Source organism: Pseudomonas sp. R84, assembly GCF_009834515.1.
In the GTDB taxonomy this organism is placed as follows: domain Bacteria; phylum Pseudomonadota; class Gammaproteobacteria; order Pseudomonadales; family Pseudomonadaceae; genus Aquipseudomonas.
This window is the reverse complement of record NZ_CP019426.1, coordinates 1,026,878-1,140,876: the sequence shown is the minus strand read 5'-3', so window position 1 is coordinate 1,140,876 and position 113,999 is coordinate 1,026,878. Positions and strand designations below refer to the sequence as shown.

Annotated in this window: 108 protein-coding genes and 1 pseudogene (2 of these 109 running past the window's edge); 53 read left to right on the top strand and 56 right to left on the bottom strand. The window is 59.2% G+C overall.

Features of this window, described 5'->3' with window-relative positions; translation table 11 throughout:
- The 7 genes from PspR84_RS05085 to PspR84_RS05055 form a co-directional block, all read right to left on the bottom strand.
- On the bottom strand, positions 1-1,345 hold the 5' portion of the coding sequence (locus PspR84_RS05085; protein WP_077571173.1) for a DUF1329 domain-containing protein. The gene continues 23 nt to the left of window position 1, outside the view; the window shows 1,345 of its 1,368 coding nt (coding positions 1-1,345); it begins with the start codon at positions 1,343-1,345; the stop codon falls past the left edge of the window.
- Between the two features lie 23 nt (positions 1,346-1,368).
- Complete coding sequence (locus PspR84_RS05080) at positions 1,369-3,162, bottom strand: DUF1302 domain-containing protein (protein WP_160055935.1); 1,794 nt, start codon at positions 3,160-3,162, stop codon at positions 1,369-1,371.
- A gap of 528 nt (positions 3,163-3,690) precedes the next feature.
- Entirely contained in the window at positions 3,691-4,602 is a 912-nt protein-coding gene (locus PspR84_RS05075; RefSeq protein WP_160055933.1) for an SDR family oxidoreductase, read from the bottom strand.
- Between the two features lie 187 nt (positions 4,603-4,789).
- Positions 4,790-5,692 (bottom strand): alpha/beta hydrolase, encoded by a 903-nt coding sequence (locus PspR84_RS05070; RefSeq protein ID WP_160055931.1) that lies wholly within the window; start codon positions 5,690-5,692, stop codon positions 4,790-4,792.
- Positions 5,692-6,474, bottom strand: a complete 783-nt coding sequence (locus PspR84_RS05065) for a class II aldolase/adducin family protein (RefSeq protein ID WP_160055929.1) — start codon at positions 6,472-6,474, stop codon at positions 5,692-5,694. Before PspR84_RS05065 ends, PspR84_RS05070 begins: the two co-directional genes overlap by 1 nt.
- Positions 6,475-6,605: 131 nt before the next feature.
- Positions 6,606-7,292 (bottom strand): LrgB family protein, encoded by a 687-nt coding sequence (locus PspR84_RS05060; RefSeq protein ID WP_160055927.1) that lies wholly within the window; start codon positions 7,290-7,292, stop codon positions 6,606-6,608.
- Complete coding sequence (locus PspR84_RS05055) at positions 7,282-7,668, bottom strand: CidA/LrgA family protein (RefSeq protein ID WP_160055925.1); 387 nt, start codon at positions 7,666-7,668, stop codon at positions 7,282-7,284. Before PspR84_RS05055 ends, PspR84_RS05060 begins: the two co-directional genes overlap by 11 nt.
- Before the next feature lie 96 nt (positions 7,669-7,764).
- Between PspR84_RS05055 and PspR84_RS05050 the strand changes: the two genes are divergently transcribed.
- Positions 7,765-8,652 (top strand): LysR family transcriptional regulator, encoded by an 888-nt coding sequence (locus PspR84_RS05050; protein WP_160055923.1) that lies wholly within the window; start codon positions 7,765-7,767, stop codon positions 8,650-8,652.
- On the opposite strand, the gene PspR84_RS05045 is transcribed toward PspR84_RS05050, so the two are convergent.
- Complete coding sequence (locus tag PspR84_RS05045; RefSeq protein ID WP_160055921.1) at positions 8,642-9,097, bottom strand: flavodoxin; 456 nt, start codon at positions 9,095-9,097, stop codon at positions 8,642-8,644. The genes PspR84_RS05050 and PspR84_RS05045 overlap by 11 nt on opposite strands.
- 154 nt (positions 9,098-9,251) lie before the next feature.
- Here PspR84_RS05045 and PspR84_RS05040 point away from each other — a divergent pair, with 154 nt between their 5' ends.
- Together PspR84_RS05040 and PspR84_RS05035 are read left to right on the top strand one after the other, a co-directional pair.
- Entirely contained in the window at positions 9,252-9,710 is a 459-nt protein-coding gene (locus PspR84_RS05040; RefSeq protein ID WP_160055919.1) for a PAS domain-containing protein, read from the top strand.
- Positions 9,711-9,782: 72 nt separating this feature from the next.
- Positions 9,783-10,388, top strand: a complete 606-nt coding sequence (locus PspR84_RS05035) for a hypothetical protein (protein ID WP_016987019.1) — start codon at positions 9,783-9,785, stop codon at positions 10,386-10,388.
- 3 nt (positions 10,389-10,391) lie between these two features.
- Here PspR84_RS05035 and PspR84_RS05030 read toward each other — a convergent pair whose 3' ends face one another.
- Positions 10,392-11,351, bottom strand: coding sequence for a MerR family transcriptional regulator (locus PspR84_RS05030; RefSeq protein ID WP_160055917.1), 960 nt, complete (start codon positions 11,349-11,351; stop codon positions 10,392-10,394).
- Positions 11,352-11,564: 213 nt separating this feature from the next.
- Between PspR84_RS05030 and PspR84_RS05025 the strand changes: the two genes are divergently transcribed.
- The 6 genes from PspR84_RS05025 (at position 11,565) to PspR84_RS05000 (ending at position 14,656) form a co-directional block, all read left to right on the top strand.
- Complete coding sequence (locus PspR84_RS05025) at positions 11,565-12,131, top strand: antibiotic biosynthesis monooxygenase (protein ID WP_160055915.1); 567 nt, start codon at positions 11,565-11,567, stop codon at positions 12,129-12,131.
- Positions 12,132-12,264: 133 nt separating this feature from the next.
- Positions 12,265-12,975: a dihydromonapterin reductase gene (gene folM / locus PspR84_RS05020; RefSeq protein WP_160055913.1), complete on the top strand. Its 711-nt coding sequence runs from the start codon at positions 12,265-12,267 to the stop codon at positions 12,973-12,975.
- A 21-nt stretch (positions 12,976-12,996) separates the two neighbouring features.
- The gene (gene folE, locus PspR84_RS05015) at positions 12,997-13,557 is read left to right on the top strand and encodes a GTP cyclohydrolase I FolE (RefSeq protein WP_160055911.1); all 561 of its coding nucleotides are present in this window, start codon (positions 12,997-12,999) and stop codon (positions 13,555-13,557) included.
- Positions 13,558-13,929: a dihydroneopterin triphosphate 2'-epimerase gene (folX, locus tag PspR84_RS05010; protein WP_007914273.1), complete on the top strand. Its 372-nt coding sequence runs from the start codon at positions 13,558-13,560 to the stop codon at positions 13,927-13,929.
- Positions 13,930-14,028: 99 nt separating this feature from the next.
- Complete coding sequence (locus PspR84_RS05005) at positions 14,029-14,325, top strand: DUF1244 domain-containing protein (RefSeq protein ID WP_160055909.1); 297 nt, start codon at positions 14,029-14,031, stop codon at positions 14,323-14,325.
- On the top strand, positions 14,318-14,656 hold the full coding sequence (locus tag PspR84_RS05000) for a HopJ type III effector protein (RefSeq protein ID WP_160055907.1): 339 nt from the start codon (positions 14,318-14,320) through the stop codon (positions 14,654-14,656). Before PspR84_RS05005 ends, PspR84_RS05000 begins: the two co-directional genes overlap by 8 nt.
- Positions 14,657-14,839: 183 nt before the next feature.
- On the opposite strand, the gene trxB is transcribed toward PspR84_RS05000, so the two are convergent.
- Entirely contained in the window at positions 14,840-15,802 is a 963-nt protein-coding gene (gene trxB / locus PspR84_RS04995) for a thioredoxin-disulfide reductase (RefSeq protein WP_160055905.1), read from the bottom strand.
- 311 nt (positions 15,803-16,113) lie between these two features.
- Here trxB and cysZ point away from each other — a divergent pair, with 311 nt between their 5' ends.
- A complete protein-coding gene (cysZ, locus tag PspR84_RS04990) occupies positions 16,114-16,866 on the top strand; it encodes a sulfate transporter CysZ (protein ID WP_160055903.1) in 753 nt (250 codons plus the stop codon).
- Positions 16,867-16,919: 53 nt separating this feature from the next.
- Positions 16,920-18,119, top strand: a complete 1,200-nt coding sequence (locus PspR84_RS04985; protein WP_160055901.1) for a glycosyltransferase family 1 protein — start codon at positions 16,920-16,922, stop codon at positions 18,117-18,119.
- Positions 18,120-18,228: 109 nt separating this feature from the next.
- Here the strand turns inward: PspR84_RS04985 and PspR84_RS04980 are convergent, their stop codons facing one another.
- The 3 genes from PspR84_RS04980 to PspR84_RS04970 form a co-directional block, all read right to left on the bottom strand.
- Positions 18,229-19,332 carry an NADH:flavin oxidoreductase gene (locus PspR84_RS04980; RefSeq protein WP_160055899.1) on the bottom strand — a complete coding sequence of 368 codons (1,104 nt, stop codon included), beginning with the start codon at positions 19,330-19,332 and terminating at the stop codon, positions 18,229-18,231.
- Positions 19,333-19,527: 195 nt separating this feature from the next.
- A complete protein-coding gene (locus tag PspR84_RS04975) occupies positions 19,528-20,010 on the bottom strand; it encodes a glutathione peroxidase (RefSeq protein ID WP_160055897.1) in 483 nt (160 codons plus the stop codon).
- Positions 20,011-20,133: 123 nt separating this feature from the next.
- On the bottom strand, positions 20,134-20,619 hold the full coding sequence (locus PspR84_RS04970; protein WP_160055895.1) for a peptidylprolyl isomerase: 486 nt from the start codon (positions 20,617-20,619) through the stop codon (positions 20,134-20,136).
- Between PspR84_RS04970 and PspR84_RS04965 the strand changes: the two genes are divergently transcribed.
- Genes PspR84_RS04965 through PspR84_RS04955 form a run of 3 tightly spaced genes read left to right on the top strand, consistent with a single transcriptional unit; the run spans position 20,588 to position 23,980 of the window.
- Complete coding sequence (locus PspR84_RS04965; protein ID WP_077571443.1) at positions 20,588-20,914, top strand: DUF3565 domain-containing protein; 327 nt, start codon at positions 20,588-20,590, stop codon at positions 20,912-20,914. The two genes, PspR84_RS04970 and PspR84_RS04965, sit on opposite strands and share 32 nt — an antisense overlap.
- 60 nt (positions 20,915-20,974) lie before the next feature.
- Positions 20,975-23,074: a phosphate acetyltransferase gene (gene pta / locus PspR84_RS04960; protein WP_160055893.1), complete on the top strand. Its 2,100-nt coding sequence runs from the start codon at positions 20,975-20,977 to the stop codon at positions 23,072-23,074.
- Complete coding sequence (locus tag PspR84_RS04955) at positions 23,075-23,980, top strand: acyltransferase (RefSeq protein WP_160055891.1); 906 nt, start codon at positions 23,075-23,077, stop codon at positions 23,978-23,980.
- A gap of 171 nt (positions 23,981-24,151) precedes the next feature.
- Here the strand turns inward: PspR84_RS04955 and cysN are convergent, their stop codons facing one another.
- The 3 genes from cysN to PspR84_RS04940 form a co-directional block, all read right to left on the bottom strand.
- Positions 24,152-26,050, bottom strand: a complete 1,899-nt coding sequence (gene cysN, locus PspR84_RS04950) for a sulfate adenylyltransferase subunit CysN (RefSeq protein WP_160055889.1) — start codon at positions 26,048-26,050, stop codon at positions 24,152-24,154.
- 9 nt (positions 26,051-26,059) lie between these two features.
- On the bottom strand, positions 26,060-26,977 hold the full coding sequence (cysD, locus tag PspR84_RS04945) for a sulfate adenylyltransferase subunit CysD (protein ID WP_007912374.1): 918 nt from the start codon (positions 26,975-26,977) through the stop codon (positions 26,060-26,062).
- A gap of 247 nt (positions 26,978-27,224) precedes the next feature.
- Positions 27,225-27,983 (bottom strand): Nif3-like dinuclear metal center hexameric protein, encoded by a 759-nt coding sequence (locus PspR84_RS04940; RefSeq protein WP_077571140.1) that lies wholly within the window; start codon positions 27,981-27,983, stop codon positions 27,225-27,227.
- Positions 27,984-28,086: 103 nt separating this feature from the next.
- On the opposite strand from PspR84_RS04940, the gene algW reads away from it, so the two are divergent.
- The 3 genes from algW to PspR84_RS04925 all read left to right on the top strand — a co-directional run bounded on the left by algW (position 28,087) and on the right by PspR84_RS04925 (position 32,170).
- A complete protein-coding gene (gene algW / locus PspR84_RS04935) occupies positions 28,087-29,244 on the top strand; it encodes a Do family serine endopeptidase AlgW (RefSeq protein WP_064387994.1) in 1,158 nt (385 codons plus the stop codon).
- A gap of 88 nt (positions 29,245-29,332) precedes the next feature.
- A complete protein-coding gene (locus PspR84_RS04930) occupies positions 29,333-31,438 on the top strand; it encodes a TonB-dependent siderophore receptor (RefSeq protein WP_160055887.1) in 2,106 nt (701 codons plus the stop codon).
- 12 nt (positions 31,439-31,450) lie between these two features.
- Complete coding sequence (locus PspR84_RS04925; RefSeq protein ID WP_160055885.1) at positions 31,451-32,170, top strand: DUF4198 domain-containing protein; 720 nt, start codon at positions 31,451-31,453, stop codon at positions 32,168-32,170.
- Between the two features lie 208 nt (positions 32,171-32,378).
- On the opposite strand, the gene hisC is transcribed toward PspR84_RS04925, so the two are convergent.
- From hisC to PspR84_RS04875, 10 genes are all read right to left on the bottom strand, one after another.
- The gene (gene hisC, locus PspR84_RS04920; protein ID WP_160055883.1) at positions 32,379-33,431 is read right to left on the bottom strand and encodes a histidinol-phosphate transaminase; all 1,053 of its coding nucleotides are present in this window, start codon (positions 33,429-33,431) and stop codon (positions 32,379-32,381) included.
- A 3-nt stretch (positions 33,432-33,434) separates the two neighbouring features.
- Positions 33,435-34,772: a histidinol dehydrogenase gene (gene hisD, locus PspR84_RS04915; RefSeq protein WP_160055881.1), complete on the bottom strand. Its 1,338-nt coding sequence runs from the start codon at positions 34,770-34,772 to the stop codon at positions 33,435-33,437.
- A gap of 125 nt (positions 34,773-34,897) precedes the next feature.
- Positions 34,898-35,533: an ATP phosphoribosyltransferase gene (hisG, locus tag PspR84_RS04910; protein ID WP_007912384.1), complete on the bottom strand. Its 636-nt coding sequence runs from the start codon at positions 35,531-35,533 to the stop codon at positions 34,898-34,900.
- Positions 35,534-35,657: 124 nt separating this feature from the next.
- Positions 35,658-36,923 (bottom strand): UDP-N-acetylglucosamine 1-carboxyvinyltransferase, encoded by a 1,266-nt coding sequence (gene murA / locus PspR84_RS04905; protein WP_007912385.1) that lies wholly within the window; start codon positions 36,921-36,923, stop codon positions 35,658-35,660.
- Between the two features lie 22 nt (positions 36,924-36,945).
- Positions 36,946-37,185 (bottom strand): BolA family protein, encoded by a 240-nt coding sequence (locus PspR84_RS04900; RefSeq protein WP_008085051.1) that lies wholly within the window; start codon positions 37,183-37,185, stop codon positions 36,946-36,948.
- Positions 37,186-37,300: 115 nt separating this feature from the next.
- Entirely contained in the window at positions 37,301-37,606 is a 306-nt protein-coding gene (locus PspR84_RS04895; protein ID WP_150792348.1) for an STAS domain-containing protein, read from the bottom strand.
- Positions 37,603-38,244, bottom strand: coding sequence for an ABC transporter substrate-binding protein (locus tag PspR84_RS04890; RefSeq protein ID WP_160055879.1), 642 nt, complete (start codon positions 38,242-38,244; stop codon positions 37,603-37,605). Before PspR84_RS04890 ends, PspR84_RS04895 begins: the two co-directional genes overlap by 4 nt.
- Positions 38,245-38,255: 11 nt before the next feature.
- Complete coding sequence (gene mlaD, locus PspR84_RS04885; protein ID WP_007912400.1) at positions 38,256-38,723, bottom strand: outer membrane lipid asymmetry maintenance protein MlaD; 468 nt, start codon at positions 38,721-38,723, stop codon at positions 38,256-38,258.
- Positions 38,723-39,520, bottom strand: coding sequence for a lipid asymmetry maintenance ABC transporter permease subunit MlaE (mlaE, locus tag PspR84_RS04880; protein WP_003221704.1), 798 nt, complete (start codon positions 39,518-39,520; stop codon positions 38,723-38,725). Before mlaE ends, mlaD begins: the two co-directional genes overlap by 1 nt.
- On the bottom strand, positions 39,520-40,329 hold the full coding sequence (locus PspR84_RS04875; protein ID WP_007912403.1) for an ATP-binding cassette domain-containing protein: 810 nt from the start codon (positions 40,327-40,329) through the stop codon (positions 39,520-39,522). Before PspR84_RS04875 ends, mlaE begins: the two co-directional genes overlap by 1 nt.
- 275 nt (positions 40,330-40,604) lie before the next feature.
- Here PspR84_RS04875 and PspR84_RS04870 point away from each other — a divergent pair, with 275 nt between their 5' ends.
- From PspR84_RS04870 to PspR84_RS04825, 10 genes are all read left to right on the top strand, one after another.
- Positions 40,605-41,579, top strand: coding sequence for a KpsF/GutQ family sugar-phosphate isomerase (locus tag PspR84_RS04870; RefSeq protein WP_007912405.1), 975 nt, complete (start codon positions 40,605-40,607; stop codon positions 41,577-41,579).
- Positions 41,579-42,103: an HAD family hydrolase gene (locus tag PspR84_RS04865; RefSeq protein ID WP_007912407.1), complete on the top strand. Its 525-nt coding sequence runs from the start codon at positions 41,579-41,581 to the stop codon at positions 42,101-42,103. The genes PspR84_RS04870 and PspR84_RS04865 overlap by 1 nt, the downstream gene beginning before the upstream one ends.
- Positions 42,104-42,111: 8 nt before the next feature.
- A complete protein-coding gene (gene lptC, locus PspR84_RS04860) occupies positions 42,112-42,684 on the top strand; it encodes an LPS export ABC transporter periplasmic protein LptC (RefSeq protein ID WP_007912413.1) in 573 nt (190 codons plus the stop codon).
- Positions 42,671-43,216 carry a lipopolysaccharide transport periplasmic protein LptA gene (lptA, locus tag PspR84_RS04855; protein WP_007912414.1) on the top strand — a complete coding sequence of 182 codons (546 nt, stop codon included), beginning with the start codon at positions 42,671-42,673 and terminating at the stop codon, positions 43,214-43,216. The genes lptC and lptA overlap by 14 nt, the downstream gene beginning before the upstream one ends.
- Positions 43,216-43,941, top strand: a complete 726-nt coding sequence (gene lptB / locus PspR84_RS04850; RefSeq protein WP_008085069.1) for an LPS export ABC transporter ATP-binding protein — start codon at positions 43,216-43,218, stop codon at positions 43,939-43,941. Before lptA ends, lptB begins: the two co-directional genes overlap by 1 nt.
- Positions 43,942-44,128: 187 nt before the next feature.
- Positions 44,129-45,622 carry an RNA polymerase factor sigma-54 gene (locus tag PspR84_RS04845; RefSeq protein ID WP_160055877.1) on the top strand — a complete coding sequence of 498 codons (1,494 nt, stop codon included), beginning with the start codon at positions 44,129-44,131 and terminating at the stop codon, positions 45,620-45,622.
- Between the two features lie 73 nt (positions 45,623-45,695).
- Positions 45,696-46,004, top strand: coding sequence for a ribosome-associated translation inhibitor RaiA (gene raiA / locus PspR84_RS04840; RefSeq protein WP_093435973.1), 309 nt, complete (start codon positions 45,696-45,698; stop codon positions 46,002-46,004).
- A gap of 11 nt (positions 46,005-46,015) precedes the next feature.
- Complete coding sequence (gene ptsN, locus PspR84_RS04835; RefSeq protein ID WP_077571129.1) at positions 46,016-46,480, top strand: PTS IIA-like nitrogen regulatory protein PtsN; 465 nt, start codon at positions 46,016-46,018, stop codon at positions 46,478-46,480.
- Between the two features lie 2 nt (positions 46,481-46,482).
- The gene (gene rapZ / locus PspR84_RS04830) at positions 46,483-47,340 is read left to right on the top strand and encodes an RNase adapter RapZ (RefSeq protein WP_038357533.1); all 858 of its coding nucleotides are present in this window, start codon (positions 46,483-46,485) and stop codon (positions 47,338-47,340) included.
- A gap of 15 nt (positions 47,341-47,355) precedes the next feature.
- On the top strand, positions 47,356-47,631 hold the full coding sequence (locus PspR84_RS04825) for an HPr family phosphocarrier protein (protein ID WP_008085079.1): 276 nt from the start codon (positions 47,356-47,358) through the stop codon (positions 47,629-47,631).
- 79 nt (positions 47,632-47,710) lie between these two features.
- Here PspR84_RS04825 and PspR84_RS04820 read toward each other — a convergent pair whose 3' ends face one another.
- From PspR84_RS04820 to pmbA, 6 genes are all read right to left on the bottom strand, one after another.
- Positions 47,711-48,604, bottom strand: coding sequence for a ZIP family metal transporter (locus PspR84_RS04820; RefSeq protein WP_160055875.1), 894 nt, complete (start codon positions 48,602-48,604; stop codon positions 47,711-47,713).
- Between the two features lie 30 nt (positions 48,605-48,634).
- Complete coding sequence (locus tag PspR84_RS04815) at positions 48,635-49,246, bottom strand: superoxide dismutase (protein ID WP_160055873.1); 612 nt, start codon at positions 49,244-49,246, stop codon at positions 48,635-48,637.
- A 1-nt stretch (position 49,247) separates the two neighbouring features.
- Positions 49,248-49,688: a hypothetical protein gene (locus PspR84_RS04810; protein WP_007953590.1), complete on the bottom strand. Its 441-nt coding sequence runs from the start codon at positions 49,686-49,688 to the stop codon at positions 49,248-49,250.
- A gap of 27 nt (positions 49,689-49,715) precedes the next feature.
- Positions 49,716-51,092 (bottom strand): class II fumarate hydratase, encoded by a 1,377-nt coding sequence (locus PspR84_RS04805; protein ID WP_160055871.1) that lies wholly within the window; start codon positions 51,090-51,092, stop codon positions 49,716-49,718.
- On the bottom strand, positions 51,073-51,480 hold the full coding sequence (locus PspR84_RS04800) for a FagA protein (protein WP_160055869.1): 408 nt from the start codon (positions 51,478-51,480) through the stop codon (positions 51,073-51,075). Before PspR84_RS04800 ends, PspR84_RS04805 begins: the two co-directional genes overlap by 20 nt.
- Positions 51,481-51,731: 251 nt before the next feature.
- Positions 51,732-53,084, bottom strand: coding sequence for a metalloprotease PmbA (pmbA, locus tag PspR84_RS04795; RefSeq protein WP_174244432.1), 1,353 nt, complete (start codon positions 53,082-53,084; stop codon positions 51,732-51,734).
- A 102-nt stretch (positions 53,085-53,186) separates the two neighbouring features.
- Here pmbA and yjgA point away from each other — a divergent pair, with 102 nt between their 5' ends.
- Complete coding sequence (gene yjgA / locus PspR84_RS04790) at positions 53,187-53,711, top strand: ribosome biogenesis factor YjgA (RefSeq protein WP_007915377.1); 525 nt, start codon at positions 53,187-53,189, stop codon at positions 53,709-53,711.
- A gap of 117 nt (positions 53,712-53,828) precedes the next feature.
- Here yjgA and tldD read toward each other — a convergent pair whose 3' ends face one another.
- The 8 genes from tldD to mreB form a co-directional block, all read right to left on the bottom strand.
- Positions 53,829-55,271 carry a metalloprotease TldD gene (tldD, locus tag PspR84_RS04785; RefSeq protein WP_160055865.1) on the bottom strand — a complete coding sequence of 481 codons (1,443 nt, stop codon included), beginning with the start codon at positions 55,269-55,271 and terminating at the stop codon, positions 53,829-53,831.
- 4 nt (positions 55,272-55,275) lie between these two features.
- Positions 55,276-56,136, bottom strand: a complete 861-nt coding sequence (locus PspR84_RS04780) for a carbon-nitrogen hydrolase family protein (protein WP_160055863.1) — start codon at positions 56,134-56,136, stop codon at positions 55,276-55,278.
- Between the two features lie 131 nt (positions 56,137-56,267).
- Entirely contained in the window at positions 56,268-60,074 is a 3,807-nt protein-coding gene (locus PspR84_RS04775) for a YhdP family protein (protein WP_160055861.1), read from the bottom strand.
- A gap of 75 nt (positions 60,075-60,149) precedes the next feature.
- Positions 60,150-61,607, bottom strand: coding sequence for a ribonuclease G (rng, locus tag PspR84_RS04770; RefSeq protein WP_077571121.1), 1,458 nt, complete (start codon positions 61,605-61,607; stop codon positions 60,150-60,152).
- A 58-nt stretch (positions 61,608-61,665) separates the two neighbouring features.
- The gene (locus PspR84_RS04765; RefSeq protein ID WP_160055859.1) at positions 61,666-62,262 is read right to left on the bottom strand and encodes a Maf family protein; all 597 of its coding nucleotides are present in this window, start codon (positions 62,260-62,262) and stop codon (positions 61,666-61,668) included.
- Between the two features lie 37 nt (positions 62,263-62,299).
- Positions 62,300-62,791, bottom strand: coding sequence for a rod shape-determining protein MreD (gene mreD, locus PspR84_RS04760; RefSeq protein WP_077571118.1), 492 nt, complete (start codon positions 62,789-62,791; stop codon positions 62,300-62,302).
- Positions 62,791-63,933, bottom strand: coding sequence for a rod shape-determining protein MreC (mreC, locus tag PspR84_RS04755; RefSeq protein WP_077571116.1), 1,143 nt, complete (start codon positions 63,931-63,933; stop codon positions 62,791-62,793). Before mreC ends, mreD begins: the two co-directional genes overlap by 1 nt.
- A 141-nt stretch (positions 63,934-64,074) precedes the next feature.
- Positions 64,075-65,112 (bottom strand): rod shape-determining protein MreB, encoded by a 1,038-nt coding sequence (gene mreB, locus PspR84_RS04750; protein ID WP_002555108.1) that lies wholly within the window; start codon positions 65,110-65,112, stop codon positions 64,075-64,077.
- A 211-nt stretch (positions 65,113-65,323) separates the two neighbouring features.
- Between mreB and gatC the strand changes: the two genes are divergently transcribed.
- From gatC to PspR84_RS04720, 6 genes are all read left to right on the top strand, one after another.
- Positions 65,324-65,611: an Asp-tRNA(Asn)/Glu-tRNA(Gln) amidotransferase subunit GatC gene (gene gatC, locus PspR84_RS04745; protein WP_007915356.1), complete on the top strand. Its 288-nt coding sequence runs from the start codon at positions 65,324-65,326 to the stop codon at positions 65,609-65,611.
- Between the two features lie 16 nt (positions 65,612-65,627).
- Positions 65,628-67,079 carry an Asp-tRNA(Asn)/Glu-tRNA(Gln) amidotransferase subunit GatA gene (gatA, locus tag PspR84_RS04740; RefSeq protein WP_095119488.1) on the top strand — a complete coding sequence of 484 codons (1,452 nt, stop codon included), beginning with the start codon at positions 65,628-65,630 and terminating at the stop codon, positions 67,077-67,079.
- Between the two features lie 10 nt (positions 67,080-67,089).
- Positions 67,090-68,535, top strand: coding sequence for an Asp-tRNA(Asn)/Glu-tRNA(Gln) amidotransferase subunit GatB (gatB, locus tag PspR84_RS04735; RefSeq protein ID WP_034154465.1), 1,446 nt, complete (start codon positions 67,090-67,092; stop codon positions 68,533-68,535).
- Between the two features lie 148 nt (positions 68,536-68,683).
- Positions 68,684-69,058: a septal ring lytic transglycosylase RlpA family protein gene (locus PspR84_RS04730; RefSeq protein WP_160055857.1), complete on the top strand. Its 375-nt coding sequence runs from the start codon at positions 68,684-68,686 to the stop codon at positions 69,056-69,058.
- A gap of 46 nt (positions 69,059-69,104) precedes the next feature.
- The gene (locus tag PspR84_RS04725; RefSeq protein ID WP_160055855.1) at positions 69,105-70,166 is read left to right on the top strand and encodes a calcium/sodium antiporter; all 1,062 of its coding nucleotides are present in this window, start codon (positions 69,105-69,107) and stop codon (positions 70,164-70,166) included.
- Positions 70,163-70,540: a carboxymuconolactone decarboxylase family protein gene (locus PspR84_RS04720; RefSeq protein ID WP_160055853.1), complete on the top strand. Its 378-nt coding sequence runs from the start codon at positions 70,163-70,165 to the stop codon at positions 70,538-70,540. Before PspR84_RS04725 ends, PspR84_RS04720 begins: the two co-directional genes overlap by 4 nt.
- An 84-nt stretch (positions 70,541-70,624) precedes the next feature.
- Here PspR84_RS04720 and PspR84_RS04715 read toward each other — a convergent pair whose 3' ends face one another.
- The 5 genes from PspR84_RS04715 to kdgD form a co-directional block, all read right to left on the bottom strand.
- On the bottom strand, positions 70,625-71,566 hold the full coding sequence (locus PspR84_RS04715) for an AEC family transporter (RefSeq protein ID WP_034154462.1): 942 nt from the start codon (positions 71,564-71,566) through the stop codon (positions 70,625-70,627).
- A 268-nt stretch (positions 71,567-71,834) separates the two neighbouring features.
- Positions 71,835-73,388: a galactarate dehydratase gene (gene garD / locus PspR84_RS04710; protein ID WP_160055851.1), complete on the bottom strand. Its 1,554-nt coding sequence runs from the start codon at positions 73,386-73,388 to the stop codon at positions 71,835-71,837.
- An 11-nt stretch (positions 73,389-73,399) separates the two neighbouring features.
- Positions 73,400-74,761, bottom strand: a complete 1,362-nt coding sequence (locus PspR84_RS04705; RefSeq protein ID WP_095049741.1) for an MFS transporter — start codon at positions 74,759-74,761, stop codon at positions 73,400-73,402.
- Positions 74,762-74,871: 110 nt separating this feature from the next.
- The gene (locus PspR84_RS04700; protein ID WP_123375760.1) at positions 74,872-76,317 is read right to left on the bottom strand and encodes an aldehyde dehydrogenase family protein; all 1,446 of its coding nucleotides are present in this window, start codon (positions 76,315-76,317) and stop codon (positions 74,872-74,874) included.
- Positions 76,318-76,392: 75 nt separating this feature from the next.
- On the bottom strand, positions 76,393-77,304 hold the full coding sequence (gene kdgD, locus PspR84_RS04695) for a 5-dehydro-4-deoxyglucarate dehydratase (protein WP_016984321.1): 912 nt from the start codon (positions 77,302-77,304) through the stop codon (positions 76,393-76,395).
- 296 nt (positions 77,305-77,600) lie between these two features.
- Between kdgD and PspR84_RS04690 the strand changes: the two genes are divergently transcribed.
- Positions 77,601-77,981 carry a hypothetical protein gene (locus tag PspR84_RS04690; RefSeq protein WP_160055849.1) on the top strand — a complete coding sequence of 127 codons (381 nt, stop codon included), beginning with the start codon at positions 77,601-77,603 and terminating at the stop codon, positions 77,979-77,981.
- 527 nt (positions 77,982-78,508) lie between these two features.
- On the opposite strand, the gene PspR84_RS04685 is transcribed toward PspR84_RS04690, so the two are convergent.
- From PspR84_RS04685 to PspR84_RS04670, 4 genes are all read right to left on the bottom strand, one after another.
- A complete protein-coding gene (locus tag PspR84_RS04685) occupies positions 78,509-79,255 on the bottom strand; it encodes a FadR/GntR family transcriptional regulator (protein ID WP_178121142.1) in 747 nt (248 codons plus the stop codon).
- Between the two features lie 190 nt (positions 79,256-79,445).
- Positions 79,446-81,173, bottom strand: coding sequence for an ABC transporter ATP-binding protein/permease (locus tag PspR84_RS04680; RefSeq protein ID WP_160055845.1), 1,728 nt, complete (start codon positions 81,171-81,173; stop codon positions 79,446-79,448).
- A 96-nt stretch (positions 81,174-81,269) separates the two neighbouring features.
- The gene (locus PspR84_RS04675) at positions 81,270-81,830 is read right to left on the bottom strand and encodes a response regulator transcription factor (RefSeq protein WP_003221630.1); all 561 of its coding nucleotides are present in this window, start codon (positions 81,828-81,830) and stop codon (positions 81,270-81,272) included.
- Positions 81,823-83,085, bottom strand: coding sequence for an ATP-binding protein (locus PspR84_RS04670; protein WP_160055843.1), 1,263 nt, complete (start codon positions 83,083-83,085; stop codon positions 81,823-81,825). The genes PspR84_RS04675 and PspR84_RS04670 overlap by 8 nt, the downstream gene beginning before the upstream one ends.
- Before the next feature lie 315 nt (positions 83,086-83,400).
- On the opposite strand from PspR84_RS04670, the gene PspR84_RS04665 reads away from it, so the two are divergent.
- Positions 83,401-84,117 carry an SIMPL domain-containing protein gene (locus PspR84_RS04665; protein WP_095119498.1) on the top strand — a complete coding sequence of 239 codons (717 nt, stop codon included), beginning with the start codon at positions 83,401-83,403 and terminating at the stop codon, positions 84,115-84,117.
- Between the two features lie 172 nt (positions 84,118-84,289).
- Here the strand turns inward: PspR84_RS04665 and PspR84_RS04660 are convergent, their stop codons facing one another.
- The gene (locus PspR84_RS04660) at positions 84,290-84,655 is read right to left on the bottom strand and encodes a DUF6124 family protein (protein WP_238785221.1); all 366 of its coding nucleotides are present in this window, start codon (positions 84,653-84,655) and stop codon (positions 84,290-84,292) included.
- 1,071 nt (positions 84,656-85,726) lie between these two features.
- Between PspR84_RS04660 and PspR84_RS04655 the strand changes: the two genes are divergently transcribed.
- The 9 genes from PspR84_RS04655 to PspR84_RS04615 all read left to right on the top strand — a co-directional run bounded on the left by PspR84_RS04655 (position 85,727) and on the right by PspR84_RS04615 (position 98,356).
- Positions 85,727-87,328, top strand: coding sequence for an ABC transporter substrate-binding protein (locus PspR84_RS04655; RefSeq protein ID WP_160055839.1), 1,602 nt, complete (start codon positions 85,727-85,729; stop codon positions 87,326-87,328).
- Between the two features lie 260 nt (positions 87,329-87,588).
- On the top strand, positions 87,589-89,214 hold the full coding sequence (locus tag PspR84_RS04650) for an ABC transporter substrate-binding protein (RefSeq protein ID WP_007917611.1): 1,626 nt from the start codon (positions 87,589-87,591) through the stop codon (positions 89,212-89,214).
- Positions 89,215-89,513: 299 nt separating this feature from the next.
- Positions 89,514-91,112 carry an ABC transporter substrate-binding protein gene (locus tag PspR84_RS04645; RefSeq protein ID WP_160055837.1) on the top strand — a complete coding sequence of 533 codons (1,599 nt, stop codon included), beginning with the start codon at positions 89,514-89,516 and terminating at the stop codon, positions 91,110-91,112.
- 175 nt (positions 91,113-91,287) lie between these two features.
- Positions 91,288-92,703, top strand: a complete 1,416-nt coding sequence (locus tag PspR84_RS04640; protein WP_160055835.1) for an OprD family porin — start codon at positions 91,288-91,290, stop codon at positions 92,701-92,703.
- A 77-nt stretch (positions 92,704-92,780) separates the two neighbouring features.
- Positions 92,781-94,376 (top strand): ABC transporter substrate-binding protein, encoded by a 1,596-nt coding sequence (locus tag PspR84_RS04635; protein WP_160055833.1) that lies wholly within the window; start codon positions 92,781-92,783, stop codon positions 94,374-94,376.
- A gap of 73 nt (positions 94,377-94,449) precedes the next feature.
- Positions 94,450-95,460: an ABC transporter permease subunit gene (locus PspR84_RS04630; protein WP_007917620.1), complete on the top strand. Its 1,011-nt coding sequence runs from the start codon at positions 94,450-94,452 to the stop codon at positions 95,458-95,460.
- Positions 95,461-95,470: 10 nt separating this feature from the next.
- Entirely contained in the window at positions 95,471-96,397 is a 927-nt protein-coding gene (locus PspR84_RS04625; protein WP_160055831.1) for an ABC transporter permease subunit, read from the top strand.
- Positions 96,398-96,407: 10 nt separating this feature from the next.
- A complete protein-coding gene (locus PspR84_RS04620) occupies positions 96,408-97,376 on the top strand; it encodes an ABC transporter ATP-binding protein (RefSeq protein WP_160055829.1) in 969 nt (322 codons plus the stop codon).
- Entirely contained in the window at positions 97,376-98,356 is a 981-nt protein-coding gene (locus PspR84_RS04615) for a peptide ABC transporter ATP-binding protein (RefSeq protein ID WP_160055827.1), read from the top strand. Before PspR84_RS04620 ends, PspR84_RS04615 begins: the two co-directional genes overlap by 1 nt.
- A gap of 19 nt (positions 98,357-98,375) precedes the next feature.
- On the opposite strand, the pseudogene PspR84_RS29820 reads toward PspR84_RS04615, so the two are convergent.
- From PspR84_RS29820 to PspR84_RS04600, 4 genes and pseudogenes are all read right to left on the bottom strand, one after another.
- A pseudogene (locus tag PspR84_RS29820) lies at positions 98,376-98,462 on the bottom strand (metal ABC transporter ATP-binding protein); the annotation flags it as partial.
- A gap of 91 nt (positions 98,463-98,553) precedes the next feature.
- Complete coding sequence (locus PspR84_RS04610; protein WP_095125385.1) at positions 98,554-98,811, bottom strand: hypothetical protein; 258 nt, start codon at positions 98,809-98,811, stop codon at positions 98,554-98,556.
- 160 nt (positions 98,812-98,971) lie between these two features.
- Complete coding sequence (locus tag PspR84_RS04605) at positions 98,972-100,168, bottom strand: MFS transporter (RefSeq protein WP_160055825.1); 1,197 nt, start codon at positions 100,166-100,168, stop codon at positions 98,972-98,974.
- Between the two features lie 724 nt (positions 100,169-100,892).
- Positions 100,893-102,476: a peptide chain release factor 3 gene (locus PspR84_RS04600; protein WP_007915312.1), complete on the bottom strand. Its 1,584-nt coding sequence runs from the start codon at positions 102,474-102,476 to the stop codon at positions 100,893-100,895.
- A 330-nt stretch (positions 102,477-102,806) separates the two neighbouring features.
- Between PspR84_RS04600 and PspR84_RS04595 the strand changes: the two genes are divergently transcribed.
- The 6 genes from PspR84_RS04595 to PspR84_RS04570 all read left to right on the top strand — a co-directional run bounded on the left by PspR84_RS04595 (position 102,807) and on the right by PspR84_RS04570 (position 108,943).
- Positions 102,807-103,523, top strand: a complete 717-nt coding sequence (locus tag PspR84_RS04595; protein WP_160055823.1) for an ABC transporter permease — start codon at positions 102,807-102,809, stop codon at positions 103,521-103,523.
- Between the two features lie 21 nt (positions 103,524-103,544).
- Entirely contained in the window at positions 103,545-104,438 is an 894-nt protein-coding gene (locus tag PspR84_RS04590) for a glycine betaine ABC transporter substrate-binding protein (protein ID WP_160055821.1), read from the top strand.
- A gap of 12 nt (positions 104,439-104,450) precedes the next feature.
- A complete protein-coding gene (locus PspR84_RS04585) occupies positions 104,451-105,104 on the top strand; it encodes an ABC transporter permease (RefSeq protein ID WP_160055819.1) in 654 nt (217 codons plus the stop codon).
- The gene (locus tag PspR84_RS04580) at positions 105,101-106,255 is read left to right on the top strand and encodes an ABC transporter ATP-binding protein (protein WP_038357499.1); all 1,155 of its coding nucleotides are present in this window, start codon (positions 105,101-105,103) and stop codon (positions 106,253-106,255) included. Before PspR84_RS04585 ends, PspR84_RS04580 begins: the two co-directional genes overlap by 4 nt.
- Positions 106,256-106,387: 132 nt before the next feature.
- Positions 106,388-107,149, top strand: coding sequence for a hypothetical protein (locus PspR84_RS04575; RefSeq protein ID WP_160055817.1), 762 nt, complete (start codon positions 106,388-106,390; stop codon positions 107,147-107,149).
- Positions 107,150-107,779: 630 nt separating this feature from the next.
- Positions 107,780-108,943 carry a type III PLP-dependent enzyme gene (locus tag PspR84_RS04570; protein WP_016986476.1) on the top strand — a complete coding sequence of 388 codons (1,164 nt, stop codon included), beginning with the start codon at positions 107,780-107,782 and terminating at the stop codon, positions 108,941-108,943.
- Positions 108,944-109,210: 267 nt separating this feature from the next.
- Here the strand turns inward: PspR84_RS04570 and PspR84_RS04565 are convergent, their stop codons facing one another.
- Positions 109,211-109,951: a tetratricopeptide repeat protein gene (locus PspR84_RS04565; protein WP_160055815.1), complete on the bottom strand. Its 741-nt coding sequence runs from the start codon at positions 109,949-109,951 to the stop codon at positions 109,211-109,213.
- Positions 109,948-110,628, bottom strand: coding sequence for a Fe2+-dependent dioxygenase (locus tag PspR84_RS04560; protein ID WP_160055813.1), 681 nt, complete (start codon positions 110,626-110,628; stop codon positions 109,948-109,950). Before PspR84_RS04560 ends, PspR84_RS04565 begins: the two co-directional genes overlap by 4 nt.
- A gap of 207 nt (positions 110,629-110,835) precedes the next feature.
- Between PspR84_RS04560 and PspR84_RS04555 the strand changes: the two genes are divergently transcribed.
- A complete protein-coding gene (locus PspR84_RS04555) occupies positions 110,836-113,151 on the top strand; it encodes a TonB-dependent siderophore receptor (protein WP_160055811.1) in 2,316 nt (771 codons plus the stop codon).
- 214 nt (positions 113,152-113,365) lie between these two features.
- Positions 113,366-113,999 carry the 5' portion of a sulfite reductase flavoprotein subunit alpha gene (locus tag PspR84_RS04550; protein WP_160060051.1) on the top strand. Its footprint extends 1,895 nt past the window's final position, so 634 of the gene's 2,529 nt are visible here — the first part of the coding sequence; it begins with the start codon at positions 113,366-113,368; its stop codon lies beyond the right edge, outside the window.

Below are 113,999 nucleotides of genomic sequence, written 5' to 3'. Positions count from 1 at the left end.
AGGCCGCTGGCGTGTAGTCGGCAGCCTTGGCTTCAAAGCCGAATTCGTAACTGTGCTTCTCCTCGTTCTTCATCCCCAAGGCAATGTAGCGGCCGGCAATGATGTCGTAGAGCGCTTCGAGTGTGTATGCCTGTGCCTGATGCTCGTAGTGATATTCAGAGTGGCCTTCGGCTACGCGCCAGAGTTGACCGCGACCGTCATAGTGGTCGGCCAGTGCAACCTGCCAACTGTCCTCGTCGATATACATGTGGCGTTTGGCGTAGATATGCCGCTCATTCGGTTTGACGGTGCCGATCACTTCCCAGACCCGGTGCAACTCATAGCGCGTCAGGTCCTGATTGATGTGCCCGGCCTTGACGATGTCGTCGTACTTGAGCTTCGGCGAATCGAGTTTGTAGCTGTTGTACGGGATGTACATTTCCTTCTTGCCGACCAGTTTCCAGTCGTAGCGATCCGGTGCACCGGAGAACATGTCGAAGTTGTCCGAGGTACGCAGGCCATCGGCGGCGGTGCCCGGGCCGTCATAGGCTACTTGCGGTGCACGACGCACACGACGCTGACCGGCGTTGTAGATCCACGCCAGGCGCGGTTCCTTCACCTGATCAAGGGTCTCGTGAACCAGCAACACGTTACCGGCCAGACGCGCTGGCGCAGTCACCGACTGCTTGAAGAAGGTCAGCACGTTGGCGGCCTTTTCCGGGTCGATATCCTTGATCAGTTGCGGCACGGCGATCTCTTCTTCGAAGCGGATCGGCGTGTAGCTGCCGTTGGTCTGCGGGGTCACCTGAGTAATGATGCGTTTGACGTTGCCGCCGTGGTAACGGGTGATGTGGTTCCACAACACCTCGACGCCGTTCTTCGGTATCGGAAAGGCGTAATAGCGATTGCCGGTGAAATTGGCCAGGCCGTTACCATCGTTGATGGTGGTCACGTTGAGCGCACTGCGCTTGGCCGATTCGTAGATTTCCGCCGGTGCGGCGACGGTTCGGTGGGTCGGATAGACCGGGATCTTGTAAGTCTCCGGGTAGCGTTTGAACATCGCCACCTGGCCGTCGGAGAGCTTGTCCTTGTACTTGTCGACGTTGGCCGCGGTGATGGTGAACAACGGCTTTTCATTGGCGAACGGGTCAGCAAGAAAGCCTTTGCTGTCCACCGCAGCAGCATTTTTCGGGATGCCGCCGGTCCATGCCGGAATAGAGCCATCGGCGTTACCGGCTTTCTCGGCGCCGAGCGGGGTCAGGCTGGTACCGAGTTTATTGGCTTCGTCCGGCGACACCGCCGCCATCACATTGGCCGCCAGCAGACTCAGGGCCAGCACACCACATTGCAGAATCATTTTGCGCATTGCAGTCATCCTTCTCGGGCAGATCAGAAGTTCACGCCGAAGCTCAGTGCGACGAAGTCACGGTCTTCGAGGACGTTGTAGTCACCACCGAAAAAGTCGGTGTAACTGAGGCTCGCGGTGTAGGTGTTGCGGTAGTCGGCATCGACGCCGACGCTGATCGCTTTCGCGCCTTCGTTGAATAGCCCGTTGGGGCCATAACCGGCGACGTCATGCGACCACGACAGGTTGGGTTTGAGGTTGATCCCGCCGATCACGTTGGCGTAATCGAGGATCGCCCGAGCGCGGTAGCCCCACGAGGTCGAGGTGACGAAACCGTCGGTGTCGCCGCCGAAACCGTATTGGCCATATACCGAGTCGCGGCCATAACGCAGCTTGTCGCGCGACTCCAGGCCGCCGACCCTAACCACGGCGGCTTCACCGACCAGGGTCAAACGTTGAGCGCCCCAGACCTGATCGAAAAAGTGCGTGAGTGTGCTCTGGATTTGCGTGACTTCTTTGCGCCGATAGCCTTTGTTGTCCGCTCCCGGTGACGTCGAAAGTGGCGACGCCGTGCCACCGGCAATCGGGTTGAGCAGCGCCAGTGTCAGGTCGTTGGTGCTGACCTGCACCGGAGCGTTGGGCCGGTAGCTGATCTCGCCAGTCCACGCAGTGCCGGTGGGTAGCGTTGTGGAGAAACTCGCGCCGTACAGACGGATGTCTTCCGGGTATTCGAGGTAGTACTGGCCGCGTCCGAGCATCACACTCTGGGCCAAACCGGAGCCGCTGCCGGGGGCCAGACCATTGGCGATGCCGACCATGCCCGGCAATGCTGCCAATGTCGAAAGACCGGCCGTGGTCGTGCCAACCGTAGGCGTACGGCTGTGGTAGTTCATGAAGTAGAGACCGTACTCGGTGTCGTCGCCGAGCCAGCGCAACGCCGTCCCCCACTGCCCGGAATCCCGCGCGTCACGGTCACCACCACGAGGGATCACCACGCCTTCGCGAGTCACCTGAATGCCTTGCCCGAACGCGGTGGTCAACGGCACCAGCGGCGCGATCGCCGGGTTGCCAACGGTGTAGCCGTTGTTGCAACCGTCCGCCGCCACATCGACGCCGAAGAAGGTGCCGCAGTTGTCGAGAACGGTCTGGTCCCATTCCAGTTGATAGAAACCTTCGACGGTCAGTTGATCAGTCAGGCCTTGCGAGCCGAACAACATGTTGACCGGAATCAGACCTTCCTTGATCTCCGCACCGGGGCGACGAAACGCTGAAACGTCGATCGGGTTGATGCTGTTGATCGAGTTGCCGATGAAGGTACTTTCGCCCCAGCTCACCACCTGTTTACCGGCGCGCACGGTGCCCGGCAGATCGGCGATGGAGTAGTTGTGATAGATGAACGCATCAAGGATTTGTGCGCCGGAAGATTTCGCGCCTTCCTTGCGGCCGCTGTCGCTGATCGGCTTGAACTCGCGGTCCTCGTCCTTCAGCTCGAAGTCATACCAGTACTTGCCACGCACGAAGACACCGGTGTCGCCGTACTTGAGTTCGAGGTCGTGAATACCTTTGAAGATTTTCGAGAAGGTCTCGCCCTTCTTGAAATTCAAACGCCCGTCATCACCGGTCGAGGATTGCCCGGAACCACCATTGACCGTGCCGACCAGCGACTTGTCGGCATCGCGCATACCCCAACTCGCACCAATCGACAGCGACGAATCGAACGTGCCCTCGATCTCGCCAATGTTGAACGCAACCGCTTGCGCCTGGGCGCAGCAACCCAGAGCCACCGCGGCTGCCAGCGCCTGCGGTGTGAAGATGGCGCGCATTGTTTTTGTTGTCATGCGTCTTCCCCGGTGAGTGACAGAAGGCCCCACCCTACTGCCGGGCAACCGCGTCGATAAGCGCACCAAGGAGGTATTCGTGTTGTCGCTCGAAAGGATGAATGGCCTTGCACGACGGGACTTTGCGCCGCTCATGGATCGGCTGGATGGAGGATCATCAGTGCAGCGCATGGTGCATATCGGATCACGAGACTGTTGCATGCCCCGCAACAGTGCATGTCCGGAATCGGTATTTTTCCCACGCGATCAAGACCTTATTCTGAACGCGCTTTCACGGGACTCGCCGCAAAGTACGAAGCACTGGCCTTTGAGCGACTCATGCCATTGCCGACAGATTTCAGATAAATCGAAGACTTCGGTTTATCGCCCCGGTGTTCACTGACGTTGATTTGTAGCTCCTTGATCCAACGTCTTACCTTGGCCGCTGCGTTTGCAGCGGCCTTTTTTATGGGCAATGAATTTTGTACAGAAGAGGTTTTCAGAGGGATGACAGGACCCAGATGAATCCTGTCGAGTGATGCGTAGGGATCAGAGTGAATACTTCTGCAAATTCGCCATCATTTCCTTCAGCGCCTCAATATTATCCTTCGGATGCGCCGCCCCTTCGAAATCACAAATCTGCTGCCAGTGCGCCGCGACATCTTCCGGCGAGAAACCAACGCGCGGATCAAACCCGGCACCGAGGCTGCGCTCCCAACGCACCTTGCCCATCCAGCCGCCACCGACTTCGAACAGTCCGGCGGTTTCCTGGCATTGCTCACTGGCCAGATACACCACCAACGGGCTGACCAGTTCCGGTTTGAGTTGCTCGAACACTTGCGGCGGGATCAGGCCTTCGGTCATGCGCGTGCCGCCGGTTGGCGCAATGGCGTTGACAAGGATGTTGTTCTTGCGGCCCTCGATGGCCAGTGTGCGGGTCAGGCCGTAGAGGCCCAGTTTGGCCATGCCGTAGTTGGACTGGCCGAAGTTGCCGTAGATGCCCGAGGTGGAGGCGGTGAAGATCACCCGGCCATAGTTTTGCTCGCGCAGGTGCGGCCACGCGGCGCGGGTGACTTTGTAGGCGCCTTCGACATGGACGCGGTAAACCAGATCCCAGTCGGCGTCGTCCATTTTGTGGAAGGTCTTGTCGCGCAGGATGCCGGCGTTGTTGACGACGACGTCGACGCGGCCGAAGACATCAAGGGCGTTTTGCACCAGTTTGTCGCCGTCGGTGACCGAGTCATGGTTGGCTTCGGCGATACCGCCGGCTTCGCGGATTTCCGCAACCACGCGATCAGCCGCGGATGCATTAGCGCCTTCACCCTGGGTCGAGCCGCCGAGATCATTGACCAGCACCTTGGCGCCCTGTCTGGCAAACAACAATGCGTGGGCGCGTCCGAGGCCACCACCGGCTCCGGTGACGATGACGACTTTATCTTCGAAACGCACAGACTCATTCATCGCAGCAACTCCAGCAGGCCAGTATTGAGCCAGAGTGTCAGGCACACAGCTTTTGGTCACAATGAATACGGCGGAGGCTGAATGGTGTGCAATAAGGTTGGGGGATAGTGAAGATCAAAAGATCGCAGCCTGCGGCAGCTCCAGGGGATCGGTGTAGGAGCTGCCGCAGGCTGCGATCTTTTGATCTTCAGGAGCAGGCAACTTTGCGCGGCGGCAACACCTGACGTTCGCGAAACTCCAAATAGTGCTTGAGCACCTGCACCGGCGCTTCGGTCTGTGGATAGTGACCAATGCCCGGCAGCAGCACAGCGTCGGCATCAGGAATCAACTCGCAATAACGCTGCACCATGTGTGCACCAGAGATCGGGTCGACTTCGCCATCAATCACCCGCAACGGGATCTCACCGTGCTGCATCGCCGCAACCCAACGATCACGCTGCACCCGACGCTCCGGAATGTAGCTGATCAGTTTGTGCATGATCCGTGGCCCACGATTGGTATCGACCAGGCTCCAGAAATCATCCAGTTCGCTCTCTGTCGGCCGGGTGTTTGGCCCAAAGATCTGCCGAAAACTTTTCACCAGGGCATCGCGGGTAAACGCGCGACCGATCATCCAGCCCAGTGGACTCAGCAGCAGTTTTTGCATCAGCACCGGACGATGGGTTTCCGGAAACAGGCCACCGTTGAGGAACACGCAACTGGCGATTTCGAGGCGATCCTCGTAATGCCGGGCCAGCAATTCTTGCGCAACGCTGTCACCGTAATCGTGCGCCAGCACATGCACCGGTTGTTCGACCTGCAAATGCGCGAGCAAGGCCTGTTGCAGGTCAGCCTGCTCCAGCAGGCTGTAGGTGTGATTGATCGGCTTGGCCGAATCGCCAAACCCGAGCATGTCACAGGCGATCACCCGATAACGCGCGGCCAGTGGCTGCCACAGGTAATGCCAGTCCCAACTGGCGGTCGGGAAGCCGTGGATCAGCAACAGCGGCTCACCCTGCCCCGCCGTCCAGTAGCGAATCGGCTGGCCACGAAAGACAAACGTCTGGCTGCGTTTACGCCAGACACACAGAGGAATCTCGGCAAGAGGCATTAGAGTTTATATCCGGGGTCTTGTTTATCGAGTTTGCGCAGCAACGCTGGCCAGGCCAGCGCGCCACCCATGCCTTGAGCACTTTTGGTGACACCGGCGATCATCGCTTTGGCGCCTGCCAGGATTTGCGGTTCGATGGCGATGAGTTCAGCGCCACCGGTTTGCGCCATGACCTGAATGTCGCAGGCGCGCTGGAAGGTGAACATCATCAGAAAAGTGTCGGCGATGGTGCCGCCACAGGTCAGCAGACCGTGGTTGTGCAGCATCAGGAAATTGTTCTCGCCGAGGTCGGCCTGCAAGCGCGCTTTCTCTTCGTGGTTCAGCGCCACACCTTCATAGGCGTGATAAGCCAGGCTGGACAGCACAAACAGCGACTGCTGGCTGATCGGCAACACGCCCTGCTTTTGCGCCGACACCGCGACACCGGAAGCGGTGTGGGTATGCAGCACGCAAACCACGTCGTGCCGCACTTCGTGCACAGCGCTGTGGATGGTGTAGCCGGCGGGGTTGATTTCGTAAGGGCTGTCCATGAGTTTGTTGCCGGCCTGATCGACTTTCACCAGGCTTGATGCGGTGATCTCATGGAACATCAGACCGAACGGGTTAATCAGGAAGTCTTCGGTACCCGGCACCTTGGCGGAAATATGCGTGAAGATCAGATCGTCCCAGCCATGCAGTGCAACCAGACGATAACAAGCGGCGAGATCGACTCGGGTCTGCCATTCCGCAGCACTGACCTGATCTTTGACATTAATGGACGATTGGACGGGGGCTACGCTCACTGTATGCACCTCTGCGTTCTTATTGTTCTGCACGTGTCAGCAGTCTAGTCAGGCGCAGAGCATTGCGTAGTTGCATTGCCAGCCAGCTTGATGACTGAGCGGGTCAGCCAGGCAAACTCCTTGGATCCATGTCAAAGCCACGACGCCAACAAAGGCGCGGCAAACAGATTGAGCAGACCGGTCAATACCATCACCAGCCCGGCGACAGAGCCTTCTTCGCCCCCTACTTCATGGGCGCGGCTGACGCCAGCACCGTGCGCGCCAACCCCGAACAGCGCACCGCGCGCCAAGGCACTGCGCAACGGCAACCACTTCAAGAGCACGCCGCCGAGCATCGCACCGAACACGCCGGTGAACATTACAAAGACCGCCGTCAGTTCCGGCACGCCACCCAGGTTCTGTGCCAGCGGCATAGCGAACGGTGTGGTGATCGAGCGCGGCACCAGCGACATCGTCACCGAACTGTCCAGCGCCAACGCCTTGGCCAATCCGAATGAAGTACCAATTGAAGCCGCACTGCCGGCAACCATGCCCAGCATCAATGCCGACCAGTGCCGCGTCAACAATCGGCGTTGCTGCCAGATCGGCACGGCGAACGCGACGGTCACCGGGCCCAGCACCAGCATCAGCCAGTGGGTGTTGCTCGAATACTCGGCATACGCAGTGTGCAGCGGCACGGCGAGCGCCAGCAGCAAGGCCGGCACCAGAATCAGTGGAGACAATACGTAGCGACCGGTGCGCCGATAAATCCAGCGGCTGAACAGGTACGCCAGCAAGGTGAAGGCGAGCCAGAACATCGGCATCCATTCAATCTTCATGGGAGCGCCTCACGCGTACGGCCAGTTCCACGGTGAACGCAGTGACCAGCATCACCATCAAGGTGCTGGCGGCGATCACCAGCAAAATCCGCCAGCCGTCATTGCGCAGCAACGCGCCGTAATCGAGCAGACTCATCAACGCCGGGATAAAGAACAACAGCATCTCGGCCATCAGCAATCCTGCGCCCAATTGCAGGGCTGCCGGTTTGACCCAGCCAAAGGCAAACGCCAGCAGCAACAGCGCCATGCCGATCACGCCGCCGGGAATCGGCCAGGCTAGCCATGCGGCGAGTTGGCAGCCGAGCAGGTAGAGACCGAGTAACACGGCGAGTTCTACGAAGAGACGGGAAAGTTGTTTGAAGCGGGCGGCGTTCATGAGGTTGGCTCCTTACAGAAGCCTATTTTACGAAGTGACCTGCCATCCCCGAAGCGAATTGTTAGACTCAAACTCATTCCATAATGGAATCAGGCCATGGAATTCAAACAGCTGCGCAGTTTTGTCGAAGTCATGCATCAGGGCGGTTTCACCCAAGCAGCGAAAACCCTGCACATCAGCCAGTCAGCCGTCAGCAAACAGATCGCGCAACTGGAGCAGAGTCTCGGCACCCCCTTGCTCGAACGGCTCGGCTCGCAATTGCGTCTGACCGCCGCGGGCAGCGTGGTACTGCAACGGGCCGAGGGCATGCTGCGTTTGCGCAACGAACTGCTCGCGGAGCTGGACGACCTCAGTCATATGGCACGTGGAGAGCTGCGCCTCGGCCTGCCATTACTCGGCAGCGACGCGCTATTCGCCAAACTGTTTGCTGAATACCGGCGGCGCTATCCGAATATCAGCATCCAGTTGCTCGAGGGCGGTAGCCGCAATATCGAGCAGGCTGTGCTGAGCGGGGAACTGGAATTGGGCGGCAGTCTGTTGCCCAAGAATCCACAGTTCGACTGTCAGCCATTTTGCGATGAGCAACTTGACGCCCTGCTGCCAGTGGATCATCCGCTGGCCGATCGCGGCGAGATTGGTCTGGAGGAATTGGCCGAGACGCCGTTTCTGCTCTATCAGCGCAGTTTCGTGCTCAACGACCGCTTGCTGCAGGCATGCCAGCAATTGGGTTTCACGCCGAAGGAAGGCGGACGCAGCGGTCAGGCGGATTTTCTCGCGGCGTTGGTGGCCGCCGGGCAAGGCGTGGTGCTGTTGCCCAGCGTGGTCGCACGCGGGCTGGTGCGGCCAGGCGTGGTACGCCTGGCCTTGCGCGCGCCGGATTATCTGCGCTGGGATATCGCTTTCATCTGGCGTCGCGGCGCCTATCTGTCAAAAGCCGCACAGGCATGGCTAAGCTTGCTGCGCGAGCGGGCGATCAGCCCTTGAGCGTGTCGACCAACTGCGCCAGCCACGGTTCGGCGTCGGTTTCCGGAGTGACACTTTCACTGGCGTCGATGCGCAGCATGTCCTGCACTTCGCGCACGCCCAGTTCGCTGAACAGTTCACGCATTTGCTCGCCACCGCCGCAGAAGGTGTCGCCGTAACTGGCGTCGCCCAAGGCAATCACTGCGCCCGGCAAGCCACGCCACGCCGCCGGCAACTGGTCGCGAATCGCCGAATACAGCGGCATCAGGTTGTCGGGCAATTCACCCATGCCGGTGGTCGACGTCACTGCGAGAAACGCCTCAGGGCCGAACGCTTGAATGTCTGCCAGGCTGGCGCGCGAATTGTAAAAGGTTTCAAAGCCAGCGGCTTTCAACAGGTTCTCGGCGTGACGGGCGACTTCTTCGGCGGTGCCGTAGACCGAACCGGAGAGGATGGCGACTTTCATCAATCTGATCCTGAAACTGGAAAAAAAGAGCGGCGATAGTAACAGCCTCAAACGCAATGCTGCGACTGGATCTCAATTGACGGTAATGGCCAGTAGACAGCGCCTGCGGTTCTTCTAGAATGCGAGCCACTGACAACTCTGAAAGAATTCAAAGATGATCAACGCCAGCCTGCTGCAAATGGTGATCAATGCGTCGAACGACGGGATCGTGGTCGCAGAGAAGGAAGGTGAGCAGGACAATATCCTGATTTATGTGAACCCGGCTTTTGAACGACTGACCGGCTACACCAGCGAAGAGATCCTCTACCAGGATTGCCGCTTTCTGCAGGCCGGAGACCGTGACCAGGAGAGCCTGGAGCTGATTCGCAATGTATTGCGCAACAACGGATCGTGCCGGGAAATCCTGCGCAACTACCGCAAGGATGGCACGCCGTTCTGGAATGAACTGTCGCTTTCAACGGTAAAAAACGCCGATGACGGGCTGACTTATTTTGTGGGTGTGCAGAAGGACGTGACTGTTCAGGTCAAGGCCCAGCAGCGCGTGGCGCTGTTGGAAGCAAAGGTCGCGGCCCTTGAAGCGGAACTGGCGTTGTTGAAAGCGACAAACGGTTAAAACAAAACAGCGAACTAATTGTCATTAACTACAATCACCAATGACTTTGTATCTATATCTTTCGAGTTAGCCATGCAGCGCGACGCCCTCCTCACTCAGGATGAGCTGGATTTCATCCAGACCATGCAGCACAACCCGCAACTGAACGTGCGGGATGCGACGTCGAGTCTGCTGGTTAACGGCGGTTCGCAGATCCGTGATTTGCTCACACGCCTGGCCGCTCACGAGCAAGTGACCATTCAGGCCAACTTCGAAAATCAGCAAATGACATTCCCGTTGCATCTGGTGGAGGACGAGTTTCACGCGCTGCATCTGCGCCTTGGCGTACCAAGCATTTATGAAGACGGCCCGATGGTGCGGCCATGGCGGTTGACGCTCGAAGAGCCAGTAGCCCTGGAAAACGCCAAAGGTCAGCCGGGCACGTTGTGGGTCCACGAGGTTTCGCACAAAGGTGTGCTACTGGAAGTGCGCAACAAGACCAAACCGCCCAAGCATTTTGCTCTGTGGTTCAGCCCATCGGGTTACGAGCGGATTTCATTGCGCGGCAATTTCGAACGGGAAACCGAAAGTGGTTTCTACGCCTACGAACTGAGCCAGACCGACACCGACGAAACCGAACGCCTGCGCCAGTTCATCCTGCAGCAACATCGCCTGACGCATCCTGCCCTTCACACCTGAGTTTCAGGTATCCAGATTGCCGGCGAGAAACTGCAACATGCGCTGACGCATGTTCGCCCCTTCATTGCCCAGACAGGCAACAGAGGAGCCAGCCAGGCTGTCCTGCGCCAGATCTGAAGCATCGCCCGCCAGCATCAACTGACAATCGAGGCTTAACGCCAGCCGGTTCAGACGCCGAGGTAATTCGGCGCTGGGCGCGTGATTGGAAAACAGCACGAGCGCATCAGGTTTGATCTTTTCGCACACCAGCGTCAGCTCATCGAACGGCTGACCTGTCGTCAGCACCCGAACACCGGCATTGCTGTCGCTGAGAAACAACGCCGCCACCAGCAATTCCAGCTCCCGACACTGCCCGGCCAGCGCACTGACGACCACCCGGCGCGGTTGCGTGCCGCGCAGCATGACAATCCGCTGCAATACGCGCGCGCGCAGGAATCCATCGAAGAACAGCCACTCGCTGGTTTGCCCGAAAGCCTCTTGGCGCTGCAACAATTGCAGCCACAACGGCATGAGGATGTCCTGAAACACCACCGGCAACGCGTAAGAAGAAAATATCTGCCCATAGACGCGATCCAGTTGCTGGTCGTCGAACGCACTGACCGCCTGCTGGATCTGCTCCTGCCATTGCAGGTAATCGGCCTGCACCAGATCATCCGGGATGATGTGCGCGAGCACTTTCATCGGTTCGGTCTTGGCGAGGATCTTGCCGACCTTGCTCACGGCAACACCGCGATCAATCCAGTCGACGATGCTGCGCACGCGCTCGATATCGGTCATCGAATAGAGTCGATGTCCACTTTCAGTGCGTGTCGGCTGAATCAAACCATAGCGTCGCTCCCAGGCGCGCAAGGTCACCGGGTTGACGCCTGTCAGACGTGCGACCTCACGGATCGGGAACAGATCAGCGCGTTCGAGCGCAACAGAGGCCTGCGTAGCGGGGTTTGCGTCCGTGATGACAGGCATATGGCGTTCAACTTCCATGTCGGTTCAATTGGATCCCATTCTAACGCTTATGCCCCGATGGGGTTCAAGTGATGAAATGCGACGAAAGTCGCTGGTTTAATCGTGAAAAACCGGAATAATCCTTGCTTGTTGAAAAACGCAGGCCTCTACCCCGGCCCTGCGTCAGGCGAAATTCCTACCCGGAGTGACGCACTCGAAATACGGAGATACAAAATGTCTACTTCCCCCGTCACGCTGATGGTTGCCCGTCGCGTCGCCGACGGCCGTTATCAGGATTTGATCGCCTGGCTGCGCGAAGGCGAACAACTGGCCACTGACTTCCCCGGTTACCTCGGCTCTGGCGTGCTCGCTCCGCCGCCCGGTGATAACGAGTTTCAAATCATTTTCCGTTTCGTCGATGAACAGACGCTGCATGCGTGGGAATACTCGGCATCGCGCACCGCGTGGCTGAGCCGTGGCAGCGATCTCTTCGCCCATCCGAAAGAGCATCGGGTCAGCGGTATCGAAGGCTGGTTCGGCGCGGCCGGTCAGCGTCCACCGCGCTGGAAGCAGGCTGTCGCGATCTGGCTGGCGTTCTTTCCGGTGTCGCTGCTGTTCAACTTTGTCCTCGGCCCGTTGCTCGCTGACATGAGTTTGTTGCCGCGTGTGTTGATCAGCACGGCGTGCCTGACACCGTTGATGGTTTACTTCTTTATTCCGCTGTCGACGCGCCTGCTGGCGAACTGGCTGAACAGCACGCCGGTGCGCCTGCCTGTTTCGGCGACACCTCAAAAACATTAAAGATCGCAGCCTCGTTGCACTCGACAGCTCCTACAGGACTGAATACAGACCGGGGTAGGAGCTGCCGCAGGCTGCGATCTTTTCAGGCTCGTCGCTGTTATAGTTTTTGCTCCCACCGCGATGCGAGCCGTTCATGCCAAATTCCGCAGCCCCGATCCTCATCACCGGTGCCGGCCAGCGTGTCGGTCTGCATTGCGCGCAGCGGTTACTCGAAGAAGGCTATCGCGTCATCTTCACCTACCGCAGCGAACGCCCCGGCGTGCAGACACTGCGCGATCTGGGCGCCATCGGCCTGTTCGCCGATTTCTCCAGCGAAGCCGGGATTCTCGCCTTCATCGAAACACTGAAAAACCACAGCGAAAGCCTGCGCGCCATCGTGCACAACGCCTCCGAATGGCTGGCCGAAACCCCGGACAGCGAGGCCGAAGCCTTCACGCGCATGTTCAATCTGCACATGCTCGCGCCGTACCTGATCAACCTGCACTGCGGTGAGTTGCTAAAGCGCTCGACACCCGCCGACATCATCCACATCAGCGACGATGTCACCCGCAAAGGCAGCAGCAAGCACATCGGCTATTGCGCGACCAAGGCCGGACTCGACAGCCTGACCCTGTCCTTCGCAGCACGCTATGCGCCGGCAATCAAGGTCAACGGCATCGCCCCGGCCCTGCTATTGTTCAATGCCGACGACGACGCAGCCTACCGCGCCAAGGCCCTGGCCAAATCCGCGCTGGGCATCGAACCGGGCAGCGAAGTGATCTATCAGAGCCTGCGCTACCTGCTCGAAAATCCTTATGTCACCGGGACAACCCTGACCGTCAACGGCGGAAGGCACGTCAAATAACGCCTGCCTGCGAGGAAGTCCATGACCCGCTCACTGCCCGAAAATTACCGCGAAATCCTTATCGGTCTCGGTGAAAATCCCGACCGTGAAGGATTGCTCGATACGCCAGTGCGTGCAGCCAAGGCCATGCAATACCTGTGTCACGGCTATGAGCAAAGCGTCGACGAGATCGTCAATGGCGCGCTGTTTGCCTCGGACAGCGACGAGATGATCATCGTCGCCGACATCGAACTGTACTCATTGTGCGAACATCACCTGTTGCCCTTCATCGGCAAGGCCCATGTGGCTTATATTCCGACAGGCAAGGTACTGGGCCTGTCGAAAATCGCGCGACTGGTGGACATGTTCGCGCGGCGCCTGCAGATTCAGGAAAACCTCACCCGGCAAATTGCCGATGCGGTGCAACAGGTCACCGATGCTGCCGGCGTCGCCGTCGTCATCGAGGCCAGACACATGTGCATGATGATGCGCGGTGTCGAAAAACAGAATTCGACCATGAACACCTCGGTCATGCTCGGCGCGTTCCGCGAGTCGAGTAACACCCGCCAGGAGTTCCTGCAATTGATTGGACGGAGCAAGTAAATGCCACAACTTCAGCCGGGAATGGCGCGCATCCGGGTCAAGGATCTGCGCTTGCGCACCTTTATCGGGATCAACGAGGACGAAATCCTCAACAAGCAGGATGTGCTGATCAACCTGACCATTCTGTACGCCGCGCAGGAAGCGGTGCGTGACAACGACATTGATCACGCACTGAACTACCGCACGATCACCAAAGCGATCATCGCCCACGTCGAAGGCAACCGCTTTGCCCTGCTAGAACGCCTGACGCAGGAATTGCTCGATCTGGTGATGAGCAACGGTTCGGTACTGTACGCCGAAGTCGAAGTCGACAAGCCACATGCGCTGAGGTTTGCCGAGTCGGTGTCGATCACGCTCGCGGCTAGCCGCTGAGCTTCAAGCTTCGAGCTGCAAGCGGTAAGCTAACGGCCGACCCCGATCCAATCTTGCAGCTTGAAGCTTGCCGCTCAAAGCTGTCTCGCAGAGACCCCCATGACTGATCAACAACGCCTCGAACTCGAAGCCGCCGCTTTCCGCCGGCTGGTCGCCCACCTGGACAGCCGCAAGGACGTACAGAACATCGACCTGATGAACCTCGCCGGGTTCTGCCGCAACTGCCTGTCGAAGTGGTACAAGGCCGAAGCCGACGAGCGCCAGATCGAGGTCAGCCTCGATGACGCCCGCGAGGTGATTTACGGCATGCCGTACGCCGAGTGGAAAGCCCAATTTCAGCAAGAAGCCAACGCCGAGCAACAAGCCGCGTTCGCCAAAGGAAAAACCCATGAGTGACCTGAACACCCTGCGCGCCAGCCTCAACAGCGGCGACCACGCTTTCGCCGACACCCTGGCCTTCATCGCCGCCGGTTACGACTACCAGCCGCAGGCTTTCAGCAACGGTGGCGTGGAAAACGCCGCCGGGCAGAACGAAGGTTCGTGCAAGACCTTGGGTCTGGCGCTGCTGGAAGGTCTGAGCGATGAAGAAGCGCTGTTGGCGTTTGGTGAGCATTACCGCTCGGTGGTCGCAACGCCAGAGGGCAGCGATCACGGCAACATCCGTGCGTTGATCCAGCACGGTCTGGCCGGCGTCAAATTCACCGCCCAACCCCTGACCCGCCGCTGATCCCAGCTGCAACGCCCCCCCTGTAGGAGTGAGCCTGCTCGCGATAGCGGTGTATCAGTCGACTCATATGTTGACCAGTACACCGCTATCGCGAGCAGGCTCACTCCTACAATGAATTGCGTTGGAGCAGGAATAACGGGCACAAAAAAACCGGCCGAAGCCGGTTTTTTTATGCCTGCGATCTTAGAACGAAGCGTTCTGCAGACCGTCCAGGTAACGTTCGGTGTCCAGTGCCGCCATGCAGCCGGCGCCGGCCGAGGTGATGGCCTGACGGTAAACGTGGTCAGCCACGTCACCGGCGGCGAAGATACCTTCAACGCTGGTCGCAGTGGCATTGCCTTCACGGCCGCCGTGCACCACCAGGTAACCGTCTTTCAGGGTCAGTTGGCCTTCGAACAGCGAAGTGTTCGGGGTGTGGCCGATAGCGATGAACACGCCGTCGACGGTGATTTCGTCGAAGCTGCCGTCGTTGTTCTTCAGACGCGCGCCGGTCACGCCCATGTTGTCGCCCAGGACTTCGTCGAGGTTGGCGTTCAACTTAAGGATGATCTTGCCTTCGGCCACACGAGCGTTGAGCTTGTCGATCAGGATCTTCTCGGCGCGGAAGGTTTCGCGACGGTGGATCAGGGTCACGGTGCTGGCGATGTTGGCCAGGTACAGTGCTTCTTCAACCGCGGTGTTGCCGCCGCCGACCACTGCAACAGGCTTGTTGCGGTAAAAGAAACCGTCACAGGTCGCGCAGGCCGAAACGCCTTTGCCCATGAACGTTTCTTCCGACGGCAGGCCCAGATAACGCGCGCTGGCGCCGGTGGCGATGATCAGGGCGTCGCAGGTGTAAGTCGCGCTGTCGCCGGTCAGGGTGTAAGGCTTGGCAGCGAAATCCACAGCGTTGATGTGATCGAACACGATCTCGGTTTCAAAGCGCTCGGCGTGCTCGCGCATGCGCTCCATCAGTGCAGGGCCGGTCAGACCATGGACATCGCCCGGCCAGTTGTCGACTTCGGTGGTGGTGGTCAGTTGACCGCCAGCCTGCATGCCGGTGATCAGCAGTGGCTTGAGGTTGGCACGGGCCGCGTATACCGCTGCGCTGTAACCGGCAGGGCCGGAACCGAGAATAATCACTCGCGAATGACGGACTTCAGACATGACCTGCTCCTGTTGACCGGGCCGAAAAACAGGCCCGGATCGCCGGACTGCCGGCGGGAATAAAAAAGGACTGTGGATAACCTTGGGGAAGGCTTGAGCTCGACAGTCCTGTAAAAAGTTGGGTGCAGCGTATCGAGGGGGGCAAGATTAAGGAAATACGGTTTAACAATCCAGCTCATAGGTGGTCTCTATGCCGACACACTGACGAGATGGACGTCTTTGTTACAGTGAATGTCGATCGCTCTGCCGCGCTTTCGCCGCCGTGGCAAAGCCGGTAAGGTCGGCGCGATTTCCCTTGCTCGGAGCACCTTATGCCCGCCCCCGTTCTGTCCGGCCCGCAATACCTGCGCGAAGGCCTGAAACTGGTCCTCAGCCCCGGCCTGCGCCTGTTCGTATTGCTGCCGCTGGCGATCAACCTGGTGCTGTTCGTCGGATTGATCTATCTGGCCGGCCACCAGTTCAGCCTGTGGGTCGATACGCTGATGCCGTCGCTGCCCGAATGGCTGAGTTTCCTCAGCTACATCCTCTGGCCCTTATTCGTCGTGCTGGTGGCGTTGATGGTGTTCTTCACCTTCACCATGCTCGCCAACGTGATCGCCGCGCCGTTCAACGGTTTTCTCGCGGAAAAAGTCGAAGTGGTGGTGCGTGGCACTGATGACTTCCCGGCGTTCAGCTGGGGCGAACTGATCGCCATGGTCCCGCGCACCCTCGCCCGGGAAATGCGCAAACTGGGCTACTTCCTGCCGCGCGCCATCGGCCTGTTCATCCTCTCGTTCATCCCTGTGGTGAACATCATTGCCGCACCGCTGTGGTTGTTGTTCGGCGTGTGGATGATGGCGATCCAGTACATCGACTACCCGGCGGACAACCACAAACTGGGCTGGAACGAAATGCTCGCCTGGCTGCGCGAGAAGCGCTGGCAGAGCATGAGTTTTGGCGCAATCGTCTATCTGGTGCTGCTGATTCCGGTGGTCAACATCCTGATGATGCCGGCGGCGGTGGCCGGGGCGACGTTGTTCTGGGTGCGTGAGCGTGGGGCCGAGAACCTGGTAACGCAGCGCTAAGCGCTGACCAACCGCGCGTCACAAATCCATCATCCGAACGTCACAAGCACGACATGGCCTCAGCCGACACTGAGGCCATGACGACAGCTCTACATATCACCCTGATCAGCGAAACCTTCCCACCGGAAATCAACGGCGTGGCCAATACGCTTGGCCGCTTGTGCGATGGACTGCGCGCGCGTGGGCATCAGGTTGAACTGGTACGCCCGCGTCAGGCCGGCGATCCGCAGCGCAGCGAAGATGACGCGTTGCTGTTGTGTCGGGGCTGGCCGCTGCCGGGGTACCCGGGGCTGCAATGGGGTCAGTCGTCGATGCACAAACTGCTGCGGCGCTGGAAGCATCAGCGTCCCGATGTGCTGTATATCGCCACGGAAGGACCGCTCGGGTTATCAGCCCTGCGTGCGGCGCGGCGTCTGGGCATTTCGGTGGTCAGCGGGTTTCACACCAACTTTCAGCAATACACCAGTCAGTACGGCCTCGGTCTGCTGACGCGGATGCTCACGCATTATCTGCGCTGGTTTCACAATCGCTCGGCGCTGACGTTGGTGCCCAGTGTCAGCCAGCGCCTGGAACTGGAGCGGCGGCATTTCGAACGATTGGCGCTGTTGTCCCGCGGTGTCGACAGCCAGTTGTTTCATCCGAGCAAACGGCTGAATGCCTTGCGTGAGCAGTGGGGCGTGTCCGAGCAGGACATTGCGGTTATTCACGTAGGACGACTCGCGCCGGAGAAGAACCTTGGCCTGCTCAAACGCTGCTTCGAAAATCTGCGTGACACTTATCCACAGCGTAATCTGAAACTGATCGTGGTCGGCGACGGGCCGCAACGGCTGGCGCTGGAAAAGGATTTGCCCGGGGCGGTTTTCTGCGGTGCGCAGCGCGGTGAAGCGTTGGCGGCGCACTATGCGTCCGGGGATCTGTTTCTGTTTCCGAGCCTGACGGAAACCTTCGGCAACGTGGTGCTGGAAGCGCTTGCCTCGGGGCTGGGTGTGGTGGCTTACGATCAAGCTGCAGCGGCGCAGCATATTCGCCACGGCTACAACGGCGTGCTGGCGATGCCGGGTGATGAGCAGGCGTTCTGCGAGGCGGCGGCGTGGTTGCTGGAGGAGGATGAGACGTTGCGTTGCGTGCGTTTGAATGCACGGCAGCATGCGAGTCGCCAGGGCTGGCCGGCGGTTATCGAGCAGTTTGAAAAGCATTTGCGCGGGGCTTGTGTGGGTGAGCAAGTGGTGCCGAATGCGCAGACATTGCCTTGAATCCAGACGACTTGGAGACCGCTATCGCGAGCAGGCTCACTCCTACAGGTGGAATGCATTCCAATTGTAGGAGTGAGCCTGCTCGCGATGGCGTCAGTACAACCGCTGATTAAACCAGCGTCATCAACGCCTCACGGCTGAACGGCAAGATATCCTGCTCACGCCCTTCGCGGACTTTCTGTGCCCAGTCCGGATCGACCAGCAGTGCACGGCCCACCGCCACCAGATCGAATTCCTCCTTGTTCAGGCGCTCCAGCAGGTTCTCCAGACTGGCCGGTTGCGCGACCTTGTCGGTGTTGACCATGAACTGCAGGAACTCGCCATCGAGACCCACGCTGCCGACGGTGATGGTCGGCTTGCCGGTGAGTTTGCGCGTCCAGCCCGCGAGGTTCAGCTCGGAGCCGTCAAACTCAGGCTCCCAGAAACGCCGCGTCGAGCAATGGAAAATATCCACGCCAGCGTCGGACAACGGCTTGAGGAATTCGCCCAGCGCTTCTGGGGTTTGCACCAGACGAGCGGTGTAATCCTGCTGTTTCCACTGCGAGAAACGGAAGATGATCGGGAAGCCTTCACCGACCGCTGCACGTACTGCTTGAATCAGTTCGATGGCAAAGCGCGAACGGTTGGCCAGGCTGCCGCCGTATTCATCGGTGCGCTGGTTGCTGCCTTCCCAGAAGAACTGGTCGATCAGGTAACCGTGCGCGCCGTGGATTTCCACGCCGTCCATGCCGATGCTTTGTGCATCCTTGGCGGCTTGGGCGAATGCGGCGATTACATCCTTGATGTCCTGTTGGGTCATGCCGTGCACCACGACCTGACCGTCCTTGAGTTTTTCCGACGGGCCGTAAGCCGGCACGCTGGCGTCCGGCTCGGTGCCGATGCGGCGCACGCTGCCGACATGCCAGAGTTGCGGAACGATCTTGCCGCCTTCAGCGTGAACAGCGTCGACGACTTTCTTCCAGCCGGCCAACGGTGCTTCACCAAAGAATTGCGGCACGTTCGGGTAACCGTTGGAGGCAACGTGACCGACGGTGGTGCCTTCGGTGATGATCAGGCCAACCCCGGCTGCTGCGCGACGGCGGTAGTACTCGATGACTTTCGAATTCGGCACGCCACCCGGGGAAAACGAACGGGTCATTGGCGCCATGACCACACGGGTCGGCAGTTCGAGGGCACCGAGGTGGAACGGTTTGAACAAGGCTTGAACGGGCATCGAAGGGCTCCACAGAGAAGGCTTTATGACGGCGATAATATGGAGGCGCGAACCCTTTGAACAGCACTATTGATTTGGGTGATTAAGGATTAAAAGACGCAAAGCAAAAGATCGCAGCCTTCGGCAGCTCCTACATGGGGTTTTGAGGTCACCTGTAGGAGCTGCCGAAGGCTGCGATCTTTTGATCTTGCTGTTTCAGCTCAGCGCTTTTTCAATCGCATGAACAATGCTCGGATCATCCGGCGCCGTGCGCGGCGAGAACCGCGCCAGCACCCGACCATCCTTGCCGAGCAGGAATTTCTCGAAATTCCAGGTGATGTCACCGGGAAACTCCGCGCCCTCGCCCGCCAGCAAGCGGTAGAGCTGATGCCGTTCGTGGCCGTTGACTTCGAGCTTGCTCGACAACGGAAACGTCACACCATAGTTAAGGCTGCAGAACTCCTGAATTTCCTTTTCAGAGCCAGGTTCCTGGCCGGCAAACTGGTTGCACGGCAGGCCCAGCACACTGAAGCCTTTGCCTTTGAATTGCTGATGGAGGATTTCCAGCGCCGCGTACTGTGTGGTCAAGCCGCACTTGGAGGCGACGTTGACCACCAGCACGACTTGGCCCTTGAACGGCGCCAGCGGTAGCTCCTGACCATCCAGGGCTGTCAACTTAAGGTCGTGAAAAGCACTCATGACGAACTCCAGGATTCCGATGTTCTACTCGAAACAGCCACTTGGCGAGGCCACCAAGGACAGCCGCGGACTAAAAAGGCGCCCGCAGGCGCCTCTCCAGTACTCGAAGCTTAGCGCAGAAAATCAGTGGTGATGGCCACCTTCGCCATGGACGTGACCATGAGCGATTTCTTCCTGGCTGGCTTCACGGATATCAACGATCTTCACTTTGAAGTTCAGGCGCTGACCGGCCAGTGGGTGGTTGCCGTCGACTGTCACGTCGTCGCCGTCGAGGTCACGGATGGTGACGATTTGCATTTGGCCGTCCGGCGCCGAAGCGTGGAACTGCATGCCGACTTCCAGCTCGTCAACGCCTTCGAACATGCTGCGGCTCAGGGTGCTGACCAGCTCAGCGGCGTATTCGCCGTAAGCGTCTTCCGGCTCAACGGAAACTTCCAGCTCGTCACCAACAGCTTTGCCTTCCAGAGCTTTTTCCAGGCCCGGGATGATGTTGCCTGCGCCTTGCAGGTAGACCAGCGGAGCGCCGCCGGCGGAGCTGTCGATGACCTCACCAGCGTCGTTGGTCAGGGTATAGTCGATGGAGACAGCCTTATTGGCGGCGATCAGCATGGGGCGAGACCTTTTGCAGAAGAATATAGAAAGGCCAAGTTTAGCGAAGCAAACGCGCGAAAGCGAACACAACCCGGACAAACGGGTTTCGACGATCGCAGGCTTCCATCAAGACGAGGAAGGCCATTGGGTGGCCGAGCTTTCCTGTGGTCACACCCAGCACCTGCGCCACCAGCCGCCATGGCAATCGCGCGCCTGGGTGCTGGACCCAGCGCAACGTATTGAAAAAATAGGCCAACCCTTTGCCTGCGGTTGGTGCGCACAAGGCTCGGTTAGCGCTAACCTTGGCGACTGAATTTCGGCAGATTGTCAGAGATAGATGATCGCCATTGCCATGCAACTTTAGAGAATTCGCATGCAAACTTTTTTTATCGCCCCCACCGATTTTGGCGTGGGTCTGACCTCCATCAGCCTCGGGCTGGTACGCACGCTTGAGCGCGCCGGGCTGAAAGTCGGCTTCTTCAAGCCGATCGCGCAGCCGCATCCGGGCGACACCGGCCCTGAGCGTTCCACCGAACTGGTGTCGCGCACTCACGGCTTGAAACCGCCACAACCGTTGGGTCTGGCCCACGTCGAGCGGATGCTCGGCGACGGTCAGCTCGATGAGCTGCTCGAAGAAATCATCGCCCTCTATCAGCAAGCCGCCATCGGCAAAGACGTGCTGGTTGTCGAAGGCATGGTGCCGACTCGCAGCGCCAGCTACGCCGCGCGGGTCAACCTGCACCTGGCCAAGAGCCTCGATGCCGAGGTGATTCTGGTCTCGGCGCCGGAAAACGAAGTGCTCGCCGAGCTGTCTGGCCGCGTCGAGTTGCAGGCGCAATTGTTCGGCGGGCCGAAAGACCCGAAAGTCCTCGGCGTGATCCTCAACAAGGTCAAGACCGACGAGAGCATGGACGCCTTCGCCACGCGTCTGAAAGAGCATTCGCCGTTGCTGCGCAGCGGTGATTTCCGCTTGCTCGGTTGCATCCCGTTCCAACCCGAACTCAACGCACCACGCACCCGCGACGTCGCCGACCTGATGGGCGCGCAAGTGCTCAATGCCGGTGACTACGAAACCCGGCGCATGACCAAAATCATCATTTGCGCACGGACCATGCGCAACACCGTCGAGCTGCTCAAACCCGGCGTGCTGGTGGTGACGCCGGGTGATCGCGACGACATCATCCTCGCCGTCAGCCTCGCCGCGATCAACGGCGTGCCGCTGGCCGGTCTGTTGCTGACCAGCGACACGCTGCCCGATCCGCGCATCATGGATCTGTGCCGGGGCGCCTTACAGGCCGGTTTGCCAGTGTTGTCGGTGAGCACAGGCTCTTACGACACCGCCAACCTGCTGAACGGTCTGAACAAGGAAATCCCCATCGATGACCGCGAGCGAGCGGAGATCATCACCGATTTCGTCGCCAGCCATCTCGATGCCAAGTGGCTGCACCAGCGCTGCGGCACGCCACGGGAGATGCGCCTGTCGCCGGCGGTGTTCCGCTATCAATTGATTCAGCGCGCCCAAGCCGCCAACAAGCGCATCGTCCTGCCCGAAGGCAGCGAACCGTTCACTGTGCAAGCGGCGGCGATCTGTCAGGAACGCGGGATCGCCCGTTGCGTATTGCTGGCCAAACCGGAAGACGTCGAAGCGGTCGCTCGCGCCCAAGGCATCGTGTTGCCGCCGGGCCTGGAGATTCTTGATCCGGATCTGATCCGCGAGCGCTACGTGGAGCCGATGGTCGCCCTGCGCAAGACCAAAAGCCTCAATGCACCGATGGCCGAGCAGCAACTGGAAGACACCGTGGTGATCGGCACCATGATGCTTGCGCTGGATGAAGTCGACGGGTTGGTCTCGGGTGTGATCAACACCACCGCCAACACTATCCGTCCAGCCCTGCAACTGATCAAGACCGCGCCGGGCTGTACGCTGGTGTCGTCGGTGTTCTTCATGCTGTTCCCGGAAGAAGTGCTGGTCTATGGCGACTGCGTGATGAACCCGCATCCGAGTGCCACCGAACTTGCCGAAATCGCGCTGCAAAGCGCCGACTCGGCCGCCGCGTTCGGTATCACTCCGCGCGTAGCGATGATCAGTTATTCCAGCGGCGAATCTGCCACCGGTGAAGAAGTCGAAAAAGTCCGCGAGGCCACCCTCCTCGCCCACGAACAACAGCATTCGCTGCTGATCGACGGCCCGTTGCAATACGACGCCGCTGCCAACGCAGACGTCGCCCGGCAACTGGCGCCAAACAGTCAGGTCGCCGGTCGTGCCACCGTGTTTGTGTTCCCGGATCTGAACACCGGCAACACCACGCACAAAGCCGTGCAGCGCAGCGCCGATTGCGTCAGCCTCGGGCCGATGCTGCAAGGCCTGCGCAAACCGGTCAATGACTTGCCGCGCGGCGCGCAAGTCGATGACATCGTCTACACCATCGCCCTCACCGCGATTCAAGCCGCCAACCGACCTATGGATGTGTAAATGCTGGATTTTCTACCTGCACCCGTGCGCGGCGTGATCGCCTCGCTGCTGTTGGCCCTCAACACCATCCTGCTGTGCTCGTTCCTGTTCTGCGTGGCGCTGATCAAAGCGCTGCCGTTCGACCTCGCCCGGCGTGCCTCACTGTGGCTGATGAGCCACACCCATGAAGCGTGGATCAGCAACAACAAGGGCTGGATGAACCTGGTTCGGCGCACGCGCTGGCACATCAGCGGTCTGCAAGGGCTCGACTACAAGCACTCGTACCTGATCACCAGCAACCACCAGAGCTGGGTTGATATTCTGGTGCTGCAATACGTGCTTAACCGCCGGATTCAGCCGCTGAAATTCTTCCTCAAGCAGGAGCTGATCTGGGTCCCGATAATCGGTCTGGCCTGGTGGGCGCTGGGCTTTCCGTTCATGAAGCGTTACTCCAAGGCGTACCTCGCCAAGCACCCGGAGAAGAAAGGCAAAGACCTCGAAACCACGCGCAAAACCTGCGCGAAGTTTCGTAATAACCCGGTGGGGATTTTCAACTTCGTCGAGGGCACGCGGTTTACCGAAGGCAAACATGCGCAGCAGCAATCGCCGTTCAAATATCTGCTCAAGCCCAAGGCTGGCGGGATTGCGTTTGTTCTGGATGCGATGGGCGAGCAACTGGAGTCGATCGTCAACGTGACGATCCACTACCCGGCCGGGCGTCCGGGGTTCTGGGATTTGCTCTGCGGTAATGTGCGCGATGTGGTGGTGCATTTTGAAGAGCTGAAGATTCCGCAGCAATTCATTGGCAAGAACTACGATCAGGACGGCGAGTATCGTTTGCAGTTTCAGGGCTGGATCAACCAGCTGTGGCTGGACAAGGATGCGCTGCTCGAACAGATGCACCGCGAGTATCCAGCCAAACACTAACCCCCTGTAGGAGTGAGCCTGCTCGCGATAGCGGTGGATCAGCCACCAACAATGTTGAATGACACACCGCTATCGCGAGCAGGCTCACTCCTACAATTGACCGAGTTGGCCCCAATAAAAAAGCCCGCCGATGATCACTCATCGGCGGGCTTTTTATTTGGCAGCTAATGCTTAAATCGCGCCACGCTGACGCAGCAGATCCAGCACTTGCTTGACGCTTTCTTCCAGACTCAGCGTCTGCGTGTCGATCACCAGATCGGCATTCAGCGGCACATCGTACGGGAAGGATTCGCCCGGGATGTTGTCGCCAGCGGCGGCATACAGACCTTGCGGATCACGCTCGGCGCACACGGCCGGCGAGGCCTGAACGTAGACCGTCAGCAGACGATCCTTGCCGATCAGATCCTTCGCCTGCTCACGCCCTTCAGCGCTTGGCGCGACGAACGAGGCCAGGGTCAGCAGACCTGCTTCGTTGAACTGACGCGCGACGTGCGCGGCACGACGCCAATTCTCGGTGCGACCGGCGCGATCCTGTGGCAGGCCTTTGTTCAGGTCCTGACGCAAGTTCTGGCCATCCAGCACAAACACCGCACGCCCCATGTCGAACAGCTTGCGCTCGACCGCATAAGCCAGTGTACTTTTGCCCGCGCCCGACAGGCCGCTGAACAGCACGGTCGCCGGTTGCTGGCCGAAGCGCTGAGCACGCTCTTCAGTCGCCACGTGCGCCAGTTTGCCGTGGTGCGTGGCAGTGCCATGCGTCACTGGCTGCGCGACGATCATGCCGGCGCCAACGGTGCCGTTGGTCAAGCGGTCGATGATGATGAACGCGCCGGTGGTGCGATTGCTTTCGTAACCGTCGAGGGCGATTGGCGCATCAAGTGCAATCTTCACCTTGCCGATTTCGTTGAGCTGCAACGCGCTCGCCGGGCCTTCTTCCAACGTGTTCACGTCGACCTTGTTAACGATGCTGGCAATCGAGCCCGGCACGTAACTGGTGGCGCGTTTGATGTCGTATTTCTTGCCCGGCAGCATCGGCTCTTCAGCCATCCACACCAGCATCGCTTCGAAGCTGTCGGTGACCGGCGGCACGTTGTCGGCATGCACCAGCAGGTCACCACGGGAGATGTCGATTTCGTCTTCCATGGTCAGCGTTACGGCCTGACCTGGACCGGCGTGTTCCAGCTCACCTTCGAAAGTGACGATGGATTTCACCCGGCTGCTTTTGCCCGACGGCAGCACCACGACTTCGTCACCCTTGTGCACGATGCCGCTGGCCAGCGTGCCGGCGAAACCACGGAAGTTCAGGTTCGGACGGTTGACGTACTGCACCGGGAAACGCAGATCGGTGAAGTTGCGATCGCCCGCGACCTCCACGGTCTCGAGGATTTCCATCAACGACTGGCCTTTGTACCAAGGCGAGCGCTCGGACTTGTTCACCACGTTGTCGCCTTTTAGGGCAGACATCGGCACGAAGTGCATGCTGGTCGGCTTCATCTTCAAGCCTTCGGCGAACTTCAGGTAGTCAGCCTTGATCGACTCGAACACACCTTCATCGAAGCCCTTCAAGTCCATCTTGTTGATGGCGACGACGATGTGTTTGATCCCCAACAGGGAGGCGATGAAGCTGTGGCGACGGGTCTGGGTCTGCACGCCGTAACGCGCGTCGACCAGAATGATCGCCAGGTCACAGGTGGAGGCACCGGTGGCCATGTTGCGGGTGTACTGCTCATGGCCGGGCGTGTCAGCGATGATGAATTTGCGCTTGGCGGTGGAGAAATAGCGGTAGGCGACATCGATGGTGATGCCCTGCTCCCGTTCGGCCTGCAAGCCGTCGACCAGCAACGCCAGGTCGATGTCATCACCGGTGGTGCCGACTTTCTTCGAGTCGCGGGTGATCGCTTCGAGGTGATCTTCATAGATCATCTTCGAGTCGTGCAGCAGGCGCCCGATCAGGGTGCTCTTGCCGTCATCGACGTTACCGCAGGTCAAAAAGCGCAGCAGTTCCTTACGTTCGTGCTGGCCCAGGTAGGCGAGGATGTCCTCGCTGATCAAATCAGAAACATGCGACATGACAGCCCCTTAGAAATAGCCTTGACGTTTTTTATCTTCCATCGAGCCTGCGCCATCGTGGTCGATGACTCGGCCCTGGCGCTCGGAAGTTCGCGTCAGGAGCATTTCCTGGATGATGTCCGTCAGGCTTTCGGCCTCGGACTCCACGGCCCCCGTCAACGGGTAGCAGCCAAGGGTGCGGAAACGCACTTTCTTTTTGACGATGCGCGCTTTGTCTTCGTCGGACAGGTGCTCAAGGATGCGCTCGTCGTCGATCATGATCAGCGTGCCGTTCTTCTCGATCACTTCGCGTTCGGCGGCGAAGTACAACGGCACAATCGGGATGCCTTCGAGGTAGATGTACTGCCAGATGTCCAGTTCGGTCCAGTTTGACAAAGGGAATACGCGAATGGATTCGCCCTTGTTGACCTTGCCGTTGTAGACGTTCCACAGTTCTGGACGCTGGTTTTTCGGGTCCCAGCGGTGCTTGCTGTCGCGGAACGAGTACACGCGCTCTTTGGCACGGGATTTCTCTTCATCGCGACGGGCGCCGCCGAACGCTGCGTCGAAACCATGCTTGTCGAGTGCCTGCTTCAGGCCTTCGGTTTTCATGATGTCGGTGTGCTTGGCGCTGCCGTGGGTGAACGGGTTGATGTTCTGCGCCACGCCATCGGGGTTGATGTGGGTGATCAGGTCCAGGCCCAGTTCTTCGACCATCTTGTCGCGGAACTTGTACATTTCCTGGAATTTCCAGCGGGTGTCGACGTGCATCACCGGAAACGGCAGTTTGCCCGGGAAGAACGCCTTGCGTGCCAGGTGCAGCATCACGGCGGAGTCTTTACCGATGGAGTACAGCATCACCGGGTTATCGAACTCGGCGGCCACCTCGCGGATGATGTGGATGCTTTCCGCCTCCAGCTGTTTCAGATGCGTCAGTTTGTCGACCATGGCTACTCACGAAAACTTTCTTATGAACGGCCAGCGGGCCGTGTTCGAGCGGGGAATCCTAGCACAGCGACCTATTCTAATCAGGACGCCAACTAGATCGAAAGGGCATATGAATATGCCCACTCGTTTGGGCGATGACGGTCCTGTAGGAGCTGCCGAAGGCTGCGATCCTTTGATCTGGTCTTTTAAAAAACAAGATCAAAGGATCGCAGCCTTCGGCAGCTCCTACACAGGTGAGTGGCGTTCGTCAGATCGGGTTGGGGCAGTCGATGAAGATATGTTCGACGGCAAAGCGTTTCGCCAGGTAGTCGCCCAGTGCTTGCACGCCGTAGCGCTCGGTCGCGTGGTGGCCGGCGGCGATGAAGCTGATGTCGTTTTCGCGGGCGCTGTGGAAGGTCTGCTCGGAGGCTTCACCGCTGAGATACAGATCGACGCCCGCCGCGACGGCCTGATCGATATAGCCCTGACCACCGCCGGTGCACCAGCCAACCCGGCGAATCATCGGATTGCCTTCAATCAGCAACGGTTCTCGCCCCATCACTTCTTGCACCTTGCGGGCGAAATCGCGAGCGGTCAGCGGTTCTTTCAAAGACCCGACCAGACCAACGATTTTGAGATTGTCCGGGTCCAGCGGGCCTTCCACAGTGATGTCCAGTTGACGCGCCAGTTGCACGTTATTGCCGACATCGGGATGCAAATCCAGCGGCAAGTGGTAAGCGAGCAGACTGATATCGTGCTTGAGCAACGTCTTCAGTCGACGCTGCTTCATGCCAGTGACGCAAGGGTTCTCGCCCTTCCAGAAATAACCGTGATGCACCAGCACCAGATCGGCCCCGGCCTCGACGGCAGCGTCCAGCAACGCCTGGCTGGCCGTGACGCCACTGACGATACGCATCACCTGAGGACGGCCCTCGACCTGCAATCCGTTCGGGCAATAATCGGCAATTTTCGCACTGCCGAGGTAACGGTCGGCTTCTTCGACGAGGGTGCTGAGGGCAACGGCCATGAAAGACTCCTAAATATCCCGTTCAGAGGCACGCGCGGCCTCGTATAATGCGCGACATTATGGGCGGTCTGACCCCGCCTGCAACTCTTCCAGGACGTGCTTAATGTTCAAGGCGCTGCGTTTTATGGGCTGGCCGTTGTTGGCCGGTGTGCTTATCGCTCTGTTGATTATTCAGCGTTACCCGCAGTGGGTCGGGCTGCCGAGCCTCGACGTCAACCTGCAACAGGCCCCGCAAACCACCAGCGTGCAGCAGGGGCCGGTGTCCTATGCGGACGCGGTGACCATCGCCGCGCCATCAGTGGTCAACCTCTACACCACCAAAGTCATCAACAAACCGGCGCATCCACTGTTTGAAGATCCGCAGTTCCGCCGTTTCTTCGGTGATAACTCGCCGAAGCAGAAACGCATGGAATCGAGCCTCGGTTCCGGCGTGATCATGAGCCCGGAAGGCTACATTCTCACCAACAACCACGTGACCAGCGGTGCCGACCAAATCGTCGTGGCGCTGAAGGATGGCCGCGAAACCCTCGCCCGCGTCATCGGCAGCGATCCGGAAACCGACCTCGCGGTGTTGAAGATCGATCTGAAAACCCTGCCGGCGATCACCGTCGGCCGCTCGGACAACATTCGTATCGGCGACGTCGCGCTGGCCATCGGCAACCCGTTCGGCGTTGGCCAGACCGTGACCATGGGCATCATCAGCGCCACCGGGCGTAATCAGCTGGGCCTGAACAACTACGAAGACTTCATCCAGACTGACGCGGCGATCAACCCGGGTAACTCCGGCGGCGCGCTGGTCGATGCCAACGGCAACCTCACCGGCATCAACACGGCGATTTTCTCCAAGTCCGGCGGTTCGCAGGGCATTGGCTTTGCGATCCCGGTGAAACTGGCGATGGAGGTGATGAAGTCGATCATTGAGCACGGTCAGGTGATTCGTGGCTGGCTGGGCATTGAAGTGCAACCGCTGACCCAGGAACTGGCCGAGTCGTTCGGTTTGTCCGGGCGTCCGGGGATTGTCGTCGCGGGGATCTTCCGCGATGGCCCGGCACAGAAGGCCGGCCTGCAATTGGGCGATGTGATTCTGAGCATCGATGGCGAGCCAGCCGGTGATGGCCGTCGTTCGATGAACCAGGTCGCGCGGATCAAACCGACTGACAAAGTGACGATTCAGGTGATGCGCAACGGCAAAGAGCTCAAGCTCACCGCTGAAATCGGCCTGCGTCCGCCACCGGCGCCGGTGAAAGAAAAAGAAGAATAAAATTTTCTTCGCGCTAAGCACGCGAATAAAAGACATTCTCAACAGGCATGTTATATTGTTTCAATTCTAAGAATTGGAACAACATAACATGTCGTCTCGAACAAAGGCCTCACTGCTCGGCCTGAGCCTTGGTCTGCTGGTCGACCCAGCCTTCGCCGAAGAATCCAAACCCCTCGAACTGGACGCCATCAGCGTCATCTCCGACTACGAATCGCCGACCGGCCCGGTCAAGGGCTATCGCGCCACACGTTCATCCAGTGCAACCAAAACCGACACCGCGATCCGTGATATCCCGCAGGCGATCAGCGTAGTGCCCGCCAGCGTGCTCAAAGATCTGGGCAGCACCAGTGTCGAGCGCGCGCTGGATTTTGCCGGTGGCGTATCGAAGCAGAACAACTTCGGCGGCCTGACGCTGTACGAATACAGCGTGCGCGGCTTCACCACCTCGGAGTTCTACAAGGACGGCTTCAGCGCCAATCGCGGCTATCCGAGCACACCGGATGCGGCCAACATCGAGCGCATCGAAGTGCTCAAAGGGCCCGCCGCCAGTTTGTATGGCCGAGGCGATCCCGGCGGCACGGTAAACATCGTCACCAAGAAACCGCAGCCCGAAGCGTTCACCACCCTACAGACCAGCGCCGGCAGTTGGGACCGCTATCGCACCGCGCTGGACGTCAACACGCCACTTGATGAACAAGGTGATGTGCTTTCGCGGATCAACCTCGCAGTCGAAGATAACAACAGCTTTCGCGATCACGTCGACAGCAAGCGTGTGTTCGTCGCGCCTTCGATCAGTTGGCAATTGAACCCGGACACGTCGCTGTTGGTGGAAAGCGAGATCGTCCGTCACAGCTCCACCTTCGATCGCGGCATCGTCGCGCCGAACAACAAATGGAGCGGCGTGCCGCGCTCGACGTTTCTCGGTGAACCCAACGACGGCAACATCGATAACCACAACAATCTGCTTCAGGCCACGTTGGAACATCACCTCAACGACAGCTGGAAACTGCGCCTGGCCAGCCACTACAAGGAAGGCAAACTCTGGGGCGACGCCTCGGAACAACGGGCGCTGAACGCCGACGGCCACACGGTCAACCGTCGCTTGCGCGAACGCGATACAAGTTGGCACGACAGCATCACCCAACTGGAATTGCGCGGTCTGTTCGACCTCGGTCCTTGGCAGCATGAACTGCTGATCGGCACCGAGTATGAAAACTTCCGCAAGAACGAGCGCGTCACCACGATTGCTGGCGGCCCGTACGCCATCGACATCTATAAGCCGATCTACGGCAAGCCAAAACCCAACGGCGCACGCTCGGGCAGCGATTTTTTCGAACACGTCGAAAGTCATGCACTGAACCTGCAGGATCAGATCATCTTCACCGACAAATTGCGCGGAATGATCGGCGCACGTTTCGAACATTTCGACCAGCGCATCGACGATCACAGCCGTAACGCCAAGAGCAGTCAGCGCCATGACGCCCTCACCCAGCGCGCCGGCCTGCTCTACCAACTGACGCCGAACACCGGCCTGTTCGCCAATGCCTCGACCTCTTTCAAACCGAACAACGGCCTCGACGCCTCCGGAAAATCCTTCGACCCGGAAGAAGGCGTCGGCTACGAAGTCGGGATCAAGAACGAGTTGTTTGACGAACGCCTGAGTAGCACCCTCGCCTTCTTCCACATCGACAAGGAAAACGTCCTCGCCCTTGATCCTGGCACCGACACCAGCCGCGCCATGGGCAAGGCGCGCAGTCGTGGTTTCGATCTGCAAGTCACCGGACAGGTCACCGACGCTGTACGAGTCATTGGTGCCTTTGCCTACATTGACGCAGAAGTGACCAAGGGCGACGCGGCAATTCCCACCGGCAGTCGCATCCTCGGCGTGGCCAAACGCAGCGGCAGTCTGCTCGGGGTTTATGAGTTCCAGGATGGCCATTTGCGCGGCTCGGACGTCGGCGCAGCGTTCACTTATGTCGGCGACCGCTCCGGAGAATCCGGCAGCGACTTCGAATTGCCGGCCTACCAGACCGTCGACCTGCTCGCGCATTACAAGGCCAGCGACAACGTCACTGTCGGCCTGAACCTGAACAACCTCTTCGACGAGAAGTATTACGAGCGCTCCTACAGCAACTACTGGGTCAACCCCGGCGAACCGCGCAACTTCACCGTCAGCCTGACACTCAACCTGTAAAAGGACGTCACCATGCAATACGGCAAAACCTTTGTGCTCATCGCTGCGCTGTTCACGGGCCAGGTCTCGGCCCATGGCCTGTGGACCGAACAACGGCGCGGCAATATCGAAGTGGTTTATGGCCATGGCGCCGAAGACAACGCGTTCAAGGCACAAAAGATCAGCGGCGCCTGGGCTTATGACGCGGGCGGCAAGATGATTCCGGTGAGCGTCGAGCGCCTGACGGATCACGCACGACTGAAACCACTGAAAGCTCCGGCAGTCCTGGCCGTAGCGCTGAACAACGGCATGTGGTCGCAGACAGCTGACAAGAAGTGGGTCAACCAAGGTCGCAGCAAAGTGCCTGGAGCTATCGAGGCGACGGAGACGTTCAAATACAGCCTGGCGATTTATCAGCCGGGGGCAAAGTTGCCGAAGCTGGATCAGATCAGATTGTTGATTCTGCCGGAGGTTGATCCGCTGACGGTTGGGCCGGGCAAGTCAGTGCCGGTGCGGGTGTTGCTCGATGGCAAACCGGCGGCGGGGGTGAAGTTGATTGGCGACTATCGCAGTGCACCGAACACGTTGAGCACCGAGACTGACAAGGATGGTCGGGCGCAGGTGCTGGTGAGGAATGAAGGGTTGAATGTGATTGCGGCGCAGGTTGAGGTGCCGGTGAAGGGCAGCGCGGATGTGGATAGTCGTGGGCTGTTTACCTCACTGACTTTCCTTGGCGAGCCGCATCACGAATAAAAGCACACCCTCATCGGAAACGCCGCCCGCCCAGCCCTCTCCCGGAGGGAGAGGGAGCCGACCGAGTTGTCTTGCGAAGTACGTCGACCTGAAAGACCGAGTCGATTATGGATTCGGTACAGCACTTTCACGTCGACGAAGCTCTGCAATATCCCCCAATCAGTCCCCTCTCCCTCTGGGAGAGGGTTAGGGTGAGGGGCTCTTGCTTTTAGAGGTCGCCAAGCCCATCGATCAACGCCTGATTCTGCTCCGGCGTGCCAATCGAAATCCGCAGGAACTGCGCAATCCGCTCCTGCTTGAAGTGCCGCACGATTACGCCCTGCTCGCGCAATTTAGCCGCCAGCCGCGCCGCATCATGCTGCGGATGCCTCGCGAAAATGAAGTTCGCCGCCGAAGGCAATACTTCAAAACCCTTGGTCTGCAATTGCGCAATCACCCACTCACGGCTCTCGATCACCAGTCGGCAGGTCTTGTCGAAATGCTCGCGATCCTCGAACGCCGCCGCCGCGCCGACAATCGCCAGACGATCCAGCGGATATGAGTTGAAGCTGTTCTTGATCCGCTCCAGTGCCTCGATCAGGTCCGGATGCCCCACCGCAAAGCCCACACGCAGGCCCGCCAGCGAGCGCGACTTGGACAGGGTCTGCGTCACCAGCAGGTTCGGATAACGATCCACCAGACTGATCGCCGTTTCGCCACCGAAGTCGATGTACGCCTCGTCTACCACCACCACCGAATCCGGGCTGGCCTTGAGGATCTGCTCAACCGCGTCCAGCGCCAGCAGGCAACCGGTGGGTGCGTTCGGATTCGGGAAAATGATCCCGCCATTCGGCTTGGCGTAGTCTGCCGGGTCGATCTGGAACTGCGCATCCAGCGGGACCGCATCAAACTCGATGCCGTACAAACCGCAATACACCGGATAGAAGCTGTAGCTGATGTCCGGGAACAACAGCGGCTTATCGTGTTGCAGCAAGCCGTGAAAAATGTGCGCAAGCACTTCATCCGAACCGTTGCCGAGGAACACCTGATTGCTCTGCACACCGTAGTATTTGGCGACGGCAGTTTTCAGCAGGTCGCTGTTCGGGTCCGGGTACAGACGCAGGTTGTCATTCAGTTCAACCTGCATCGCTGCCAAGGCTTTTGGCGACGGGCCGTACGGGTTTTCGTTGGTGTTGAGCTTGACCAGTTTGGTCAGCTTCGGCTGTTCGCCCGGCACGTACGGCACCAGATCCTTGACGAACGGGCTCCAGAATTTACTCATCGCTCAGTTCCCCTGCCCTTGTAGAAAGTCTTCGTCTTTGATGCGGTATTCGGCGCTGCGTGCATGGGCGCTCAGCGATTCGCCACGGGCCAGCACCGATGCCGTTTTGCCCAGCTCGGAAGCACCAGCCTCGGAGCAGAAGATGATCGACGAACGTTTCTGGAAGTCGTACACGCCCAGCGGCGAAGAGAAGCGCGCGGTGCCGGAGGTCGGCAGCACGTGGTTCGGGCCTGCGCAGTAGTCGCCCAGCGCTTCGGAGGTGTGACGGCCCATGAAGATCGCACCGGCGTGGCGGATCAGCGGCAGCCAGGCTTGCGGGTCAGCGACCGATAACTCCAGGTGTTCCGGGGCGATGCGGTTGGCGACTTCGATGGCTTGGGCCATGTCCTTCACGTGAATCAGTGCGCCACGGCCATTGATCGAGGTTTCGATGATGGTCGCACGGTCCATGGTCGGCAGCAGTTTGTCGATGCTCGCGGCGACCTTGTCGAGGAACTCGGCGTCCGGGCTGACCAGAATCGCCTGCGCATCTTCGTCGTGCTCGGCTTGCGAGAACAGGTCCATGGCGATCCAGTCCGGATCGGTCTGGCCGTCGCACACCACGAGGATTTCCGAAGGGCCGGCGATCATGTCGATGCCGACCTGACCGAATACGTGGCGCTTGGCGGTGGCGACGTAGATGTTGCCCGGGCCAACCACCTTGTCTACTTTCGGCACGCTTTCGGTGCCGTAGGCCAACGCGGCAACGGCTTGCGCGCCGCCGATGGTGAACACGCGGTCAACGCCAGCGATGCACGCCGCCGCCAGCACAAGCTCGTTGATCTCACCACGCGGGGTCGGCACGACCATGACCACTTCGGTCACGCCAGCGACCTTGGCCGGAATCGCGTTCATCAACACCGACGACGGATACGACGCCTTGCCGCCCGGCACGTACAGGCCGGCACGATCCAGCGGTGTGACCTTTTGGCCGAGTACCGTGCCGTCGGCTTCGGTGTAGCTCCAGGAATCCTGTTTCTGTTTTTCGTGGTAGCTGCGCACGCGGGCCGCCGCTTTTTCCAGTGCTTCGCGCTGCTGCACAGTGATGCGCGTCAGCGCCAGTTCCAGACGCTCGCGCGGCAGGATCAGGTCAGCCATCGACGCGACTTCGAGGCCGTCGAACTTCTGGGTGAACTCGACCAGCGCCGCGTCACCACGTTCGCGCACAGCCTTGATGATGTCCAGCACACGCTGATTGACCGAGTCGTCAGACACACTTTCCCAGCTCAGCAGATGATCCAGATGATGCGCGAAATCCGGGTCAGCAGCGTTGAGTCGGCGAATTGCAGTCGTTGCGGTCATAGCGAGAGCCTCATAGGAATGGCAAAAAACTCAGGCGCCCGAAACTATCATTCGATCCGCTTAGGCACCTGAGAATTCTGGCTATGAGGCGGATAGACGGCGCGACCTGGGGTCGCGCAGGTAAATCAGCCGCGGTGTCGCGATTCCACTGCGTTGCGCAGGGTATCGATCAACGCCTGGATTCGGGCGTGTTGCATTTTCATCGAAGCCTTGTTGACCACCAGGCGCGAGCTGATCGTGGCGATCAGTTCCTGAGGTTCCAGGCCGTTGGCGCGCAGGGTGTTGCCGGTGTCGACCACGTCGATGATCTTGTCAGCGAGACCGATCAGCGGCGCCAGTTCCATCGAACCGTAGAGCTTGATGATGTCGACCTGACGGCCCTGCTCGGCGTAGTAACGCTTGGCAACGTTGACAAATTTGGTCGCCACACGCAGACGGCCCTTGGGCTCAGGCGCGCCGATCTTGCCGGCAGTCATCAACTTGCACTGAGCGATCTGCAGATCCAGTGGCTCGTACAGACCCTGACCGGTGTATTCCATCAACACGTCTTTACCGGCAACGCCGAGGTCAGCCGCGCCATGTTCGACATAAGTCGGCACATCAGTGGCGCGCACGATCAGCAGACGAACGTCGTCCTGCGTCGTGGGGATGATCAGCTTGCGGCTCTTGTCCGGATTCTCGGTCGGCACGATGCCCGCTTCGGCAAGAAGCGGCAGAGTGTCGTCAAGGATGCGGCCCTTGGACAGTGCGATGGTCAACATGGGAAACGTCAGTCCTTATCAAGGTACTCATGTCCGGTCGCAATCGGCGCCGGACACACATCGAGCCGGAAACCGGCTCGACTCTTAAAATCAGTGGACACGTCCCTGTGTCCCAATGCAGCAATCAGCCCGGAACGCGACGGATCTTGGCGCCCAGCATCTGCAGTTTTTCTTCGATGCACTCGTAACCACGGTCGATGTGGTAGATGCGGTCGATCAGCGTATCGCCTTCGGCAACCAGAGCCGAGATCACCAGGCTGGCCGAAGCACGCAAGTCGGTGGCCATGACTGGCGCACCTTTGAGGACTTCAGTACCGGTAACGATGGCAGTGTTGCCTTCGACCTGAATCTTGGCGCCCATACGGTGCAGTTCGTACACGTGCATGAAACGGTTTTCGAAGATCGTCTCGATCACCGCACCCGTGCCTTCGGCAATGGCGTTGAGCGAGATGAACTGCGCTTGCATGTCAGTCGGGAAAGCAGGGTACGGTGCAGTGCGCACGTTGACCGCTTTCGGGCGCTTGCCGTGCATGTTCAGCTCGATCCAGTCTTCACCACAGGTGATTTCTGCGCCGGCTTCACGGAGTTTTTCCAGAACGGCTTCGAGGATGGTCGGATCGGTGTCCTTGACCTTGACGCGACCACCGGTCACGGCAGCGGCAACGAGGTAGGTGCCGGTTTCGATACGGTCAGGCATGACCTTATAGAAAGCCGAACCCAGACGCTCGACGCCATCGATGGTGATGGTGTCGGTGCCAGCGCCGGAAACCTTGGCGCCCATGGCGTTGAGGAAGTTCGCCAGGTCAACCACTTCAGGTTCGCGAGCGGCGTTCTGCAACACGCTGCGGCCCTTGGCCAGAGCAGCGGCCATCATGATGTTCTCGGTACCGGTCACGCTGACGGTGTCGAAGAAGAAGTGCGCACCACGCAGGCCACCTTCAGGCGCCTTGGCCTTGATGTAGCCGCCTTCAACGTCGATCACCGCGCCCATGGCTTCGAGGCCACGGATGTGCAGGTCAACCGGACGCGAACCGATGGCGCAACCGCCAGGCAGGGCGACTTCGGCTTCACCGAAACGGGCAACCATCGGACCCAGAACCAGGATCGACGCACGCATGGTTTTCACCAGTTCGTACGGCGCGATCAGGGTCTTGATGGTGCGTGGATCGATTTCGACGCTGAGTTTCTCGTCGATCACCGGCTCGATGCCCATGCGACCGAACAGCTCGATCATGGTGGTGATGTCGTGCAGGTGCGGCAGGTTGCCAACGGTCACCGGGCCATCGCACAGCAGGGTGGCGGCCAGTATCGGCAGGGCGGAGTTTTTTGCGCCGGAAATGCGGATCTCGCCATCAAGACGAGCGCCACCGGTAATAATCAATTTATCCATAAGAATCTCGACGCCCTTAGGCTCAGGTGCGCTCGGCCCAGGCCGCGCTGCTGAAAAATTTCATAGTGACCGCATGGATGCTGCCATCGGTGATCCATGGGTTCAAATGGGCATAGACCTGCTGCTGACGCTTCACCGGGCTCAACGCCGCCAGTTCATCGCTAATCACGTTCAGCTGGAAATTGCAGCCTTCGCCCTCAACTTCTACCAACGTTCCGGGCAGCTTTCCTTCAAGGAAGCTCTTCACTTCTACGGCCTGCATGCTCAACCTCAATCGGCGCCCTGTGCGCACGGGTCGGACATCATACAAAAAAGCCCCGCGCCTGCGAACCCCGCATGGCAGGACTCTGACGGGGGACTTCTTTATAGATGTGGGTTCAGGGGTGCGCCAACAGTTCGGTCAGTTCACTGACCTGAGCAATTTCGCGCATGTCTTCGGGCATCGCACGGATGCTGACAGCCTTGCCGGCCGCATTCGCATCGCGCATGAAGCACAGCAGCAACGACAAGCCGACGCTGCTGGACTTCTTCACCGCCGAGCAATCGATCACCAGCGAAGCAGCCTTGCTGGACTTGATCAGCGTCTGGCCTTGCTTGCGCAGGTCGGCACCGGTGCGATAGTCCAGCACTCCGCTGAGCAGAAGCTCGTCGACATCACTCATACGAACTGCGGCCTCACTCATTGCGCGGGTTTCTCGGTGGCTTCTTTGGCCTTGGCCACTTCACCGGCCCAACCATTGATGGTCTTGTCCAGATCGTTGCCATTGCGCTGCATCGCGTCGGCGAACTGATCACGGAACAGTTTGCCGATATTGATGCCGTTGATGATGACGTTGCGCAGTTTCCACTCGCCGTTGATCTTCTCCAGCGTGTACTGCACAGGATAGATTGCGCCGCTGCTGCCCTTGACGGTCATGTTGACGCTGGTGCGGTCACCCGATTCGTCCTTGGCAGGGTCAACGGTAATGCCCTGGTTGTTGTACTCAAGCAGAGCGTTGCCGTAGAACTGGAACAGGCCTTTCTTGAAGTTTTCCTGGAAGGTCTGCATCTGCGCCGGCGTGGCCTTGCGCGAATACTTGACCGTCATGATGCTCTTGGAAATGCCTTCGGCGTCCACCACTGGCCCGACGATGCTGTTGAGCGCCGCGTAGAAATCAGTCGGATCCTGCTTGTATTTCTCTTTGTTGGCAGCCAGGTCGGCCAGCAGTCGGGTGGTAGTGTCCTGCACCAGTTCATGCGCGGATTGCCCAGGCGCAGCGTTAGCCATCAGTGGCAATGCCGCGAGCAACACCAACAGGCCACGTCGCAAGGTAGAAATCATTCAAAAGCTCCTCATTTGGCGTCTTTGCTAACGGTATTGAGCAGGAATTTACCGATAAGATCTTCCAGTACCAGTGACGACTGCGTGTCATGGATGGTTCCACCATCCTTTAACGGTTTGTCTTCCCCGCCGACGCTGATACCGATGTACTTCTCGCCCAGCAGACCAGCGGTCAGGATAGACGCTGTGGAGTCGGTCGGAAGATTGTCGACCTTTTTATCCACTTGCAGAGTGACCCGACCGGTGAAGCTGTCGCGATCCAGATCGATCGCCGTGACCTTGCCGATAGTTACACCGGCCATGGTCACTTTGGCTCTGACCGTCAAACCGGCAATATTGTCAAAGTAGGCATAAAGTTTATAGGTGTCGGTGGTCGAAGTCGGAGACAGACCACTGACCCGCAAAGCAAGCAGCAACAAAGCCAGGATCCCTGCCAGCAGGAACAGGCCGACACCGATTTCCAGGGTGCGGTTTTGCATCAGAAATCTCCAAACATCAAAGCGGTCAGAATAAAGTCCAGGCCGAGCACTGCCAGAGAGGCAAACACCACGGTCTTGGTAGTGGCACGGCTGATTCCCTCGGAAGTGGGCTCACAGTCGTAGCCTTGGAATACGGCGATCCAGGTCACTACAAAGGCAAAAACGATACTTTTAATCACGCCATTGAGCACGTCACTGGTGAAATTCACGCTGTTCTGCATGTTCGCCCAATAAGAGCCTTCATACACACCCAGCCAGTCGACAGCCACCCACGAACCGCCCCAAATCCCGACCACGCTGAAAATCATCGCCAGCACCGGCAGGGAAATGAAACCGGCCCAGAGGCGCGGGGCAATGATGTACTTGAGCGGATCGACGCCGATCATTTCCAGACTGGAAAGCTGTTCGGTGGACTTCATGTTGCCGATCTCGGCAGTCAGTGCAGAACCGGCACGACCGGCGAACAACAGTGCCGTCACCACCGGACCCAGTTCACGCAAGAGGGTCAGTGCGACCATCTGCCCTACGGCCTGTTCCGAACCGTAGCTCGACAGAATGCTGAAGCCCTGCAGCGCCAGCACCATGCCGATGAATATCCCGGAGACGACGATGATCACCAGCGACATCACGCCGACCGAATGCAGTTGCTTGACCAGCAGGCCGAAGCCACCGCTGATCCCGCCACGCCCCAGCAGGGCATGAAACAGAAACAGCGTCGCACGACCGAACACCGCAACGGCGTCGATCGCCGCCTCGCCGAACCGGCGCACGCGCTCTATTAATGAAATTCTGCGCATCAGCGCTTCCCCAGAAGATCTGCGCGGTAATCCGTCGCTGGAAAATGGTACGGCACCGGGCCATCGGGATCGCCGGTCATGAACTGACGGATACGCGGCTCGTCCGAATTCATCAACTCGTCCGGCGTACCCTGCCCAAGCACCTGACCATCACCAACAACATAGATGTAGTCGGCGATGCTCGCGGTTTCAGCCAGATCGTGGGACACCACGATACTGGTGATCCCCAGCGCATCGTTGAGCAGACGGATCAGACGGACCAGCACGCCCATGGCGATCGGGTCCTGGCCGACGAACGGTTCGTCGTACATGAGGATCTGCGGATCGAGCGCAATCGCCCGCGCCAGCGCGACACGGCGCTTCATGCCACCGGACAGCTCATCCGGCATCAACTCGATGGCACCGCGCAGACCGACCGCCTGCAATTTGAGCAGGACGATGTCGCGGATCATTTCTTCCGGCAAATCGGTATGAACACGCAGAGGGAAAGCCACGTTCTCGAACACGTCGAGATCGGTGAACAGCGCGCCGCTTTGAAACAGCACACCCATGTGCTTTCGCGCATCGAACAGATCGCTGCGCGAAAGCGCAGGCAGGTTCTGGCCGTTGACCCAGACTTCGCCGCTGGCAGGACGCAATTGTGCGCCCATCAATCGCAGCAGCGTGGTCTTGCCACACCCGGAAGGTCCCATGATGCCGGTGACCTTGCCGCGCGGGATGCGAATATCGACGTTATTGAAAATGCTGCGCGCACCGCGCTTGAAGGAGACTCCCTTCAGCTCGACCGCGTAGGCGTTATCGGCACTCATCTAAACTCCTTGCGATGCAGCCTCTCACTCGGACGCCTGTCTTTACTTAAAAAGTACGTACATCCCGGGCAGGCCGAACTGGCGGCGAACTATATCACTGCAAAGGCTGCGCGCCCAAGGCTTGTACCGCCCTGTGTTCGGCGATATGACAGGCTTGGAGGCTGTTTTGCCGGGTTTTGGTAACGAGGAATGACAAAGCACGACGAACTTGCGTGAGGCTTTGCAACATAACCGCTATAATCGCCGCCTTTTCATCGGGCTATACGATTTCTGACATGAGCCAATCCAGCGACCTGATTCAATCGGCACAACGCACCATCCAACTCGAAGTGGAAGCCGTACAAGGCTTGTTGCCCCATATCGACGCCGATTTCGTACGCGCTTGCGAGATGATTCTGGCCAGTAAAGGCCGTGTAGTCGTGGTCGGCATGGGAAAATCCGGGCACATCGGCAACAAGATTGCCGCGACCCTGGCCAGCACCGGCACCCCGGCATTTTTCGTGCACCCGGCCGAGGCCAGCCATGGCGACATGGGCATGATCACCCGCGACGACGTGATCCTGGCTCTGTCGAACTCCGGCTCGACCAATGAAATCGTTACCCTGCTGCCGCTGATCAAACGCCTGGGCATCCAGCTCATCAGCGTCACCGGCAACCCGCAATCGCCGCTGGCCAAGGCTGCCGAGGTCAATCTCAACGTTCACGTCGAGCATGAAGCCTGTCCGCTTAACCTGGCCCCGACCTCCTCGACCACCGCAGCGCTGGTCATGGGTGACGCGCTGGCTGTAGCACTGCTGGAAGCACGCGGTTTCACCGCCGAAGATTTCGCGTTCTCACACCCGGGTGGTGCTCTTGGTCGTCGCCTGTTGCTGAAGGTGGAAAACGTCATGCACGCCGGGCAGGAATTGCCGCAAGTACAACGCGGCACGTTGCTCAAAGACGCATTGATGGAAATGACTCGTAAAGGTCTGGGCATGACCGTCATCCTTGAAACTGACGGTAAACTGGCTGGAATATTCACTGACGGCGACTTGCGCCGCACGCTGGATCGCAGTATCGACATTCGCAGCGCCACCATCGACCAGGTAATGACGGCCCACGGCAAGACTGCACGGCCAGAGATGCTGGCCGCCGAAGCCCTGAAAATCATGGAAGATCACCGAATCAACGCACTGGTTGTTGTGGACGAAGAGGATCGCCCGGTCGGCGCCTTCAACCTCTCCGATCTGCTGCGCGCAGGAGTCATGTAATGAGTAACGATCTGCTGCAACGCGGCAAAGCGATCAAACTGGCGGTTTTCGACGTCGACGGCGTCCTCACCGACGGGCGCCTGTATTTCCTTGAAGACGGCAGCGAATTCAAGACCTTCAATACCCTCGACGGACAAGGCATCAAAATGCTGATGAACGCTGGCGTGCAGACCGCTATCATCAGCGGCCGCAAGACCCCGGTGGTCGAGCGTCGAGCGAAAAATCTGGGGATTCCCCACCTGTTTCAGGGCCGTGAAGACAAATTGGTTGTTCTCGACGGTCTTCTTGAGCAACTGGGCCTAAGCTACGAAGAGGTCGCCTATCTGGGCGATGACCTGCCCGACCTGCCGGTGATCCGCCGCGTTGGCCTGGGCATGGCGGTGGCCAACGCTGCCGATTTCGTCCGCGAACACGCCCATGGTGTAACCCGAGCCCGTGGTGGCGAAGGTGCCGCCCGCGAATTCTGCGAATTGATCCTGCGCGCCCAGGGCCGCCTTGATGCGGCCAATGCCGCGTACCTGTGAGCCAAACCATGTTCAGCAAAAAATTTCGCAACTTCCTGCTGTTCGGCTGCATCGCGGCGATATTCGCCGCGGTTGGCTACTGGAACATCAGCCCGGAACGCTTCCTCGACAAGCCACCGGTCACCTCGGTCGAAACACCTATCGACTGGTATGCAACCAACACGCATACCCTGCAATATTTGCCGGACGGCAAAGTGCAGTACGAAATGACTTCCGACAAGGCCGAGCACGTCAAGGCTACCGATGTCACCCTGGTCACAAAGCCGGACCTGAACATGTATCGCGGCACCGACTTCCCTTGGCACGTGACCAGCGAACGCGGCGAAGTGAACTCGGGCGGTACCGAAGTTGAACTGATCGATTCGGTACGCGTACAGCGCACCGATGAGAAAAAACGCGGCACTCTGATCACCAGCACCCGCATGACCGTGTTCCCGCAGCAAGAATATGCGCAGACCGAGCAACCCGTTAGAATCGAGGGTGCTGGCGGTGTATCGACTGGCGTCGGAATGAAAGCGTACCTGAAGGAAAGCAGGATACACCTGCAATCGAACGTAAGAGGACAGTATGAGGCTCGTTAAAACCCTCCCTATTTTGCTCAGTCTGGGCGCAGCACTGGGAAGCGTGAGCGCCTGGGCTCTGCCGAACGATCAGCAGCAACCTATCCGCATTCAGGCCGACGACGCCCAACTGGATGACAAGAACGGCATCGCCACCTATAAAGGTGATGTGATCATTACCCAGGGTTCGATGATCGTTAAAGGCAACACGGTGACCATCACCCGTACGCCGGCTGGCGATATCGACGTCGTGACGTCGGTGGGCAACCTCGCCTACTTCGAACAGCTGCAGACTCAAGGTGATGCCAAGCCTGTACAGGGCTGGGGCGTAACGATCCAGTACCACGCTGCGCAAAACCGCGTCGTGCTGATCGACAAGGCCAAGGTGGTCGACAAGGACAACAACACGACGCAAGGCGAGAAAATCGTCTATGACACCGTGAAGAAACTGGCCAGCGCCGGTCGCGCTACCGGCAGCAAGGTCACCGAAGCGCGTCCGCGCATCGATATGGTGATCCAGCCGAAGAAGAAAACCGACGAGAAAACCCAGTAATGGCAACTCTGAAAGCTCAGCACCTGGCCAAGGCCTATAAAAGCCGCCAGGTCGTGCGTGATGTCAGCCTGTCGATCGACAGCGGCCAGATCGTCGGCCTGCTCGGCCCGAACGGCGCCGGCAAGACGACCTGCTTCTACATGATCGTCGGCCTGGTACAGGCCGATCAGGGCCGCGTGCTGATCGATGATCTGGACGTCAGCCACCAGCCGATGCACGGTCGTGCCAAGGCCGGGATCGGCTATCTGCCGCAAGAAGCGTCGATCTTCCGCAAACTGTCGGTGGCCGACAACATCATGGCCATACTCGAGACCCGCCAGGAGCTCGACAAGGCCGGCCGTCGCAAAGAGCTGGAAAGCCTGCTGCAGGAATTCCACATCAGTCACATCCGCGACAACCTCGGCATGAGCCTGTCCGGTGGTGAACGCCGCCGGGTGGAGATCGCTCGCGCGCTGGCAACGGCACCGAAATTCATCCTGCTCGACGAACCGTTCGCCGGTGTCGATCCGATCTCGGTCGGCGATATCAAGCAGATCATCCACCACCTCAAGGCCAAGGGCATCGGTGTACTGATCACCGACCACAACGTCCGTGAGACGCTGGACATCTGCGAAACCGCTTACATCGTCAACGACGGTCAGTTGATTGCCGAGGGCGATGCAGAAACCATCCTGGCCAACGATCTGGTCAAGGAAGTGTATCTGGGCCACGAGTTCCGCCTGTAAGCGCAACAGTGCCCGGTGCGCCGCCCGGGCGCTGTATCGATTCAAGCAGGATTTAATACGCTTTAATTGTTACAGCGCTCTAGGCAAACACTTCAGTTTCAGGCATATAATTTGCTTAAGTTTGGCGCTCCGGCGCCCTGTAGTGGATGGCGCATAGCGCCGGCGAATAAGGTGTTAAGCCCCTGCCATGAAACCATCGCTAGTCTTGAGAATGGGCCAGCAGCTGACGATGACACCGCAGCTGCAACAGGCCATCCGTCTGCTCCAATTGTCGACCCTGGATCTGCAACAGGAAATCCAGGAGGCGCTGGAATCCAATCCGATGCTCGAACGCCAGGAAGAAGGCGAAGACTTCGACAATTCCGACCCCATGGCCGACAACGCCGAACAGAAGCCCAACACCGAGATTCAGGAACCCTCCTATCAGGAAACCGCCCCGACGGTCGACAATCTCGAGGATGGCGAATGGAACGAGCGTATTCCCAACGAACTTCCGGTCGACACCGCCTGGGAGGACGTCTACCAGACCAGCGCCAGCAGCCTGCCCAGCAGCGATGATGACGAGTGGGACTTCACCACCCGCACTTCCGCCGGCGAGAGCTTGCAAAGCCACCTGCTGTGGCAACTGAATCTCGCACCGATGTCCGATACCGATCGCCTGATCGCCGTGACCCTGATCGATTGCATCAACAATCAGGGCTACCTGGACGAAACCCTCGAAGAAATTCTTGAGGCGTTCGACCCGGAGCTGGACATCGAACTGGACGAAATCGAAGCCGTCCTGCACCGCATTCAACAGTTCGAGCCGGCCGGCATCGGCGCGCGCAATCTCGGCGAATGCCTGTTGCTGCAATTGCGCCAGCTGTCAGCCAAGACACCATGGCTAGCTGAAGCGAAACGCTTGGTCAGCGATTACATCGACCTGCTGGGCAGCCGCGACTACAGCCAGTTGATGCGCCGCATGAAGCTCAAGGAAGACGAACTGCGTCAGGTCATCGAACTGGTGCAGAGCCTTAATCCACGTCCGGGTTCGCAAATCGAATCCACCGAAGCCGAGTACGTTGTGCCTGACGTCATTGTGCGCAAGGACAATGAGCGCTGGCTGGTCGAGCTGAACCAGGAATCGGTGCCGCGCCTGCGCGTCAACGCCCAGTACGCCGGTTTCGTCCGTCGCGCCGACACCAGCGCCGACAACACCTTCATGCGCAATCAGTTGCAGGAAGCTCGCTGGTTCATCAAGAGCCTGCAGAGCCGCAACGAAACCCTGATGAAAGTAGCCACCCAGATCGTCGAGCATCAGCGCGGTTTTCTGGAGTACGGCGACGAAGCCATGAAGCCGTTGGTCCTGCACGATATCGCTGAGGCGGTCGGCATGCACGAATCGACAATTTCCCGGGTGACCACGCAAAAATTCATGCATACCCCACGCGGTATTTATGAACTGAAATACTTTTTCTCCAGCCACGTCAGCACCTCCGAAGGCGGCGAATGCTCGTCCACGGCGATCCGCGCGATCATCAAAAAACTGGTTGCCGCGGAAAATCAGAAAAAGCCGTTGAGTGACAGCAAGATCGCTGGTTTACTGGAGGCACAAGGCATTCAGGTGGCTCGCCGCACCGTCGCCAAGTACCGCGAATCCCTCGGGATCGCGCCTTCGAGCGAACGCAAGCGGTTGATGTAAGCCACGTTACAGCGTTCCAGTGGCAGGCTATCCAGCCTGCCGCTTTATGCACTGGCAACGAAGGAGAAGCTGTATGCAAGTCAACATCAGTGGACACCAACTGGAAGTGACCGAACCTCTGCGCACCTACATCAACGAAAAACTCGACCGATTAGAGCGCCATTTCGACAAGATCACCAACGTGCAAGTCACGATGTGCGTCGAAAAGCTGAAGCAGAAAATCGAAGCCACCTTGCATATTCCCGGCGGAGAAGTGGTTGCCAATGCCGAGCATGACGACATGTATGCCGCCATTGACCTGCTGACCGACAAGCTGGATCGCCAACTCAAAAAGCATAAGGAAAAGACCCAAAGCCTCCTCCAGGGCGCGACAGGTCGATAACCCCCCATTCCATGATCCGACTTGAAAGTATCCTGACCCCCGGCCGTTCCCTCGTGAACGTGCCGGGTGGCAGTAAAAAGAAAGCCCTCGAACAAATTGCCAACCTGATCGCCCGCGAAGTGCCGGATCTGGCCATGCAGGATGTCTTCGAGGCGTTGATTGCCCGTGAAAAACTCGGTTCCACCGGTTTTGGTAACGGCATCGCCATCCCCCATTGCCGCCTCAAGGGTTGCCAAGCGCCGATCAGCGCGCTGATGCACCTTGACGCTCCGATCGATTTCGACGCCATTGACGGCGCTCCGGTTGACCTGCTGTTTGTTTTGCTGGTCCCGGAAGCCGCCACCGATGCGCATCTGGAGTTGCTACGTCAGATCGCCAGCATGCTGGATCGTAAGGAAGTGCGCGAAAAGCTGCGTAGCGCACCGAGTAGCGAAGCCTTGTATCAGGTCGTCCTGAGCGAGCAGAACGGGCATTAATCATGCGTTTGATCATCGTCAGCGGCCGTTCCGGCTCGGGTAAAAGTACAGCTCTGGATGTCCTTGAGGACAACGGCTATTACTGCATCGACAACCTGCCCGCAGGCCTGCTGCCGGAACTGGCAGAACGCGCGCTGATTCATACTGAGCTGGCGCAGCCGCTGGTGGCCGTGTCGATCGATGCGCGTAACTTGCCGAGCCATCTGACGCGCTTTCCCGAGTTGCTTGAAGATGTCCGGGCCAAGCATATCCAGTGCGATGTCCTGTATCTGGACGCCGACGAAGAAACCCTGCTCAAGCGTTTCTCCGAAACCCGCCGTCGCCATCCACTGAGCAACGCCAATCGCTCGCTGGCCGAAGCGATCCAGGATGAAACCGCCCTGCTCGGTCCGATCGCCGACCTCGCCGACCTGAAAATCAACACCACCAACCTCAACCTGTACCAGCTGCGCGACTCCATCAAGCTGCGCCTGCTGAATCAGCCGGAGCCGGGCACGGCGTTTCTGGTGGAGTCATTCGGCTTCAAACGCGGCATGCCGGTAGACGCGGATCTGGTATTCGATGTGCGCTGCCTGCCCAATCCGTACTGGAAGCCGGAGCTGCGTGCGCAATCGGGTCTCGATGCGCCGGTGGCTGAATACCTGGCGGCACAGCCGGAGGTCGAAGAAATGTTTCAGGACATCTTCACCTACCTGCACAAATGGCTGCCGCGCTTCGCCGCCAGCAACCGTGCCTACGTCACCATTGCCATTGGCTGCACCGGCGGGCATCACCGCTCCGTCTACCTGACCGAACGTCTGGGTCAGGCCCTGCAGAAAACCCTGAAGAACGTCCAGGTTCGCCACCGCGACCTCACTTAAAGGATTCACACCGCGATGCCTGCTCTGGAAATCGAAATCATCAACAAGCTGGGCCTGCATGCCCGCGCATCGGCCAAATTTGTCGGGGTGGCTGGGCAGTATCCGGATTGCACGATCAGGGTGGGCCGCACGCCAGAGACTACGGTCGATGGCAAAAGCATCATGGCGATGATGATGCTGGCGGCTGGCAAGGGCACAAAGATTTATTTGAGTACTGAAGGGCATCAGGAACAGGAAGCGCTGGATGCGCTGGTGGCGCTGATTAACAACTATTTCGACGAAGGTGGCTGACAGCCAAAATCAAAAAGTCGCAGCCCATGTCGCACCAATCCCCTCGTAGGAGCTGCCGCAGGCTGCGATCTTTTGATCTTCAACCCAACGCCGTATCCATCACCATCATCAGACAAAACCCGATCAACAGACCAAGACTGGCCAGTTTGTCATGACCATTGCGTCGCGACTCGGGAATCACTTCGTGCGTCACCACCAGCAACATCGCCCCCGCAGCCAATGCCAGACCTAACGGCAACAGCACCTGCGCCAGACTGACCAGCCAGGCACACAACAGCGCAAACACCGGTTCGACCAGACCTGACGCCGCGCCGATCAGAAACGCCCTGACCCGCGACATCCCCGCCCCGGCCAACACCAGCGCAATCACCAGACCTTCCGGGACATCCTGCAAAGCGATACCCATGGCCAGGCTGTCCGCATCCGGCATGCCGCCGCCAGCAGAAACGCCGACGGCCATGCCTTCAGGGATGTTATGGGCAATGATGGCGAACACGAACAGCCAGATACGTGGTGGAATCACCGGATGCTCGACGGTGCCGACGAGCATTTCCGGGGACGCGCCGGAAACCTTGCGATCGACCAGATACAGCCCGAACGCCCCGAGCATGATGCCTAAGCAGATCAGGCCGCTGGCGCCCCACGGTGTCAGTCCGAGGCTTTCGGCGGCAGCAATGCCCGGCACGATCAGCGAAAACGCCGTCGCCGCGAGCATCACCCCGGCACCAAAACCCAGCAACGTATCACTGAGTGTCTGCGGCATCCGCCGGATCACCAGCACCGGGACAGCGCCAAGCGCCGTGCCGAGGGCGCAGATCGCACCGCCCTGCAATGCCCGCGACAGCCTCGGTTGCAGATTCAGCCATTCCAGCCCGTGAGCGACCAGCAAGGTCATGCCCGCCAACAGCAACAGCGATCCCACTGCGTAGCGAAACATACGCCCACTTCCGATCGCCAGTGTTTCAGTGCCCATAGTCAGCCTTGGATTGTTTTTATAGAAGACTTAAACCAGTGCGGCCTGATAGCGCGCAGCCACTTCAGGCCAATTGATCACGTTGTAGAACGCATTGATGTATTCCGGGCGACGGTTCTGATAGCGCAGGTAATAGGCGTGTTCCCAGACGTCGAGACCGAGGATCGGCGTGTTGCCATTCATCAACGGGCTGTCCTGATTGCCGCTGCTTTCCACCACCAGTTTCTTTTCCGGGGTGACGCTGAGCCAGGCCCAGCCGCTGCCGAAACGGGTCAGCGCGGCTTTGGTGAAGGCTTCTTTGAAACTGTCGAGACCACCCAGTTGTTCATCAATCGCCTTGGCCAGTACGCCGTCCGGCTTGCCGCCACCGCTCGGCACCATGACTTCCCAGAACAGCGAATGGTTGGCATGACCGCCGCCCTGATTGATCACTGCCGCGCGGAGTTTTTCCGGCAGATCCTTAACGCTGGCGACCAGTTTTTCCACCGGCCATTCTGCGTATTCAGTGCCTTCTACCGCCGCGTTGAGGTTGTTTATGTAGGTCTGGTGATGCTTGGTGTAGTGAATCTCCATGGTCTGCGCGTCAATGTGCGGTTCGAGCGCGTCGTAGGCGTAAGGCAAGGCAGGCAAGGTAAAAGCCATTTCAATGGACTCCATGGTGATGAGGGGCAGGCGCGCGGCGCGCATTGCCGGTATCCGGGTGCAGCAGGCGCTGGGTGCGCGGGTATTCGCCGTGTTCACTGATGAAATTCAGCAGCTCGACGTAGGTCTTGCTGCTCTGGCGCAGCGCCGCTTCACGCAATGCCGGGCGCAGGCGCTCGTCCTGCATGGTCTGCAACAGTCGTTGATGGATCGCGCAGAGGTATTCGGCGCTCTCCTCCGGCTGGTTCAGGCGCAAGTGCAGATCCGCCAGGTTGTGATGGGAGATGACGCAGGCCGCCACCGCTTCGTCGGCATCCGCCCAGCGTTCGAACAACACTTGCGCCAAGGCCAGGGCTTGCAGGTAAGCCTCACGGGCGTCGATCAATTCGCCCAGCATGAAGCAGCGATTGGCCCGTTCGATCGTGCGTTTCCAGTGCTCCATGGTGAGCCTCCAAAGCGGTTGCGGTGCTTACACGCCGCCGGCGGTGAGTTTCTCGGGATTGAGCAACTCTTCCAGTTGGCTGCGCGACAGGTCGGTGTGTTCCAGAGCGACATCGATCACCGCGCGACCTTCCTTGTAGGCCTGCTTGGCGATTTCAGCGGCTTTCTGGTAACCGATGATCGGGTTGAGTGCGGTGACCAGAATCGGGTTGCGTGACAACGCTTCTTTCAGGCGCGACTCGTTGACCTTGAAGCTGGCGATGGCTTTGTCGCCGAGCAGGCGGCTGGAGTTGGCCAGCAGTTCGATGCTGCTCAACAAGTTTTGCGCGATGATCGGCAACATCACGTTGAGTTCGAAGTTGCCCGACTGGCCGGCAATGGTGATCACCGAATCGTTGCCGATCACTTGCGCGGCGACCATGGCGGTGGCTTCCGCGATCACCGGATTGACCTTGCCCGGCATGATCGACGAGCCCGGTTGCAGGGCTTCGAGTTCGATTTCGCCGAGGCCTGCGAGCGGGCCGGAGTTCATCCAGCGCAGGTCGTTGGCGATTTTCATCAACGACACAGCGATGGCTTTTAGCTGACCGGAGACGGCGACGGCGGTGTCCTGCGAGCCGATCAGCGCGAACAGATCCTTGCCCGGGGTGAATTCCACGTCGGTCAATTGACTCAACTGGCGGCTGAAACGTGCGGCGAACTCAGGATGCGCGTTGATCCCGGTGCCGACCGCCGTGCCGCCCTGCGCCAGCGATTGCAGGCTCGGCAGCAAATCCTGCAGGTGGCCGATGTTGGCCTTGAGCTGCTGCGCCCAGCCATTGAGCACCTGGCTCATGCGCACCGGCATCGCGTCCATCAAATGCGTGCGGCCGGTTTTGACATGGTGATGTACTTGCGCGGCTTTGTGCTCGATCACTTGCACCAGGTGCAGCAGCGCCGGCAGCAATTGTTCGTGCAGGGCCAGCGCGGCGCTGACGTGGATGGTGGTCGGGATGATGTCGTTACTGCTCTGGCCGCAGTTGACGTGATCATTGGCGTTGACCGGCTCGCCGAGCAAACGGCTAGCCAGGGTGGCGATCACTTCATTGGCGTTCATGTTGGAACTGGTGCCGGAACCGGTCTGGAAGATGTCCACCGGGAAATGCTGCATGAAGTCGCCTTCGAGCAGACCTTGCGCGGCGTCGCTGATGGCTTTGCCCTGGGCGGCGCTGATCTGGTTGAGTTCAACGTTGGCGCGGGCGGCGGCGGCTTTGGCGAGGATCAGCGCGCGGATGAATTGCGTCGGCATCGGTTTGCCGCTAATCGGGAAGTTATCCACCGCGCGCTGGGTTTGCGCGCCGTAGAGAGCGTCCACCGGCACCTGCAGTTCGCCCATGCTGTCGCGCTCAATACGTGTCTTGGTCATCTGAAAATCCTTGCACCAGTTCAATAAGAGGAATCGAGGGCAGCAGTTCGCAGGTGGCGAGCTGCCAGGTGTAGCGTTGCCAACGTTGGAGCCGGCATTTGCACAGGGACAGGCGCTCCATTTCACGCAGCGGACGCCAAGCTTGATCGAGACAGAAGCTGCGCCAGTGCCACGGCAAGGCGATATCGATGGCCGTGTCGAGCAGCAGACGGAAGGAAGTTTCAGCGATGGTCCAGGGAGAAGTCGCCGTACAACAGGCCAGATACCGACCCTCGGCCAGATAGTGTTCGATCAGGCGCGGTTCGTCGGGATCCATCGCGCAACGGATCTGGCGACTCATCCAGCGCCAGCTTTCGAGGTACGGCTGCTCGTGCAAGGCAGAACTCATGATCCGGGGCTCATCCGATAATGAGATTTATTATTATATGATAATGAGAACCAAAACAAGGTCGCCGAACTATGCAGATCTCATTGTGGGAGCGAGCCTGCTCGCGAAGGCGTCGTGCCGGTCACCACTGCGGTCGGCCGTGAAATCGCTTTCTCGAGCAGGCTCGCTACCACATTGGTTTTGTATGGAGCCAATAAAAAAGGCGCGCCACCCGATGAGGTGGCGCGCCTTTTGTGTGTGACGGCCGGGGTTTAGCTGCCCGCGACGGTCATCCGCTCGATCAACACCGAACCGGTGCGAATGTTGCTGCGCAACTCCAGATCATTACCCACGGCAACAATCTGCTTGAACATGTCGCGCATGTTGCCGGCGATAGTCACTTCCTGCACGGCGAACTGGATTTCTCCATTCTCGACCCAGAAACCCGCCGCCCCGCGCGAATAGTCGCCAGTGACCATGTTCAAGCCATGGCCCATCAGTTCTGTGACCAACAAGCCACGGCCCATGCGCTTCAACAACGCCGCCTGGTCTTCGTCTCCATGGGTGACGAACAGGTTGTGTACGCCGCCAGCGTTGGCAGTGCTCGGCATGCCGAGTTTGCGCCCGGAGTAAGTGCCGAGGATGTACGACACCAACTCGCCTTTTTCGACGAACGGTTTGGCGTAAGTGGCCAGACCATCACCGTCGTACGAAGCGCTACCCATGGCGCGCATCAGGTGCGGGCGCTCATCGATGGTCAGCCATTCCGGGAACAGCTTCTGCCCCAGAGTGCCTTCAAGGAACGACGACTTGCGATACAGACTGCCGCCAGACACCGCCGAGAGGAAACTGCCGAACAAACCGCCCGCCAGCTCTGCGGAAAACAGCACCGGCACCTCGCAGGTCGGTACCGGACGCGCGCCCAGACGGCTCGCCGCCCGTTGCGCAGCACGCTGACCGATGCTCACCGGATCGGCCAGCAAACTGCCCTGACGGCTCACGTCGTACCAGTAATCGCGCTGCATCTGGCCATCTGCTTCGGCGATCATTACGCAACTCAGGCTATGTCGGGTGGAGGCGTAGCCACCAATGAACCCGTGGCTGTTACCGTACACGCGGCAACCCTGATGAGTGCTCAGAGTGGTGCCGTCAGCGTTCTTGATCCGCGCATCTGCGTCGAATGCCGCAGCTTCACAGAGCAAGGCCTTCTCAATGGCTTGCTCCGGCGTGATGTCCCACTCGTGGAACAGGTCGAAATCGTGCTGTTCCTTGGCCATCAACGCCGCGTCGGCCAGGCCCGAGGCCTCGTCTTCGGAAGTATGTTTGGCGATGGCCAGTGCAGCCGCGACGGTCTCACGAATCGCATCCGGACCAGTGGCAGATGTGCTGGCCGAGCCTTTGCGCTGGCCAACGTACAGCGTGATGCCAAAGCCCTGATCACGGTTGAATTCGACCGTTTCGACTTCGCGCTGACGCACCGAGGTCGACAGCCCCTGCTCCAGCGACACGGCTACTTCGCAGGCGCTGGCGCCCTGACGCTTGGCTTCGGCGATGATCTGCTCGACTTGTTCCTGCAGTGCCGGCAATGCCTGCGGGCCGACGCTTTCAACTGCACTCATGCTCATCTCCACTCAAATTCTGCTTTCGGCTAGGGTCATCGAGCGACCGGGCCGGACAAGCGGCCCCCGACTGGTTATCATGGCGGCGTTTCTTTGCGGACTGCCACCATGGTTGATTCTTACGACGACTCCCTCGATACGGGAGAAAAAAGCAAATCTCAGGTCAAACGCGAGCTGCATGCTCTGGTTGACCTCGGCGAGCGCCTGACCACACTCAAGCCTGACTTGATCGCAAAACTGCCGCTGACCGACGCCATGCGCCGGGCTTTGGCCGATGCGCCCAAGCACACCGCGAACATCGCGCGTAAACGGCACCTGCAGTTCATCGGCAAACTGATGCGCGATCAGGACACTGACGCGATTCTGACCTTGCTCGATCAACTTGATGCCTCCACTCGCCAATACAACGAGCGTTTCCACAATCTCGAACGCTGGCGTGATCGCCTGATCGCGGGCGACGATGCCGTGCTGGAAAAATTCGTCGTCGAGTACCCGGACGCCGATCGCCAGCAACTGCGCTCCCTGATCCGTCAGGCTCAGCATGAGGTTGCGCAAAACAAACCTCCTGCTTCCAGCCGCAAGATCTTCAAGTACATCCGTGAGCTGGACGAGACTCAACGCGGCCTGCGTTGATATCTCGCCACTTGTAGGAGCTGCCGCAGGCTGCGATCTTTTGACTTTGATGTTAAGCAAGATCAAAAGATCGTCCGATCGCGGCCCGAGCCTTCGGCAGCTCCTACACACGTTTATTTATGCGCCCGTGCCACCCACGGTGATCGCATCGATCTTCAACGTCGGCTGACCGACGCCTACCGGCACCGACTGCCCATCCTTGCCGCAAGTGCCCACACCGCTGTCCAGCGCCAGATCATTACCGACCATCGACACCCGGCTCATCGCCTCAGGGCCGTTGCCAATCAACGTCGCGCCCTTGACCGGCGCAGTGATCTTGCCGTCTTCGATCAGGTACGCCTCGCTGGTGGAGAACACGAACTTGCCGCTGGTGATATCGACCTGACCGCCGCCGAGGTTGGCGCAGTAGATACCTTTCTTCACCGAAGCAATGATTTCCGCCGGATCGCTTTCGCCACCGAGCATGTAGGTGTTGGTCATTCGCGGCATCGGCAGATGCGCATAGGACTCACGACGACCGTTACCGGTGCGGGCCACGCCCATCAGACGCGCATTGAGCTTGTCCTGCATGTAACCCTTTAGCACGCCGTTTTCGATCAGCGTGGTGCACTCGGTCGGCGTGCCTTCGTCGTCGACACTCAGCGATCCGCGACGGCCGCTCAAGGTGCCGTCATCGACAATGGTGCAGAGCTTCGAGGCAACCATTTCGCCCATGCGTCCGCTGTAGGCGGAACTGCCCTTGCGGTTGAAATCGCCTTCCAGACCGTGGCCGACCGCTTCGTGCAACAGCACGCCAGACCAGCCAGAACCCAACACCACCGGAAAAGTTCCGGCCGGCGCAGGAATCGCTTCCAGATTCACCAGCGCCTGACGCAGCGCTTCACGGGCATAGCCCATGGCGCGGTCTTCAGCGAGGAAATAACGGTAGTCGGTACGCCCGCCACCGCCATGCCCGCCGCGCTCGCGACGGCCATTCTGTTCAACGATCACACTGACGTTGAAACGCACCAGCGGGCGCACATCCGCCGCCAGGCCGCCGTCGGTGGACGCCACCAGAATCCGCTCCCAGACGCCAGCCATGCTGACACTGACCTGCTGAATACGCGGGTCGAGCGCGCGGGTAGCCACATCGATGCGCTTGAGCAGTTCAACCTTCTCGGCGCGGCTCAGCACTTCCAGCGGGTTGTCCGGCGCGTACAGTTGCGCGACATCCTGCGTGGTGAACGCCTGCACCGTGCCGTTCTGCCCGGCACGAGAGATCGAACGCGCCGCGCGGGCGGCTGCGCCGAGGGCTTCGAGGGTGATCGCGTTGCTGTAGGCAAAACCGGTTTTCTCACCGGACTGAGCGCGCACCCCCACGCCCTGGTCGAGGTTGAAGCTGCCTTCCTTGACGATGCCGTCTTCCAGTGCCCAGGACTCGGAGATCTGGCCCTGGAAATACAGATCGGCAGCGTCGATGCCGGGGCCGGCCAGATCGCCGAGCACGCCTTGCAGACTCTCGATCGTCACGCCGCCCGGCGCCAACAGGTGATCACTGACTGAGGACAACAACTCGCTCATAGGTTTACGCCTTAAATTCGTGTTCTGAAGCAGGCCGCTGCGCGCCCTGCGAGAAAAACCGCCGATGACTCACCACCGGCATTCGCGCCCTGATGGACGCTTGTTCAATACTGTCGCGTTCGGCCAACAACACCGCTTCGCCTTGATCCTGACTCGCCAGCACACGGCCCCACGGGTCGATAATCGCCGCATGGCCGAAAGTTTCCCGCGGTCCCGGGTGGGTCCCGCCCTGCGCTGCGGCGAGCACATAACACTGGGTCTCGATGGCCCGCGCGCGAATCAGCACATCCCAATGCGCTGCGCCGGTCACCGCAGTAAAGGCTGACGGTGCAGTGATCAACTCGGCACCGGCGGCACGCAATTCGCTATACAGCTCGGGAAAGCGCAGGTCATAACACACGGTCAGACCGAGCTTGCCTACCGGCGTATCGGCAACCACCACGCCACTGCCATAAGCATAGTCATCGGATTCGCGATAACGGGCGCGATTGTCCGCCACATCGACATCGAACAGATGCAACTTGTCATAGCGTGCAACGATTTCGCCATGCTCATCGACCAGCAACGAGCAGGCATTGGCCTTGGCCGTCGGCTGATCCACCGGCGGCAACGGCAAGGTGCCGGCCACTATCCATAACTTGAGGTCGCGGGCGGTCTGTTTCAACCATGGCAGGATCGGTCCTTCGCCCAATGCTTCGGCGCGGCCGATATCAGCGATGTCGCGACGGCCCATGGCGGCGAAGTTTTCCGGCAGCACCGCCAGCTTGGCGCCACCGGCCGCAGCCTGGTCGAGCAGGCGCCGGGCCTGAGCCAGATTGGCCAGCACGTCGCTCTGGCTGACCATTTGAATCACCGCTAAAGACATGGCTACTCCTCGGAATCTGCGCATAACTGTGTAGGAGCTGCCGCAGGCTGCGATCTTTTGATCTGGCGCTTAAAAACAAAATCAAAAGATCGCAGCCTTCGGCAGCTCCTACCAGGGGTAGTGTCTGCTAGTTAAAAAGGCTTGTCGAAGGTGATTTTCGGCTCTTTCCATGGGCCTTTGACGGTGTATTTCACACTGGCAAAGCGCGCCACACGGTCACCGATCAACTTGTCGATAAGGAACAACGCACCGCCAACCGCCGGTGCGCCGACGAGCAGCGCAGCGATCGGCAGGTTGTTGGTCACCGGCAAGGTCACCAGCAACTTGGCGTCAACCTTGTCGCCGACCAGATCCAGCGTACCGTCCAGCTCAAGGTTGCTCGAAGGGCCGGTCAGGCGAATCGGCTCGCGGGTGACATACACACCATTGTTCGCCACCAGCAGACCTTTGACCCGGTCGTAGCTCAAGCCTTTGCCGAACAGATCAGAGAAGTCCAGACGCAAACGGCGACCGATAGAGTTGAAGTTGAGCAGACCGAACACCCGTAACGCCTGTGCACCGCCCTCCACTTCAACAAACTGACCTTTGTTCAGCGACGCATCAAGGGTGCCGGAGAAGCGTTTGGTCGCCAGCCAAGCCGGCGAGCCCGGCCAGCGGCCATCGACGTCCATGTGGAACTCTTCGCTGGTCACGCTCGGGGCAAAGCCCCAGCCCTTGAGGACGTCGGCGAGATTCTTGCCGCCAATCCGGCCTTTGAACCAGCTGTTGGTCGCTCCCGGTGTGCCTTCCCAGCCGCCATTACCCTGCAACAGGATGCCTTTGAGGCCCATGTCGAGGTTGTTCAGAGCGATGCCTTTGGCGGTCGGGCGCACCTTCAGCGACCAGCCGCCAACCAGATCCGGGCCGAGGAACAGTTGATTGATGGTGATATCCAACGCCGGAATCTTCGTCGGATCGACCGATACCAATGGATCCGGCGAATTCTCGTCAGCCTGCACCGTCGGGTCCGGCGCCGGCAGTTTCACGTATTGCAGATTGACCGCAATCGGCACGCCCTTGGCGTCTGGCAGGCTTGCCGAGCCTTTGGCCTGCTGGCTGTCGAGGGCCAGATTCCACGCGCCCGGCTTGCGATTGACCTGAACCGACGCCTGATCCAGCGTAGTTCCGAATGCGGTGAGCTTGCCGACCTTGAAATCAGCACTGTTGAGCAATTGCTTGGCGCTGCCGCCCGGATCCTGCCCAGCGTATTTGCTGACAAGGTCCTGCCACGGCGCTACGTCCAGCTCCGAAAGCACCCCGCGAATCCGCAAGCCTTTGGCGCCCGGCAGCACCGCTTCGCCGGCACCAAGAAACAATTCGCCACGGCCCTCGGCAAAATTGCTCGGCGGTGCCGCGAAGGTGAAATTGGCCAGTTGGTCGTAATTAACCCAATAACGCCGCTCCTGCCCCTGCAAGGTCATGCGGAACACAGTATCGCGCCCTACATCAGCCGCCATGCCGAACGGTACCGGCAAATCCACCACCACACCTTTCATGCTGGAGCTGACCATCAACTGGCTGTCGGCGCCGTCCAGATTCAATTGCAACTGATAAGGAATGGTTCCGGAAACCGGCAATGGTTGTGTCACACCCAGCCAGTCGGTGAGCTTCTTCACTTCGACCTGACCGGATGCGGCGACCCGGGTCTTGAGCTTGCCGGGGCTGCCATCGGCGAAGATCTGCGCAGTTACCGGTTTGTCGAACGCCCGCGCGGCGATGTTCTGCCCGCTAAGCCCCTTGGCGCTGTCAAAGCGCAAATCGCCTTTGAGTTGAGTCAGCTCCAGCTTCGGCTCAGCCAGTTTCAGCCGCGCGTTGGCGGTTTTGAAATCGACGAGGATTTTCGGCTGGTCGCCGCCCTTGTCCAACGGGATATCGAGCTTGAGCTTGCCTTGCAGATCGCCCGCGCCTTCCCAACCGGCAAAGGTTTCACCCGTGCCGATCGGGGCGTCCTGGAGAATTTTCAGACCATCACCGAGACCGCCGGCAAAGCCGCCATCAAGATACATGTGCGTGTGTTGCCCGGACGGTACGTGGGGAATATTGACGAAGACATCGCTGACCTGAGTGTCGAGCAATTGGCCCTTGTCGGCCCAGATCCGCACGCCACTGTCCTCGATGAACACGTCGCCACTGACCTTGCTCACGTGCGGCCAGCCTGGCTGGAAGGCCAGTTCAGCGTCGCGCACCTTAAAGAACAGACTGATGCTGCGATCGGCCTCCCCGGCATTCTTGCTAAGCGAGCCCTGATACTGGAAGAAACCCTGATCGACCGCGCCTTTGAGGATTGCCGTACGCAGCCACTCGTCGAGCGCCGGACTGAGCACTTCGGGCAGGTATTTGGCCGTATAGCGACCATCACCATCGACCAGACCGACCCGCAGGTCCATGTAGTCTTCCTGGCTATGATCGAAATGCAGGCGAATCAGGAAATCGCCGGCAATCTTGCCCTCCTCGCCGAGCACCTTCAGGTACGGGGCGATCAGGGTGAAGCCGTCTTTATCGAGCTTCCAGGTCAGGCGTGCGTTGGCCTGAAGGTACTGCCATGGCTTGGCAAAAATCGGGTCAAGGTGGAGGACAAAATCCTTGCTGTCCATGCGCAACTCGCCACCGTCTAGGTTACCGCTGAGGCTGCCGCTGACGTTTCGTGCTGCCGGCGCGCCGTGATAGGCGTCGAAACCGACATTGTCCAGATTGGTGGCGAAACTGAATTTGTTGCCATCGGTGGCGTTGGGGCGAAAATCCAGCAGCACGTTACGCAGACCACCGGTGACTTTCAAATGATCAACGGCTTTGGCAAAACCTTGCGGCAACGGCCCCAACGCATTGAGCAACGGGGTGATCGGAGTCAGATCGAGACGATCCGCTTGCAAGTGCCAGAGCTCGTCCACCTTGTCGGTCGCGCGCGTCTGCTTCAGCTGTACATGCGACTCCCAACGGTTTTCACCGAAACTCATCGCCAGCGAATCGAGGGTAACGGTCGCGCCTTCGGCACTGTTCTCGTAGTAGGCGTTAAGCGCCAGATTATTGATCTGGATCGGCTTGCGATCGGCGTAAGCGCCGGTCAGTTGCGGCGCGTTCAAACGGAGCGCCGCACTTTGCAGCGTGCCCTTGGCCCAATTGACCCAGAGCTCGCCGCCGGCTTTGATCTCGGAAAAATTCCATTGTTGGGTAAGACGCTCCGGCAGCCACTTCGACCAGTCGCTTTGCGGCAGGCTGGCGTAACCGTCCACCACACTGTCCTTCAATTGCTCGGGGCGAATTCGCGTGCGCAGGCTCAATGCAACAGGCTGGCCATCCGGCAAGGTCAAACGCGCATCGAGCCGCTGACGGCTGGCACCGGTTTTCAGATTGAGGCCGACATAGGTGAGGGTCAGTGGCGCGTGATCCAGCGGTTGCAAGGTCACCTGACTGTCGAGCACCGACAGTTGCTGGATCATTTGCGAGCGATTGAACAATTGTTGCGGGTCAAGCGGCTGATCGTTCTGCACCGGCAGACCTTCCAGCGCCCAACTGCCGTCTTCGGCTTCCTTGAGGCTGATTTTCAGACCGTTGAGTTCAAGGTGGGCAATGCGCACTTCGCGCGCCAACAGGCTGGCCCACAGATCCGGTACCGCTCGCACGCGGTCCAGACGCAGCGCATTGGCACCTGAGCCGACCATCACATCATGGGCCAACAGGATCGGCGCAAAACCGCTCCAGTTACCTTCCAGCTCGCCGATCTGCAACGGCATACCCAGGGCGGCGCTGGCCTTGTCTTCGATGTCGGCGCGATACTCGGCCACCAACGGGGTCAGCTCACGGCCGAGACTGACGTACAACGCCATCAACACCAGAACCAACGCGCACAGGCCCAGCCCCCAACGGGTGAGTGCGGCCAGAATGCGTGTCAGACGCTCCATGTCAGATGGCTCCCATGGCAAAAATACTGCGAAAAGCTGAGGCCAGCCGCGGTGAAATAAAAGTGGCGCAGGGGATCAGAGCAACACCACGTCATATTGTTCCTGGGAATACATGGTTTCCACCTGGAAGCGTATGGTGCGCCCGATAAACCCTTCAAGCTCGGCAACGTTACCGGATTCTTCGTCGAGCAAACGGTCGACGACTTTCTGGTTCGCCAGCACCCGATAACCCTCGGCCTGATAAGCCCGCGCCTCACGGAGGATCTCGCGGAAGATCTCGTAACAGATGGTTTCCGCGGTTTTCAGTTTGCCGCGGCCCTGGCAACTGCTGCACGGTTCGCACAGCACTTGCTCGAGACTTTCACGGGTGCGCTTGCGGGTCATCTGCACCAGGCCCAACTCGGTGATGCCGATGATGTTGGTCTTGGCGTGATCGCGTTCCAGTTGTTTTTCCAAAGTGCGCAGCACCTGGCGCTGGTGCTCTTCATCTTCCATGTCGATGAAGTCGATGATGATGATCCCGCCCAGATTGCGCAGGCGCATCTGCCGCGCAATCGCGGTGGCCGCTTCGAGATTGGTCTTGAAGATGGTTTCTTCGAGGTTGCGATGGCCAACGAACGCGCCAGTATTCACATCGATCGTGGTCATGGCTTCCGCCGGATCGACCACCAGATAACCGCCGGATTTCAGCGGCACCTTGCGTTCGAGGGCTTTCTGGATTTCGTCTTCGACGCCGTACAGGTCAAAAATCGGCCGTTCACCCGGGTAATGCTCCAGACGATCAGCGATTTCCGGCATCAGTTCGGCGACGAACTGCGTGGTTTTCTGGAAGGTTTCCCGGGAATCGATGCGAATCTTCTCGATTTTCGGATTGACCAAGTCACGCAACGTACGCAACGCCAGACCGAGGTCTTCGTAAATCACACTCGGCGCGCCGATGGTTTTGATCTGCTCGTTGATCTGATCCCACAGGCGCCGCAGGTAACGGATGTCCATGAGGATTTCATCGGCGCCAGCGCCTTCGGCGGCGGTGCGCAGAATAAAACCGCCGGCCTCCTTGATCCCTTCTTTGGCCACGCAATCGCTGACCACCTGTTTGAGGCGTTCGCGCTCGGCTTCGTCTTCGATTTTCAAAGAGATGCCGACGTGGGCGGTGCGCGGCATGTACACCAGGTAGCGCGACGGGATCGACAGCTGCGTAGTCAACCGCGCGCCTTTCGAGCCAATCGGGTCCTTGGTGACTTGCACCACCAGGCTCTGGCCTTCGTGCACCAGCGCGCTGATGCTTTCCACCGCTGGGCCTTCACGCAGAGAAATTTCCGCAGCATGAATGAATGCCGCGCGATCCAGGCCGATGTCGACGAATGCTGCCTGCATACCCGGCAGTACCCGAACAATCTTGCCTTTATAGATGTTGCCGACGATCCCGCGTTTTTGCGTGCGCTCAACGTGGACTTCTTGCAGCACACCGTTTTCGACCACCGCCACGCGCGACTCCATGGGCGTGATGTTGATCAGAATCTCTTCACTCATGGCAGGATCTCGTTCAGGCGTGTTCACGATAATGGCCGCATCTGGATTCGTACGACGCTTATTGCGCGTTCAGGTTTTGCCAACAGGGTATGCCGAAATGGCCTAACAGTTCTGCGGTTTCGCAAACCGGCAACCCGACCACTGCCGAGTAACTGCCGTTGAGCCCCGCGACAAACACCGCGCCGAGCCCCTGAATGCCATAACCGCCGGCCTTGTCCCGGGGCTCGCCACTGGCCCAATAGGCGGCGGCCTCTTCACTGCTGATCGGGCGAAACCGCACCAGACTGCGCACTACCCGCGACTCGCAGCGCTCGTCTTCCAGCACAGCGATGGCGGTCAGCACTTCATGCTCCTTGCCGGACAACATCATCAGCATGGCGCATGCATCGGCTTCGTCCACCGGTTTGCCAAGAATTTTGCCGTTCAGCACCACGGCGGTGTCGGCACCCAGCACGCAGAATGGCTGAGCGGACACGACTGTGCGACGCCCGGCCTCGGCCTTGCCGCACGCCAGACGCTCGACATAGGCCGACGGCGATTCTTCGGGTAATGGAGTTTCGTCGATATCTGCACTGATGGCGGAGAATGGAACGCCGATCTGCGTGAGCAATTCACGGCGACGCGGCGATCCGGAGGCGAGGTAAAGCGGCTTCATCAAAACATCTCCCTGTTCAGTGCCCAGCTTCACCGGCTCAATTGATTTTGTAGCGTCGGCGCAATCCGCGTAGGGCAAAGCTGACCCAAGGCCAGAGCAAGGCACTGACCAGCGCCGGTAGCACCAGCGCCAGGGTTGGTTGACGGTTACCGGTCAAGGCACTGAGCCACAACTGCACCAGTTGCGCGAGACCGAAGATCACCAGGATCACCAGGCATTGCTGCCACATCGGAAACATCCGCAGGCGTTGTTGCAATGACAGCACGAGGAAGGTGATCAGCGTCAGGATCAACGCGTTCTGCCCCAGCAGCGTGCCGTAGAGCACATCTTCAGCCAGGCCGAGACAGAACGCCGTGACCATGCCGACCGTTTGCGGCATGTACAGCGCCCAAAAAGTCAGGAGCAGCGCCAGCCACAGCGGGCGCAGGATTTCCATGAATTGCGGCAACGGCGAGACACTGAGCAACATGCCAATGAGAAACGTCAGCCAGACGATCCAGCCGTTTCGCGATGCAGTAGCCCCGACCATTATTCTTGTCTCCCGGTTGTCGCCGGTGCACTGACGGGCGGTTTGGCCGCAGGTCGTGCAGCGGGCTGGGCAGCTGGAGGTTTGCTGGCCGCCGGCGTCGCTGCCGGTGGTTTGGCAGCCGCTGGCGGTTTGCTTGCTGCGGGTTTGACCGGTGTGGTGCTGGTGGCAGCGGCCGGTGCGGCAGGCGTCGCTGGCGTCGTCGCAGCAGCTGCAGGCGGTGTCACGGTTTTCGGCACAGTGGCCGGAACAATCGGGCCGCCGCCAAAGGCATCAAGATTTTCCTGTGCTTGCGCGACATCGTTGGCGCGTTCTTCGGCGGTGCGGTTGTCGCTGAATACCAACAGCAGGTAACGGCTGCGGTTGAGTGCGGCGGTCGGCACGGCGCGGACAATCGCGAACGGCTGACCGGAATCGTGGATGACTTCTTTCACCGTGGCGACCGGATAACCGGCCGGGAAACGCTGCCCAAGGCCGGAGCTGACCAGCAGATCGCCCTCTTTGATATCGGCGGTGTCAGCTACGTGACGCAATTCCAGACGTTCCGGGTTACCGGTGCCGCTGGCAATCGCACGCAAGCCGTTGCGGTTCACCTGCACAGGAATGCTGTGAGTGGTGTCGGTCAGCAGCAGTACACGCGAGGTGTACGGCATCAACTCGACCACCTGCCCCATCAAGCCGCGCGCATCGAGCACCGGCTGCCCCAGTACCACGCCATCGCGCTCACCTTTATTGATGATGATGCGATGGGTGAAGGGGTTGGGGTCCATGCCGATCAACTCGGCCACTTCGACCTTTTCATTGACCAGCGCAGAGGAATTGAGCAACTCGCGCAGCCGAACGTTCTGCTCGGTCAGTGCAGCAAGCTTTTGCATGCGGCCCTGATACAGCAGATTTTCGGTCTTGAGTTTTTCGTTTTCGGCGACCAGTTCGGTGCGACTGCCGAACTGACTGGCAATCCCTTCCCACAGCCGTCCGGGCAGGTCAGTGATCCAGTAGGCGTCCATCAACACCAGCGACGCTTGTTTGCGCGCGGGTTTGAGCAGGTCGAAGCGGGCATCGACCACCATCAGCGCGACCGACAGCACGGCCAGCACCAACAGGCGCACACCCAACGAAGGGCCTTTGGCGAAAAGCGGTTTAATAAGCCGCTCCTCCCAGGCAAATGTTCTGTTTATTCATACGGCATCAAACCGGCCTGGATGAAGACTGACAGAAGATAAACGCCAACAGGCAGCACTGCAAAGTGCTGCCTGCGCGCTCACCCACGTATTGCACCCGGCGACTTATTCGCTCGAGAGCAGATCCATGGTGTGCTTATCCATCATTTCCAATGCACGGCCACCGCCGCGAGCAACACAGGTCAGCGGATCTTCGGCAACGATGACTGGCAGACCGGTTTCCTGGGCCAGCAACTTGTCGAGATCACGCAGCAGCGCGCCACCACCGGTCAGCACCAGGCCACGCTCGGCGATGTCGGAAGCCAGTTCCGGCGGCGATTGCTCCAGGGCACTTTTCACAGCCTGAACGATGGTTGCCAGAGACTCTTGCAGAGCTTCCAGTACTTCGTTGGAGTTCAGGGTGAATGCGCGAGGAACGCCTTCGGCCAGGTTGCGACCGCGAACGTCGACTTCGCGAACTTCGCCGCCCGGGTAGGCCGTGCCGATTTCCTGCTTGATGCGCTCAGCGGTGGATTCACCGATCAGGCTGCCGTAGTTACGACGCACGTAGGTGATGATCGCTTCGTCGAAGCGGTCGCCGCCAACGCGGACGGATTCGGCATAGACCACACCGTTCAGGGAGATCAGCGCGATTTCAGTGGTACCACCACCGATATCCACGACCATCGAACCGCGTGCTTCTTCTACCGGCAGGCCGGCACCGATCGCAGCAGCCATTGGCTCTTCGATCAGGAACACTTCACGGGCACCGGCACCGAGTGCCGACTCACGGATGGCACGACGCTCAACCTGAGTGGATTTGCATGGAACGCAGATCAGCACACGAGGGCTAGGCTGCAGAAAGCTGTTTTCGTGAACCTTGTTAATAAAGTATTGCAGCATCTTTTCGCAGACGCTGAAGTCGGCGATCACGCCGTCCTTCATCGGACGAATGGCAGCAATGTTGCCCGGCGTACGGCCGAGCATGCGCTTGGCCTCGGTGCCGACAGCAACGACACTTTTCTGATTACCGTGTGTCCGAATGGCCACAACCGATGGCTCATTCAGGACGATACCGCGCTCGCGCACGTAAATAAGGGTGTTGGCAGTGCCCAGGTCAATGGAAAGATCGCTGGAAAACATGCCACGCAGTTTCTTGAACATGGGAAAGGGACCCTAGGCAACGCGTGGGTAAAAAAGTGCGGCAAACTCTAACAACGACAGGGATTTTGGGCAAGGCGCCAATATGTTAAATTGGCCGCTTTTCTGTGCACCAAGCCCCACAATCGCGGCCTTATGACCGTAGAAGTGCGGTAGTGTTCCGACAATCTAACACACGGACGCCGTCCGTTCTGTTTTCCACAGGAGAATCCCGATGGCGCTAGAACGCTCCGACGTGGAAAAAATCGCTCATCTGGCCTGCCTTGGCCTCAATGATGCCGATCTTCCACACATTACTTCCGCTCTCAACAGCATTCTCGGTCTGGTCGACGAAATGCAGGCTGTTAATACCGACGGAATCGAGCCTCTGGCCCACCCGCTGGAAGCCAGTCAGCGCCTGCGCGCCGACGTCGTGACCGAGAGCAATCACCGCGAGGCCTACCAGTCCATCGCACCAGCGGTCGAAAACGGCCTGTATCTGGTTCCGAAAGTCATCGACTAAAGGGAAAGAGCCTGCAATGCATCAAATGACTCTGGCCGAGATCGCCCGCGGTCTCGCCGATAAAAAGTTTTCCTCCGAAGAGCTGACCAAAGTCCTGCTGGCGCGCATCACCCAGCTCGATCCGCAGCTCAACAGTTTCATCAGCCTCACCGAAGAGCTGGCCATCGAGCAGGCGAAAGCCGCCGATGCCCGCCGCGCCAACGGTGAGAGCGGCGCCCTGCTCGGCGCGCCGATCGCTCACAAAGACCTGTTCTGCACCCAGGGCATTCGTACCAGCTGCGGCTCGAAGATGCTCGACAACTTCAAAGCCCCGTACGACGCCACCGTGGTCGCGAAACTGGCCGCGGCCGGTGCCGTGACCTTGGGCAAGACCAACATGGACGAATTCGCCATGGGTTCGGCCAACGAGTCGAGCTGGTATGGCGCGGTGAAAAACCCGTGGAACCTGGAACACGTTCCGGGCGGTTCGTCCGGTGGTTCGGCGGCGGCAGTTGCCGCGCGTCTGTTGCCAGCGGCAACCGCCACCGACACCGGCGGTTCGATCCGTCAGCCGGCAGCGTTCACCAACCTCACCGGCCTGAAACCGACCTACGGTCGTGTTTCGCGCTGGGGCATGATCGCTTACGCCTCCAGCCTCGATCAGGGCGGGCCGTTGGCGCGCACGGCCGAAGACTGCGCAATTTTGTTGCAAGGTATGGCCGGCTTCGATCAGAACGATTCGACCAGCATCGATGAGCCGGTGCCGGATTACTCCGCAAGCCTCGGCGACTCGCTGCAAGGCCTGCGCATCGGCGTGCCGAAGGAATACTTCAGCGCCGGTCTCGACCCGCGCATCGCCGAGTTGATCCAGAACAGCATCAAAGAGCTGCAGAAGCTCGGTGCCGTGATCAAGGAAATCAGCCTGCCGAACATGCAGCACGCGATTCCTGCGTACTACGTGATCGCGCCAGCAGAGGCCTCGTCGAACCTGTCGCGTTTCGACGGCGTGCGTTTCGGCCATCGCTGCGAGCAACCGAAAGACCTGATCGACCTGTACAAGCGCTCCCGTGGCGAAGGCTTCGGCCCGGAAGTGCAGCGCCGGATCATGGTCGGTGCCTACGCGCTGTCCGCCGGTTACTACGACGCCTACTACCTGAAAGCGCAGAAGATCCGTCGTCTGGTGAAGAACGACTTCATGGCTGCCTTTAATGAAGTCGACATCATCCTCGGCCCAACCACGCCGAACCCGGCCTGGAAGCTTGGCGCCAAGAACAGCGACCCGGTCGCTGCCTATCTGGAAGACGTCTACACCATCACCGCCAACCTCGCGGGCCTGCCGGGCCTGTCGATGCCGGCCGGTTTTGTCGACGGCTTGCCGGTGGGCGTGCAGTTGCTCGCGCCATATTTCCAGGAAGGCCGTTTGCTCAACGTTGCGCACCAGTATCAGTTGAACACTGACTGGCACACCCGCACCCCAACCGGCTTCTGAGGAGACACACATGCAATGGGAAGTCGTGATCGGGCTGGAGATTCACACTCAGCTCACTACCCGGTCGAAAATCTTTTCCGGTAGTTCCACCACGTTCGGTTCCGAGCCGAACACCCAGGCCAGCCTGATCGACCTGGGCATGCCCGGCGTTCTGCCGGTGCTGAACCAGGAAGCGGTGCGCATGGCGGTGATGTTCGGTCTGGCGATTGACGCCGAGATCGGTCAGCACAACGTGTTCGCGCGTAAAAACTACTTCTACCCAGACCTGCCGAAGGGCTACCAGATCAGCCAGATGGAATTGCCGATCGTTGGCAAGGGCCACCTGGACATCGCGCTGGAAGACGGCACGGTCAAACGTGTCGGCATCACCCGCGCGCACCTGGAAGAAGACGCCGGCAAGAGCCTGCACGAAGAATTCAACGGTGCCACCGGCATCGACCTGAACCGTGCCGGCACGCCGCTGCTGGAAATCGTTTCCGAGCCGGACATGCGCAGCGCCAAGGAAGCCGTGGCTTACGTCAAGGCGATCCACGCGCTGGTGCGTTATCTGGGCATCTGCGACGGCAACATGGCCGAAGGCTCGCTGCGTTGCGACTGCAACGTGTCGATCCGTCCGAAAGGCCAGGTTGAGTTCGGCACGCGTTGCGAGATCAAGAACGTCAACTCGTTCCGTTTCATCGAGAAGGCGATCAACTCCGAGATCCAGCGTCAGATCGAGCTGATCGAAGACGGCGGTAAAGTGATCCAGCAGACCCGTTTGTACGATCCGAACAAGGACGAAACCCGTCCGATGCGTTCGAAAGAGGAAGCCAACGACTACCGTTACTTCCCCGATCCGGACCTGCTGCCGGTGGTTATCGAGGAATCGTTCCTCGGCGAGGTGCGTGCCACCCTGCCGGAACTGCCTCCGCAAAAGCGCGAGCGCTTCCAGGAGCAATTCGGTCTGTCGGTCTATGACGCCAGCGTGCTGGCCACCAGCCGCGAGCAAGCCGACTACTTCGAGAAAGTCGCGAGCATCGGCGGTGACGCCAAACTGGCGGCGAACTGGGTGATGGTCGAGTTGGGCAGCCTGCTCAACAAGCAAGGCCTGGACATCGACGAGTCGCCGGTTTCGGCTGAACTGTTGGGCGGCATGCTGCAGCGCATCAAGGACAACACCATCTCCGGCAAGATTGCCAAGGTTGTGTTCGAAGCGATGGCCAACGGTGAAGGCAGCGCAGACGAGATCATCGAAAAACGCGGCCTGAAGCAAGTGACCGACAGCGGCGCAATCTCGGCCGTGCTCGACGAAATGCTCGCGGCCAACGCCGAGCAGGTTGAACAGTATCGTGCAGCGGATGAAGCCAAACGCGGCAAGATGTTCGGCTTCTTCGTCGGCCAGGCGATGAAAGCGTCGAAAGGCAAAGCCAACCCGCAGCAAGTGAACGAACTGCTGAAAAGCAAGCTCGAAGGCTGATGAAAATGGAGCCAGACAAACAGCCTGGCTCCATCCCCTGTAGGAGTGAGCCTGCTCGCGATAGCGATTTGACAGTCACTTTTCCGGTGTCTGACATTGCGCGATCGCGAGCAGGCTCACTCCTACATTTGTTTTCGGGAAACCTTGAATGAAGCGTCTGCTCAGCCTTTTTGCCCTGCTTTCTTTGCTGGCCGGTTGCGCCAGCACCGGCACCATCGACCCGCACGGTTACGACCAGACCGGCGTCGCTTCCTATTACGGTGCCAAGCACCACGGTAAACGCACCGCCAGTGGCGAGCCGTTCAACCAGAATTCCCTGACCGCCGCCCACCGCCAGCTGCCCTTTGGCACACGGGTGAAGGTCACCAACCTGAAAAACGATGAATCCGTCGTGGTCCGCATCAACGACCGCGGCCCGCACACCCGTGGGCGCCTGATCGACGTATCCCGCGAGGCCGCCGAACAGCTCGGCATGCTGCGCAGCGGCACCGCACGGGTTCGCGTGCAGGCCCTCGACGACTGATGGAGCGCCGACCATTTTCGGACTAGCCGACTTACCTCTCATCAGCGTGATCGAACTGCTCGCCGGCCTGTGCCTGCTGATCTTCGGCGCCGAACTGATGGTGCGCGCAGCGGTGCGTCTGGCGGCGCGCCTGCATGTGCGGCCGCTGATCATCGGCCTGACCATCGTCGCCCTTGGCAGCAGCGCGCCGCAAATGGCCGTCAGCCTGCAGGCAGCGTTAGCGCACAACCCGGACATCGCCGTCGGCAGCGTGGTCGGCAGCAGTATCTTCAATATCCTCGTCACCCTCGGCCTGTCGGCGCTGATCATTCCGCTGCGCGTCTCGCGGCAACTGGTGCGGCTCGATATTCCGCTGATGATCGGTGCCACCCTGCTGGTGTTCGTCCTGGCCTGGAATGAAGAGATCGGTCGCTTCGACGGCCTCCTGCTGCTGGGCGCACTGGCGTTGTACCTCGGCTTGCTGCTGCGTCAATCGCGGCACTCGACCCGGCCGCATTCGGAACATGCCGAAGCAGTGCAAGCCTCGTGGATCAGCAGCTTGCTGATGATCGTTATCGGTTTGGCAATGCTGGTATTCGCCGGGCATCTGCTGCTGGGCGCTGCCGTCGTGGTGGCCACGGATCTGGGATTCTCCGAGCGAGTGATCGGCCTGACCGTGGTCGCCGTCGGCACTTCGCTGCCGGAACTGGCAACCTCGCTGATCGCGGCATTGCGCGGGCAACGCGACATCGCCGTGGGCAACGTGATCGGTGCCAACCTGTTCAATCTGCTCGGGGTACTCGGCCTGACCGCATTGATCGCGCCGACGCCGCTGTCGGTGTCGCCGAACGCGCTGGATTTCGACCTGCCGGTGATGCTCGGCGTCGCCGCGCTGTGCCTGCCGGTGTTCTATTCCGGCTACCGCGTGACCCGCGCCGAAGGTTTGTTGCTGCTCGGTTTGTATCTGGTTTACGGGCTGCACGTGGTGTCGTTCACCACCGGCATGCCACTGGCCGGCAAGCTGGAGCGGCTGATGCTGTTTTATGTCCTGCCGACGCTGCTGACGTTTTTGCTGTTCACGTCGATCCGCGCCTGGCGCCGCCAACACCACAAGAGTGAAAAACCATGACCGAATCGAAGAAGTCCGGGGTTGAAGTCCGCCGCCAGGTAATGGGCGATGCGTTTGTTGATCGCGCCTTGGGCAACGCCACCGAGTTCACCCAGCCGCTGCAGGATTTCGTCAATGAGCATGCCTGGGGCAGTGTGTGGAATCGTGAAGGTTTGCCGCTGAAGACTCGCAGTCTGATAACGCTTGCAGCGCTGACCGCATTGAAGTGCCCGCAAGAGTTGAAAGGCCATGTGCGCGGCGCGCTGAACAACGGCTGCACGGTGGACGAGATCCGTGAGGCGCTGCTGCATTGCGCGGTGTATGCCGGCGTACCGGCGGCGATTGATGCGTTTCGGGCTGCGCAGGAAGTGATCGACAGTTACGAGAAAAGCTAAAAAATCGCAGCCTTCGGCAGCTCCTACATGGAAATGCGGTCTCCTGTAGGAGCTGACACAGGCTGCGATCTTTTGATCTTGCCTTTATATCCACCCACCCCACTGCAAAACAAAGATCCCGATATTGGTAGTGATCGCCGCCATCAACGTGGTCATCACGATAATCGCTGCCGCCAGTTCATGATTGCCCTGCGCCGCCCGGGCCATGACAAAACTCGCCGCCGCCGTCGGGCTGCCGAAATACAAAAACAGAATTCCCAGTTCCGCCCCGCGAAATCCCCACAACCACGCGCCGAGCGTCGCCAGCACCGGCAAACCGATCATCTTCACCAGGCTGGAACTGAGCGCCATGCTACCGCTCTTGCGCAACGCCGCCAGCGACAGTGTGCCGCCAATGCAGATCAACGCCAGCGGCAAGGTGGTCTGCGCCAGATATTGACCTGAGGTCTCCAGCCAGCCCGGCAAACCGATCTTGAAATAGGCAAACGGCGCCGCCGCAATCACGCTGATGATCAACGGATTGCTGAACACGCTTTTGCAGATGCTCCACGGATCGGATTTGATCACCGGGCTGTATACCGCGAGCACGATGGTCGACAGCGTGTTGTAGAACAGGATCACCAGCGCCGCGAGAATCGCCCCGAGAGAAATCCCGTAATCGCCGTACATGCTCGCCGCCAGTGCCAGACCAATCACGCCGTTGTTGCCGCGAAACGCGCCCTGGGTGTAGATGCCGCGATCTTCACGCGGGCATTTGAAAATCGCCCAGCCCCAGGCCAGGGCAAAACTCACCAGCGTGGCGAGGGAGAAGTAGATCAGCAGGGACGGTTGCAGCGCAGCATGCAGATCGGCGTGCAGGATGCCGAGAAACAGCAACGCCGGCATGGTCACGTTGAACACCAGCGAGGAGGCGGTGTGGATGAAATTGTCGTTGATCCAGTCGATGCGCTTGAGCAGCACACCGAGAAACAGCATGGCAAACACCGGCGCGGTGATGTTCAGGGTTTCGAGGAAAATTGCCAGCATGCCGGGGAGCCTTGGGTGAGCGTCGTTAGGGGCCAATGATAAAGCAAAAGCCCCTCACCCTAACCCTCTCCCCGAGGGAGAGGGGACTGACCGAGGTGTTTTGCGGCATACATCGACCTGCAAGGCCGAGTCGATTATGGATTCGGCTCAGCATTTCCAGATCGATGTACTTCTCAAATATCCCCGGATCGGCCCCCTCCCCCCCCCGGGAGAGGGGTGGGCGGGCGGCGTTCCGATGAGGGTAGCTTTTGACCCAACCCCCAAACCATCAAGTAATCGGCGCCGGATTGAACAACGTAATGTCGTTATGCAGCTTGTGCTTCTCCGCCCAGGTCTGCTGCTTGCCGCTCGCCACATCCAGGTAATAGTGAAACAACTCCCAACCCAATTCCTCGATGGTCGCGCGCCCGGTCGCGATCCGCCCGGCATCGATGTCGATCAGATCCGGCCAGCGCTGCGCCAACTCTGTCCGCGTCGAGACTTTCACCACCGGCGCCATCGCCAAACCATACGGCGTGCCACGCCCGGTAGTGAACACATGCAGGTTCATTCCCGCCGCCAACTGCAACGTGCCGCAGACAAAATCACTCGCCGGGGTCGCACAGAAAATCAAACCCTTCTGCTTGAAGCGCTCGCCAGGGCCAAGCACGCCATTGATCGCGCTGCTGCCGGATTTGACGATCGAGCCCAGCGACTTCTCGACAATGTTCGACAGCCCGCCCTTCTTGTTGCCCGGCGTGGTGTTGGCGCTGCGATCCGCCTCGCCCTTGGCCAGGTAACGGTCGTACCAGTCCATCTCGCGCACCAGTTCCTCGGCAACGGTTTTGCTTTCGGCGCGTGAAGTCAGCAGGTAAATCGCATCGCGCACTTCGGTGACTTCGGAAAACATCACCGTCGCCCCCGCTCGCAGCAGCAAGTCCGAGGCATAACCCAGCGCCGGGTTGGCGGTGATGCCGGAAAACGCATCACTGCCACCGCACTGCATGCCGAGGATCAACTCGGACGCCGGCACGGTTTCGCGGCGGCGCTGGTCGAGCTTCTTCAAACGGACTTCAGCCAGTTCCATGATCTGCTCGATCATCTCGGTGAAACCGTGACTGGAATCCTGCAAGCGATACAGCCAAGGATCGCTGAGATCCACCGACGCATCGTCTTCGTGCATGACCTGAGCGGCCTGCAATTTCTCGCAGCCCAGACTGATCACCAACGCCTCGCCACCGAGGTTCGGGTTGCGCGCCAGATTGCGCACGGTGCGAATCGGGATGTAGGCGTCGGTGGCGGTAATTGCCACGCCGCAACCGTAACTATGAGTCAGCGCCACCACGTCATCGACGTGCGGATACTTCGGCAGCAGCTCTTCCTTGATGCGTTTTACCGCGTGATCAAGCACGCCGGTGACGCACTGTACGGTCGTAGTGATGCCGAGAATATTGCGCGTGCCGACGGTGCCGTCAGCGTTGCGATAGCCCTCGAACGTGAAGCCCTCCAGCGGTGCCTGCGCGTCCGGCACCTCGGTGGACAGCGGCAAGCTGTCCAGCGGCGGCGCAGTCGGCATGCGCAGTTGATCTTCCTTGACCCAACTGCCACGGCGAATCGGCTGCAACGCGTAGCCAATCACCTGACCGTAGCGAATCACCTGGCCGCCCTCGGGAATGTCTTCGAGGGTGACCTTGTGGCTCTGCGGCACAAATTCCAGCGTCACCAGGCCATCGGCAAATTCAGTGCCGGCCGGGGCGCCCTGGTCGTTGACCACTACCACCACATTGTCCCGCTCGTGCAGGCGGATGTGGCGCGGCGAGTCGGAATGTTCAATCAACTGCATGACGCCGCTCCTCAGGAATGCGCTTGGGACAATTTGCCGGTGGCTTCAGTACCGCCATTGGTTGGCGGCTCTTTGAGTACCACACGTTTGATCGGGCCAACGATGACCAGATAGCTGAACACCGCGACCAGTGCGTTGGCACCGACGAACACCAGCGCCCATTTGAACGAACCGGTGGAGCTGATGATGTAGCCAATCACGATCGGCGTGGTAATCGAAGCGATGTTGCCGAAAGTGTTGAACAGGCCACCGCTCAGACCGGCGATCTGTTTTGGCGAGGTGTCGGAAACCACCGCCCAGCCCAGTGCGCCAACGCCTTTGCCAAAGAAGGCCAGGGCCATGAAGCCAACGACCATCCATTCCACTTCAACATAGTTGCAGGCAACGATGCTGCTGGAAACCAGCAGGCCGGCAATGATCGGCGCTTTGCGGGCGAAGGTCAGCGAGTGGCCCTTGCGCAGCAGGTAGTCGGAAATCACCCCGCCGAGTACGCCGCCGATAAAGCCGCAGATTGCCGGCAACGAGGCGATGAAACCCGCCTTGAGAATGGTCATGCCACGCTCTTGCACCAGATACACCGGGAACCAGGTCAGGAAGAAGTAAGTGATGCCGTTGATGCAGTACTGGCCCAGATACACGCCGAGCATCATGCGATTGGTCAGCAGCTGACGGATGTAATCCCACTTCGGACCGTCGGACTTTTTGCCCTTCTGGTCCATGTCGACCATGCCGCCGTTTTCAGCGATGTGTTTGAACTCGGCTTCGTTGATACGCGGGTGCTCACGCGGGCTGTAGATCACTTTCAGCCAGACCAGCGAGAAGATGATCCCGAGGATGCCCATAACGATAAACACGTGCTCCCAGCCAAAGGAGTAAACGATCCAGCCCATCAGCGGTGCGAACAACACGGTGGCAAAGTATTGCGCCGAGTTGAAGATCGCCGAAGCGGTGCCGCGTTCAGCGGTCGGGAACCAAGCGGCGACGATGCGCGCGTTGCCGGGGAAGGATGGCGCTTCAGCCAGACCGACCAGGAAGCGCAGCATGAACAGCGCAACGATGGCGGTGGACATGCCGAACTCACCGACAAAGCCTTGCAGCACGGTGAACAGCGACCAGGTGAAAATGCTCAGGGCATAGACTTTTTTCGAGCCGAAGCGATCGAGCAGCCAGCCACCGGGAATTTGCCCGGCCACGTAGGCCCAACCGAATGCGGAGAAGATGTAACCGAGGGTGACCGCGTCGATACCGAGGTCTTTTTGCAGGCTGGAACCGGCGATGGCGATAGTCGCACGGTCGGCGTAGTTGATCGTGGTCACCAGAAACAGCATGAGCAGGATCAAATAGCGGACGTGAGTCGGCTTGGACGATTGCATGTAGATGTACTCCCACTGATTATTTTTATGCGCGGGTGAATCTTCTTTGGTCTTGCATCTATTCCCTGTAGGAGCAGCCTTCGGCAGCTCCTACAGGGGTATTGCGTGTATCAGGAGCCGATGTAACTGGTCTTCACGACCGTGTAAAACTCTTGCGCATAGCGGCCTTGCTCACGTGATCCATAGGATGAACCTTTACGGCCACCGAACGGAACGTGGTAATCGACGCCAGCGGTCGGCAGATTGACCATGACCATCCCGGCCTGCGAATGGCGCTTGAAGTGGTTGGCGTACTTCAGCGAGGTGGTTGCAATACCCGCCGAGAGACCAAATTCGGTGTCGTTGGCCATCGCCAGCGCCGCGTCGTAGTCAGCTACGCGAACGATGTTGGCCACCGGGCCGAAGATCTCTTCGCGGCTGATGCGCATCGACGCTTCACTGTCGGCAAACAGCGTTGGCGCGAGGAAGTAACCCTCGGTGTCGCAAGTTACCAGACCGCCGCCGCTGACCAGACGCGCACCTTCGGACTGGCCTATATCGATGTACTTCATGTCCTGTTCCAGCTGCGCTTGCGAAACAACTGGACCAATATCGGTGCCGGATTTCAGTGCGTGGCCGACCTTGATCGACTTCATGCGCTCGGCCATGGCTTCAACGAACTTGTCGTGAATCCCGGCGGTGACGATCAAACGGCTCGACGCGGTGCAACGCTGGCCGGTGGAGTAGAACGCGCTCTGCACCGACAGCTCGACCGCTTGTTTGAGGTCGGCGTCATCGAGAATGATCTGCGGGTTCTTGCCGCCCATTTCCAGCTGAACCTTGGCCTGGCGCGACACGCAGTTGACCGCGATCTGACGACCCACGCCCACCGAACCGGTGAAGCTGATGCCGTCGACTTTCGGGCTCTGCACCAACGCATCGCCAACCACGCGACCGCTGCCCATCACCAGGTTGAACACGCCAGCCGGGAAGCCTGCGCGGGAAATGATTTCCGCCAGTGCCCAAGCGCAGCCCGGCACCAGATCGGCCGGTTTCAACACCACGCAGTTGCCGTAGGCCAGCGCCGGGGCGATTTTCCACGCAGGAATCGCGATCGGGAAGTTCCAAGGAGTGATCAGACCCACCACGCCTAGCGCTTCGCGGGTCACTTCAACGTTGACGCCCGGACGCACCGACGGCACGTAGTCGCCTGACAGGCGCAGACATTCACCGGCGAAGAATTTGAAGATGTTACCGGCGCGGGTCACTTCACCGATGGCTTCAGGCAGGGTCTTGCCCTCTTCCCGGGCCAGCAGGGTGCCGAGCTCTTCACGACGGGCGAGGATTTCCGTGCCGACTTTATCCAGCGAATCGTGACGGGCCTGAATACCCGAAGTCGAATACGCCGGGAATGCCGCGCGGGCAGCGTCGATGGCGGCGTGAACCTGAGTCAGATCAGCCTTGGCGTAATCGCCGATGGTGTCGCTCAGTTCGGACGGGTTGATGTTGGCCGAGTAGTCGGCACCGGCAACCCATTCGCCGTTGATGTAGTTGTCGTAGCGTTTTGCAGTTGTCACAGGGGCAGCCCTCACATCTCAAAGCCTTCACGCAAAAAGCCGCTGATTGCTCAGCGGCCTCGCTTTTATCGGGTGTTACTGCGCACCTTGCTTGTCGATCAGCGCGGCGAGCATTTCGTACTCTTCACCGGTCAGATCGGTCAGCGGCGCCCGCACCGGGCCTGCGTCATAGCCGGCGATTTTCGCGCCTGCCTTGACGATGCTCACGGCATAACCGGCCTTGCGGTTACGGATATCCAGGTACGGCAGGAAGAAGTCGTCGATGATCTTGCCGACGGTGGCGTGATCTTCACGGGCGATCGCGTGGTAGAAGTCCATCGCGGTTTTCGGAATGAAGTTGAACACCGCCGAAGAGTAAACCGGTACGCCCAGCGCCTTGTAGGCGGCGGCATAGACTTCGGCGGTCGGCAGGCCACCCAGATAGCTGAAGCGATCACCGAGGCGGCGACGGATCGACACCATCAACTCGATATCGCCCAGACCGTCCTTGTACCCGATCAGATTCGGGCAGCGCTCGGCCAGACGTTCCAGCAGCGGCGCGGTCAGGCGGCAAACGTTGCGGTTGTAAACGACTACGCCGATGTTGACCGATTTGCACACGGCTTCAACGTGAGCGGCAACACCGTCCTGGCTCGCTTCGGTCAGGTAGTGCGGCAGCAGCAACAGACCTTTGGCGCCCAGACGCTCGGCTTCCTGAGCGTATTCGATGGCCTGACGGGTCGAACCACCGACACCGGCGAGGATCGGCACGCTGGTTTCACAGGTGTCGACGGCAGTCTTGATGATTTCCGAGTACTCGCTGGCAGCCAGGGAGAAGAACTCACCGGTGCCGCCGGCGGCGAACAAGGCTGAAGCGCCATACGGAGCCAGCCACTCCAGACGTTTGATGTAGCCGGCGCGGTTGAAATCGCCCTGCGCGTTGAAATCGGTCACCGGGAAAGACAGCAGGCCGGCAGAGAGGATGGACTTCAGTTCTTGTGGATTCATTATTCGAACACCCTGGTAGCAACGTTTTTTGTGATTGGTCCGTTCAGCCTTCGCTGAAGTTGTAGGTCATCGTACAACTTAAATAATAACCGTCAACTGCATTTCATCGTTGTGGGTGTTTTTTTGTCGGACAAAGCTGTTTAAGGCTTGGCAGAAATCGTCGCAAAAGCCCGTGTTTAAAGGGTTCTAGCGCGGAAATGTCTGGTCAAGATTCGTTTACTGAGCGTTGGAGAAACGCCGGGTAAGGTGCGACGACTGCCACGAAGGATCGTGGCGGACCTTCGAAGGAAACCGAAATGTTTGTGAATTATGCTGCACCGACCCTCGCGCAAATCGCCTCTTCTGCCTCTGCCCCCCTCACCCTTCAGCTATCCGCGCTACCCGATGTATTGATCGTACAAGTCCCGGACTCCAGCGATTTTCCGGCGAACTGGAGCGTCTACCCGATTCTCGGTGAAGACCCGGAAGAGCCGGAATGGGCAGGCGAGGAAGTGGACACTGGCACCTGGGACGATGCCGAGGACGAGATGGAAAAACTGACGGGGATCGAGTTGCAGTTGCCTAAAGAGGTGCTACGTCCGTACCTGAACAGAGAGGTTGAATTGCGCTACAAGTTTTGCGATGAGTCGAGTATGGAGCCGTTTTCGCAGGTGTTGAGGTTGCGGATCGAGGGCTGAACGAGGTCGTGCGGGAGCGATTACCGTTCGTCGGAACTGGTATTTCTTACAGGTGCCAGGCGATCACGGATTTGGCGTTAATGACGCAGGAGCTAACGAACCGGCTCCGACAGCGCATGCCGTCGCTTGCGCCCCTAAAACGGTTAGAAGAGATAACGAAAAGGAATTTACTCATGAATGCACAAGTAAAAGCTCGCAGCACCAGTACTCCGAGAAGCAGTTAAAGGAGTTCTTTATGTCGGGAAGTTGGAGGGAAAAGCTCACGGCGAAGTGACCTACGACAACTCAGCTGTCGGAGACGTAGTTACGCTGCACGTAGAAACTACTACCGGCAACAACTTCAAAGACCAAACCACATTGACTGCAGCGACGGTAGGAAAGCTACTGCTCTTCGCCATTCCCAAAGATGTTTTTTGAGAAAAAACTCGTTCCAGGTGCAACCGCCAGCCTTCGCTACAGCGTTACCCGCGCCAGTAATATTTCGGAGTCGCCAGTGCTGACAGTTCAACTCGAGCTTTAATTACCCGTCACCCCTGCGCCTGCGCCTCTTCATGTGCCTGGCGCAGTCTTTCGCGGCTGTTGGTCAGGTGCAGACGCATCGCCGCACGCGCCGCATCGGAATCCTGACGGGCAATCGCGTCGTAGATTTCTTCGTGTTCACGGCTCAGGCGCCCCATGTAGTGCTGTTGATCATCATGGGCCAGCCGCGCCGAGTTCAGCCGCGTACGCGGAATGATGCTGGTGCCCAGGTGGGTCATGATGTCGGTGAAATAGCGGTTGCCGGTGGACAGCGCGATTTCCAGGTGAAAAGCAAAGTCCGACGCCACAGCATCGCTGGCGTGGGCTGCACTTTCGTTGAGCGCATCGAGCGCGGCGCGCATGGTCGCCAGTTGCTCGGGGCTGCGACGTTGCGCGGCAAGGCCGGCAGATTCCACTTCGAGGCTGATACGTAACTCGAGAATGGCCAGCACATCACGCAGGGTGACGACAGTGGCCGGGTCGATACGAAAACCACTCGGGCTCGGCGTGTCGAGTACGAAGGTGCCGATGCCGTGGCGGGTTTCCACCTGGCCAGCAGCCTGCAAACGGGAAATCGCCTCGCGCACCACGGTGCGGCTGACGCCATGGGCTTCCATGATTGCCGACTCGGTAGGCAGTTTGTCACCGCGTTTGAGCAGGCCATCGCGGATCTGCTCGCTCAGCACCGTCACCAGTTCCTGGGCCAGGCTGCGGCGCTTGCGTGGGAGACGCGGGGTGTCGATCAGGTTTTCCATGGTGTGCATCTTGTCTCGAAAATTCGGCTTGTGGGCATCATAGCTCAAGCGGGTTGTACGATCACTTTCCGGTTTACATCGCTTTATGTAGGAGTGAGCCTGCTCGCGATGACGTCCGCACATTCAGCATCAATGTGACTGACCCAACGCTATCGCGAGCAGGCTCACTCCTGCAGGGGTTTAGCGGTGATCAGGCAGTCACGGTTTGCTCAACCAAATGCCCGCTGTCGATCCGCACGTGCCGTGGATGGAAACGTTTCAAGCTGCTGCGATGGCCGACACTGACAATGCTCAGCCCCGGCAACTGGTCAATCAGCGCCTGATACAGCGTCGCTTCATCTTCCTCATCCATCGCCGACGTCGCTTCATCCATGTACAGCCACTGCGGTGCGTAAAGCAGCGCACGGGCGAAGGCCAAACGTTGCTGCTCGCCCGGCGAGAGCATGCGTTGCCAGTGATTGGCCTCGTCCAGCCGCGCGACCAGATGCGGCAGACGGCAGGTTTCCAGCACTTGTGCATAACGTTCCGGCGCGTAGGTGTCGCCCGGTTGTGGATAACTCAACGCCTCGCGCAGCGTGCCGATCGGCAGATACGGCTTTTGCGGCAAGAACAGATACCGCGCTGCCGGCAAACGAATGTTGCCGTGGCCCGCAGGCCACAAATGGCCCATCGCCCGCAGCAAGGTCGACTTGCCGCTGCCAGATCGCCCGCTGAGCATCACCCGCTCACCCGGTTCGACGGTCATGTCTGCGCTGGTCAGCAGATGACGGCCATCGGCCAGATCCAGCCCCAGTTTGTGCACCTTCAATTCACTGCCCTGATTCTGCACATCGATGGCCGGCACGCGTTGCTCGTTGTCGGTCATGGCCTGGCGGAAACTCAGCAGACGATCACAGGTAGCGCGCCACGCAGCAAGGCTCTGATAAGCACTGATAAACCAGCTGAAACTCTCTTGAACGTTGCCGAATGCCGAGCTGATCTGCATCAGTTCGCCGAGTTCGATCTTGCCGGCAAGGTAACGCGGCGAAGCCACGATGAACGGGAAGATGATCGCTGCCTGGCTGTAACCGGCGGTGAAGAACGTCAGGCGCTTGGACACTTTCATGATGTCCCAGAAGTTGTGCCAGACATTGCCGAAGCGGGCGCTCAGACGACGATTTTCGTTCGGCTCTCCGTTGTACAACGCGATGCTTTCGGCATTCTCGCGAATCCGCACCATGGAAAAACGCAGGTCAGCTTCGAAACGTTGTTGTTGGTTGTTCAGTCCGATCAAGCGACGACCAATCAAATGCGTCAGCCAGCTGCCCACCACCGCATACACCAGCACACACCAGAACATGTAGCCGGGAATGGTGACGCCATAGATTTCGATGCTACCCGACACGCCCCACAAAATGATCGAGAACGACACCAGACTGACGATATTGCGCAGCAGGCCGATACCCAGTTCGAGGGTGTTGGAGGTGAAGTTGTTGAGGTCCTCGGAAATACGCTGGTCCGGGTTATCGGTGTAACCGCCCTGCTCCAACTGGTAGTAATTCTTGTCGGCAAGCCAACGCGAGAAATGCTTTTCAGTGAGCCAGGCCCGCCAGCGAATCGTCAGCATCTGCGTCAGATAGAGCCTGTACACCGCACCGATAATCGCCACGGCCGCAATGCCGCAAAAATACAGAATCAAGCGCCAGAACGCCGCTTCGTCCTTCTTTTGCAGGGCGTTGTAGAAATCCTTGTACCAGGTGTTGAACCACACCGAGATGCCCACACTGAGCAACGACAGGGCGATCACCGCAATCAGCAGCGTCCAGGCCTTGCCCTTCTCTTCACTGCGCCAGTACGGCGTGATGATCGCCCACACCTTGCGAAAAAACTGCCCGCGCACAGCATCGTTGACCGCGGAATATTCAGCGTTCTGATTCATGGATAAGGCTCGATATAGAAAAGAACAGACACGCACCGATCATAGATGATCGGTGCGTTTTATCGCGAGCGCTGGCGATAGTCGTTCAGCGCAGGTTCAGCGACGAACCGGGCGCTTCTGCAGTTTGCGCTGCAGGGTACGGCGGTGCATGCCCAGAGCGCGGGCAGTGGCGGAGATGTTGCCTTCGTGCTCGGTGAGCACGCGCTGGATGTGCTCCCACTGCAAGCGGTCAACCGACATCGGGTTTTCCGGCACCAGACTGTCGAGGTCGGCGTGCTCGGACAACAACGCGGCCAGCACGTCGTCGGCATCGGCCGGTTTGCACAGGTAATTGCAGGCGCCGCGCTTGATCGCTTCGACCGCGGTGGCAATGCTCGAATAACCGGTAAGGATCACCACGCGCATTTCCGGGTCCAGCTCCAGCAGCTTGGGCAGCAGCACCAGACCGGAGTCGCCGTCCATTTTCAGGTCGAGCGCAGCGTAATCAGGCAGATCGGCCTGGGCAATGGTCAGGCCTTCTTCGGCCGAGCCGGCAGTACTGACGCGAAAGCCACGACGAGCCATCGCGCGGGCCATCACTCGGGTAAACGTTGCGTCGTCGTCGACCAGCAGCAAATGCGGCAGTTCTTCGCCTTCGACTTGGATTTCGTCACTCATGTTGGTCTCCTCGGGCGCCGTGGGGCAGGCGCAGCTCGGTGAGCGTGCCGCCTTCCTCATGACTATAGAGTTTCACTGAGCCGCCGGCGCGTGTCACGCTGGCCTTGCTCAAAAACAGGCCCAGGCCGAAACCTTTGCCCTTGGTGGTAAAAAACGGTTTGCCGATCTGTTCGGCGATGGCCAGCGGCACACCGGCGCCGTGGTCACGAATGCTGATGGTCAGGTTCTCGAGGTCCCAGTCCAGAGTCACTTTGAGATTTTCCGGGCAGGCATCGGCGGCGTTGTTGAGCAGATTCAACAGCGCCTGAGTCAGATCCGGCGGCGGCGCCATGCGCGGCACGGTGCCCTGGCCGAGGCGGTGGAAGCGATAACTGGCCTCCGGACGCATCAGGTGCCAGCGGTTCAGCGCTTCGTCGAGCCAGTCGGTGACGTCCTGCATCTCGACGGCCAAGCGACGATTGGCTTCGGCGGCACGCACCAGTTGTTGCAAGGTTTCCTTGCAGAGTTTGACCTGATCCTGCAGCACCTTCAGATCATCCTGCAGCATGGGGTCGGGATGATCCTGCTGCATCTCCTTGAGCAACACGCTCATGGTCGCCAGCGGTGTGCCAAGTTCATGGGCGGCGCCAGCGGCCTGGGTGGCGACGGCGAGCAATTGCTGATCGCGCAGGCCTTCTTCACGGCGGATCGCACGCAATTCTTCCTGACGGCGCAGCTCTTCAGCCATGCGCGCGGCGAAGAAGGTGATCACCGCCGCTGCCAGTGCAAAGCTCAGCCACATGCCGTAGATCTGCAAGTTCTCGCGGGCCACTGGCAGGGTTTCCAGCGGATAGAAACGCGTCAGCATCACGGTGTACAGCGCCAGCGCGATGCCGGAGAGAATCACCGAATAGCGCCATGGCAGCGTCACCGCAGCGATGGTCAGCGGCACCAGATAATAGGAAACAAAGGGGTTGGTCGAACCACCGGAGAAGTACAGCAGCGCACTGTGGATCACCAGATCACAGGCCAGTTGCAGCGCATATTCAAGCTCGGTGACCGGCCACGAAGTACGCAGACGCACGGCGGTGAACACGCAAAGCAGCGTCGAGCAGCCGAGGGTCATCGCCAGTTGCACCCACGGCAACGGCAACAATTGCAGCCAGTAGGCCAGGCCTACGGAGCCAGCCTGCGCGGCGAGCACCAGGGTGCGGATGAAAGTCAGCCGCCAGAGGTTCTGGCGAGTGGCGGAAGTCAGTTGTACGGGGGCGAGCATGAGCTCTCCTGATGAGCGCTCCAGGCGGATCGCACGGAGTATAACCAACGCGCGGCCTTGAGAGGCGAAAGTGCGGCAAACGACCACATGGCGAAAACATCTTCGGCGGCTATAAGGGCCTCTTCGCGAGCAGGCTCGCTCCCACCTTTGAAATGCATTCCCCTGTGGGAGGGAGCCTGCTCGCGATTGGCTGCGCAGCAGCCCCGGCCATCTGTATAGAAGTTGTAACTGGGCGAACCGGATCATAAAAGCTAGAGTCTGATGGTTTCACGCAGGCCCCCGAACCATCACCTGCGCCCTCATCAAGGAGCTTTCATGCACACATTTCGCCGCAGCGCCGCCCTTCTCGCCCTGACCGTCGGCAGCGTCGCCAGCCTTCCGGCCCTGGCCGCCGATGAGCTGCACTACAACCAGATTTCCCTGCGCGCCGAAGTCAGCACGGAAGTCGCCCGCGACCTGATGATCGTCACCCTCTACACCGAAGAGCAAAACACCGACCCGGCGAAACTCGCCGCAGACGTCAGCACCACCATGAACAAGGCCTTGGCCCAGGCCAAGCAAGTCAAAGACATCACTCTGCGCCAAGGCAGCCGCAACAGCTACCCGATCTACGACACCAAAGGCCAGAAGATCACCGGCTGGCGTGAACGCGCCGAACTGCGCCTGGAAAGCGCCGACTTCGCCGCCCTGTCCAAACTCACCGGCGAACTGCTGGGCGACCTGAAAATGGGCGGCATGGACTTCGCCATCGCCGACCCGACCCGCAAATCCAGTGAAGACCAGTTGCTCAAAGAAGCAGTGACCGCCTTCAAGGCCCGCGCCCAACTGGCCACCGACGCACTGGGCGGCAAGGGCTACAAAATCGTCAACCTGAACCTCAACAGCAACGGTTATCCGCAGCCGTACCTGCGCGCACCGATGATGATGAAAGCGGCGGCCATGGATTCCGCGCCGGTTACGCCGGAAGTTGAAGCGGGTACGAGCCAAGTCAGCATGACCGCTGATGGTTCGATTGAAGTGTTGATGCAGTGATTTGATGTGGGCTGAATAAAAAGCCGCCGATCGGTGAATGATTGGCGGTTTTTTTGTGCCCACAAATTTTGTGTTGAATGTTCCGTCGCCATCGCGAGCAGGCTCACTCCTACAATTTGGAATGCATTCCCCTGTAGGAGTGAGCCTGCTCGCGATGAACGATAACGCGGTCTCAGGTCTGCGGATCAACCCGATCCAGCGCCCGATTCACCGCCAACTCGGCCAGCATAATGATCTGCTGAATCGCCAACGCCGTATTACGCTCGGGCCGGCCCAACTGATCGGCAAAGTTACCGATAAGGGTGTTCGCCGACGCCAGTGATTCACAGGCATGCGCCAGCAGGCTTTCGGTGTCGATGTTTGGCTGGATCAGGAACATCGTGCTGGGTTGGCGAGGCTTGATAGGTTCGGGGCTGAGGTAGAAATCCAGGGCGCGTTTGATGGCTTCGCGGGTTTTGATCTGGTCGTCGGCGCGGATGGCGTCTTCGAGTGGGGATGTGGATTCGAGTGGTGGATCGGGGACAATTTTATCTTTCATGAAAATCTGCTCGTCATTCGAGCCACCCTCAGCCATTTCTCACGTGGCAAAGGGTGGCAGCTATGTGCGGAGTGAGAAACCGGTGAGCAGAAAACCGGCCAGACCGAAGTCTGCCCGCACACAGCCGCCATAAGGCATTGCGACAGCAAATAAGCCGGCCGCAATTATGGTCTTACTGGTGCTAGTTTCAAGCTCGGCGGGTTCTCACACCCGATCACTGAACATTCAGCGACACCCAGAGCCTAGAGAGCCGACGTCCGACGGACAACCTGAAAACCTTGTGGGAAGGTTCTGGTTATCTGACACAGATTTAAACAGCCAAAAGCCAACCCTCACCCTAGCCCTCTCCCAGAGGGAGAGGGGACTGACCGTGGTGTTTGGGACAGATACGCCGACTTGAAATACCGAGTCGAATCCAGATTCTGAAACAGATCAAAAGCCCCTCACCCTAGCCCTCTCCCAGAGGGAGAGGGGACTGACCGTGGTGTTTGGAAGAGTTACGCCGACGTGCAATACCGCGTTGAACTCAGATTTTGAAAAGCCCACAAATCGGCTCCCTCTCCTTAGGGAGAGGGCTGGGGTGAGGGGCGAATCCACCAAAAAACCAAAGCCGACCACCCGCTCTTCACCACTCAATAGGCCGAGTGTCAGCTCGCCTGCTCTTGATCTTGATCCACGGGCGACGTCGGAAGGCTGAGTGGAGGGATTGATCCGGGCGTGGGAGCGCAGCGACCGTTTGGCGCAGCCAAACACAGCGGGAGTAGGTGCAGCGAAGCAAACCGGAGACGCTGCGCCCGGATCGATCCCGCAGCGAAGGAACCCCGAGCCCCAGCGAGCGGGCCGCACGCAGGAGCAAGCCTTTTTGGTTACTTTTTCGGCGTCTGGAAAAAGTGACCCGCCGTAAGGGCGGAACCCTAAGCAGCCCTAACCGCAGCAACGGATATGTACCCAATAAAAAAACGCCCAGATATACCGAGATAGACACTCCCCCGAGAAAAACGATATTTCCGATACCCCGCTATTCCCCGCTAACCTCAACCAACAACCACCTCCAATCTCCCCGGGGACTCCATGCCAAGATTCACCCTAAAACCGCTCTTGATCTCCCTGGCCCTGGCCACAACCGCCCCACTGGCAAACGCCGCCACAACCCTGGTCTACTGCTCCGAAGCCAGCCCGGCAGGCTTCGACCCCAGCCAATACACCAGCGGCACCGACTTCGACGCCTCCGCCGAAACCGTCTTCAACCGCCTGACCCAATTCAAACGCGGCGGCACCGACATCGAACCCGGCCTGGCAACAAAATGGGACATATCCAACGATGGCCTGCAATACACCTTCCACCTGCGCCAAAACGTAAAATTCCACACCACCGACTACTTCAAACCGACCCGCGACTTCAACGCCGACGACGTGCTGTTCACCTTCCAGCGCCTCCTCGACCCGGACAACGCCTTCCGCAAGGCCTACCCCGCCGAGTCCCCCTACTTCACCGACATGGGCCTGAACACCACAATCAAATCGGTAGAAAAACTCGACGACCAGACCGTGCGCTTCAACCTCAACAACGTCGACGCCGCGTTCGTGCAAAACCTCGCCATGAGCTTCGCCTCGGTGCAATCAGCTGAATACGCCGCGCAACTGTTGAAGGAAGGCAAAGCCGCCGACCTCAACCAGAAGCCGATCGGCACCGGCCCGTTCGTGTTCAAGCGCTACCAAAAGGATTCGCAAATCCGCTACGCCGCCAACACGGCCTACTGGAAACCCGAAGACGTGCAGATCGATAACCTGATTTTCTCGATCACTCCCGACGCCGCCGTGCGCCTGCAGAAGCTCAAGGCCGGCGAATGCCAGGTCAGCGGCTACCCGCGCCCGGCCGACATCGAAGTGATGGAAAAAGACCCGAACCTGCGTGTGCTCAAGCAGGCCGGTTTCAACCTCGGTTTCCTCGCCTACAACACCACCCACGCCCCTCTCGACCAGCTCAAGGTTCGACAGGCGCTGGACATGGCCATCGACAAACCGGCAATCATCAAAGCCGTTTACCAAAGCGCCGGCCAGTTGGCCCAAAACGCTTTGCCGCCAGCGCAATGGTCGTATGACACGAACATCAAGGACGCCCCCTACGACCCGATAAAAGCGCGGGTGCTACTGAAAGAAGCAGGGGTTGCGCCGGGTACAACCATCAACCTCTGGGCAATGACAGTGCAACGCGCCTCAAACCCGAATGCGCGGATGTCGGCACAGATGATCCAGCAGGATTGGGAGAAAATCGGCATCAAGGCCAACATCGTCAGCTATGAATGGGGCGAGTACATCAAACGCGCGAAAAATGGCGAACACGACGCCATGATTTATGGTTGGACAGGTGACAACGGTGACCCGGACAACTGGCTGGGCGTGCTCTACAGCTGCGCGGCGGTAAAAGGCAGCAACTACGCCAAATGGTGCGATCCGGCCTACGACAACCTGGTGCAACAGGCCAAGTTGGCCACCGACAAAGATCAACGGGTAAAACTCTATCAACAGGCGCAACTGATCCTTAAACAGCAAGTGCCGATCACGCCGATTGCCAACTCCACGGTGTTCCAACCGCTGCGCAAGGAAGTCACTGACTTCCGGATCAGCCCGTTCGGTCTAACCCCCTTCTATGGCGTGGGTATAAATAAGTAACACCAAGCCCCAAGGCGGCGCGCACAACGTGACCAACGCACCGTTTTGGGGCTTCATTTGCACCGTAAAAACCGCCCGCAAACGGTCAAATGCGTCAGAAGTTATACAGATGCGACATTAAGGTACGTTCGTGCCACGCTTTGAGGCCGGCAGTCACTCTGGATCTTGCAATGGGTATGGCCCCTGCATAAGTATCCGCAGGCACGACTCACGAGGTCGTACCTCACAACTAAAAAATGACAACAAATCATGAGGCCAACATGCTTAAACACGCGGTCATTCCGTTTTTAGTCGGCGCAGGCTTGTTAGCCTCCGCACCTTTCGCATCCGCTGCGACTAACCTGGTGTTCTGCTCCGAAGGCAGCCCGGCCGGTTTCGACCCAGGCCAGTACACCACCGGAACCGACTTCGACGCCTCAGCCGAAACCATGTTCAACCGTCTGACCCAGTTCGAGCGCGGCGGCACCGCTGTGATTCCTGGTCTGGCGACCAAGTGGGACATTTCCGATGACGGCCTGACGTACACCTTCCACCTGCGCGAAGGCGTCAAATTCCACACCACCCCGTATTTCAAGCCGACTCGTGAGTTCAACGCCGACGACGTGCTGTTCACCTTCAATCGCATGATTAACAAGGATGACCCGTTCCGTAAGGCGTACCCGACCGAATTCCCGTACTTCACCGACATGGGGATGGACACCAACATCACCAAGATCGATAAAGTCGACGACCACACCGTCAAGTTCACTCTGAAAGAAGTTGATGCCGCGTTCATCCAGAACATGGCGATGAGCTTCGCCTCGGTACAGTCCGCCGAGTACGCTGCCCAGCTGCTCAAGGAAGGCAAGGCTGCCGACATCAACCAGAAGCCGATCGGCACTGGTCCGTTCGTGTTCAAGAGCTACCAGAAAGATTCCAACATCCGTTACACCGGCAACAAAGACTACTGGAAGCCTGAAGACGTGAAGATCGACAACCTGATCTTCGCGATCACCACCGACCCGTCGGTGCGTATTCAGAAGCTGAAAAAGAACGAGTGCCAGGTCACCCTGTTCCCGCGTCCGGCCGACCTGAAAGCGCTGAAAGAAGACAAGACCCTGAAGATGCCTGACCAGGCTGGTTTCAACCTGGGTTACATCGCCTACAACGTGATGGACAAGGTCAAGGGCAGCAACGAGGCCAACCCGCTGGCAGACCTGCGCGTACGTCAGGCGCTGGACATGGCAGTGAACAAGCCGCAGATCATCGATTCGGTTTACCAGGGCGCAGGCCAACTGGCGGTCAACGCCATGCCGCCGACCCAATGGTCTTACGACACCACCATCAAAGATGCCAAGTACGATCCTGAGAAAGCCAAACAGCTGCTCAAGGAAGCCGGCGTCAAGGAAGGGACCGAGATCGTGCTGTGGGCGATGCCGGTGCAGCGTCCGTACAACCCCAACGCCAAACTGATGGCCGAAATGCTCCAGTCCGACTGGGCCAAGATCGGCTTGAAAGTGAAGATCACCAGCTACGAGTGGGGCGAGTACATCAAGCGCTCCAAAGGTGGCGAGAACCAGGCCATGATCATTGGCTGGAGCGGTGACAATGGTGATCCGGACAACTGGCTGAACGTGCTGTTCGGTTGCGACTCGCTCAGCGGCAACAACTTCTCCAAGTGGTGCGACAAGAAGTTCGACGGCCTCGTCAAAGAAGCCAAGCGCACGACCGATCAGGGCAAGCGCACCGAACTGTACAAACAGGCGCAACACGTCCTCAAAGATGCAGTTCCAATGACACCTATCGCTCACTCGACGGTGTACCAACCCATGCGCGCCAACGTGCAGGACTTCAAGATCAGCCCATTCGGCTTGAACTCCTTCTACGGCGTCAGCGTCAGCAAATAAGGCACTGCAACGGCGACGTTTTTGACGTCGCCGTTGTTTTACCTGCCGGGAAGTTAGGAAATTGCCTACAGCCAATTCCGCTGCGGATTACCACAGTGGTATAGGACGCGTCGCCTTTTCCTACGAGCTTTAAGGCATTTACGCATTTACTGCCAGGACCGCGGCCCCTACCGTCGGGTACTGACCAGTTTCTGCGTGGGCCACCGGTTTGCCGTACGTACTGGTTTGAGCTCGATGCAGCCAAACGTCTCAGGATGGGACGGCGGCGCATTGAACAACACTAAAAAAGAGGGAGCGTCATGCGCCATACCTTGATTTTTTCCGCATTGCTGGGCGCCGGCCTGATGGCCGCCGCGTCCACCAGTTTCGCCGCCAGCAAAAGTCTGGTGTTCTGCTCTGAAGGCAGCCCGGCGGGTTTCGATACCGCGCAGTACACGACAGCGACCGATAACGACGCCGCCGAACCGATCTACAACCGTCTGGTCGAGTTCGAAAAAGGCGCGACCAATGTCGTCCCGGGCCTGGCAACCACGTGGGATATTTCCGAGGATGGCCTGAAATACACCTTTCACTTACGTGAAGGTGTGAAGTTTCATACAACGCCGTACTTCAAACCGACCCGCGACTTTAACGCCGATGACGTGTTGTTCACGTTTAATCGCATGCTGGATGCACAGCAGCCCTTCCGTAAGGCTTATCCAACCGAGTTCCCGTACTTCAACGGGATGAGCCTGAACAAGAACATCGCCAAGGTCGAAAAGACCGGGCCGCTGACCGTGGAGTTCACGCTCAACAGCGTCGACGCCGCGTTCATTCAGAACATCGCCATGAGCTTCGCCGCCATCCTGTCCGCCGAATACGCCGACAAACTGCTGGCCGAAGGCAAGCCGAGCGACATCAACCAGAAACCGATCGGCACCGGGCCGTTCGTGTTCAAGAGTTATCAGAAAGACTCGAACATTCGTTACACCGGTAATAAACATTACTGGGATCCGAGCCGGGTCAAACTCGACAACCTGATCTTCGCGATCAACACCGACGCCTCGGTGCGCGTGCAGAAGCTCAAGGCCGGCGAATGCCAGATCACCCTGCATCCGCGCCCTGCCGATGTTGAAGCGCTGAAGGCCGACCCGAAACTGCAACTGATCTCCAAGCCGGGTTTCAACCTCGGCTACATCGCCTATAACGTGCGCCACAAACCCTTCGACCAGCTCGAAGTGCGTCAGGCGCTGGACATGGCGGTAAATAAACAAGGGATTCTCGACGCTGTTTATCAAGGCGCCGGTCAACTGGCCGTCAACGCCATGCCACCGACCCAATGGTCCTACGACGACAGCATCAAAGACGCCGCCTACAACCCGGAAAAAGCCAAAGAGCTGCTCAAGGCTGCCGGTGTCAAAGAAGGCACCGAAATCACCCTGTGGGCGATGCCGGTGCAGCGTCCGTACAACCCCAACGCCAAACTGATGGCCGAAATGCTCCAGGCTGACTGGGCCAAGATCGGTCTGAAAGTAAAAATCGTCAGCTACGAATGGGGCGAGTACATCAAGCGCACCAAGAACGGCGAGCACGACATCAGTCTGATCGGCTGGACCGGTGACAACGGCGATCCGGACAACTGGCTCGGCACGCTGTACAGCTGCGATGCCATCGGCGGCAACAACTACTCCATGTGGTGCGATCCGGCTTACGACAAGCTGATCAAACAGGCCAAGGTCGTCACTGACCGCGACCAGCGCACCGTGCTCTACAAACAGGCTCAGCAATTGCTTAAACAACAAGTGCCGATCACGCCTGTCGCCCACTCGACGGTCAACCAACCGTTAAGCGCCAGGATCGAAGGGTTCAAAGTCAGCCCGTTCGGTCGCAACGTGTTCTCGGGTGTCGGTATCGATTAAACCAGACGAATAGCCGCAACGCTGGGGGGCGCTGTCTAGCCCCTCACGCAAGCGCTTTGCCGAAATTCGCCAATCCGGCCTTTTGCAAACGTTTGCGATGTGTGAATGAGTTCTAAACCAATAACCGGCATACCAAAAAAAGCCGGCATAAAAAGAAAGTAAAGGAGCTTCACCCATGAAACTGAGCAGCACCGCGATACTGGCCTTGGCCATCAGCAGCATCACCGCCACGGCTTATGCGGAAACCCAAAGCCAGGCGTTCACTCCGGTGTCCGTCAACGAGAAAAGTGCCCAGGCCGAAGCCACTGGCTTCCTCGAAGGTCAATCGATCAGCGGTTCGACCCGTAACTGGTACGCCAACGAGCAACTCAAGCGCGGCGGCAAGTTCGCCTATCGCAAGAACGGCCAATCGACCGAAACCGACCGCCGTATCAACTGGGTGCAAGGCACGATCATCAAGTACAACTCGGGCTTCACCGAAGGTACTGTCGGTTTCAGCACCGAAGTGGCTGCGTACAACGCCATTGCGCTGGAGCGTGATCGCGAGAACCTCGCTTCCAACAACGGCGGCGCACCGGGCACCCGTCCAGGCGCGGGCAACAACCGTACCCTGACCCGTGAAGGCGGTGACGCCGTCGGTCAATGGAGCAAACTGGGCCTGGCCAACGTCAAGGCGCGCATATCCAACACCACTCTGACCGCCGGCCGCATGAACTTCAGCAGCCCGCAGGTCGATGTGATCGGCAACCGTCCGCTGCCATCGAGCTTCGAAGGTATCGCGATCCACAGCGAAGAACTGAACAACCTGTCCTTCGACCTGGCCACCTTCGACCGCGTTTCGCCACGTACCGAAGAAAGCCTCAGCAAGTTCCGCTCCGAATACGGCAGCATCGACGCTGAAGCCGACCACGTGAACACCGCCGGTATCTCGTACCAGCCGTTCGCCAGTCTGACCACCAGCCTGTGGGGCACTCAGGCTGAAGACCTGTGGAACCAGTACTACTTCGGCGCTACCCACGTACTGGGTGACAGCTCCGTACTGAGCCTGACCACCGGCCTGAACTACTACAAGACTGTCGACGAAGGCAAAAAGCTGCTGGGCGACATCGACAACGACACCTACTCTCTGTCGTTCGGCCTGACTCACCTGGCGCACACCCTGACCTTCTCGTATCAGGAAGTGAACGGTAACGAGTACTTCGACTACCTGCACGAAACCAACGGTATCTACCTGGCCAACTCCCTGCTCTCGGACTTCAACGGCCCGAACGAGAAATCCTTCCAGATTTCCTACGGCATCAACATGGCCGAATACGGCGTACCGGGCCTGAAGTTCAACATCTACCAGGCACGCGGCTGGGGCATCGACGGCACTCACTACAAGGGTGGCGGCTACGATGGCGTGCAGGCGATGGACGGCGAGCACCACTATGAATACGGCGTCGGCGCGACCTATGCCGTACAGAGCGGGCCACTCAAAGCCACCACGATTCGCGGCACCTACACCGCTCACCGCGCCAGCGAAAACCAGGCTGACGGCAGCATCAACGAGTTCCGTCTCGTGACCACGATTCCATTCAACATCCTGTAAAAAACGCCAGCCGACGGCTGACTCATGATGAGTCGGCCGTTCGGTTTTTGTCTTCAACCGATTGCAGAGGGTTATCGATGAAAATGCTTCCCCTACGTGCGGCCATCGCGGCTGCGTTGTTGAGCGCCGCCATCGGCGTCTCGGCCAAACCCTTGGTGGTCTGCACCGAAGCCAGTCCGGAAGGCTTCGATATGGTCCAGTACACAACTGCAGTCACGGCGGACGCTGTGGCCGAAACCATCTTCAACCGCCTGGTGGACTTCAAGCCCGGCACCACGGAAATCGTTCCGGCCCTGGCAGACACCTGGGAAATCAGTGAAGACGGCCTGACCTACACGTTCCACCTGCGCCAAGGTGTCAAGTTTCACACCACCGAATACTTCAAGCCGACCCGCGACATGAACGCCGACGACGTGGTCTGGAGCTTCCAGCGTCAGCTGGACCCGAATCACCCGTGGCACAAGCTGTCGAGCGTGGGCTTCCCGTACTTTGAAAGCATGGGCTTCAAAGAACTGCTCAAAAGCGTCGAAAAAATCGACGACCACACGGTCAAGTTCACCCTGACCCGCCGCGAAGCGCCATTCCTGGCCGACGTCGCGATGCCGTTCACCGCCATCTACTCCGCCGAATACGCTGATCAGTTGCTCAAGGCCAACAAGACCGGCGACCTGAACAACAAACCGGTCGGCACCGGCCCGTTCATCTTCCAGCGCTATGCCAAAGACGCCCAGGTACGCTTCAAGGCCAACCCGGAATATTTCCGTGGCAAGCCGCCGGCCGATGCGCTGATCCTGGCGATCGCCACCGACAACAACGTGCGCCTGCAGAAGCTCAAGGCCAACGAGTGCCAGATCGCGCTGTATCCGAAACCGGACGACATCCCGAGCATCAAGAAAGACGACAAGCTCAAGGTCGAAGAGCTGAACGCGATGACCGTCTCGTACATCGCCATGAACACTCAGCACAAATACATGAGCGACGTGCGCGTGCGTAAGGCGATCGATATCGCCTTCGACAAAGCGGCTTACGTCAACGCGCTGTTTGGCCCGGGCAATGCGACCGTTGCGGTCAACCCGTACCCGGACACGCTGCTGGGCTACAACCACGACCTGAAGAACCCTCCACGTGACCTCGACAAGGCTCGCGCCCTGCTCAAGGAAGCCGGGGTTCCGGACGGCACCGTGTTTACCCTGTTTACCCGCAACGGCGGCGGCCCGACCAACCCCAACCCGATGCTCGGCGCGCAAATGATGCAGGCTGACCTGGCGAAAGTCGGGATCAAGATCGACATCCGCGTGATGGAATGGGGCGAAATGCTAAAACGCGCCAAGGCCGGCGAGCACGACATGGTCTCGGCCGGATGGGCGGGCGACAACGGCGACCCGGATAACTTCCTGACGCCTATGCTCAGTTGCGAAGCTGCCAAGAACGGCGAAAACTACGCACGCTGGTGCAACGAGAAATTCCAGGCACTGCTCGACGAAGCACGGGCTAAAGTAGATCCGGCCGAACGCGCGAAACTCTATGAGCAGGCTCAGGTCCTGTTTAATCAGGATCAACCGTGGATCAGCATGGCCCACACCCGGATGTTTACCGCAATGCGTAACAACGTAGAGGGCTATCACATCAGCCCTCTCACCACTAATAACTTCGCCACCACCCAGGTGAAGTAGATAAGAAACTCCCGGCGTCCCTGACCCCAGGGACGCCGGGCACGCCTAACCGGCTGATGAGGTACCACACACGATGTTTAGTTTTATTGCCCGCCGACTGGGGTTGTTGATCCCCACGTTTTTCGGCATCACCTTGCTGACTTTCGCGTTGATTCGCATGATTCCGGGCGACCCCGTGGAAGTGATGATGGGCGAACGTCGGGTCGACCCCGAAATGCACGCTCAGGCAATGGAACGCCTAGGTCTGAACAAGCCGCTGTATGCCCAGTATCTGGACTACATCGGCAAACTGGCTCAAGGCGATCTCGGCGAATCCCTGCGTACCCGTGAGAGCGTATGGACCGAGTTCACCTCCCTCTTCCCGGCGACCCTGGAACTGTCCATGGCCGCCCTGCTGTTCGCCGGCATTCTGGGCCTCTTGGCCGGGGTGATCGCGGCACTCAAGCGAGGATCATTGTTCGACCACGGGGTGATGGGCATCTCCCTCGCGGGTTATTCGATGCCGATCTTCTGGTGGGGTCTGATCCTGATCATGTTCTTCTCGGTGAGCCTCGGCTGGACGCCGGTTTCCGGGCGGATCGACCTGCTCTACGACATCGAGCCGCGCACCGGTTTCATGCTGATCGATACGCTGCTGGCCGATGACGTCGGGGCGTTCTTCGATGCCCTGCATCACCTGATCCTGCCGGCCATCGTCCTCGGCACCATTCCGCTGGCGGTGATCGCGCGGATGACCCGTTCGTCGATGCTCGAAGTACTGCGCGAAGACTACATCCGCACCGCCAAGGCCAAAGGCCTGTCGCCATCGCGCGTGGTGTTCGTCCACGGTCTGCGTAACGCACTGATTCCGGTACTGACCGTGGTCGGCCTGCAAGTCGGCACCCTGCTGGCCGGTGCCGTACTGACTGAAACCATCTTCTCCTGGCCCGGCATCGGTAAATGGCTGATCGAAGCCATCGGCGCCCGGGACTACCCGGTTGTGCAAAACGGCATCCTGTTAATCGCCTGCCTGGTGATTCTGGTCAACTTCGTAGTGGACATCCTCTACGGCTTTGCCAACCCACGCATCCGTCATCAGCGCTGAGGTCCATACCATGAGCACTCCAACATCCTCAGTAGCCACATCCGCCGCAAACGCGGATCAAAGCCTGCTGTACCCGTCGCCGTACAAAGAATTCTGGCAAGCCTTCTCCAAGAACAAAGGCGCGGTTGCCGGCTTGCTGTTCATGTCGCTGGTGATTTTCTGCGCACTCTTCGCGCCGTGGGTCGCCCCGCACAACCCGAGCGAGCAATACCGCGACTTCCTGCTGACGCCGCCGGCGTGGCTGGAAGGCGGGCAGATGCAATTCCTGCTCGGCACCGATGAACTGGGTCGTGACCTGCTGTCGCGTCTGATCCAGGGCTCGCGCCTGTCGCTGCTGATTGGCTTGTCGTCGGTCGTCATGTCGCTGATTCCGGGGATCCTCCTCGGTCTGTTCGCCGGGTTCTTCCCGAAGATGATCGGCCCGACCATCATGCGTCTGATGGACATCATGCTGGCCCTGCCATCGCTGCTGCTGGCTGTGGCGATTGTCGCCATCCTCGGCCCTGGCCTGATCAACACCGTGATCGCCATTGCTGTGGTGTCTTTGCCGTCCTACGTGCGTCTGACCCGAGCCGCCGTGATGGGCGAACTGAACCGCGACTACGTGACCGCCGCGCGCCTGGCCGGTGCCGGTCTGCCACGCTTGATGTTCATCACCGTGCTGCCGAACTGCATGGCGCCGCTGATCGTGCAGGCGACTCTGAGCTTCTCGTCGGCAATTCTCGACGCCGCCGCACTGGGCTTCCTCGGCCTAGGCGTACAACCGCCAACCCCTGAGTGGGGCACCATGCTGGCCTCGGCCCGCGACTACATCGAACGCGCCTGGTGGGTAGTCAGTCTGCCTGGTTTGACCATTTTGCTCAGCGTGCTGGCAATCAACTTGATGGGCGACGGTCTGCGCGATGCGCTGGACCCGAAACTCAAGAACGCCGCCTGAGGAGATTCCCATGTCACTGCTAGAAATCAAGAATCTCAACGTTCGCTTCGGCGACAAGACCGCGACGCCGGTGGTCGACGGCCTCGACCTCAAAGTCGACAAGGGCGAAGTGCTGGCCATCGTTGGCGAGTCGGGTTCGGGTAAATCCGTGACCATGATGGCGCTGATGGGCCTGATCGAGCATCCCGGCATCGTCACCGCTGACTCGCTCAGCTTCGACGGCAAAGACATGCTCAAGCTGAGCAACCGTCAACGTCGGCAGATCGTCGGCAAAGACCTGTCGATGGTCTTTCAGGACCCGATGACCGCACTGAACCCGAGCTACACCGTCGGTTTCCAGATCGAAGAAGTACTGCGTCTGCACCTGAAAATGTCCGGCAAGCAAGCGCGCAAACGTGCGATCGAGCTGCTGGAAAAAGTTGAAATCCCGGGCGCCGCCAGCCGTATGGACGCCTACCCGCACCAACTGTCCGGCGGTATGAGCCAGCGTGTTGCGATCGCCATGGCGATTGCCGGCGAGCCGAAACTGCTGATCGCCGACGAACCGACCACTGCCCTCGACGTGACGATTCAGGCACAGATCATGGATTTGCTGCTGGCGTTGCAGAAAGAACAGAACATGGGCCTGGTGCTCATCACTCACGACCTCGCGGTCGTGGCTGAAACTGCCCAGCGCGTCTGTGTGATGTACGCAGGGCAAGCCGTTGAAGTCGGTCAGGTGCCGCAACTGTTCGACATCCCGGCGCACCCGTACAGCGAAGCACTGCTCAAGGCGATCCCCGAGCACAGCCTCGGCGCTACACGTCTGGCCACCCTGCCGGGCATCGTCCCGGGTCGTTACGACCGTCCGCAGGGTTGCCTGCTGTCGCCGCGCTGCCCGTACGTGCAGGACAGCTGCCGCGCGCAGCGTCCAGGCCTTGATCCGAAAGCCCACAGCCTCGCCCGCTGCTTCTACCCGCTGAACCAGGAGGTGGCGTAATGGCCGTCGTACTTACCGCCCGCGACCTGACCCGTCACTATGAAGTCTCCCGTGGCCTGTTCAAGGGCCACGCGACCGTGCGCGCACTCAATGGCGTGTCGTTCGAACTGGAAGCCGGCAAGACCCTCGCGGTCGTAGGCGAGTCGGGCTGCGGCAAATCCACCCTCGCCCGCGCGTTGACGCTGATTGAAGATCCGTCGTCCGGCTCCTTGAAAATCGCCGGCCAGGAAGTCGCCGGCGCCGACAAGGCCCAGCGCAAGCAACTGCGCAAAGACGTGCAGATGGTGTTTCAGAGCCCGTACGCGTCGTTGAACCCACGGCAGAAAGTCGGCGACCAGCTCGGCGAACCGCTGCTGATCAACACCAACCTCTCCGCCGCCGAGCGTCGTGAGAAAGTCCAGGCGATGATGAAGCAGGTCGGCTTGCGTCCTGAGCATTACCAGCGCTATCCGCACATGTTCTCCGGCGGTCAGCGCCAACGTATCGCACTCGCCCGGGCGATGATGTTGCAACCGAAAGTGCTGGTGGCGGACGAACCGACCTCGGCGCTCGACGTGTCGATTCAGGCGCAGGTGCTCAACCTGTTCATGGATCTGCAGCAGGAGTTCAACACCGCCTACGTGTTCATCTCGCACAACCTCGCAGTGGTGCAGCACGTGGCCGATGACGTGATGGTGATGTACCTCGGGCGCCCGGTGGAAATGGGCCCGAAGAACGACATCTACGAGCGTCCATTGCACCCGTACACCCAGGCGCTGCTGTCGGCGACCCCGACCATTCACCCGGACCCGAACAAGCCGAAAATCAAGATCGTCGGTGAACTGCCCAACCCGCTGAACCCGCCACCGGGCTGCGCTTTCCACAAGCGCTGCCCGTATGCGACCGAGCGTTGCAGCACGGAAGAGCCGGCGTTGCGCCAGCTCGACAGCCGGCAGGTGGCTTGCCACTACGCCGAGCAGTTCCTCGACGGCGCGGCCTAAAAACCGCCCTGAAACAATGTGGGAGCGAGCCTGCTCGCGAAAGCGGTGAATCAGTCACCATTAATGTTGACTGAGATGACGCCTTCGCGAGCAGGCTCGCTCCCACAGGGGATGTGAGTTATCCCTGAGTTAACCAAACCCCTTCCGCCTCGATTGCGCATCAGTCGAGGCAGAAGGGGTTTTCTTTTGTCTGCGATTTACGATTGGCTATCGCCTTCGTCGTCATCAGTGTCCGGATCATCGGTGGTCGAGTCGTCGTCATCGGCGCTGCCGCCCTGCCCCTGATCGCCCGGCTCGGACTCAGACTTGGCGAGCATCAAGCCGCTGTGCCCGACCTGTCCGTTGAACGCCTGAGATTCATGATCCTCGCACTCGGCCCAGGCCGTCGCGGTGCCGAGGGACAGCATGACCATCACTTTCAACAGCAATAAAACCCGTAGCAACCTGCTTTTCATAGCTGACTCCATCCACTTTCAGGTGAGACATTCGTGCCTGACTGGCGCTGTGTAAAATCTAGTTCCGATCCATCGGGTTCACCAGATAGGACGCTATCGAGCGCGCAGAAATGCCCTCGACAGACAGATTGCTTTCGAATAACGCCAATAGCGGGATCAGCTAAGCGACCGGGCGCACGCGCGTGGCCTGCCAAGTCAGCGGGATGGAAATCAACACCATCAGCGCACTCGCCAGCCACACACTGTGGCCGCCGAAATGACCGTACAACTGGCCACTGAGTACCGGTGACAACAGCGCACTGGCGCTCCAGCTCATAAAGAACAGGCCGAAGTACTGACCGCTTTTACCGCCTTGGGCAAAACGCATGGCCAGCACATTCAGCGGCGGCATGAAAAAGGCCTCGCCCAAGGTCCAGATCAGCGTCGACAAGCAGACGTAAAACAGCCCGGAACCGAACGGCAGCATGCCCAACCCGCAAGCCAGTAACACACTGCCGAGCAGCATTTGCCGGCGCATACCCCAGCGCTCGCCCCAATGCGACAGCGGAATCTGCAGGGCAATCACCAACAACGCATTGAGGCCGAACTGCCAACCGATCGCCTCGGTGCTCAACTGATAGTAATCACGCAGATAGTTACCCAGTGTGCTGTAGACCGTATCAAACGCGATGCCAAGCACGGCCGTCGCCGCCAGCAACCAGAGGAACGGTTTGTCGCGATACGGCACCCCGGAACCTGAGTCATCCGTGGACTTTTCGTCATTGATCAGCACCGGTCGTTGCCACGTGGTGCGAACAAACCAGAGCAGCGCCAACAACGTCATCGCCGCGCTGCCGAAAAACACCCAGCGAAAATCGGTCTGCGCCAACACCCCGCCCGCGACACCGGCGGCGGCCATCCCAAGGTTGCGCGCAACCCGGCTCAAAGCCTGCGCGCGCGAGCGCTGCGCCACCTCGCAATATTCCATGATCAGCCGCTGATGCAGCGTGCGAATAGCCCCATCGATGGTACCGCTGAGCAACAGCAAAGCCGCCAGCAACGGCACTTGCGTGACCAGCCCCAACAGCATCAGCACCCACACCGAAATAAAGAACAGCGCCGCCGTCAGCCGCGCCGTGCGCACATGATCACTGAGCCAGCCACCGAGCATCGAACCGACCAGCAACCCCGCGCCGTACGCCGACAACAGCCAGCCAACCGTCTCAATCGCCAGCCCCAGCTCGTGACGCAGGTAGAGCGCCATGAACAGCTTGACCATGCTGCTCAAGCGATTGATGAACAACAGCGCCGCGAGCACCCAGGCCATTGCGCCGAAATAGCCGTTCAGCCGTAGCAAGTGAGTCAGGCGACTCGTCATTCCATTGACCTCTCAAAGCGACTTGCGTGGAGCTGGAACACTAACGGTCAGTTGGCAGGTTGTCGCGTTCAAGTGCATCGAGATCACGAAAAACCGAGTCGTCCTACAGCCATTGCGCGCGTTAAAACCGTGCCGAAGATCAAAAGCCCCTCACCCTAGCCCTCTCCCAGAGGGAGAGGGGACTGACCGCAGTGATTACAAGAGCTACGCCGACGTGAAATACCGAGTCGAACTCAGATCTTGAAAAGCCCACAAATCGGCTCCCTCTCCCTTGGGAGAGGGCTGGGGTGAGGGGAAAATCCACCACAAATCCAAAGCCGACCACGCCGTGCTCTTCACCACTCGACAGGATGAGCGTTAGCTCGGCTGCAGCTCTTGATCTGTAGGGCGAAGTCGGAAGGCTGAGTGGAGGGATTGATCCGGGCATGGGAGCGCAGCGACCGTTTGGCGAAGCCAAACACAGCGAAAGGAGGTGCAGCGAAGCAAACCGTAGACGCTGCGCCCGGATCGATCCCGCAGCGAAGGAACCCCGAGCCCCAGCGAGCGGGCCGTACGTAGGAGCAAGCGTTTTTGGTTACTTTTTAGGCGTTTGTAAAAAGTGACCCGCCGTAAGGGCGGAACCCTAAGCCGCCATCACCCAAAAACGGATATACCCCCAAAACCAAAGCAAAAAAAAGCCCCCTAGGCATACACCTAGAGGGCTTCGGACAAACCAATTCAGAACTTAATGATGCTCACGCGTCGCCCGGAATTTCACATCCGGCCAACGCTCTTCCATCAACGCCAGATTAACCCGCGTAGGCGCCAGGTAAGTCAGGTGACCACCGCCATCAACGGCAAGGTTCTCCACAGCCTTGTTGGAAAACTCCTCAAGCTTCTTCTTGTCGCTGCACTCAATCCAGCGCGCGGAATACACAGTGATCGGCTCATACGAGCACTCAACCTTGTACTCCTCCTTCAAACGACTCGCGACCACATCGAACTGCAGCACACCGACGGCGCCCAGAATGATGTCGTTGCTGCGCTCCGGGAAAAACACCTGCGTCGCGCCCTCTTCAGCCAACTGCTGCAGACCCTGACGCAACTGCTTGGACTTCAGCGGATCACGCAGACGCACACGACGGAACAGCTCCGGCGCAAAGTGCGGGATACCGGTAAACCCGAGGGTTTCACCTTCACTGAAGGTGTCGCCGATCTGGATCGTACCGTGGTTGTGCAGACCAATGATGTCGCCGGCAAAGGCTTCTTCAAGCTGCTCGCGCTCGGAGGAGAAGAACGTCAAGGCGTCGCCGATGCGCACGTCCTTGCCGGTGCGCACGTGGCGCATCTTCATGCCTTTTTCGTACTTGCCGGAGCAAATGCGCATGAAGGCAATGCGGTCGCGGTGTTTCGGGTCCATGTTCGCCTGGATCTTGAAGATGAAGCCCGAGAACTTCTCTTCCACTGGCTCAACGGTACGCTCGTTGGCCACACGGGCCAGCGGACGCGGCGCCCAATCAACAACAGCATCGAGAACGTGGTCAACACCGAAGTTGCCCAGTGCAGTACCGAAGAACACCGGAGTCAGCTGACCGTCGAGAAATTCCTGCTGGTTGAATTCGTGGCAGGCGCCCTGAACCAGTTCCAACTGTTCGATGAAACGCTCGTACTCGTCGCCCAAATGCGCGCGGGCTTCGTCGGAGTCGAGCTTCTCGATGATCTTGGTTTCGGTGCGTTCGTGACCGTGACCGGCGGTGTAGACAATGATGTAGTCGTCGGCCAGGTGGTACACGCCCTTGAAGTCGCGGTAGCAACCGATCGGCCAGGTGATCGGTGCGGCCTTGATCTTAAGAACGGCTTCGATTTCATCGAGCAGTTCGATCGGGTCGCGGATATCACGGTCGAGTTTGTTGATGAAGCTGACGATCGGCGTGTCACGCAGACGGCAGACGTCCATCAGCGCAATGGTCCGTGGCTCGACACCTTTACCGCCGTCGAGGACCATCAATGCCGAGTCCACCGCCGTCAGGGTACGGTAGGTATCTTCGGAGAAGTCTTCGTGGCCCGGGGTATCGAGCAGGTTGATCATGTGTTCGCGATACGGGAACTGCATGACCGACGTGGTAATGGAAATACCCCGCTGCTTCTCCATCTCCATCCAGTCGGATGTCGCATGGCGATCGGATTTACGGGATTTCACCGTACCGGCCACTGCAATCGCCTTGCCCATCAACAGGAGCTTTTCGGTGATCGTGGTTTTACCGGCATCGGGGTGGGAAATAATGGCGAAAGTGCGGCGTTTCGCGACTTCGGCGGCCTGGTTGGTCATGGGAAATCGCCTGGCGGTGATTCAAAAAAGGGCCGCGATTATAGCCCAACTCGATGCAATAACCGAACCGTTGAGCACATTAAGGGTGGCCAAATGCTGCCGCAGATGGGAACCTTTTAAAGCACGGAGACGTCCATCCCCTGTTACGAATTTTCGTCAGGGGCTGAAAAATCAGCAAGTTAGCCTGACGAGGCTGCGCTCATGGCTCGCTTTCAGCCCCCTTTTGCGGCGCTGAAAAACGGCTACTTTTCGCGAACGACTCTCCCGGCAGCCATGTACGGCTTGCCACACGGGACTGCGCTCGCCGACTACAAAAAAAGGAGTCCGCCTGTGGCTATCCGCTATGGCAAAGGGCTGATTGGAGGTGCGGTGGTGATCGCGCTCCTGGCCCTGCTGGTCCACTGGATCGGCATCAACACGATCGAACACTACCGCGACGATTTGTTGTTTTACCTGCAAGCTCATCTGATTCTCGTCCTCGCTTCAATGCTGGCCGCCCTGGTCGTGGGCATCCCCGCCGGTATCTTTCTCAGTCGCCCGACCATGGTCGGCCGCGCTGAACGCTTCATGCAGATCTTCAATATCGGTAACACCGTGCCTCCGCTGGCCGTGCTCGCGATTGCCTTGGGCGTCCTCGGCATTGGCAGTGGCCCAGCGATCTTCGCTTTGTTCCTCGCCTCCCTGTTGCCGATTGTGCGCAACACCTACGAAGGCCTGAAAAACGTCCAGGGCTCGCTGAAAGAAGCGGCCGTCGGCATCGGCATGACCCCGCGCCAGGTACTGTGGAAAGTCGAATTGCCCAACGCCGTGCCGATCATCGTCGGTGGCGTGCGCGTGGCTTTGGCGATCAACGTCGGCACCGCGCCGCTGGCGTTCCTGATCGGTGCCAACAGCCTCGGCAGCCTGATCTTCCCTGGCATCGCCCTGAACAATCAGCCGCAACTGCTGCTCGGCGCCGCGTGCACCGCACTGCTGGCCTTGCTGCTTGATGGCGTCGTCACCCTCGCCAGCCGTATCTGGCTGGAACGCGGTTTGCGCCCGTCTTAAGGCTTTTGCGAAGGAATACCTATGAAACGATTTAGTTTGATTCTGGGCTGCATCCTGCTGTTCGCAGGCGTCGCCCAAGCCGTTGAAAAACCGGTTATCCGCCTCGGCGCCCGAGTGTTTACCGAGCAGACCCTGCTCGCGGAAATCACCGCGCAATACCTGCGCAGCAAAGGCTACGACGCGCAGATCACCGGTGGCCTGGGCAGCAACCTCGCCCGCAGCGCCCACGAAAGCGGGCAGCTGGACATGCTCTGGGAATACACCGGCGTGTCGCTGGTGGCCTACAACCATGTCACCGAAAAACTCGACAGCGCCCAGTCCTACGCCAAGGTAAAAGAACTCGACGCGAAAAAAGGCCTGGTCTGGCTGACGCCGTCGAAATTCAGCAACACCTACGCCCTCGCGCTGCCGAAAAAAGTGGCTGAGGAATATCCGCAGATCACCAACATCAGTCAGTTGAACGAGGTGCTGCGCGCTGAAGCCAAGACCAATCATCTGGTGGCGCTGGATACCGAGTTCGCCAATCGCTCCGACGGCCTGATCGGCATGGTCGATCTCTACGGCATGAACCTGAGCCGCAAGAACATCCGGCAGATGGACGCGGGCCTGGTCTACACCGCGCTGCGCAACGGTCAGGTGTTTGCCGGCCTGGTTTACACCACCGACGGTCGCCTCAATGCCTTCGGCCTGAAACTGCTGGAAGACGACAAGCACTACTTCCCCGACTACACCGCCGCACCGGTGGTGCGTCAGGCCTACCTCGACGCGCACCCGCAACTGGCCGAGCAACTCAAGCCGCTGGCCGAACTGTTCGATGACGAAACCATGCGCCAGCTCAATGCGCGGGTCGATGTCGATCACGAAAGCCCTTCGAAAGTCGCTGCCGATTTCCTGCGCCAGCACCCACTCAACTAAGGAGGAAAAGTCATGGAATTTCTGAACGCCTTTTCCCACCTCGACTGGCAGCAGGTGATGCACCTGACCTGGCAGCACATCACCCTGGTCGGCATCGCCGTGACACTGGCGATTGTCGTTGGCGTGCCGTTGGGCATTCTGATGACGCGGTTTCCGACCCTCGCCGGTCCCTTGCAAGCCAGCGCCACCGTGCTGCTGACCGTGCCGTCGATTGCCCTGTTCGGTCTGCTGCTGCCGCTCTACTCCAAGTTCGGTCAGGGCCTCGGCCCGATGCCGGCGATCACCGCGGTGTTCCTTTATTCACTGCTGCCGATCATGCGCAACACCTACCTCGCCCTCACTGGCGTGGAACCAGGCATCCGTGAAGCCGCACGCGGTATCGGCATGACCTTTGGCCAGCGCCTGCGCATGGTCGAGTTGCCGATCGCCGTGCCGGTGATCCTCGCCGGCGTGCGCACCGCCGTGGTGATGAACATCGGCGTGATGACCATCGCCGCGACCATCGGCGCCGGCGGCCTCGGTGTGTTGATCCTCGCCTCCATCAGCCGCAGTGACATGTCGATGCTGATCGTCGGCGCGCTGCTGGTCAGTCTTCTGGCCATTTTCGCTGACCTGTTTCTCCAATGGCTGCAACGCTCGTTGACTCCAAAAGGACTGCTCAAATGATCGAACTTCAAAACCTCAGCAAAACTTTCCAAAGCAACGGCAAAGACGTCAAAGCCGTGGACTCGGTAAGCCTGACCGTCAATGAAGGCGAAATCTGTGTGTTCCTCGGGCCATCGGGTTGCGGCAAAAGCACCACGCTGAAGATGATCAACCGCCTGATCAAACCGACCTCGGGCAAGATCCTCATCAACGGCGAAGACACCACCGACCTCGACGAAGTGACCCTGCGCCGCAACATCGGCTACGTGATCCAGCAGATCGGCCTGTTCCCGAACATGACCATCGAAGAGAACATCGTCGTCGTGCCGAAACTGCTCGGCTGGGACAAACAGAAATGCCACGACCGCGCCCGCGAGTTGATGAGCATGATCAAGCTCGAACCCAAGCAGTATCTGCATCGCTATCCGCGTGAACTATCCGGTGGTCAGCAACAGCGCATCGGCGTGATCCGCGCACTGGCGGCCGATGCGCCGCTGCTGCTGATGGACGAACCATTCGGCGCGGTCGATCCGATCAACCGCGAGATGATCCAGAACGAATTCTTCGAAATGCAGCGCGCGCTGAACAAGACCGTGATCATGGTCAGCCACGACATCGACGAAGCGATCAAACTCGGCGACAAGATCGCTATCTTCCGTGCCGGCAAACTGCTGCAAATCGATCATCCGGACACGCTGCTCGCGCACCCGGCAGACGACTTTGTCAGCAACTTCGTCGGCCAGGACAGCACGCTCAAGCGTCTGTTGTTGGTGAAGGCAGAAGATGCGGCGGACAACGCACCATCGGTGAGCCCGGAGACGCCGGTGGCTGATGCGCTGGAATTGATGGATGAGCATGACCGTCGCTACGTGGTGGTCACCTGTGCCGAGAACAAGGCGCTGGGTTATGTGCGTCGTCGTGATCTGCATCGCCAGACCGGCACCTGCGCGCAATTCCTGCGCGAGTTCAATGCCACAGCGGCGTACGACGAGCATTTGCGCATCCTGCTGTCGCGCATGTACGAGTTCAACCGTTCGTGGCTGCCGGTGATGGACGCCGAGCGGGTGTTCCTCGGTGAGGTCACGCAGGAGTCGATTGCGGCGTATCTGAGTTCGGGTCGTTCGCGCGGGATGAAGACCAGCATCGTCTCGCCGGCGGAGGCAGTGGCGTAACCACTTGAAATGGGGCTGCCACAGCAGCCCCTGATCATCTGCAATGAGTTGAATTGATCGGAACACATACAAGCCGATAGCATCGTGGTTTGCGGATAATGACGTCCGCGCGAACCGATCAAGGACCCTTGCATGATCGATCAAATTGCAGCCCTGAACTCGCTACGTAAAGATCTGCCAGATGCCATTGGCTGGACAACGATGGGGCCTTATCTGTATCACGCTCCAGCAGAGATGGTGACTGGGGAAACTCGTTACACCTGCACGCAAATCGCACTTTATAACGAGTCGGATTCAACCCTGGCTGACGTCAAATTGCTGTACCGGGGAAACTTCGAATTCGTCCCGCTTATCACGTACTCTCGACACGAAGCAGCCGTGAAATGGGAACACAATGCGGCGGACAAGGAACTGGTGCTCAAACAGGTTCCGCCCAATGAAGAAGTCGATATCTCGATTTACAACCCACGGGACTTCGAGGTTGTGCAGGTTCTGGTGAATGGAAGGAAAATCACCGATTTCATGACTCGCAGAGCCTTGGCCAAGGCGTATCCCACTCCACTGCGCTGGCGGATCGCATTCCCCGTGCTAGGCATTCTTGTCCTCGGCGCGCTGTCGTACACCAGTTGGCGGACCTACTCGATGGTCAAGAGCAACATGGATTACGAGCGTGATTATTCGCTTCTCTCTACGGTACCCAACGGCTTTTCCGGTTGCCATCCCTATGTTTTTGACAACCCCCCAAACGATTCCAGTGAGAAACAACTCGAGCGTCTCTTGAAACAGCAAAACCAGTGGATGGATTTCATTCTGGCGATGAACAAAGTTTCATTACCTGAGGAGTTACACCTTAAGGATCGAGTGGTGCTGTGCAAGTCGATCGAGAAATCCTGAATCAAATGGGCTGGTCACCGGTTTGTCGTGATAGGTGCGGCAAGTTTGCAGCGATGGTCTGCGATACCCCATGCGGGACTTAACGTTCGCAAGCTTGCACCGTAAATTTTCATCGCTTCACGTCTGGAAAGAAAAATGAACACCAGCGCTGGGCACCGGCTGGCTGATGCCCCCCTTAAGACAACTCAAATTACGCCATTGAGACTGTCTTTGCGGGGAACGTCGGGGATGTCGAGCCTATTGAAGATAACTGGCATTTAGCGGAGAACGGCAGCGAACGTGCAGGCATTTTTAACACTGAAAAAATCGACGGGAACATCTGCCCGTCATCTCGGTCGGCTACAAGGAGAGATGAATGCGACGTACGTCAGAAGCGTGCAAAAACGCGACATTTTTAGTTGATCTCAGGCCCCTCACGCCCTAAAGTTCGCGCCGAACGTCCATGCTGGAAACGATCCATCCGGCTCAAGTACTGACGACGAGACAGCAAGGCCAAGGGAAAGCTGCACATCCCATGGCCTTTTTGCTTTCGGCGACATGCCTTGGGAAGTAGGCGAACCAAAGTGGGGATACGGAGGGCGTTCATTTGCACCCATTGATTTTTCGAGTTTGCCCATAGGAGCTCCCAGTATGTCGATCCAGGTCGAAGACTATTTCGCGCGCGCTACATTCGACAAAATGAAGGCGTTTGCCGACAAACAGGAAACCCCGTTCGTGGTGATCGACACCGCGATGATCAGCCAGGCCTACGATGACCTGCGCGCCGGTTTCGAATTCGCCAAGGTCTACTACGCGGTCAAGGCCAACCCGGCCGTCGAGATCATCGACCTGCTCAAAGAGAAAGGTTCGAGCTTCGACATCGCCTCCATCTATGAGCTGGACAAAGTGATGGATCGCGGCGTCAGCGCCGACCGTATCAGCTACGGCAACACCATCAAGAAATCCAAGGACATCCGCTACTTCTACGAGAAGGGCGTGCGTCTGTTCTCCACCGACTCCGAAGCCGACCTGCGCAACATCGCCAAGGCTGCACCGGGTTCGAAAGTCTATGTGCGCATCCTCACCGAAGGCTCGACCACGGCTGACTGGCCGCTGTCGCGCAAATTCGGCTGCCAGACCGACATGGCCATGGACCTGCTGATCCTCGCCCGCGACCTCGGTCTGGTGCCTTACGGCATCTCGTTCCACGTTGGCTCGCAGCAACGCGACATCAGCGTCTGGGACGCAGCGATCGCCAAGGTCAAAGTAATCTTCGAGCGTCTGAAAGAAGAAGACGGCATCCACCTGAAGCTGATCAACATGGGCGGTGGCTTCCCGGCCAACTACATCACCCGCACCAACAGCCTGGAAACCTACGCCGAAGAAATCATCCGCTTCCTGAAAGAAGACTTCGGAGATGACTTGCCGGAAATCATTCTCGAGCCGGGCCGTTCGTTGATCGCCAACGCCGGCATTCTGGTCAGCGAAGTGGTATTGGTTGCACGCAAGTCGCGCACTGCCGTTGAACGTTGGGTTTACACCGATGTGGGCAAGTTTTCCGGCCTGATCGAAACCATGGACGAAGCGATCAAGTTCCCGATCTGGACCGAGAAGAAAGGCGAGATGGAGGAAGTCGTGATCGCCGGCCCTACCTGCGACAGCGCCGACATCATGTACGAGAACTACAAGTACGGTCTGCCGCTGAACCTGGCGATTGGTGATCGTCTTTACTGGTTGTCGACCGGTGCGTACACCACCAGTTACAGCGCGGTTGAGTTCAATGGCTTCCCGCCGTTGAAGTCGTTTTACGTGTAAGAGCAGCTGCGAGTTTCAAGCTGCTAGCTGCAAGTGAAAAGCCCATGACGTGTCATGGGCTTTTTTTGTGTCTGTGCTTTGAGATTTGTGGTGTGCTTTCGATCTATCCCCCTCACCCCAGCCCTCTCCCCCAAGGGGGCGAGGGGGAAAGGGAGCAGATCGGGGGCTTTTCAAAACCTGAGGTCGACTGGATATCTCAGGTCGGTGTACCTGGAACATCCAACTCGGTCAGTCCCCTCTCCCTCTGGGAGAGGGTTAGGGTGAGGGCTATTGGCACCGAAGCGCGAACCGAGCAGCCATCCCCTGAATCCTGGGATCTGTCGCACCTGACAGCGTCTGACTCGCCACCCGCAGAAAATTCAGATTGCCGCCGGCCAAAGCTTTCTCAAGCCAATCCACCGCCTGATCAATCCGCCCCTCATCCGCTAAAACTGCAGCGAAACTGAACTGCCCGCGAAAATCCCCGCCCTCAGCCGAACGCCGATACCAGTCGCGCGCTGCTGATAGATCCGCCGGGCACACCTGCCCTTCCTCCAGATACCGCCCCAGCAGATTCATCGATTTCGCATGGCCCAATTCAGCCGCACGCCGATACAACGCCAGCGCCTGCAGATGATCCACTGCAACACCCCGCCCGGTCGCCAGCAGATTGGCGAGGTTGTACATCGCCCAATCCAACCCGGCCTCCGCTGCAATCCGGTAGTGCTGCGCGGCAATCGCCGCATCTGCCGAACAACCCCAGCCGTGCTCGTGGCAGCGCCCGAGCATGTTGCGCGCCATCAAATGCCCGCGCCCGGCGGCGATACCGAACCAGCGCAGCGCCAACGGTTGATCCTGTGCGATGCCCTGGCCGTCCAGAAGAATTTGCCCAAGCAAGGCCTGCGCTTCAGCCTCGCCCTCACCCGCCGCAAGCAAAATTGCCTGCGCCGCGCGTGCCGGGCTTTCTACAAGCATAGCGCTGAGTTGTTCGCCGCTGAGGACTTCCTCGCGACGCAATCGGAAACTCATACCTCAACCCAGCGCCGCAGCAGGTTGTGATACGTACCGGTGAGGCGAATCAGCGAAGGATGATCAGGCATGTCGCTGGTGAGCTGCTGAATCGCACCATCCATCTCGAACAGCAACGCGCGCTGGCTGTCTTCGCGTACCAGACTTTGCGTCCAGAAGAACGACGCATAACGCGCACCGCGAGTGACCGCGTTAACCTTGTGCAGGCTGGTGCCGGGGTACAAAACCATATCACCGGCCGGCAGTTTCACCTGTTGCGTGCCGAAGGTGTCCTGGATCTCCAGCTCGCCGCCGTCGTAATCCTCAGGTTCGCTGAAGAACAGCGTCGCCGAAAGATCGGTGCGCACCCGTTCGATGCTGCCCTTGGGTTGGCGCACGGCGTTGTCGATGTGGAAATCGAAACTGCCACCGGCGGTGTAACAGTTCACTAACGGCGGGAAGACTTTGTGCGGCAGCGCGGCGGACATGAACAGCGGATTTTTCCACAGCCGTTCAAGCATCGCTGCACCGATTTCCTTCGCCAGCGGATGGCCTTCGGGCAGTTGCAGATTGTGCTTGGCCTTGGCTGATTGAAACCCCGCTGTGATCTTGCCATCGGCCCAATCGGCCTGCTCCAACGCCTGGCGAATGCGCTGCACTTCGTCTTTCGCGAACAGTGCGGGGATATGCAGCAGCATGGCGATGTCACCTGATGGCAAAGAGGCGGCAATGGTATTGATTCTTATTGGCCGTGTAAAACCCGATAGACGAATGAACTGGCAAAAACCGTAAGGTTAAATTGTAAAGAATGTAAATTCAGTGCGAATAACAATGTTTCGCAATTGATACGAATACCTGTTTACCCTATATTCCGCCGCCTCAAATCCTTGGGGAGGGGAATAAAAATGGCACGTCAATACGCACAATTACCGGTCAGTTCACCACGTCTGCTCGCCTCTGCAATCGGTGTGGCAATCACCGCCGGCTCCGCTGGCCAGATGGTCTTCGCTGCGGAAAAAACCGACAGCAAAGCCGCCGGCAATGCCATCGCCCTGGACGCCACCGCCATCACCGGCGAAGCGCAGGACTCGACGTCCTACCAGGTCGAAAAAGCCTCCTCGCCCAAGTACACCGCGCCGCTGGTCGACACGCCGCGCTCGGTCACCGTTATTCCGCAACAAGTTCTGAAAGATACCGGCGCGCTGAACATGCAGGACGCGCTGCGCACCGTGCCGGGCATCACCTTCGGCGCCGGTGAAGGCGGTAACCCACAGGGCGACCGTCCGTTCATCCGTGGCTTCGACGCCCAGGGCGACACCTACCTCGACGGCGTGCGCGACACTGGTTCGCAGAGCCGCGAGATCTTCGCCGTGGAAAACATTGAAGTCAGCAAGGGCCCGAACTCCGCCATTGGCGGTCGCGGCGCGGCAGGCGGCAGCATCAACCTGGTGAGCAAGAAAGCGCACCTGGGCAACTCGTTCGACGGCGGCTTCACCTACGGCTCCGACCAGACTCAGCGCTACACCCTCGATGGCAACTACCAGTTCAGCGACACCGCCGCCGGCCGTCTGAACCTGATGAGCCACGAGAGCAACGTCGCCGGTCGCGACAAAGTCGATTACGACCGCTGGGGTATCGCACCGTCCTTGGCGTTTGGCCTGGGCACCGACACCCGCGTCAACCTCGATTACTACCATCTCGAAAGCAACGACACCCCGGATTCGGGCGTGCCGTACACCATTCCGGCCGGTGGCTCCGCTGCACGCACCAAGTCCAATCCGGACAAGCCCTACGCCGGCGGTGACCACAGCAATTTCTACGGTCTGGATCGCGATTTCCGCAAGGGCCGCACCGACACCGCGACCTTCGCCATCGAGCATGACCTGAGCGACTCGCTGACGATCAAGAACACCCTGCGTCACGGCACCAGCATGCAGGATTACATCCTGACCCAGCCGGACGACAGCAAGGGCAACGTCAACAATGGCAGCGTCTGGCGTCGGGCGAATACTCGGGTGAGCAACACCGAAACCACCACCAACCAGACTGACCTGTTCGGCAATTTCTACGTCGCTGGCTTCAAAAACAGCTTCTCCACTGGCGTTGAATACACCCGTGAGGAAAGCCAGAAGTCTTCGTACAACGTCAATACCGACACCACGCCGCGCACCAGCGCAGCGACCACTAACTGCAACCCGGGTCTGATCGGCGCAGCCAGCGGCTACAACTGCACCTCGCTGTCGAACCCGAACCCGAACGATCCGTGGAACGGCGCCATTTCGCGCAACTACGCCGGCACCGACACCCAGGCCAACACCTACGCGCTGTATGTGTTCGACACCCTGGAGCTGTCCGAGCAGTGGCTGGTGAACATGGGGCTGCGTTACGACCACTTCGATACCGACTATAAAACCTACAACGCCGCTGGCCGCACCACGTCCAAGGGCGATGACACCAGCGAATTCGTCACCGGTCAGTTTGGCGTCGTCTACAAGCCTGCGGAAAACGGCAGCATCTACGCGTCCTATGCCACCTCGGCCACACCACCGGGCAACACCCTGGGCGAAGGTCAGGAAGGCAACCCGCTGGGCGGCACCCCGGACCGCAGCGGCAACCTGCTGAGCAGCGACATGGAGCCGGAAACCACCAAGAACTATGAAATCGGCACCAAGTGGGATCTGCTCAACGATCGCCTGTCGCTGACCGCTGACATCTTCCGCACCGAGAAAGAAAACGCTCGTGTGCAAGTCGACACCACCTCGTACGAAAACGCCGGCAAGACCCGTGTGCAAGGTGTCGAACTGTCGGCCAGCGGCAAGATCACCGACAAGTGGCAAGTGTTCGCCGGTTACGCCTTCATGGACAGCGAACAAGTCGACGGCGGCCCGCTGGGCAAGGCCAACGATGGCAACGAATTGCCTAACACGCCGAAAAACAGTGCCAGCCTGTGGACCACTTACCAGGTCACGCCGAAGCTGACCATCGGTGGCGGTGCGTTCTACGTCGACGACGTGTACGGCAGCGTCGCCAACACCACCATGGTCGATTCGTATGTTCGCTACGACGCGATGGCGGCGTACAAGCTGACCAAGAACGTCGACCTGCAACTCAACGTGCAGAACCTGACCAACGAAACCTATTACGACAAAGCCTTCTCGACCCACTTCGCCAACCAGGCGGCGGGCCGTACGGCACTGTTGAGCACCAACTTCCACTTCTGATCCTGTAGGAGCTGCGGCACGCTGCGATCTGTTGATCTTGCTTTTGATTCTGAAAAAAAATCAAAAGATCGCAGCCTTCGGCAACTCCTACAAAAAACAGTGGGCCCCGTTCATTCAATTGAACGGGGCTTTTGTGCGTAAGAAAGAACGCTTCTCGATAACCCACGGCATAATGCGCGCCGTGAAGACAATTTCCGAACGGACGGCGAGTGACGTGTTGAAGAAAACCCTGTTCCAGTTGCACTGGTTTTTTGGCATCACCGCAGGCTTGGTGCTGGCGTTGATGGGCATCACCGGCGCGGCCTATTCGTTTCAGGACGAAATCCTGCGGGCCATGAATCCCTCCGTTCTGCAGGTGGAAAAACAAGTCGCCGGCGTCCTGCCGCCCGTCGAACTGGTCGAGCGCATCGAAGCCACGTCCGGCAAAAAGGTCTCGATGCTTTGGGTCGAAACCGACAGCGGCAACGCCGCGAAAGTGTTCTTCACCCCGCCCAAGGGTGAACGTCGCGGTGAGATGCGCTACTTCGATCCGTACACCGCTGAGTTCATGGGCGACGCGGTCGGCCAGGATTTCTTCGGCCTGATGCTGCAACTGCACCGCTTCCTCGCCATGGGCGACACCGGGCGCAATATCACCGGCGCCTGCACATTGATCCTGTTGTTTTTCTGCCTCTCCGGTTTGTATCTGCGCTGGCCACGTCAGTGGAACAGCTGGCGCGTGTGGCTGACGCTGGACTGGAAGAAAAAGGGCCGCGCCTTCAATTGGGATCTGCATTCGGTGGCCGGCACCTGGTGCCTGTTGGTCTATCTGCTGCTGGCGCTGACCGGGTTATCGTGGTCGTACGAGT

Excerpts from the sequence above, each read along its gene's own strand:
- PspR84_RS04635 (WP_160055833.1), top strand. The coding sequence starts at position 92,781 with ATGAAAATGCTTCCCCTACGTGCGGCCATCGCGGCTGCGTTGTTGAGC.
- PspR84_RS04630 (WP_007917620.1), top strand. The coding sequence starts at position 94,450 with ATGTTTAGTTTTATTGCCCGCCGACTGGGGTTGTTGATCCCCACGTTT.
- garD (WP_160055851.1), bottom strand. The coding sequence starts at position 73,388 with ATGCAGTTGATTGAACATTCCGACTCGCCGCGCCACATCCGCCTGCAC.
- PspR84_RS04585 (WP_160055819.1), top strand. The coding sequence starts at position 104,451 with ATGGAATTTCTGAACGCCTTTTCCCACCTCGACTGGCAGCAGGTGATG.
- PspR84_RS04980 (WP_160055899.1), bottom strand. The coding sequence starts at position 19,332 with ATGCCCGTTCAAGCCTTGTTCAAACCGTTCCACCTCGGTGCCCTCGAA.
- PspR84_RS04900 (WP_008085051.1), bottom strand. The coding sequence starts at position 37,185 with ATGCAGGCCGTAGAAGTGAAGAGCTTCCTTGAAGGAAAGCTGCCCGGA.
- PspR84_RS04815 (WP_160055873.1), bottom strand. The coding sequence starts at position 49,246 with ATGGCTTTTACCTTGCCTGCCTTGCCTTACGCCTACGACGCGCTCGAA.
- raiA (WP_093435973.1), top strand. The coding sequence starts at position 45,696 with ATGCAAGTCAACATCAGTGGACACCAACTGGAAGTGACCGAACCTCTG.
- mlaE (WP_003221704.1), bottom strand. The coding sequence starts at position 39,520 with ATGCGCAGAATTTCATTAATAGAGCGCGTGCGCCGGTTCGGCGAGGCG.
- mlaD (WP_007912400.1), bottom strand. The coding sequence starts at position 38,723 with ATGCAAAACCGCACCCTGGAAATCGGTGTCGGCCTGTTCCTGCTGGCA.
- gatC (WP_007915356.1), top strand. The coding sequence starts at position 65,324 with ATGGCGCTAGAACGCTCCGACGTGGAAAAAATCGCTCATCTGGCCTGC.
- mreD (WP_077571118.1), bottom strand. The coding sequence starts at position 62,791 with ATGGTCGGGGCTACTGCATCGCGAAACGGCTGGATCGTCTGGCTGACG.
- PspR84_RS04660 (WP_238785221.1), bottom strand. The coding sequence starts at position 84,655 with ATGAAAGATAAAATTGTCCCCGATCCACCACTCGAATCCACATCCCCA.
- PspR84_RS04690 (WP_160055849.1), top strand. The coding sequence starts at position 77,601 with ATGTTTGTGAATTATGCTGCACCGACCCTCGCGCAAATCGCCTCTTCT.
- folE (WP_160055911.1), top strand. The coding sequence starts at position 12,997 with ATGACCCGCTCACTGCCCGAAAATTACCGCGAAATCCTTATCGGTCTC.
- PspR84_RS04865 (WP_007912407.1), top strand. The coding sequence starts at position 41,579 with ATGAGTAACGATCTGCTGCAACGCGGCAAAGCGATCAAACTGGCGGTT.
- PspR84_RS04625 (WP_160055831.1), top strand. The coding sequence starts at position 95,471 with ATGAGCACTCCAACATCCTCAGTAGCCACATCCGCCGCAAACGCGGAT.
- PspR84_RS05075 (WP_160055933.1), bottom strand. The coding sequence starts at position 4,602 with ATGAATGAGTCTGTGCGTTTCGAAGATAAAGTCGTCATCGTCACCGGA.
- rng (WP_077571121.1), bottom strand. The coding sequence starts at position 61,607 with ATGAGTGAAGAGATTCTGATCAACATCACGCCCATGGAGTCGCGCGTG.
- PspR84_RS04765 (WP_160055859.1), bottom strand. The coding sequence starts at position 62,262 with ATGAAGCCGCTTTACCTCGCCTCCGGATCGCCGCGTCGCCGTGAATTG.
- PspR84_RS04805 (WP_160055871.1), bottom strand. The coding sequence starts at position 51,092 with ATGACCAAGACACGTATTGAGCGCGACAGCATGGGCGAACTGCAGGTG.
- cysZ (WP_160055903.1), top strand. The coding sequence starts at position 16,114 with ATGCCCGCCCCCGTTCTGTCCGGCCCGCAATACCTGCGCGAAGGCCTG.
- PspR84_RS04620 (WP_160055829.1), top strand. The coding sequence starts at position 96,408 with ATGTCACTGCTAGAAATCAAGAATCTCAACGTTCGCTTCGGCGACAAG.
- algW (WP_064387994.1), top strand. The coding sequence starts at position 28,087 with ATGTTCAAGGCGCTGCGTTTTATGGGCTGGCCGTTGTTGGCCGGTGTG.
- tldD (WP_160055865.1), bottom strand. The coding sequence starts at position 55,271 with ATGAGCGAGTTGTTGTCCTCAGTCAGTGATCACCTGTTGGCGCCGGGC.
- PspR84_RS05060 (WP_160055927.1), bottom strand. The coding sequence starts at position 7,292 with ATGAAGATTGAATGGATGCCGATGTTCTGGCTCGCCTTCACCTTGCTG.
- PspR84_RS04820 (WP_160055875.1), bottom strand. The coding sequence starts at position 48,604 with ATGGGCACTGAAACACTGGCGATCGGAAGTGGGCGTATGTTTCGCTAC.
- PspR84_RS04985 (WP_160055901.1), top strand. The coding sequence starts at position 16,920 with ATGGCCTCAGCCGACACTGAGGCCATGACGACAGCTCTACATATCACC.
- PspR84_RS05035 (WP_016987019.1), top strand. The coding sequence starts at position 9,783 with ATGCAGCGCGACGCCCTCCTCACTCAGGATGAGCTGGATTTCATCCAG.
- PspR84_RS04965 (WP_077571443.1), top strand. The coding sequence starts at position 20,588 with ATGGAGACAGCCTTATTGGCGGCGATCAGCATGGGGCGAGACCTTTTG.
- murA (WP_007912385.1), bottom strand. The coding sequence starts at position 36,923 with ATGGATAAATTGATTATTACCGGTGGCGCTCGTCTTGATGGCGAGATC.
- PspR84_RS04705 (WP_095049741.1), bottom strand. The coding sequence starts at position 74,761 with ATGCAATCGTCCAAGCCGACTCACGTCCGCTATTTGATCCTGCTCATG.
- kdgD (WP_016984321.1), bottom strand. The coding sequence starts at position 77,304 with ATGAATCCACAAGAACTGAAGTCCATCCTCTCTGCCGGCCTGCTGTCT.
- PspR84_RS04825 (WP_008085079.1), top strand. The coding sequence starts at position 47,356 with ATGCCTGCTCTGGAAATCGAAATCATCAACAAGCTGGGCCTGCATGCC.
- PspR84_RS04975 (WP_160055897.1), bottom strand. The coding sequence starts at position 20,010 with ATGAGTGCTTTTCACGACCTTAAGTTGACAGCCCTGGATGGTCAGGAG.
- folM (WP_160055913.1), top strand. The coding sequence starts at position 12,265 with ATGCCAAATTCCGCAGCCCCGATCCTCATCACCGGTGCCGGCCAGCGT.
- pmbA (WP_174244432.1), bottom strand. The coding sequence starts at position 53,084 with ATGAGCATGAGTGCAGTTGAAAGCGTCGGCCCGCAGGCATTGCCGGCA.
- trxB (WP_160055905.1), bottom strand. The coding sequence starts at position 15,802 with ATGTCTGAAGTCCGTCATTCGCGAGTGATTATTCTCGGTTCCGGCCCT.
- ptsN (WP_077571129.1), top strand. The coding sequence starts at position 46,016 with ATGATCCGACTTGAAAGTATCCTGACCCCCGGCCGTTCCCTCGTGAAC.
- lptA (WP_007912414.1), top strand. The coding sequence starts at position 42,671 with ATGAGGCTCGTTAAAACCCTCCCTATTTTGCTCAGTCTGGGCGCAGCA.
- PspR84_RS04590 (WP_160055821.1), top strand. The coding sequence starts at position 103,545 with ATGAAACGATTTAGTTTGATTCTGGGCTGCATCCTGCTGTTCGCAGGC.
- cysD (WP_007912374.1), bottom strand. The coding sequence starts at position 26,977 with ATGGTCGACAAACTGACGCATCTGAAACAGCTGGAGGCGGAAAGCATC.
- PspR84_RS04685 (WP_178121142.1), bottom strand. The coding sequence starts at position 79,255 with ATGGAAAACCTGATCGACACCCCGCGTCTCCCACGCAAGCGCCGCAGC.
- PspR84_RS04555 (WP_160055811.1), top strand. The coding sequence starts at position 110,836 with ATGGCACGTCAATACGCACAATTACCGGTCAGTTCACCACGTCTGCTC.
- gatA (WP_095119488.1), top strand. The coding sequence starts at position 65,628 with ATGCATCAAATGACTCTGGCCGAGATCGCCCGCGGTCTCGCCGATAAA.
- pta (WP_160055893.1), top strand. The coding sequence starts at position 20,975 with ATGCAAACTTTTTTTATCGCCCCCACCGATTTTGGCGTGGGTCTGACC.
- PspR84_RS05000 (WP_160055907.1), top strand. The coding sequence starts at position 14,318 with ATGAGTGACCTGAACACCCTGCGCGCCAGCCTCAACAGCGGCGACCAC.
- PspR84_RS04655 (WP_160055839.1), top strand. The coding sequence starts at position 85,727 with ATGCCAAGATTCACCCTAAAACCGCTCTTGATCTCCCTGGCCCTGGCC.
- PspR84_RS04875 (WP_007912403.1), bottom strand. The coding sequence starts at position 40,329 with ATGAGTGCCGATAACGCCTACGCGGTCGAGCTGAAGGGAGTCTCCTTC.
- mreB (WP_002555108.1), bottom strand. The coding sequence starts at position 65,112 with ATGTTCAAGAAACTGCGTGGCATGTTTTCCAGCGATCTTTCCATTGAC.
- PspR84_RS04645 (WP_160055837.1), top strand. The coding sequence starts at position 89,514 with ATGCGCCATACCTTGATTTTTTCCGCATTGCTGGGCGCCGGCCTGATG.
- PspR84_RS05025 (WP_160055915.1), top strand. The coding sequence starts at position 11,565 with ATGTCTACTTCCCCCGTCACGCTGATGGTTGCCCGTCGCGTCGCCGAC.
- PspR84_RS04570 (WP_016986476.1), top strand. The coding sequence starts at position 107,780 with ATGTCGATCCAGGTCGAAGACTATTTCGCGCGCGCTACATTCGACAAA.
- PspR84_RS04730 (WP_160055857.1), top strand. The coding sequence starts at position 68,684 with ATGAAGCGTCTGCTCAGCCTTTTTGCCCTGCTTTCTTTGCTGGCCGGT.
- PspR84_RS04670 (WP_160055843.1), bottom strand. The coding sequence starts at position 83,085 with ATGCTCGCCCCCGTACAACTGACTTCCGCCACTCGCCAGAACCTCTGG.
- PspR84_RS05045 (WP_160055921.1), bottom strand. The coding sequence starts at position 9,097 with ATGAAAGTCGCCATCCTCTCCGGTTCGGTCTACGGCACCGCCGAAGAA.
- PspR84_RS04720 (WP_160055853.1), top strand. The coding sequence starts at position 70,163 with ATGACCGAATCGAAGAAGTCCGGGGTTGAAGTCCGCCGCCAGGTAATG.
- PspR84_RS05005 (WP_160055909.1), top strand. The coding sequence starts at position 14,029 with ATGACTGATCAACAACGCCTCGAACTCGAAGCCGCCGCTTTCCGCCGG.
- rapZ (WP_038357533.1), top strand. The coding sequence starts at position 46,483 with ATGCGTTTGATCATCGTCAGCGGCCGTTCCGGCTCGGGTAAAAGTACA.
- PspR84_RS04970 (WP_160055895.1), bottom strand. The coding sequence starts at position 20,619 with ATGCTGATCGCCGCCAATAAGGCTGTCTCCATCGACTATACCCTGACC.
- PspR84_RS04780 (WP_160055863.1), bottom strand. The coding sequence starts at position 56,136 with ATGTCTTTAGCGGTGATTCAAATGGTCAGCCAGAGCGACGTGCTGGCC.
- PspR84_RS04680 (WP_160055845.1), bottom strand. The coding sequence starts at position 81,173 with ATGAATCAGAACGCTGAATATTCCGCGGTCAACGATGCTGTGCGCGGG.
- PspR84_RS04940 (WP_077571140.1), bottom strand. The coding sequence starts at position 27,983 with ATGGCCGTTGCCCTCAGCACCCTCGTCGAAGAAGCCGACCGTTACCTC.
- PspR84_RS05080 (WP_160055935.1), bottom strand. The coding sequence starts at position 3,162 with ATGACAACAAAAACAATGCGCGCCATCTTCACACCGCAGGCGCTGGCA.
- PspR84_RS04890 (WP_160055879.1), bottom strand. The coding sequence starts at position 38,244 with ATGATTTCTACCTTGCGACGTGGCCTGTTGGTGTTGCTCGCGGCATTG.
- PspR84_RS05050 (WP_160055923.1), top strand. The coding sequence starts at position 7,765 with ATGGAATTCAAACAGCTGCGCAGTTTTGTCGAAGTCATGCATCAGGGC.
- PspR84_RS04675 (WP_003221630.1), bottom strand. The coding sequence starts at position 81,830 with ATGAGTGACGAAATCCAAGTCGAAGGCGAAGAACTGCCGCATTTGCTG.
- PspR84_RS04870 (WP_007912405.1), top strand. The coding sequence starts at position 40,605 with ATGAGCCAATCCAGCGACCTGATTCAATCGGCACAACGCACCATCCAA.
- PspR84_RS04600 (WP_007915312.1), bottom strand. The coding sequence starts at position 102,476 with ATGACCAACCAGGCCGCCGAAGTCGCGAAACGCCGCACTTTCGCCATT.
- PspR84_RS04715 (WP_034154462.1), bottom strand. The coding sequence starts at position 71,566 with ATGCTGGCAATTTTCCTCGAAACCCTGAACATCACCGCGCCGGTGTTT.
- PspR84_RS04925 (WP_160055885.1), top strand. The coding sequence starts at position 31,451 with ATGCAATACGGCAAAACCTTTGTGCTCATCGCTGCGCTGTTCACGGGC.
- PspR84_RS04615 (WP_160055827.1), top strand. The coding sequence starts at position 97,376 with ATGGCCGTCGTACTTACCGCCCGCGACCTGACCCGTCACTATGAAGTC.
- PspR84_RS05070 (WP_160055931.1), bottom strand. The coding sequence starts at position 5,692 with ATGCCTCTTGCCGAGATTCCTCTGTGTGTCTGGCGTAAACGCAGCCAG.
- PspR84_RS05030 (WP_160055917.1), bottom strand. The coding sequence starts at position 11,351 with ATGCCTGTCATCACGGACGCAAACCCCGCTACGCAGGCCTCTGTTGCG.
- PspR84_RS04845 (WP_160055877.1), top strand. The coding sequence starts at position 44,129 with ATGAAACCATCGCTAGTCTTGAGAATGGGCCAGCAGCTGACGATGACA.
- folX (WP_007914273.1), top strand. The coding sequence starts at position 13,558 with ATGCCACAACTTCAGCCGGGAATGGCGCGCATCCGGGTCAAGGATCTG.
- PspR84_RS04810 (WP_007953590.1), bottom strand. The coding sequence starts at position 49,688 with ATGGAGCACTGGAAACGCACGATCGAACGGGCCAATCGCTGCTTCATG.
- PspR84_RS04775 (WP_160055861.1), bottom strand. The coding sequence starts at position 60,074 with ATGGAGCGTCTGACACGCATTCTGGCCGCACTCACCCGTTGGGGGCTG.
- yjgA (WP_007915377.1), top strand. The coding sequence starts at position 53,187 with ATGGTTGATTCTTACGACGACTCCCTCGATACGGGAGAAAAAAGCAAA.
- hisC (WP_160055883.1), bottom strand. The coding sequence starts at position 33,431 with ATGAGTAAATTCTGGAGCCCGTTCGTCAAGGATCTGGTGCCGTACGTG.
- PspR84_RS05055 (WP_160055925.1), bottom strand. The coding sequence starts at position 7,668 with ATGAACGCCGCCCGCTTCAAACAACTTTCCCGTCTCTTCGTAGAACTC.
- PspR84_RS04800 (WP_160055869.1), bottom strand. The coding sequence starts at position 51,480 with ATGAGTTCTGCCTTGCACGAGCAGCCGTACCTCGAAAGCTGGCGCTGG.
- hisD (WP_160055881.1), bottom strand. The coding sequence starts at position 34,772 with ATGACCGCAACGACTGCAATTCGCCGACTCAACGCTGCTGACCCGGAT.
- PspR84_RS04895 (WP_150792348.1), bottom strand. The coding sequence starts at position 37,606 with ATGAGTGAGGCCGCAGTTCGTATGAGTGATGTCGACGAGCTTCTGCTC.
- PspR84_RS04955 (WP_160055891.1), top strand. The coding sequence starts at position 23,075 with ATGCTGGATTTTCTACCTGCACCCGTGCGCGGCGTGATCGCCTCGCTG.
- PspR84_RS04575 (WP_160055817.1), top strand. The coding sequence starts at position 106,388 with ATGATCGATCAAATTGCAGCCCTGAACTCGCTACGTAAAGATCTGCCA.
- PspR84_RS04565 (WP_160055815.1), bottom strand. The coding sequence starts at position 109,951 with ATGAGTTTCCGATTGCGTCGCGAGGAAGTCCTCAGCGGCGAACAACTC.
- PspR84_RS04665 (WP_095119498.1), top strand. The coding sequence starts at position 83,401 with ATGCACACATTTCGCCGCAGCGCCGCCCTTCTCGCCCTGACCGTCGGC.
- PspR84_RS04580 (WP_038357499.1), top strand. The coding sequence starts at position 105,101 with ATGATCGAACTTCAAAACCTCAGCAAAACTTTCCAAAGCAACGGCAAA.
- PspR84_RS04605 (WP_160055825.1), bottom strand. The coding sequence starts at position 100,168 with ATGACGAGTCGCCTGACTCACTTGCTACGGCTGAACGGCTATTTCGGC.
- hisG (WP_007912384.1), bottom strand. The coding sequence starts at position 35,533 with ATGTTGACCATCGCACTGTCCAAGGGCCGCATCCTTGACGACACTCTG.
- PspR84_RS05040 (WP_160055919.1), top strand. The coding sequence starts at position 9,252 with ATGATCAACGCCAGCCTGCTGCAAATGGTGATCAATGCGTCGAACGAC.
- PspR84_RS04640 (WP_160055835.1), top strand. The coding sequence starts at position 91,288 with ATGAAACTGAGCAGCACCGCGATACTGGCCTTGGCCATCAGCAGCATC.
- PspR84_RS04560 (WP_160055813.1), bottom strand. The coding sequence starts at position 110,628 with ATGCTGCTGCATATCCCCGCACTGTTCGCGAAAGACGAAGTGCAGCGC.
- PspR84_RS04610 (WP_095125385.1), bottom strand. The coding sequence starts at position 98,811 with ATGAAAAGCAGGTTGCTACGGGTTTTATTGCTGTTGAAAGTGATGGTC.
- PspR84_RS04650 (WP_007917611.1), top strand. The coding sequence starts at position 87,589 with ATGCTTAAACACGCGGTCATTCCGTTTTTAGTCGGCGCAGGCTTGTTA.
- lptB (WP_008085069.1), top strand. The coding sequence starts at position 43,216 with ATGGCAACTCTGAAAGCTCAGCACCTGGCCAAGGCCTATAAAAGCCGC.
- lptC (WP_007912413.1), top strand. The coding sequence starts at position 42,112 with ATGTTCAGCAAAAAATTTCGCAACTTCCTGCTGTTCGGCTGCATCGCG.
- PspR84_RS04930 (WP_160055887.1), top strand. The coding sequence starts at position 29,333 with ATGTCGTCTCGAACAAAGGCCTCACTGCTCGGCCTGAGCCTTGGTCTG.
- gatB (WP_034154465.1), top strand. The coding sequence starts at position 67,090 with ATGCAATGGGAAGTCGTGATCGGGCTGGAGATTCACACTCAGCTCACT.
- cysN (WP_160055889.1), bottom strand. The coding sequence starts at position 26,050 with ATGTCGCATGTTTCTGATTTGATCAGCGAGGACATCCTCGCCTACCTG.